A 115,343-nucleotide genomic window follows, 5' to 3' on the forward strand; every position below is an offset into this window, starting at 1 on the left:
GGTCAGTTGGTCCAGGCTGACGGTCTCGACCGGATGTTCCGCGACCAACTGCACCACGTCGCCGAGTTGAAAAAAAGCGTCCAGCAACGGTTTGTTCGGCTTGTACAACGAGCCGGTCATGAACCAGTTAGTTTCGTAGTAGGTCGCCGGACCGCCCTTGCCGACGAAATAGGGCAGGTAGCGGTAGGCGTCGTTGCCGGCGTAGATCTCGCATAACTTGGCGTGGGCCTCCGGGTCCGGTTCGAATCCGACCACGGTCGCTAAATCGGCCTGCATCAACGGCGCGTAGGGTTCGGTCAACTGGCCGTGGGAACTGGCGCCGATATCGACGATGTTGACCCGTATCGGCTTGTCGTCTGTTTTTAACAAGGCGTCGAGCAGATTGAAAGCTTGCGGCAGGTTTAACAGCTCGCGCCAAATCGTGGCATTGTTGCGATTGTGTTGGACGATTAATTGCTTGATGTGCTCGGGAACCGGTTTTTGCCGGCGCAAACTGGCCAAGGCGTAGCGGCGGGCCATGCCGACCGATAAATTCGGGCTGTTTTGAATCAGATCCAGGACGCTAAGCGGGTCGGCCAGAAAATACGATGAAAAGCTGCGTTTGGCTTCGTAGAACTCGATCAACACGCATTTCAACCATTCGCCAAGCGAACCGACGACCGGGCGATTTAAGTCCCGGCTCAGCGGCGGCAGAAACGGGTGGCGGAAGTCGGTCAACACGTTGATATTCAGCAACAATGTCGCTGCGGTGGACAATGCTGCCGCACGCATGCCCAGTTTGTAGTAAACATAGACCAGCATGACCAGCCAGGGCGTTTTTTCGGCCTCTGTGGCGATGTTCAGTGTGTTGTACGGTTCGGCTAAAACTCTGGCCTGTTGCAGCAATTTCAACTTCTCGTGCGCAGCGAGCTTGCCCGATTCGTAGGCTGCACAAAGCGATATTAGTTGGCGAAATTCCGGCGCCAATTCGCTGCTATCGAGCGGCAAACAATAGTGCGAGTACTCGTAACCGGCAAAAAATGCACTGGGGTCGAAGCTATCTGGGGTTACTGCCGGTTGCGGATCCCGGTCCAGTAACAAGCCGCGCTGGCGTAATAATGCCGCCCGGTCCGGTTTGCAGGCGAACAGGTTTAAGGTCTCGCTGTGTTGATCGGCATCGAATTCGACCAAAACGTTGGGTTCGGCGATCAAACGGTAAATCCCGAATCCGAATTGACGGACGGCGTCGATCAAGCCGTGATTGATTTGGCTGCCGTGCATTAACTCGAACATCAACAGCGGCGACTGTTCGCTGAAAAAGCGTTGGCCGCCTTTCAGGACGTTGATTTCTTCGCCTTCGGCGTCCATTTTGACGAAATCGATCATTACCCCCGGCGCATATTCGGCCAAGCTGTCGTCCAGGGTACGTAATTGGATGGTTTCCTTATTTTGGCCGCTACCGTTCAACGAGTTGAGTTCGCTGTTGGCCGATACGCTGATCTCCGCGGCGCGAGTCGTGTCGGATAAGCCGAAACGCAGCAGGTTGACCTTGCCGCTAAAGCCATTCAATTCGATGCTGCGCTGCAGCATCGTCCCCGGTGCCGAAGTCGGTTCAAATGCCCAGACTCTACCGCCCTCGAGCCGTTTGGCGATGCTGAGGGCGTACACGCCGTGATTGGCGCCGATATCAAGGCTGTGCATGCCCGGCTCGATGTAGCTCCGGATAAAATCCATTTCGTCTTCGAACCAATCCTCCTGTTCCAGCAAAACATAAGGGGTCATCAAATTGATGTCGCTGGCCGCACACACGGTGACGTCGTTCTCGATTTTGATCGGCCAAAAAAGGGGGTTCTCCATTTATCTACCTTGTTTTGCGTTGCGATTGCAGGTTTAGGGAAATCGACCGGGCTAAGAAGTCGGTTCCGGTTGTGGGTACGGCGGCGGTGTCTATTGCGAAACATGGCATTTCGACAGCGGCCGGATTGCAGAAATTATAGACGGCTATTGCCAAGCAAGAAGATTCCCGGATTTTAGGCAATAAAAAAGCCGTCCCCGCTCACGCAGAGGACGGCTTCCGAGCTTTAGTGGTTAAGGCTTATCCGATCAGGATGTCGTTAGCGCCGGTGCCGGAGGTTGCCAATGCGTCGGCCGCGGCGATACCGGTCAATTTGATCAACAAATCGCCACCGGTGTTCTCCTGGAACACATAAGTATCGCCGCCGAAAGCGAAGGCACTGGTGGCGCCGTCTGCCGTGGTCATCAACTTGGCTACTTCAACCCATTCCGCCAGCGTATCGATGTCGGCAGCGTCGGCACCTCCCAATGTGATGACACCGTCGGTACTGTCAGCCGTCAGCACTTTCGCCGGGGTAACACCGCTGATTGCCAGTTTCACGTCGACAGCCGTTACGTTGGCAATAATCGTCGGCGTACCTTCAAGGTTTAATGTATCCGGGCCTGTGCCGTCAGCCAGGGTGAAACCGTTTACCGTATCGAAGCTGCCGCTTTGGATATTGCCACTGTCACCTGCCGCGAACACGAAGGTATCAGCACCTGTGCCGCCCGTCATGGTGTCGGCACCGGCACCGCCGGTAATGTTATCGGCCAAACTGGTACCGGTGATCGTGTTCGCATCGGAATCGCCGGTGATATTGACAATGTCGGTACCGGTATCGAAGGCGTTGCCGGAACCGAATGCGGTAAAGGTTAGGCCCGCCAAACTCACCGCGGTACCGCCGACGACATTGACTTGCAAGGTAGCCGCTCCGGCCGCCGTAGCGTTAACCAGCAAGGTTGAGCCGGTCAATTGTGCACCGGTAAACGTTGCGGTTTGGCCGGAGGTGATTATCAATTGCTCGACGTTGGTGATACCGCTGTTGCCCGCACCGGCGAAATCGGTGCTGGTCACGACTTTCAACGCGTCGAAATCAGCCCCGCCGTTAATGGTTTCGCCGAAGCTGACGTCGCCAGTGTTGAACAGGAAGGTATCGTTACCTGCGCCACCGGTTAGGTCATCTGCACCGGCGTCGCCATCGATGGTTTGAGCGCCGTCGCCGCCAACGATCACGTCAGCTACTGTGGTACCCGTTACTGTCGAGGTGGTTTCGATTCCGACCGTGTCGATCGTGCTGTAACCCAGCGTTGCCAACCTAGTCACTTGAGCCCCGGTCAGGAAATCCAGTTGGTTGGCGGTAATCGCGCCGATTTGGGTCGAGGTCAAGGCATCGAGCTGGCTGGTGGTCAGTACCGCAAACTGCGCTGAGGTCAAAGCCTGAATATCGAAAGTCGTCAATGCGTTCAACTGGGTTGCCGTCAGTTTGGGCAATTGGGCAGTAGTCAGCGCTTCCACTTGAGTCGTCGTCAATGCGTCGATTTGCGCGGTTGTCAACTTATCGATCACGCTGGTCGAAATCGCTCTGATCTGATCGGTCGTCATTTTTTGCAAATCGGCGACTTCGATTGAGGCGATTTGATCCGAGGTCAAAGCGCCGACTTGGGTTGTGCTCAACTGGCTGATTTGCGACGTGGTCAGCGATGCAATTTGCCCGCCGGCCCCGGCAGACAAGGCCGCGATTTGAGTAGTGGACAGAGCAGCCAGCTGAGTTGTATTCAGAGCCTGAATTTGCGATGAAGTCAGCGCGGTGAGGCCGCCGGTAGCCAACAGGCCTGCCACGTTGACGAAAGCCATGTCGCCGACTTCAACTTTAGCCACTTGCGCATTCGACAGTGCCGATACCTGGGTCGAGGTCAGCGCCGAAACTTGCAAGGTATCCAGGGCCACGACTTGGTCTGTGGTTAGTGCCCCCATCTGGTCGGTCGTCAATGCATTGATTTGGGTTAGCGACAGCTTTTGCAGATCGGCGGTTTGAATCGCTTCGATTTGCCGCGTAGTCAGTTGCGCTATTTGCGTTGCCGACAGTGCCGCGAACTGGGCAGAAGACAAGGTCGCGATTTGGCCGTCGGTTCCCAGCGTCAATGCCTGCAATTGGTTGGAGGTCAAGGCTCGCAACTGGTCTGTGGTCAGCGCTGCTATCTGGCCGTTGGTTGCCGTGGTCAAGGCTTGCAATGCCGAAATCGACAAGCCCTTGATCGCGTCGGTGGTGACTGCTCGTAAATCGGTCGTCTCCATTTTCGCGATTTGGTCGGCGCTCAGCGCACCTATTTGGGTTGAACTTAGAGCTTGTACTTGACTGCTGGTCAGTTTCTCTACTTGCGAAGTCGTTAACGCCGCCACTTGTGTTGACGTGAACGCCTCTATTTGTGCAGTCTTCAACGCGGCCAGATCTGTCGTTTCCAGAGCTTGGATCTGGTTAGTCGTCAGTTTTTGCAATTGGGTCGCTGTCAATGCCGCGGCTTGCTCGGTAGTCAGCGCAGCGACCTGACCGCCAGCACCCAGGGTCAAAGCCTGAATCTGCGTCGTTGTCAGCGCTGCAACTTGGGCAGTGGTCAGCGCGGCGATCTGGCCGTTCGTCGCTGTGGTTAGCGCTTGCAGACTATCGGTTGTCAGACTTTGCAGAGCCGTGGCCGAGATTGCGCGCAGATCGGTCGTTTCCAGTCCGGCGATTTGGCCTGGCGTCAGTGCTGCAACCTGAGTACCGCTCAAGTTGGCCGCCTGATCGGAGGTTAACGCGGTAACCTGTGCCGAAGTCAATGCGGCGACTTGAGCCGTCGTCAAAGCCTGAATTTGCGGAGTTTTCAACGCCGCGATGTCTGCGGTTTCCAAGGCCTGGATTTGCTTGGTGGTTAACTTGCTGACTTGTGTGGTCGTTAAATTGGCAATCTGATCGGTCGTCAACGAGGCAATTTGGCCATTGGCTTCCACAGTCAGGGCGGTCAGTTGCGTCGTGGTTAACGCAGCCACTTGGTTTGTGGTCAGCGAGGCGATTTGGCCGTTGGTGCCGGTGCTCAGAGCCTGCAGTGCGTCGGTCGTCAAACTTTGAATCGCAGTGTTGGTAACCGCGCTCAAATCTTCGGTTTCGAAGCCGGCCACTTGGCCCGGCGTCAACGAAGCCACTTGAGCGCCGCTCAATTTTGCCGCTTGGTCCGAAGTCAATGCGGCGATTTGAGTAGAGCTCAAGGCTGCCACTTGGCCGGTTGCTCCGGTAGTCAAGGCCTGGATTTGAGCCGCTTTCAACGCCGCGATATCCGCCGTTTCCAGCGCCTGGATTTGGTCCGTCGTCAGCGATGCGATTTGGCTAGCTTGCAAATTCAACACTTGGGTTGAGGTCAGTGCGGCAATTTGGCCACCGGCGCCGGCAGTCAGCGAAGTCAGCTGGCTACTGGTCAGTTCGGTCAGTTGTCTGGTTGTCAGTGCAGCGATTTGGCCGTTGGTTGCCGTTGTCAAGGCTTGAATCGCCGAGCTCGACAAGCCTTTGATCGCGTCGATCGTTACTTGCGCCAAGTCTTCGGTTTCCATTGCCGCGACTTGGTCGGCCCGCAACGACGCCATTTGCGCCGAGGTCAAAGCGCCGGCCTGGGTTGTGGTCAGTTTTTGCACTTGGGTGCTGGTTAGCGCTGCGATTTGACCGCCGGTGCCGGTTGTCAGGGCCTTGATTTGGTCCACCGTCAGCTTCTGCAGATCAGTGGTTTCAATCGCGGCGATCTGATCCGGCAACAGTTGCGAAATCTGCGTGGTTGTCAGTTTTTGAATCTGCTCGGTGGTCAGAGCGGCGATTTGGCCGGCGGTACCGACCGACAATGCCTGCAACTGGTCAGAGGTCAGTGCTTTGATTTGCGATGTGGTCAAACCGGCGATTTGGTTGCTGGTCAGCGCCGAGATTTGGTCGGTTGACAATCCGCTGATGGCTGTTGACGCGAGATAAGCCAAGTCGCCGGAATCCAACGCAGCAATTTGGGCGTCGGTCAACGAAGCAATTTGGCTGGAGGTCAGGGCTTCGACCTGGCTCGTCGTCAGGCTCTGCACTTGGGCTGTGGTCAATGCCGCGATTTGGCCCGTGGCACCTGTGGTCAGTGCCGCGATTTGAACCTTGCTCATCGCTACCAAGTCGTTGGTTTCCAGCGCCGTGATTTGAGCGATCCTCAATGCCGCGATCTGTGTGGTACTTAGTTGTTGAACCTGGTCTGCACTTAAGCTGGCGATTTGGCCGGCCGTGCCTTCGGTTAATGCCTGCACCTGGGTGGTGGTCAACGCGGCGATCTGGTCCGGCGTCAAGGCGGCGATTTGCACCGTCGACAACTCGGTGATTTTATCGGTCGATAGCGCCCGCAACGATGTGGTCGACATATTGGCGATGACGGTGGTCGTCAAGGCCGCAAAGTCTACCGCCTGCATGTTTTCGACTTGGCTGGAGGTAAATTTATTGAACTGGGTATAGGTCAACGATGCGGCTTGGCTGGTCGTCAAGGCCTGAATCTGGTTCGCGTTCAGGACTGCTACTGCATCGGTGGTCAGCTTGGCTAGAGCGCCGGTGGCCCCAGTGGTCAGTGCGGCGAACGATGGAGTCGGCAAGTTGGCGACTTGGGTCGCGGTTAATTTCGAAGCCTGGTCTGCAGTCAATGCTGCCGCTTGGCTAGTGGTCAATGCGGCAACTTGCTGTGTGGTCAGGCCTTGCAGTTGGGTGCTGGTCAGTGCGGCAATCGCTTCGGTTTTCAGCGCAGAAATATCGGTAGTTTCGATTTTCGCCAACTGAGTGACGCTGAATTTGGTGACTTGATCCGAGGTTAGAGAATTAACTTGGGCGGTCGTAAATTTCGCGATTTGCGAGGTTGTGAGCGCCGCAATTTGTGATGACGTCAAGGCGGCAACCTGGCCGGTTGCTCCGGTGGTCAGAATTGCGACTTGGTCTGTCGCCAACGCAGCGAGGACCGCGGTTGCCAAGCCTTTGATAGCCGTCGTGGAGATCGCAGTGAAGTCAGCGGTTTCCATGCTGGCAATTTGCACAGAACTCATTCTCGCCAGTTGAGTCGAGGTCAACGCGGCCGATTGCGCCGTAGTGAATTTCGGCAATTGATCCGTTGTTAGTGCAGCAATTTGAGTGGTGGTCAGGCCCGCAACTTGATCTGTGGTCAGGTTAGCGATCTGGGTCGTAGTCAAGGAGGCGATTACGTTAGAACTCAAGCCTTTAATTGCATCGCTGCTCAATTTTTGGAAATCGGCGGATTCCAGGTTGGCGACTTGAGTCGTAGTCAAGCCGGTCAGTTGGCTGGAACTGAACGACGCGGCCTGGTTGGTGGTCAGTGCGACAATTTGGTCGGTGGTCAGCGCGGCAACCTGCAAACTGGTCAAGCCGGCGACTTGGCCGGCGCTGCCGGTGGTCAGCAATTGGATTTGATCGGTGGTCAGATTGGAAATGACTCCGGTCGACAAGCCTCTGATACCGCTGGACGAGAAGTTGACGAAATCCGCGGAATCGGTGGTTTCGCTGATCAACACACTGAATTGGCTGGTGCTAAGTGCCGCTACCTGAGCCGACGTCAGCGAAGCTTCCTGGCCGGAGCTCAAAGCGTCCAATTGTGTCGAAGTCAAGGCCGCAATCTGAGCGGTCGACAAACCGGCCAACAAGCCGGTGGCGCCAGTCGACATGCTGGCGATTTGGGCGGTAGTCAAGCCGGCGATCGTCGCAGTGGATAAGCCTTTGACGCCGGCCGGAGACAGTTTTGCGAAATCCGCGGATTCCATCGACGCGAATTGGTCGGAGGTGAATTTCGCGACTTGAGTCGATGTCAGCGATGCGGCTTGGTCGGTGGTCAACGCTGCGATTTGGCCGTTGGTGCCGGTAGTTAAAACGGCGATTTGTGCGGTAGTCAGTGCAGCAATCTGGCCGTTGGTGCCGGTAGTCAAGCTGGCGAATTGAGTGGTGGTCAAATTCGACACAATGTCGGTCGAAAGGCCTCTAATCCCCTGCGATGTAATCGCGGCAAAATCGCTGGCTTCCATCGACGCGAATTGGGCGGTGCTCAAGATTGCGACTTGGCTGGACGTCAAAGAACCGGCTTGCGCGGTCGTCAAGGCTTCGATTTGCGTCGGGGTCAACGCCTGGATTTGAGCAGTGGTCAGCGCGGCGATTTGACCGGTTGCGCCGGTAGTTAAGGCCTGAATTTGCGACGTAGTCAACGCGGCCACGGCATCGGTCGTCATGCCTCTGATGCTGGCAACTTTGACTTTCGCCAAATCGGCCGTTTCGAAACTGGTGATTTGCGCAGCGCTGAATGCACCCATTGCGGCGGATGTCAGCGACGCGGCCTGTTCGGTGGTCAGAGCGGCAATCTGGCCGGTCGCGCCGGTCGTCAAGGCTGCGATTTGCGCTGTGGTAAAGCCGGCTACGGCGGCATTGGACAGCTCCGCAAAGTCTGCGGTTTCAATGGCTTGAACTTGGCCGGTGGATAGTCTGGCGATTTGGGTAGCAGTCAACGCCGGTGCTTGCGTGGTAGATAGAGCGGCGATTTGGCTGGTAGTCAAAGACGAGATATTGGTTGTGGAAATGCCGGCGATCGCGCTGGAGCTCAGAGCCGCGAAATCCGCCGTTTCCATGTCGCTCAATTGGTCGGAACTGAATCTGCCGACTTGGGCCGCCGTTAACGAGGCCGCTTGGCCTGTGGTCAGCGCCTTAATATGGCCACTGGCGCCAGTCGTCAATGCGGCGATGGCAGTGGTGGTTAACTTTGATAATGCGCCGGTGGAGCCGGTGGTCAATGCCGCGAAATCCGCGGTCTCCATGTTCGCAACTTGAGTGGATGTCAACGCGGCAGCCTGGGTACTGGTTAACGATCCGGCTTGCGACGAGCCGAATGCCACAATTTGGTCGCTGGTCAGGGCCGCAATTTGGGTAGTGGTTAAGCCGGCAACTTGTCCGGCGGTACCTGTGGTCAGTTTTTGGATTTGGGTGGTGCTCAACGAGGTCAGCGCTGAGGTGGTCATGCCTCTGATTGCACTGCTGGAGATCGCAACCAGGTCGGTCGATTCCATCGCCGCAAACTGGCCGGAAGACAATGCCGCAACTTGCGCCGAGGTGAATGCTGCCGCCTGTTGTGTCGACAAGGCCACGATCTGGCCGTCGCTTGCGGTGGATAGTGCGGCGACTGCAGCGGTGGACAAGCCTCTGATGGCATCGGAATCCAATGCGGCGAAGGCGGAGGTCGACAAGGTGCCGATTTGGGCCGATGTGATCGCAGCTGCTTGTGCAGAAGTCAGCGCGGCGGCTTGAGCCGAAGTCAAAGCGTCGAATTGGGTTGATTTCAGGGCGGCGATTTGCGCGGTTGTCAACGCGGCGATTTGTCCGGCGCTACCGGTTGTCAGCGCGGCCAGTTGGGCGTCGGTCAGGCTGGCAACTGCTGAAGCAGTCAGGCCTTTAATCGCGGTGGTTGTAATATTCGCCAGAGCGTCGGTCGAAATTTGTACCGCTTGAGCGGAACTCAATCTGCCGACTTGAGCAGCCGTCAAGCCGTCGGACTGACTCGAAGTCAGGTTTTGAATTTGGCTGGTGGTGATCGAAGAAATGGCCGTGGTCGTTATCTGGCTGAGTGCGGAATCGGTTAACGCGCCGAAATCGGCGTCGTCGAGCGCTGCGATTTGGGCGCCGCTGAGAACCTTGGCCTGGTTAGACGTCAGCGATGCCACTTGGCCGAAGGAGAGTGCTTTGACTTGGGCCGTGGTCAATGCAGCGATTTGTCCGGCGCTACCCACGCTCAAACCGGCGATTTGACCATTGGTGCCGGTGGTCAGCAATTGAATCTGTGTCGTCGTCAGTCCGCTCAGGACGGCGGTAGTCATGCCGGAGATCGCGGCTGATGAGATTGCGCTTAGATCGGCATTTTCCATCACGCTGATCTGTGCGGACGAGAATTTGCTGATCTGCGAAGCGGAAAGTTTGTTGATCGCCTCTGTCGTGAAAGAAGGTATCTGGTCGGTCGTCAATGCGGCTATTTGAGCCGCGCTTAAAGACGGAATCTGGGTCGTCAATAAAGCCGCGATCTGTCCGGTAGCGCCTGTGGTCAGAGCCGCAATTTCAGTGGTGGTCAGAGCCGCAATCTGGGCTGGCGTCAAAGTGGTAATGTCTGTATCGGTAGTGATAGCCATAGTTGCGGTCCTGTATGATGGATTCTGAAATTCGGCGGCGTCAATCAAGCGTCAAGGCAACGCCGGAATATGTGTTTAGCTTTTCGGTAGCAGGCAAAAAAACTTTAGCGGTTTTTTACTGGCGAAAAGTTATAGCAGCATCTAGGCTGTTTAATTATCAGCCCTCTTTGACCACTGTCACAGTTTGGCCAATTGTCACGAAGTGTAGACACAAAACTGAGTGGCGCATCTAAATTTGCCGGGCGGCAAATTGCGCCGGATTTGGTGCGGCGCTGACGAGTGTGTAAAAATCGAGCCGTTTTCGCGAACCTTAAACCGCTAACCAAGGTATGAATTCCCCCCAATCCGATTTGATCGAAGCGTTACGGCTGTGTAAGGGCGCGTTTATATCTGCTGCCGGTTTTAGTTTTGTGATCAACGTATTGCAACTGGTGCCGACCATTTACATGTTGCAGGTTTACGACCGGGTGGTGCCGACCGGCAATCTGACGACCCTGTCGCTGTTGACGCTGATTTTGATGGTGTTGTTCGTGACCATGGGGGTGTTGGAGTGGGTGCGGTCGCAAATTTTGGTTAGGGTCAGCACCCGCATCGAGGTTCTGCTCAGCGAACGGTTATTGAAAGTGGCCTACAAAATGGCCCTTTATTCCAACGGCCAGCGCGCCAGCATCCAACCGCTCGACGATTTGACCGCACTACGCCAATTCATGACCGGTAGCGGCTTGTTCGCCTTCTTTGATGCGCCCTGGCTACCGATCTACTTGGCGGTGATGTTCATGTTTCATCCCTGGTACGGTTGGGCCGGAGTGGCGACTGCGATCCTGTTGGTGATCGTCGCCTACGTCCAAGAAAAGACCACCAGCCGGATGCTGAGCGAAGCCAACAGCACCGCGCTGAACGCACGTAACCTGGTCAGTAAAAATTTGCGAAATGCGGAAGTGCTGGATGCGATGGGCATGCTGCCCAACATCCAGGGACGTTGGTTGAACAGCGTGCATAAAGTGCTGCGGCTGCAGGCTATCGCCAGTTCCCGCGCCGGTCTGGTCAACGCCGTTTCCAAGTTGGTACGCTTGTCGTCGCAATCTTTGATATTGGCGCTTGGCGCCTATCTGGTCATCGAAAACGAGATTTCCTCCGGCCTGATGATCGCCGGTTCCATCCTGCTGGGTCGAGCCCTGGCGCCGATCGATATCGTGATCGGCACCTGGAAAGGCTTTATCAACGCCCGCGGCCAATACAACCGGCTGAACGAGTTGCTGATACAGATGCCGGCCGAATCGAAAAAAATGACCTTGCCCGATCCGGTCGGCGCCTTTCAACTCGATATGGCGCAAGTCACGCCGCCGGGGGCGAAAACGCCGGTCATCAAAGGCATCAGTATGGCCATCGCCAAAGGCGACGTGGTCGGCGTGATCGGCCCCAGCGGCGCCGGCAAATCGACCTTTGCTCGCGCCTTGCTCGGTATCTGGCCGACTTCCAGCGGCACGATCCGCCTGGACGGTGCCGAAATCTTCAATTGGAACCGGGACGAACTGGGGCCGCACATCGGTTACTTGCCGCAGGACATCGAATTGTTCGAAGGTAGCATCAGCCAAAACATTGCCCGCTTCGGCGAAGTCGAGCCGGAGAAAGTGATTGCCGCGGCAAAGATGGCCGACGTCCACGAACTGGTGCTGCATTTGCCGGACGGCTACAACACCGTGATCGGTGCCAACGGCGGCAACTTGTCGGGCGGCCAGCGCCAGCGCATCGGTTTGGCGCGGGCTTTGTACGGCAATCCGGTCGTGGTGGTATTGGACGAACCTAACTCCAATCTGGACGAACAGGGCGAAATCGCCTTGGGCCGGACCATCCAGCGGCTGAAAGCCAATAAGGTCACGGTGATCGTAATCACCCACCGCAACAACGTCCTGAATAACGTCGACAAGTTGCTGTTGCTCAGCGACGGCCAATTGTCGGTTTACGGGCCGAAAGACCAGGTTGTAGCCCACTTGCAAAAGGTTGCATTGCAAACCGCGCAGCAAGCAAGGGCCGAACATGTCCAAGCCGGAGCCTAAACGATGAGTCAATCCCCGGAGCTGGAAACCATTTCTTTAGTCATCGACGACCGGCCGATCCGCAATATCGGTAACGCTGTGATATTTGCCACCCTCGGTATCTTCGGCGTCTGGAGTTATTTCGCGCCGTTGGACAGCTCGGCAATGGCGCCGGGTTATGTGGCGGTCAAATCCCATCGCAAAACCGTGCAACATCTGGACGGCGGCATGGTCAGCGAGTTGCTGGTCAAAGAGGGCGATTTCGTCAAGGCAGGCGATGTGATGATCCGGCTCGACGATACCTCGATCCGCGCGGAGCAGGATATTTTGCGCAGCCAGCAGATTACGTTGTCGGCCCAGGTCGCCAGGCTCAGCGCGGAGCGCGACCGCAAGCCGGCCGTCGAATTTCCGGATACCCTGCAGGACGACGCCGACGCCCGCACGCTGGAGGCCAAACAAGCCGAGAGCCGGATTTTTCTGGCGCGAAAACTTTCCCACGAAGGGGAAATCTCGGTGCTTAAGCAACGCAGTACCCAATTGGCCAGCCGGGTCGAGGGCTTGCGCGGGCAACGCGCGGCCAAACAAGCTTTGGCCGAGTCGTATAAAGACGAACTCAAGGACTTGCGCGAATTGCTGGCGGAAGGTTTCACCGGCAAACAACGGGTGCGCGATATCGAGCGTAATTTGACATTAGCGTCCGGCGAGATTGCGGCGCTGACCGCCGAAATCGCCGGCAACGAAATGCAGATCGGCGAAACCCAGTTGCAGATTTTGCAACTGGAGAAACAATTCCAGGAAGGAATCGCCGCCAAGCTCGGCGAGTCCCAAGCCCAACTTTTCGACGTGACGCAACGCTTGACCGCGGCCCGGGAAAGACTGGCCCGAACCGAAATCCGCGCGCCGGCCGCCGGCCGCGTGCTGGGTTTGACCTTACATAACGTCGGCACCGTGGTCGGTCCCGGTCGGCCGATTCTGGATTTGGTACCGCAGAACGAAGACCTGATCGTCAATGCCCAGGTGTCGACGATGGACATCGACCGGGTGCACGAAGGCCTCAAAGCCGAAGTCCGGTTCAGTTCTTTCAAACAATCGGTAGTGCCCAAACTCGACGGTATCGTCACCAATCTCTCCGCCGACCGGCTCAGCGACGAAAAATCGGGGATGGCTTATTACCAAGCCCAAATCGAATTGACTCCGGACAGCTACGCAAAACTGGGCGAAGTGGAATTGTTGCCGGGCATGCCGGCCGAGGTGCTGATCACGACCGGCGAGCGCACCGTGCTGGAATACCTGCTGCAACCGATTACCAACGCGGTGGCCCGCGCCTTCAACGAAGACTGATGAAACCGGCTTGGAGTTTTGCCTTAGCATTGGCGGTGTCGAGTGTCGGTCAGGCGCTTGCCGACGACCTAATCAGCGTTTACCAGCAGGCGCTAGCCGGCGATCCGAAATTGAAAGCCGCCGGTTTGAAACTGAATATCGGTACCGCGCAGAAAGAACAATCCTTCGGCGAGTTCTTGCCGCAAGTCACGGCGACCGGCAACTGGTCGCACAACGACCAGACCGTCAGCGGCAGTGGCCGCGAGGTCAACACGACTTATCCCGGCAAGCGCTACTACATCTCGGTCAACCAGTCGCTGGTCGACCTCGCCAAATTCTGGAACTGGCGCCGGGCCAAGGAAACCGAGAACGTCTTCATCGAAGAACAAGTCGAAGCCGAAAACACGCTGATCGACGATGTGGTCGAGCGTTACTTTGATCTGTTGCAAGCCGAGGACCAACTGAATTTGCTGCGCGGCGAAACCGAAGCCTTGGCCGTGCAGCACGAACAAATCAAACATCAATTTGCCAAGCAACTGGTCAAAATTACCGATCTCTATGAAGTCGAGGCCAGACTCGACCAATTGCAGGCCAGCCAGATCGAAGCGGAAACCGTACTGGTTAAGGCTCGGGAAAATTTGCGGGAGATGACCGGCAATCTGCCGCAAGACTTGGCGCGGTTACGCGAGGATATTGACTACCAGCCGCTGCAGGGTAATCTGGATGACTGGATCGCCGTCGCGAAAAGCGAGAATCCGCTGCTACGCGCCCAACTCAGTGCGATCGAAGCGGCCAGCGACGATGTGGCGATGCAACGCTCCCGGCATCTGCCGGTAGTCGATTTGCAATTTAATTACTTCAACAGCGATACCGGCTTTCAAAGTTCGCGCACGCCACAAACCGAGGTGCAGACCGCCGGCATCAACGTCAGCGTGCCGATTTTCAGCGGCGGGGTGATTGCGGAAAAAACCAACGAAGCCCAGCACCGGTTGGAGTTGGCAAAAAACGAAAACGAAAGCAAAATCCGGGCTCTGGTCAAGGAAATCAGCGATGCGTTTTTAACCTCCAACACCAGCGTGCGGCGGATTGCTGCGTCGGGCAAAGCTCTGGAGTCGGCCAAAAAATCGCGCGAAGCCAAGGAAAAAGGCTTTAAATTCGGCCTGGAAACCATCAGCGATGTGCTCGACGCGCAGCAAGCCGAATTCCGCGCCAGGCGCGATTTGGCTCAGGGCCGTTACAGTTACGTCAAAAATCGGATGCGTTTTTTACACGCGGTGGGTGTGATCTCGCCGCAGAACCTGGAAGAAGTCAACCAATGGCTGCATAAGCCGCAATCCACCAGCCCGAACTAAGCATTTTGAATACCTCAGCCAGCCAATATTTAATAGGTATCGATCTGGGTACCACCCATACCGTCGTGGCCTATGCCGCTGTCGGCGATCCGCACAAGACCATACGCCTGTTCGAAATACCGCAGATGACTGCGCCGGGCGAAGTCGGGTCCAAACCGCTGCTGCCGTCGGTGCGTTACCATCCGGCTGCGGGCGAACTGAGTGCGGAAGCCGGTTTCCTGTTGGCCGAGGACGGAGCCGTGCTGGGCGAAGCCGCGCGACTGCTGGGCGCCAAATCGCAAGGCCGCTTGGTCACCAGCGCCAAGAGCTGGCTGTCGCATACTGCGGTCGACCATATGGCGCCGATTTTGCCGTGGGGGAGTGACGAGTCGGTATTCAAGGTCTCGCCGCTGGCGGCCAGTGCGAGTTATTTGCAGCACGTGCGGACGGTTTGGGAGCAGCGCTTTCCCGACGCGCCGTTGGCGCGGCAAACCCTTGTCGTCACCGTGCCGGCCTCGTTCGACGAATCGGCCCGTTCTCTGACCTTGGAGGCGGCGAAATTGGCCGGTCTGGCTGACGTGCGTCTGCTGGAGGAACCGCAGGCCGTATGTTACGACTGGTTGCGCCGCCATGCCGGCAGTATCGAGCCCAGCCTGGCCGGCAGCCGCTTGATGCTGGTCTGCGACGTCGGCGGCGGTACTACCGACTTGACTCTGATCAAAATCGAATACGGCGCCGGCGAACCGAAATTGACCCGCATCGGCGTCGGCGACCACTTGATGCTGGGCGGCGACAATATCGATCTGGCCCTGGCGCACTTGGCCGAGAGTCGGCTGCGCGGCGCCGAACGCAAACTGTCCAGCGCCGATCTGGCGCAATTGTTGGAGCAATGCCGGATCGCCAAAGAGCGGCTGTTGGCCGACGATGCACCGGAACAGATGGCGGTGACCTTGCTCGGCGGTGGGTCCAAATTGATCGGCGGCAGCAAAACCGCGGCGTTGAGCCGGGAAGAGGTCAGGCAGATTGCGCTGGAGGGTTTCCTGCCTTTGTCGGGGTTGCAGGAACTGCCGGACAAGAAGCGCAGCGGCGTGGTCGAATTCGGCCTGCCCTACGCGGCCGAGCCGGCCATCAGCAAGCACATTGCCGGCTTTTTGCAGTCGCATTCCCATGCCGCGCAACAGGCCCTCGGCGAGACCGGCATTGTGCCTGATGCGGTGTTGTTGAACGGCGGTGTGTTCCGCAGCCGGGCGCTGGTGCAGCGGGTAACGGCGCTGCTGTCGGCTTGGCGCGGCGGCCGGGCGCCGACCGTGCTGGACAATCCGGACCCGGAATTGGCGGTTGCCTACGGTGCAGTCAGCTACGCCATCGCCCGCCGCGACAAAAAATTGCGGATCGGCGGCGGCGCGGCGCGCAGTTACTTCTTGTTGGTCGACAGTGCCGGGCAAAGCCGGCGCGGCGTCTGCATTTTGCCGAAAGGCAGCGAAGAAGGGCATGAAGTGTTGCTGGCCGGCCGCCAATTTGCGTTACGCGTCGGCCAGCCGGTGCGCTTCCATTTGCTGTCGGCCAGTGGCGACGGCGATTACCGCACCGGCGACCTGGTCGAACTCGACGACGACCGCTTCCACAGCCTGCCGCCATTGGCGGTGGCGTTCGAAGGCCAACAGCGGGCCGAAGTCGCCGTGCAGTTGTCGGCAACCTATACCGAAGTCGGCACCTTGCGTTTGCAATGCGTCTCACTGGATGGCGAGCAGCAGCGGTGGGATGTCGAATTTCAGATCCGCAAGGCCAAATCCGCGTTGGTAAATGCCGATTTGCCCGCGCAACTGCCGCAAGCCCTGGAAAAGATTCAGGCCGTATTCGGCGCCAAATCCAAACAAGTCGACCCGCAGGCGGTCAAAACCTTGCGCGCGGACTTGGAAAAAGTATTGGCGGCCCCGCGCGGCGATTGGCAAACCCCGCTGCTGCGCGAATTATTCAATGCCTTGTTGGATGGCAGCAAATACCGCCGGCGTAGCGAGCAGCACGAGCGATTGTGGTTCAGCCTGGCCGGGTTTTGCCTGCGGCCCGGTTTCGGTTACCCGTTGGACGACTGGCGGATCGAACAACTGTGGAAGCTGTATCCGGAAGGCCTGCAGTTCGTCAACGAAAAACAGAATTGGGCCGAATGGTGGACCTTGTGGCGGCGAGTCGCCGGCGGTTTGCCGGCCGAGGCCCAGCAACGCATTTTTAACGATATCGGCAAGTTCATCAATCCGGCCTCGGCCCGCCAGCCGGGGCTGGCGAAGCAACTCGCAACCCGCGGCTACGAGGACATACTGCGGTTGGCGGCATCGCTGGAGCGTTTGGCGGTGGCCGATAAATTGCAATTAGGCGAATGGCTGCTGAAACGTTTGGCCAAAGCCGGCGAACCCGAACAAAGCTGGTGGGCCTTGGGCCGGATCGGGGCGCGGATACTGTTTCACGGCAATAACCACGATGTGATACCGCAGGCTCAGGCGTCCGCTTGGTTAAACCAATTGCTGGCTGCCGATTGGAAAAAGCAGGTGCAGATCGGCTTCGCCGCGACCTTGCTGGCGCGGCGTTGCGACGACCGCGTCCGCGATATCGACGACGACTTGCGCCGGCAAGTGCTAGATAAATTGAAACAGGCCAAAGCCCCGGCGTCGTGGCAGGACATGGTGGCCGAATACACAGCGCTTGACGAAAGCCAGGAAAAACAAATCTTCGGCGAAGCCTTGCCGCCGGGTTTGAAACTGATTTAGCGCTGGGAGATAGGGCATGGCGCAAGCATTCGATTTACTGGTCGTGGTTCCGGCACGGAGCGGCTCCAAAGGTTTGCCGGACAAAAATGTCCGGCCGCTGGCCGGCAAGCCGCTGTTGGAATGGACCGCGCAAGCCATTAGTCGGGCCGGGTTGCCGCAGTCGTTGGCGCTGTTGTCGACCGATGCCGAAGCGTATGCCGAGATCGGCCGTAACGCCGGGCTGGCGGTGCCGTTTCTACGCCCGGCCTGTCATGCGACGGACGGTGCGTCGTCGCTGCAAGTGGTGGAACATGCCTTGGATTGGTTTCGCGGGAATCAGGGTTATTTGCCGGCTTGGGTCATGTTGTTGCAGCCAACCTCGCCGTTCCGCAGTCCGGCTATACTTCGCCAGGCGATGGCATTGGCCAATGGCGGTAACGTCGATGCGGTGATCGGTTGCAAGGAAATCCAGCGCAACCTGACCACGTTGTTCCAATTGCGCGACGGTTTCATGCAAGTGCTGGACAACCGGCAACCGACTCAAGCCAGCCGGCAACAAACCCAGCCGTTGTTGACTCCGAATGGGGCGATGTATCTGGTTCGGACCGACTACTTGCTGGAACATAAATCGTTCTATCCGCCGCAGACCGTGCCGTTGGTGATGAACGCCATTCAAAGCCTGGACATCGACACCGCAGAAGACTGGGCTATCGCCGAGGCCTTTGTTAAACAAGGATTGGTATGAAAAAAGTATTAGTGACCGGCGCCGACGGTTTCATCGGCTCGCATTTGACCGAAATGCTGGCGACGCGCGGCTGCGAGGTACGGGCTTTGGCGCAATACAATTCGTTTAATTCCTGGGGCTGGCTGGACGATGCCGCCTGCAAACACGACATCGAAGTAGTGTGTGGCGACGTGCGCGATCCGGCGTTCTGCCGCAGCATTTGCCAGGGCGTCGATACCGTATTTCATTTGGCGGCGTTGATTGCGATTCCGTATTCCTATGTCGCGCCGGACAGTTATGTCGATACCAATATCCGTGGCACCTTGAACATCTGCCAGGCGGCGCGTGATGTCGGCGTTAGCCGGGTGATCCATACCTCGACCAGCGAGGTTTACGGCACCGCGCAATACGTACCGATCGACGAAAAACATCCGCTGCAACCGCAATCGCCTTACAGTGCCTCGAAGATTGCCGCCGATGCGATGGCGATGAGTTTTTTCAATGCTTTCAATCTGCCGTTGACGATTGCCCGGCCGTTCAACACTTACGGACCGCGCCAGTCCGCCAGAGCGGTGATTCCGACCATCATCAGCCAGATCGCCGCCGGTAAAAAGCAAATCCAGCTCGGCGACGTCACGCCGACTCGCGATTTCAACTACGTCGAAGATACGTGCCGCGGCTTCATCGCGCTGGCCGAGTCGGACAAAACCGTCGGCGAGACAGTGAACATCGGTTCCAATTTCGAAATTTCGGTGGGCGACACCTTGAATCTGATCAAAGCCATCATGGCCAGTGACGTCGAATTTCTGGTCGACGAGCAACGTTTGCGGCCGGAAAAGTCCGAAGTCAACCGGTTGTGGTGCGATAACAGCAAGATCAGAGCATTAACCGGGTTTAACCCGGAAGTCAGCTTGGAAGAAGGCCTGCGCCGCACCGTGGATTGGTTTTGCCGGCCCGAGAATCTGAAAAAGTACAAAACGGATATTTACAATGTTTGAGCGTTTGGTCGGTTTCGTCAGGGAGATTTACCAAACCGACGCTTTCATTCCGTTGCACGAACCGCGTTTTGCCGGCAACGAAAAACGCTATTTGAACGACGTGATCGACAGCACCTTCGTCTCCAGCGTCGGGCCGTATGTCAGTGAATTCGAGCGCAAGATTGCCGAATATTGCGGCGCCAAGCATGCGGTGGCTACCGTCAACGGCACTGCCGCGCTGCATATCGCATTATTGCTGGCCGGCGTCGAACCCGGCGACGAGGTGGTCACCCAGGCGGTGACCTTTATTGCCACCTGCAATGCGATTCACTACTGCGGCGCCGAGCCGGTCTTCGTCGACGTCGATAGCGCGACTCTAGGCCTGTCGCCGGCGGCGTTGGCAGCGTTTCTGGAGCAACACGGCGAGCGCCGCGACGGCGGGGTTTATAACAAAACCAGCGGCAAGCGTATCGCCGCCTGCCTGCCGATGCATACCTTCGGCCATCCTTGCGATATGGCGGGCTTGCTTAAGGTCTGCGGCGACTATGGAATCGCCGTCGTCGAGGATGCGGCCGAAGCGTTGGGTAGCCGGCTCGGCGATCGGGATTGCGGTACGTTCGGCAAACTCGGCGTGCTCAGCTTCAACGGCAACAAGATCATCACCACCGGCGGCGGCGGCATGATTCTGACCGACGATGACGAACAGGCCCGGCAGGCCAAGCACCTGACGACCACAGCCAAACTGGCCCACGCCTGGAAATTCGAACACGACCAAATCGGCTACAACTACCGGATGCCGAATCTGAACGCTGCGTTGGGTTTGGCACAACTGGAGCAATTGCCGGAATTCGTCAAGGCCAAGCGCGAACTGGCGGCCCGTTATCTGGCTTGGGGCGAGGCGAACGGCGCCGAAATAATTCGGGAGCCTGCCGGAGCACACGCCAATTACTGGCTCAACGCAGTGCTGCTGGAGGATCTGGCCGCGCGCGATGCGTTTCTGGAATACGCCAATCACCATGGCGTGATGACCCGGCCCTTGTGGGAACTGATGCCGGATTTGCCGATGTATCGCCATTGCCAAACCGATGGTCTCACGCAATCGCGAAGTGTCGTCAGGAGGTTGGTGAATATTCCCAGCAGCGTGCTATTCTGAATTGAATTCGTTGCTTACAAACTTGGGAGAAGAGATGGCAACAAGAAAGCAGCGAGGATTTGGTCTTATCTAATTCGGGATAATTTCGTGCTTTACCAGAATGAACAAACAATCGGTTTTGATTCCAGGCTTTATGCAAGCGAACGGGATTGAATGATTAGATTGATGTTGTGCCTAAGCCCGAAAAATTCAAAATGCTTGGTTCGGGTTGCGGTATTGGTTGTTGGCTTGGGATTCTAGGGTGCCATAGATATCGAAACATGCCGGATTTAACTGAGAAAGTCGTAGTACCTGCTATGAGTACGAGTAGGGTCGGTCCAGTCTTAGTTTATCTCGCCAAAATTGAATGTTTGATTGACGGGCTGTTGGAGAATTATGGAGTTTAGAGGCCTTTACAAGGGATTAGATTTCGCGCAACCACTTTAATAGTGCTCAGGAGAGCTTGATGAAACCATTGATAGAAAAATATCCCGCACCCATCAACTCCAAACTGGATAATTTCGAAAAATATGTCAGGCGCCAAGCCCTTTCACGATTTCTGGTTAGGTACGAATTGTTCCAGATGCAGCTTCATATCAAGGGCAGCATTATTGAATGCGGTGTTCATCATGGTGGCGGATTGATGGCGTGGGCCAAGCTTTCGGCTGCACTCGAGCCGTTTGCCTTGGATAGGCGTATCTTCGGCTTCGATACATTCGAGGGGTTTCCGTCGGTAAACGACAAGGATATCGGCTTGGCCACCAATGAACAAACCAAAGTCGGCGGACTTTCTACTTCATATGACGTCTATGCTGAATTACAGGAGCTGATCGGCGAATTCGATGAAAATCGGGTGCTTAACCAATTCGAGAAGGTGTTCTTGGTCAAGGGGAATGCCATGCAGACCATTCCAACGTTTTTGGAGCAGAATCCCCACGTTCTGATTAGTTTGCTGTTTCTGGATTTCGATCTTTACGAGCCGACTAAAGTGGCTCTGCAGTACTTTCTACCGCGCATGCCAAAAGGTTCTATTCTGGCGTTCGACGAAATCAATAATCCTTGGTGGCCGGGTGAAACCATGGCCATGCTGGAGTTCCTGGATATCGGGCAAAAAGAGATAAGACGTTTCTCGTTCGATCCAAACATTGCCTATATCGTAATGTGATAAACATGATGCGCAAGAAGGTTTTGACTGAGGCGTCGGGTAGTTTGGTAAGCGGCTATTTGCTTAAAGCGATCAAAGACGCCGGTCATATCGCCGTGGCGTCCGATATCGATGAACAGTGCGTAGGGCGTTATCTGGCCGACGAATTCGTAAAAATGCCGTCGAAGCACGCTCCGGATTTATGGGTAATCGTTTCGGCTATTCTTGCTGAAAATCGCATCGATGTCGTCATACCTTCGCTGGATGAAACGCTGTTGGGTTGGGCAGAGAACAAACATCGGTTTGCCGCACAAGGTGTCGAAGTCATCATCTCTGATCCATCGGTGATCGAAACCTTTGTTGATAAATGGTTGGCGTACCGTTTTTTTGTTGAGAACGGCATACCAACGCCGGATTCCAGTTTGAACCAGGACTATCCGTTGGTCAAACCCCGTAACGGCAGAGGTGGACAAGGCGTTTGCGTCACCTCTGAGCCGGTCGATATGAACGGGATGTTGTCGCAGGAGTTACTGGAGGGAGAGGAATATACGGTCGATGTGCTGTGCGATAAGGCGTCGCGGCCGCTGTATATCGTGCCTCGCCGACGCATCGGAGTGAAAGACGGTAAATCGACACAGGGCATCGTCGTTAATCATGCGGAAATCGTAAAGGTAGTTAATGCATTGTGTCAGGCTACTCAATTTGTCGGTCCAATCAATGTCCAGTGTTTTTGCTGTAACGACGGTACGGTAAAAGTCGTTGAGGTCAATCCGCGCATTGCCGGTGGGATGGCGCTAGGATTTGCGGCGACGGAAAACTGGGTCGCGGTGTTGTGCAACAAACTGACTGGCGAAACGTTATATCGAGCCAAGCCGATTAACTACGGGCTCAGGATGCTGAGGTACTATGCTGAAGTCTTTGTATCCGAGCATTGACTGGCAGAATGTCAAGGCCGTCGGCTTTGATCTCGACGGTACACTTTACGACGAATTCGATTTCATATACCAGGTCTACCGGCCGATTGCGGAAAAGCTCTCCGCCGTGGTGGGAGCGGAGCCGGCAGACACTTATAGCGATTTGCTCAGATGTTGGCTTGACAAAGGCAGTTCGTATAACCGGATTTTTTCGGACGTGTTGGCGGCTGCCGGGATCGAACAGGGGAACGCAGAGCGGACTATTGGAGAGTGCCTTGAGCTGTTCAGAGCCTTCCGGCCGGTTTTGCAATTAAATCATCGCGTCGTGAGCCTGCTGGAGTTTATGGCCGAGTACTATCCGTTATTTTTGGTTAGCGACGGTTCTTGCGCACTTCAGCGCGCTAAATTTGACGCTCTGGGTTTGGGGTCTTGGTTTAGGCCGGAAAACATTGCTATTTCGGGGTGCCTGACTTGCCGATCCGAAAAACCGGCTGCCGTTGCCGTGGATCATATCGCGATTTTCAATGGGGCTTGTGATCCCTCCGAGGTTGTTTTTTTCGGCGATCGGACCGTCGATCGCTTGTTTGCCGAGGCGGCGGGGTTCAAATTCGTTGGTGTTAAATGTATGTGGCCTGTTTGAGGATGGATCGGCATGGGTAAGAGGATGGTGCTTGGCGTTACGGGTATTCGTTCCGAGTACGACATTCTGTCTTCGGTGTTTAGCGCAATTGATCGCCACCCGATGCTGGAATTGGAAGTCGCGGTGACCGGTGCGCATTTGGCTGATGCCTACGGTTATACGGTGGCTGAAATTCGCAAAGACGGGTTTAAGGTCGCCGATGAGATCGAGAGTCTGGTCAACGGCGATCGAGCGTCGTCGCGAGTCAAGGGGTTGGCTTTTCAGTTGCAAGGGTTGGTGCAAACGGTTAGCAGAGTAAAACCGGATTTTCTGTTGGTTTTAGGGGATCGGGAAGAGGCGATGTCGACAGCATTGGTAGGTGCCTACATGAATGTGCCGGTGGCGCATATAGCTGGCGGGGACAGAGTGGTAGGCAATGTCGACGATCAAGTGCGGCATGCGGTTACCAAGCTAGCACATCTTCACTTTGTCACCAATCAGGAAAGTTACCAGCGGATTATTCGTCTCGGCGAACAGCCGTTCAGGGTGTATGACACCGGCAATCCGGGGCTGGATCGATTGTTGCAAGTGCCGATTCTTACTGCGGAACAACTTTCGGCGCGTTTGGGGTTTGCCGTCGAGGACGGTGAACCGTTGATTTTGTTAATTCAACACGTTATTTCAACCGAAATCGAACAGGCTTATTGGCAAATGCGGCAAACCTTGGAAGCTGTTAAGGCTCTGGGTATCAAAACGGTTTTGATTTATCCCAACTCCGATGCCGGAGGTCAACAGATTATTAAGGCCATCCGAGAGTATGAAGACTTGCCGTTTCTGCATGCTGTTAAAAATATGCCTCGGTTGGAATTTGTTAACGTCATGCGCCGGGCCAGTTGTATGCTCGGCAATTCCAGCGCCGGTATTTTGGAATCACCCTTGTTGAAGCTGCCTGTGATTAACGTAGGCAATCGGCAAAAAGGCCGTTTGCATGCCGAAAATGTCGAGTTCGTGCCTCACGATGTCGACTCGATCATCGCCGCGGTGAAAAAGGCCGCGTTTGATGCGGATTACCGAAAACAGGTCGGCCGCTGCCGCAACCCTTACGGCGATGGCCGATCCTCACAGCGGATCGCCGATATTCTGGCGAGCATCGCAATCGACGAAAGCTTGTTGATCAAGGACATAACGTACTAATGACAAACGTAATAGCGGTGGCTCCGCATGCCGATGACGAAACCTTAGGTTGCGGTGGCACTTTGCTCAGGCACGCTCGGGCCGGCGATCGAATCCATTGGTTGTTGTTGACCAAAATGACGGCGGAGCAGGGTTTTAGCGAAGCGCGTATTTCAGCCAGAGATCGGGAAATTGCCGAAGTGTCGCGTCATTACGGGTTTGCTTCAGTCGATGTGCTTGATTTTCCGTGTACCCGTTTGGACTCGATTGCCAAGGGTGACTTGATTGCGAAGATCTCGAGCGTATTCCAAACGCTGCGGCCGGAAGTTGTTTATTTGCCGTTCCGCGGTGACGTGCATTCCGATCATGCGGTTGCCGCCGATGCGGTCATGTCGTGCTGCAAGTGGTTTCGTAACGGCACAATCAAACGCATTTTGGCTTACGAAACCTTATCGGAAACCGAGTTCGGTATCAGGCCCGACACTTTAGGTTTTCGACCGAATGTGTTTGTGAATATTGAAGATTATTTAGAGCAGAAGCTCGAAATATTGCAAATTTTTGCCGGCGAACTCGGCGAGTTTCCGTTTCCGAGAAGTATTGAAGCCTTGCGTGCGCTGGCGATGTTGCGTGGCGCGACAGCCGGTTGTCAGGCTGCGGAAGCGTTTGTGCTGTTGAGAGAAATCATCTGATCGGCATAAAAAACGATAAAGCCTCATGAAAATTTTAGCGTTCATACCGGCACGCAAAGGCAGCAAACGTATCACGGATAAAAATATCAGGCTGCTCAGCGGCAAACCGTTGATTGCCTGGACGATAGAAGCGACCTTGGCTGCCGGCTTGGATATGGATGTCGTGGTATCGACCGATTCTACGGAGATTGCTGCCATCGCCGAACAGTACGGTGCCCAAGTACCGTTTCTGAGACCTGAACAACTCGCCGGTGATACTACGCCGACCTTCGACGTACTCGAATACACGTTGAATGCCTTAAAAATGGTCGGCAAAAACTACGATGCAGTTGTGCTGCTGCAACCGACCTCACCATTGCGTAAGGCAATACATATTGCCGAGGCCTTGCAGTTGTTGGAACAGCCCGAGGTACGTTCGGTGGTGTCGGTATCGGAGTTGGACTACCCGGTAGAATGGAGCATGCCGTTACCTGAAGATCGGAGCATGGACAATTTTATTGTTCAAAACGAACAAGCGTTAAGGACGCGTAGTCAGGATTTTTCCAAGCGCTATCGGTTGAACGGTGCGGTTTACTGCGCCAGAACCGCTGATATTTTGCAGCACAAAAGCTTTTATATGCGGCAAGGAACTCGAGCCTACATTATGGATAAGGCGTTTGCGGTTGATATAGACGATTTGTTTGACTTTGAATATGCGGAGTTTTTGATCAAGAGGTAGAGAAGGGGGTATTTATCGACGCTTCAATTACAAATCAAAATGCCCCCAGTCAAACTCAGACTCTAGTGTTTGCCCATTCTTTGCAATCCTTGGAAGCGGCCATCCTCTGCCCGTAACGTCGTTGAATTTAGCAACAAGCTGGCTGGCTCAAATCCTGTAGAAGCAGGCGATGTCTGAGAGCGAAGGTGTTTGTTCGCGGGCATGACTTCCTCCTACCAACCTTAACTGAACGGACATTACCCACGCCACCGATCGATCATCCGCTGTAACGCTGGGCCATTGCGCTTAATGGCAACGGTTTGATCTTGCCGGCGTGGCCGGCCGAGCCGAAGGCTTGGTAGCGCTCTTGACAGAGCTTTTGCATCGCATCTCTGGCCGCCGCGAAGGTCTTACGCGCATCCAATTCGGCGACATTGTCAGGCTGGGCCAGAAAGCGGCGCATGGCGCCGGTCGAGGCCATGCGCAGGTCGGTGTCGATGTTGACCTTACGTACGCCGTACTTGATGCCTTCGACGATTTCGGCGACCGGCACGCCATAGGTTTGCCGAATCTCGCCGCCGTGGGCGTTGATGACTGCCAGCCATTCCTGCGGCACGGAACTGGAGCCGTGCATGACGAAATGCATGTTGGGCAGGCGTTGCTGCAATTCGCGCAATCGGCTGATGACTAACACCTCGCCGGTGGGCGGCTTGCTGAATTTGTAAGCGCCGTGGCTGGTGCCGATGGCAACGGCCAATGCATCGACTCGCGTCAGTTCGACGAACTGAGTGGCTTCGGCGGGGTCGGTCAACAGTCGGCTGTGGTCGGTATCAGCTTCCAGCGAACCCAGACAGCCGATTTCGCCTTCCACCGACACGCCGCAAGCATGGGCCATGTCGACCACTTTACGAGTGACTTCGACGTTGTATTCGAAAGACGCCGGGGTTTTCATGTCCTCCAGCAGCGAGCCGTCCATCATTACCGAGCTGAAGCCGTTTTGGATCGCTTGCGCGCAAAGTGCCGGACTCGGAGCGTGGTCGCGGTGCATCACCAGCGGAATATGCGGATATTGCTCAACGGCAGCCTGGATCAAGTGGCGCAGGAAAATTTCGCCGGCATAACGGTTGGCGCCGGCCGAACCCTGCATGATCACCGGGCTGTCGCAAGCGTCGGCGGCCTGCATGATGGCCTGCACTTGTTCCATGTTGCTGATATTGAAGGCGGGTACTGCGAAATTGTGCTCGGCTGCGTAGTCGAGCAGTTGTCTGAGTGAAACCAGGGCCATAATGGATTTTTAGTTCGATGGAGCGGAAAGATTGATCGTGTTGCTTCGGCGCGGTTTGGGCCGCCGCAGGTTGATAATACTTGGATTTTACACGTTTTGCCGGGCGGGCTTGGTAGCGAAGGGGGTGGTAGGCGGCTTCTACAATTAAGAATAGCCAGGGAAACCGCTGTCAACTTAGTGGTGATGTTTGAGCAGAGCCGGGGATATACTGTGGTCGCGATTCGGATGCAAGCGAGCGGACACCGATTTGCAGGTTATGCCTAAGCGTTCGAAATCCGGATTGCGCCTAAACTTAGGCTACTGGCATGGAACCATCAATTTAGGAGTGTGACTATGAAACAAGCTAAGCGCGGTATCTTTCCCTGTTTGCTGATAGGGTTGCTGGCAACGGTCGCGGCACCGGCGAGTGCGTCGTACCAAGTAGTGAATGTTGCAGCCACCGCAGGGCCGTGGATGTGGGAGGCGGGGGGCTTGAACGACAGCTACCGTTACGGTCTCGGCGCCGACGGCAGTCCGGCCGCGCCCGACTATACGGCACCGTCGCGGCTTAAATTGGCGGATATTGGCATCGGGGCGGGTGATGCCGTGTTCATCGGGTATAGAAGCGGTCTTACCAGCGCCATCGGCGGGGTACCGGCGGTGGATAACAGCGGCTATGTGGGCAGTTCGTATAAAGACGACCAGCCTGGATCGAGCGGGCAGGTGTTACCGAGTTTCTACCTGCCCGGCGAATGGGGCGTGGCGCAAAATCCAGCGAACCCCGCCTCTTACGGTGTGTTCTTGCAAGCCTTGCTCGGTGCGCTCACCGATGACGCCGGCAATATTGTTGAGCTGTTCAGTCTGGGGACGGTGGTTGACGACAACGGCAATCCCACGCCGGTAAGCGGCGTCGCGTTTACCGTCCCGGTCGGCGTTAGCTATATTCAATTCGGTTTTAACGACGATATCTTTCGTGACAACACCGGGTCGGTCAGTGTCTGTGTCAATGGCGACGACGCGCAATGTACCGCGCCGGTGCCATTGCCCGCTGCCGCTTGGTTGTTCGGCGTCGGCATAGCGGGTATGTTGGGGTATCGGCCGCGGCGGCGATTTCGGGGTTGATTCTCCCGATTTTTAGGCTGCCAACTTCGCTTTTAAGGCAGCGGGCCATTGCCGATTGGACTAACCTTAAGGTTTTAGTCAGTCGTGGCCGGAAACGGCCGGGGAGTCAAGCAAGGCATGAGCCGGGTTTTTATCATCGCCGAGGCGGGAGTTAATCATAACGGAGATCTGGAAACCGCGATGCGACTTGTCGATGTGGCGGCGGCGGCGGGAGCCGATGCGGTAAAATTCCAGACCTTCAAGGCCGAAAAATTGGTAACGCAAACTGCAGCCAAGGCCGATTACCAAAAACATACGACCGATGCTTCGGAAAGCCAACTCGATATGCTGCGCAAGTTGGAGTTGAAGTACGAGTTTCACCTCCTCTTGCGCGATTACTGCCGCAGTCGCGCTATCGAATTTCTGTCTACCGCCTTCGATATCGACAGTTTGCGGTTTTTGGTCGACGAAGTCGGTGTGGCCAGACTCAAAATTCCGTCCGGAGAAATTACCAACGGCCCGTTCTTGCTGGCCCATGCCGAAACCGGCAAGGACATTATTGTTTCCACTGGTATGGCGACGATGGGGGAAGTGGAGACTGCGTTGGGGGTTTTAGCCTTCGGCTATCTCGGGTGGAGCCAGCCCGGTCTGGCCCGGTTTCGCGAGGCTTACGCTTCGGCGCAAGGCCAAAGCGTGTTGCGGCAAAAAGTTACCTTGCTACATTGCACCAGCGAATATCCGACGCCGCCGGAGCACGCGCATTTGCGGGCCATGGATACGCTGGCCCAGGCTTTCGGCTTGCCGGCCGGGTACTCGGATCATACCGAGGGATTGGCGGTGCCGATCGCTGCCGCGGCCCGCGGTGCGGTGTTAATTGAGAAACATTTCACGTTGGACCGCAGCTTGAAAGGGCCGGATCATCAAGTCTCATTGGAGCCGGACGAGCTGAAACAAATGGTCGAAGCCGTCAGAGTAGTGGAGCATGCGCTTGGCTCGCCGCTGAAAGTACCGCAACCGGTTGAGTTGAAAACTCGCGATGTCGCTCGAAAAAGTCTGGTCGCGGCCGAGGTTATCGCCGCCGGCGATGCGTTTAGTGTCGAAAATTTGGCGTGCAAGCGTCCCGGTACCGGCTTAAGCCCGATGGAATATTGGCGGCTTTTGGGGGTTGTCAGCCCACAAAGCTACCAGGTCGACGATTTGATTGCCAGCGGGCGGGAGCCGCAATGAAAAAGCCGGTGATATTGCTGGGGAGCGGCGGCCATGCCAAGGTGTTGTTGGGCATGTTGCAACGCTGCGGTTTCGAAATCGTTGGCGTGACCGATCCGGCGCGGCTGCCCGGCAGCGAATGGCTGGGCTGCCGAGTTCTGGGCGGAGACGAGGCGGTACGCGGCTTCGAGCCGGATCAAGTGTTGCTGGTCAATGGCATCGGTTCCTTACCGCACGACAACCGCATGCGCAGCACCTTGTTCGACGACTTTAGCGCCGCCGGCTACCGCTTCCAAAGCGTGTTGGACCCGGCGGCGTTTGTGGCCGGGCAAGTGCGTCTGGCAGCCGGGGTGCAGGTCATGGCCGGTGCTGTGATACAAGTTGGCGCGTTAATTGCTGAGAACTGTATCGTCAACAGCGGAGCAATTGTTGACCACGAGTGCCGGATCGGCCGTCACGTCCACATTGCACCGGGGGCGGTGCTTAGCGGGGGCGTTGAAATCGGCGATGGTACGCATATTGGTACCGGGGCGGTGGTGATTCAGGGTATACGTATCGGCAGCGGCAGTATCGTCGGCGCCGGCAGCGTCGTCACCAAGGACATCGGCGCGCGCCAGATCGTGTATCCGGCTCGTTCTCAGATTCAGGATTTATAAACATGAAGCAGCATTGGCAACAGGTATTGATCAGGCCGGAAGCGAGCCTGCGGACGACGATAGAAGTGATCGACCGTGGCGCGTTGCAAATTGCGTTGGTGGTGGACGACCTGGAAAAATTGGTCGGGGTCGTCACCGACGGCGATATCCGCCGGGCGCTGATTCGCGGTTTGTCGTTGGAACACCCGGTGGTCGATGTGATGAACAAGCGGCCTAAGGTCGCGAGTTTACACGACAGTAAAACTCAGTTGATTGCGATGATGGAAGGGCATCATCTCTATCAATTGCCGGTGGTCGACGATCAGGGCAGGGTGATGCGGCTGGAGTCGCTTCAAGCGCTGTATAAACAACCGTCGTTTCCGAACCCGGTATTTCTGATGGCCGGCGGTTTTGGTAAGCGCTTGCGGCCTTACACCGACGATTGCCCGAAGCCGTTGTTGGAAATCGGCGGCAAGCCTATTTTGCAAACCATCATTGAGAATTTCGTGAAATCCGGTTTCCGCCAGTTTTTCATCGCGGTGCACTACAAGGCCGACCAAATCAAAAACTATTTCGGTGACGGCGGCCGCTGGGGGATTTCGATCAGTTATATCGACGAAGCCGAGCCGATGGGGACTGCCGGTGCGATCGGCTTATTGCCGGACGAGTTGCCGGATGTGCCGCTGATCGTGATGAACGGCGACATTCTGACTCAAATCGATTTTTCCCGTTTGCTGGCTTACCACAACGAACAGCAGGCGATCGCGACGATGTGCGTCCGGCATTACGAGTACCAAATACCGTACGGCGTGGTCTCGGCCGAACAGCAACGCATCGTCGGCATTGAGGAAAAGCCGCTGCAGAGCTGTTTGGCGAACGCGGGAATTTATGTGTTAGATCACAGTTTGGTAAAGAGCATTGCCGAGCAGAAAAAGCTGGATATGCCGACCCTTTTTAATCAGCAAATCGCTCTAGGCGAGGCGGTGTCTATGTTTGCGGTCAATGACTACTGGTTGGACATCGGCCGCGAAGCCGACTTTTTACGCGCCCAAGGCGAATTTGCCCAGTATTTTTGAAAGTGCGAGGTTAAAGGAATTCAAAACGACGCCGATACATCCTTCGAGTTCGAAATGAATCATTTTTCTTCAGTCACTTAACCAACATCAGTCGTTTCCGCTCACGTAGCCGGACGTACTAGGAGGATAACATCATGTCAATGGTCATCAACACCAACGTAGCTTCATTAACCAGCCAACGGTTATTGAGCAATACCACTAGCTCGCTGAAAACCTCCATGGAGAGATTGTCCTCCGGTTTGCGGGTTAACTCTGCCAAAGACGACGCTGCGGGCTTGGCGATCAGCGACGGTATGACCTCGCAAATCAGAGGTATGACCGTGGCGATCCGTAATGCCAACGACGGTATTTCGATGGCGCAAACGGCAGAGAGCGCAATGGGTTCTATCACCGAGACCATGCAACGGATGCGGGACTTGGCGGTACAGGCTTCCAACTTCGGTGCGGTAAGCTCTAGCGATCGGGAAAAATTGCAGACCGAATTCAAACAGTTGGGCGATGAGATTGGCCGTATCATCAAGAATACCGAGTTCAACGGTAAAAAAGTGTTGAACGGTTCATTGGCTAACGTCAATTTCCAAGTGGGGGCCGGAACCTCGGCCAACAACCAGATTTCGATCAACGTCAGTGATTTGGCTACCGCTTCAGGTATACAATCGTTGTTCAGTACCGGTGCGGTTTCTATCGGTTCCGGCGCCGCTTCCGGCGATACCAGGGATGCGATCGACGCCATTGATAACGCGATCAAAAAGATCGATACTTTCCGCTCGACTTTGGGTGCTATCCAAAACCGCTTTACCACGACTATCGGCAATTTGCAGTCTTCGATCGAAAACCAAAGCGCCGCACGGTCTAGAATTATGGATGCCGATTTCGCAACCGAAACTTCTAACCTGAGCCGGACCCAAATTCTGCAACAAGCCGGTACGGCGATGCTGGCGCAAGCCAATCAGTCATCGCAAACGGTGCTCAGCTTGCTTAGATAAGGTTAGTAGGAAGGCTGCTTAACCGCGGCCTTCCATCATGTTTACTTAACAAGGGTTAATGTCATGAACAGTGAAATTACAAATGTGTTGAAACTGGTTCCTGTGACTACCGTAAAAACCGATAAGCAAGAGACGGGTAAAGTACTACCGCAAAACGCGAAGGCGACAAACGATCAGGGCGGCAGCAATGTCGCCGCTTTATCTCAAGACAAACAAGGCGCGGTAACCGCTTTGGCTGGAAACGAGAAAAAAGACAAAGCCGATCAAAAGCCGCCGCTGGAGGTAGTCCGGCAAGCCGCAAAAGAGGGAAATTCCATACTGCAAGCGACTCAACGCAATTTGCAGTTCAAAATCGACTCCGATACCAAAGAAGTTGTGGTCAAGATCGTCGATAGCGAAAGTGGAGAATTGGTGCGGCAAATTCCATCCGAAGAAATGTTGGCTTTTATCAAGCGGATGCAGGAACTGGAAGGCGATCAGGGTTCGGTGATTCAGGACCGAGCTTAGTCGGTTTGGGAGGGTGTCATGGGCATAGTGTCTTCTACGGGTCTCGGCAGCGGTATCGATATTCAAGGGCTGGTCTCGCAACTGGCTAGGGCGGAGACTCAACCGCAGTTGAATGCGATTCAACGGCAACGAGATACCGCCAGCGCCAGGCTGAGCGGCTTGGGGACATTAAAAAGCGCACTATCCGACTTTCAAACGGCAATCAATGCCTTGAAAGACGGTAGTGCCTTTCGTGCGCATACCAGCTCGTCTTCGGACGAGTCCAAACTCAAAATTACGGCGGACGCGTTTGCCGCTAGCGGAACTTATGCGCTGGAAATCACGCAGCTGGCCAAGGCGCAGAAAGCCGTTGCCAACGTCGAGTTTGCCGGAGTGACGAGTGCATTGAACTCGGGCACGCTATCGTTCTCGGCGACCTCGGGCGACAGCTTCAATATTACGGTCGACAGCAGTAACAATACCTTGGAAAAACTGCGCGATGCGATCAACAAAGCCGACGGCAATACTTTTGTTTCGGCCAGTATCGTCAATGTCGACAACGCGACCCATACTGGTACCGTGTCCAAATTGGTATTAACAGCAAAAAACACGGGTACCGCCAGCGGCTTCACCGTGAGTGGCACCGATGACGGCAATATCGGCGGTAACGTCAGTCTGGCGCAACTATCTTCCGCCAACCTGGATATCAAAACTGTCGCGCAGGACGCCGTGATTTCAATCGATGGTCAAACCGCGACCAGAAGCAGTAATAGTATTACCGATGTATTGCCCGGTGTGACGTTGAATCTGGCCGCGCAAACCGAGGCGAACAAGCCGGTGACTATCAACGTCGGCGTCGATAACGATGCGATAGCGAATAGCATCAATGCTTTCGTCACCGCCTACAACAAATTGAATAGCACGGTAAAAAATCTCGGCAAATACGGCGGTAGTACCGACGGTAGCGGCAACGGCGCATTGATCGGCGATTCGACCTTGCGTTATGTTGCGACCCAGATTCGGCAGAACACGTCCGGAACCGTATCCTCCGCCAGTGGGGACTACAATTCCTTGGCGATGATCGGGGTTTCCGTCAACAAGGACGGCGTGATGTCCTTGGACAGTTCCAAATTAAAAACCGCATTGGCCGCCAATTTTCAGTCTGTTAGCGATGTGTTTTCGTCTACCGACGGCGTCGCGACTCGATTGGCTTCCAAACTGTCCGGGTTGTTGCAATCCGGCGGCTCGATAGACAGCCAGCAAACGTCGTTGAACAAAACCATTTCCAAGCTGGACGACCGGAAAGACGACGTCAATGTCAGGTTCGAGCGGGTGCAGGCGGCTTTACAGAAACAATTTATCGCAATGGATAGTGCGGTCGGACAATTTAAGAATACGGGTAGTTTTCTGACGAATTGGATTAACTCGTTGTAATAGGGGATTAATATGTACGCAATGGCGAAAACTCGAAACGGTGCAAGGCAGTACGCAGATGTACATACCTCTAGCGGCTTAGGCGAAGAGTCACCGCATCGGCTGATACAAATGTTGATGGAAGGCTTTCTAGCCAGAATCAACTCCGCAAAAGGTGCGATCGCTCACGGCGATTTGGAAGCCAAGAGCGTTTATATCTCCAAAGCCATGGGTATCATCGGCGGCTTGAATGAAGCCGTCGATATCGAACAAGGCGGAGACATCGCCGCCAATCTGAACCAGCTGTATAACTACATTAACCTGCGTTTGTTGCAAGCCAGCGGCGAGAACAGCGAACAGATTCTGGATGAAGTGGCGTCGTTGATGAAAGACATCAAAGAGGCGTGGGATGCCATCGGTTGAGTCGGTAAACCCCGAGCTTGGGCTCGAGCTCGATAACTATGAGGCAGTACTGCTGGGTTTCAAACGTCGGATCGAACAATGCCTGGCCGCCGCCGAATGGGACGAGCTTCCCGCCATTTTGGCGTCCAGGCAGTCTTATCTGGAACGCATCGCCGGCCAGCAAATACCCGCTGAGCGTCGGGAATGGGTTAAGCAAGTTGCCCTGTCGACATTAGCCGACGATGCCGGATTTTTGAGTAAGGTCGAAGCCGACAAATCGGCGATGGCAAAACAACAGCAATCGCTGGAGCGCGGGATCCGCGCCACCCAGGCTTACAAAAACACTTGATATCCGCCATTTTCCGCCGGCTACTGCGCGTAACGCTGTTTAAGCACTGAGCGTCAGAACCAACTTTCCGGCGTAGCCGGAGCAACACCGGCACTCCCTTCCTCTCATCTGCCGGCCTCCGGCGAAGCCGCCGAAATTGCCGCCTCCGCCAATCCGCTATAATGCGGAACCGCTTTCTCGAACCGATTTTCTTCATGCCCAATTCCACCAGAGATCAGGATATCCGCCGCGCAGCGGAGGCACCGCCATTGCCTTGCCGGCCGTGGCGATTCGTATTGTTTTGCTTGCGGCCTTTCGGCTGGCTGTTGCTGTTGATGCTGGTATTGGAAACCGGCCAGGCCGCCGGCAGTATTCTGGTGCCGTACGCGATCAAGGCCTTGATGGATGCGGTCGCAGCGCAGACGCTGCCGGTCGGCGATTGGCTGGAAACCTTCAAACAACCTCTGCTGATCCTGGTAGGCTTGAATGTCGCGGAGATCGTCTCCAGTCGGGCCAGCGGCGCGGTGCTGATCATGATGGGGCCGCGCTTGCGCCAGAGAACTACCCGCCTGCTGTTTGCTTATCTGCAATACCACGCGCCGCGTTATTTCGGTAACCACTTCGCCGGTGCGCTGGCGCATCGTATCAGCGAAACGGCGATGAGCGTCAACCATACCACCTGGGCCGTGATCTGCGATTTCTGGCCGATTGCCGTGACCTTTTCGGTTTCCGTAGCGCTATTGCTGCAAGAGCATCAAGGTCTGGGCCTGTTCGTTGCAGGCTGGGTCGCCGGCTATGTTCTGGTTTCTTACTGGCTGGCGACGCGCTGTCAGCCCTACGCCCAGGAATTCGCCGCCACCCGCAGCATGGTCAACGGCAAAATCGTCGATGCGGTAACCAATATTCTGAACGCCAAATTGTTCGCCCGCTTGCACCACGAGCGCGAATACCTGGACGAATTCCTGGCGACCGAACTGAAAAGTGCCCGCCGCACCTTCTGGTACATGGAGCGGGTGCGCTGGTTTCAATTCAGCGCCGCGGCCGTGCTGAAAATCGGCACGATCGGCTATGCCTTGCAATTATGGCAAGCCGGCGAAATCAGCGTCGGCGCATTTGCGATGAGTACCGGGCTGGCGCTGTTGGTCATCGGCGATGCTCGTAACCTGAGCCGGCGTTTTCTCGAGTTCTTCGAGTACGTCGGCAACGTCGCCAATGGGGTTGAGACCATCGTCAAGCGCCACGAGATCGTCGACAGTGCCGACGCCAAACCGTTAAAGATCGGTCGCGGCCGGATCGAATTCAGGAACGTCGATTTTTGCTACGAACCCGGCCGGCCGGTGTTTCAAGGTTTGAGTCTGACCATAGAACCGGGCCAGCGGGTCGGCTTGGTCGGCTTTTCCGGCTCCGGCAAATCCACCTTCGTCAACCTGATCCTGCGCCATTTCGAGCCGCAAAGCGGGCAAATATTGATCGACGGCCAGGATATTCTGCAAGCCACGCAAGATTCGTTGCACGAACAGGTCAGCTTGATACCGCAAGACCCCAGCCTGTTCCACCGCAGCTTGCGCGAGAACATCGGCTACGGTCGCCTGGACGCGGAGATGGCCGAGATCGCCGAAGCCGCGCGCCTGGCCCATGCCGACGCTTTCATCGACGCCATGCCGGAAGGTTACGAGTCCCTGGTCGGCGAGCGCGGCGTCAAATTGTCCGGCGGCCAGCGCCAGCGCATCGCCATCGCCCGGGTCATGTTGAAAGACGCGCCGATTCTAATTCTGGACGAAGCCACTTCCAGTCTGGACTCGGTCACTGAAAAAACCATCCAGGAAAATCTGGACCGGGTCATGGGCCGCAAAACCGTCATCGCCATTGCTCATCGCTTGTCCACCATCGCCCATCTGGACCGGATTCTGGTATTCGACCAGGGCCGCATCGTCGAAGACGGCAGCCACCAGGAGTTGCTCGACAAGCGAGGCTGTTATTACCGGCTGTGGACCATGCAGGCCGGCGGCTTCTTGCCGGAGGAAGTGTATTAGCCGATTTTGCTTCGTCCGGCCGAGGCCCTGGCTCGCTTATGCCGGGTAATACGGCGAATTCATGCCGATGTTGGCTTCACGGGTGATTTCGCCGTCGAACGATTTGACCAAGAGATTGCCGTCGACGGTCCGGTTGTTGATCCCGCTAAGCCAGGTTTTCGACTTCAGGCCGGGCAATGTCCGCGAATTGGAAAACACCCTGGAACGTAGCGTGTTGTTCTGCAAGAGCAGCGAACTGACGCGTCTCGAGTTGGATCAGCCTGCCCCGGCCGCAGTCGGCAGCGACTGGAACGATCGCAAGCACAATTTATTGAAAGACGCCGAACAGGCCTTTCTGCAACAAGCCCTGCAAAGCCATCACGGCAACGTCAAGCAAGTTGCGGAAGCGATGGGTATTACGCCTAGAGAGGTTTACGCCAAATTAAAAAAACTGGACATCAAGCCCGGGCAATTTCGCTAGGCGGTTGCAGCCGGGTAACGGGGCGGCCAGCTTATTCCCAGCTAAAGGCCGGCACAAAGGCGCTGGGAATTGGGTTGGTTGCCAGCAACTGGACAATCCGCGCCTTTGCCAATAAGCTGGGCTTTTTGCAATCATCCGGAGTTCGGTATGGACATTTCCTGCTACCGCAGTACGCCGAAAATCGTCGGCGCATTCATCGAGGTACTTTATCAAAACCCGACCCTGGTGTTCGCCGTGGTGGTTGGGCTGAGCGGGTTGGTCGGAATTTGGCGCTATAAAGCCAATAACAAACCGGAATAGTCGCTGACGGTCCGGATGCAGGTAGTCGGGTTGGATTAATGCGCAAGCTCGACTGTGTCCAGAAAGCCGGGTGATGTTGCCGCTACCGGTACATTGCCAGATCTTTTTTGCACCAATTTGAAAGAGTCGTGCTGCTGCTGTTGCACTACGGTTGTGCAGGATTTGTCTGCAGACTGCTTGAGTTCCGTGTTAAGTGACTGATTTATAACGGTACGGATAATTGGCACTCTTTCTGCTGTAGATCATAACGAAACACGTGAGGTGCGATCAGAAAAGCACCTTGTCAAAATGGCGACTAGGGTTCCGGCTCGTTTTCGAGTGTCAGCGACCGAGAGTTGCCGGCTTCTTTCGGGGAGCTACACGGCGGGATAAAAGCCCGGGAGGTCAGACGGTTTAATCAACCGGTCCGCCTCTACGTGTGGCTTTTTCAACCCGACCGGAGCTGCTCATGACCTCAAATTCCCACCGCAATTTCTCTCGATTCCCGGCATTGGTGCTTGCCGCGGCGTTGTTTTGTCTGTCGATCCCGGCGCGCGCCGAAATCAAGGTCGGCGTCAGCGATTGGCCCGGCTGGGTGGCATGGTACGTCGCCGAGAAAAACGGCTATTTCAAAAAATACGGGGCCAAGGTCAAATTGGTGTGGTTTGCCAATTACACCGACTCGATCTCGGCCTTGTCGGCCGGCCAGTTGGACGCCAATTGCCAAACCTGGTCCGACACCATGGCGCCGCTCAGTAAGAACGTGCCGGTCAAAGCGATTCTGGTCAATGACAATTCCGACGGCAACGACGCCTTGATGGTCAATCCCACTATCAAAAGCTTTGCCGACCTGAAAGGCAAAACCATCGCCCTCGAGCAGTATTCGATTTCCCATTTCGTGCTCGCCACCGCGCTGAGCAAAAACGGCTTGAGTTTCGACGACATCAAAACCGTGAATCTGTCGGCCGGCGATGCCGCGGCGGCATTTCTGAGCGGCCGGGTCGATGCGACGGTGGTATGGAATCCCTGGGTCAATAATATCCAGGCCAGCGGCAAGGGCGCGGCGTTGTTCACATCCAAAGACATGCCCGGCCTGATCCCCGATTTGCTGGTCGCTCGAGTCAAAGCCATCGAAACTCACCGCGCCGAATTGGTCGGCATGATTAAAGCCTGGCAAGACACACAGCGCTTTATCCGCGAACAACCCGACCAAGCCGTTGCGATCATGGCCAAGGTGGTCGGCATGAAACCGGAGGCCTACAAAGTGTTTCTGCCGGGCACCCGTTTCTTTACCCTCGAAGACAATCTCAAAGCCATGGCCGCGGCCAGCGAACCAGCCTCGCTGGCCGCGGTCGGCCCGACCATCGCCAGCTTTCTGAAAGACAATCGCCTGATCGAATCCGTGCCCGATTTAGCCGCCGGCTTTGACGCCTCGTTGGTGACCGAAGCGCTCGCTGCTCATTAGCTCAAGGTGGCGACTATGACTGACAATTTGAATCCGCGCCGACCGCTGTGGGCGATACGCGGCAGCTTGGATCGGCGTATCCATTGGCTGATCGCCTGCAGCGGCTTGCTGCTGGCGCTGCTGGCTTGGTGGCTGGCTTCGACCGGCGGCGCGATAGACCCGGTGTTTTTGCCGACCCCGCCACTGGTGCTGAACAGCGCCTGGGAATGGCTGCATGACGGCGATCTGTTCGGTGACGTGGCGATCAGCGTTTACCGGGTGATGGCCGGATTTTTATTGTCGGCGGTACTGGCCTTGCCCTTGGGCGTCCTGGTCGGCACTTATGCGCCGGTCAAGGCCTTGTTCGAACCCCTGACCGATTTCATCCGCTACATGCCGGCGGCGGCCTTCATTCCGCTGGTGATGCTGTGGGTGGGCATCGACGAAGGCGCTAAGATCGCGATTATTTTCATCGGTACTTTTTTCCAGATGCTGCTGATGATCGCCGAGGACGTGCGCAGGGTGCCGATGGAGCAAATCGAAGCGGCGCAAACCATGGGCGCCGACCGCGACGAAATCGTGATGCGGGTGATCATGCCGTCGGCCAAACCGGCGATTCTGGATACCTTACGGGTAACGATTGGCTGGGCCTGGACTTACCTGGTGGTGGCCGAGTTGGTTGCGGCCAATTCCGGGCTGGGTTTTGCGGTCTTGAAGGCGCAACGCTTTTTGCAAACCGACAAAATCTTCGCCGGCATCATCTTGATCGGCCTGTTCGGACTGGCCACCGACCAATGCTTCCGCTGGGCGCATCGCCGCAGCTTCCCTTGGTTGTACCGGAGATAGCCGCGATGACGCCTCCCATTATCCAAATCCGCCAATTGCAAAAACGCTTTGCCGCTAACGGCGCGGACATCGTCGCGCTGCAAAATGCCGATCTCGACATCGCGCCCGGCGAGTTCGTCACCCTGGTCGGCGCCTCCGGCTGCGGCAAGTCGACCTTGCTACGCATCGTCGGCGGCCTGGAACCGGCCAGCGGCGGCAGCGTCAGCGTCGACGGCGCGGCAATTGCCGGCCCCGGTATCGACCGGGCCATGGTGTTCCAACATTACAGCCTGTATCCGTGGCTGACCGTCACCGAGAACATCACGTTTTGCAGGCAACTGAAGGTACACCGCGACGTGTCGACGCTGAGCGATGTCGAATCCGCCGAAGGCCGGGCCGACGCCTTGATCCGCTTGATGGGCCTGAGCCACGTGGCCGGCGCCTATCCCAACCAACTATCCGGCGGCATGCAGCAGCGGGTGGCCATCGCCAGGGCCTTGATGGCACGGCCGCGCATCCTGTTGATGGACGAGCCGTTCGGCGCGCTGGACGCCCAGACCCGCGAGGTGATGCACGATCTGATCCTACACGTTTCCATCCTGGAAAAAACCACGGTGCTGTTCGTCACCCACGACGTCGAAGAAGCGATTTATCTGGCGCACCGGGTGGTGTTGATGGCGCCCCGGCCGGGACGCATCGCCGCGGTGCATACGGTACCGTTGCCGGATCACCGCGACCAGGACATGAAGCAGAATCCAGACTTCATTGCCTTAAAAAAACAAATTCTGGCCGGCATCCGCGAGACTTCCGGCATGCACACCGATTACGAACTACTCGAGCGTCTGGGCCAAAGCCCGACGCTATAACCGATTCAGGAGACTACGATGAGCTTAGCCTCGATCAATACCACCGACCTGCTATGGAGCGAAACCCTGCCGGCCGGCGCCCATACCTCGTTCCGGATGCGGCGCGGCAATCGGCTGCGGCTGACCGACAGCGAAGGCGGCGCCAATCTGGCGGCCTTGTTTATCAACTACGACGAACGCAGCGAACGCTACAACATGGCCGACACCCTAAAGGCCCAGCATACCTTTCATCTGACTGAAGGCTTTGTCTGTTATTCGGACATGGGCCGGGTGTTGTGCTCGATTACCGGGGACACGCTGGGCTGGCACGATACCGTATGCGGGGTGTCCGATGCCGCGCACGTGCTGGCCAAATACGGTACCGCCAGCTATCAAAGCCATCGCAACGCGATGTACCGCAACGGTCGCGACAGCCTGCTGATCGAATTGGAAAAATGGGGCTTGGGCAAACGCGATCTGGTCGCCAACCTCAACTTCTTCAGCAAGGTCGCGGTCGGCGCGGACGGCAATCTGCAGTTTCAGGTGGGTCATTCCGCCCCAGGCAGCCAAGTGGAGCTGCGTTTTGAAATGGACACGCTGGTGCTGCTCAGCACCTGTCCGCACCCGTTGGACCCCAATCCGCACTACCAGCCCAAACCGGTGTTGCTGGAGGCCTATCGCGGCGCTTTGCCGGATCTAGACGACAAGTGCCGCAATTTCCGCCCGGAAAACGGTCGCGGTTTTACCAATACCGAACGTTATTACCTGTAACACCGATTTTACGAGGAATACCCTATGCCCATCGTCGAAAGCACCCTCGATCCGAGCCGCGCCATATACGATTACACCCTGCCGGCAGGCGAACCGTGGCTGCATACCATCAAACAAGGCCAGACCTTTCGCATCCTGGATCTGGAAGGCAACCAAGCCGTCGACACCTTGTTTTACAGCGCGGCCGACCATGAAGAACGCTACAGCGCCAGCGACTCTATCCGCCGGCAAGGCAATCTGTACCTGAGCGCCGGCACCCGGCTGATTTCCGGCGAGGGCAACGTTTTATTGACCATCGTCGCCGACACCTGCGGCCGTCACGATACCTTGGGCGGCGCCTGTGCCGCCGAGAGCAACACGGTGCGCTATGCCCTGGATAAGAAGCACATGCATAGCTGCCGCGACAGCTTTCTATTGGCCATCGGCCATGCCGACTGTGGCCTGGCCAAGCGTGACATCGCCAGCAATATCAATTTTTTCATGAACGTGCCGGTCACGCCCGACGGCCAATTGACCTTTGCCGACGGCATTTCCGCGCCGGGCAAGTATGTCGAAATGCGGGCGGAGATGGACGTGATCGCGCTGATTTCCAATTGTCCGCAGTTGAACAACCCGTGTAACGCCTACAACCCGACGCCGGTGCGGCTGCTGATCTGGGATTGATTTTTCATCCGCCGCCGGGACGACCCGGCGCCGGTATGTCAAGGCGGGACGGCCCGCCAAACGAGGATTCATGTTTAACAAGGTTTTGATCGCCAATCGCGGCGAAATCGCCTGCCGCATCATGCGGACCTTAAAAGAATTGGGCGTCGCCAGCGTTGCGGTGTATTCCGAAGCCGATGCCCACGCCCGCCACGTTCGGGAAGCCGACGAATCGATGTGCGTCGGCGGCGCAGCGGCGGCCGACAGCTATTTGCGCGGCGAGCGGATTTTGGCAGCGGCATTGGCTACCGGCGCCGAGGCCATTCATCCCGGCTACGGCTTCCTGAGCGAAAACGCCGAGTTCGCCGAGCAATGCGCGGCCGCCGGCATCGTGTTCATCGGCCCGACGCCGGAACAATTGCGGCGCTTTGGTTTGAAGCACACCGCCCGCGAGATCGCCAAAACCTGCGGCGTGCCCTTACTGCCGGGCACCGGCTTACTGGCGGACATCGATCAGGCCGTGGCGGCGGCGAGTGCGATCGGCTACCCGGTGATGCTGAAAAGCACCGCCGGCGGCGGCGGTATCGGCATGCGCTTGTGCCGCACCGAGGCCGAGCTATGCGAGGCATTTGCGGTGGTGCAGCGCTTGAGCGCGGCCAATTTCAAGGACAGCGGCTTGTATCTGGAAAAATTCATCGAGCGCGCCCGTCACATCGAGGTACAGATTTTCGGCGACGGCGCCGGGCGGGTGATCCATTTGGGCGAGCGCGATTGTTCGGTACAGCGTCGTAACCAGAAAGTGATCGAGGAAACCCCGGCACCGGGACTAACCGAAACCACTCGCGCGGCACTTTACCGCCATGCTCTGGCGCTGGCCGAGGCGGTTGATTACCGCTCCGCCGGCACGGTCGAATTCGTTTACGACCAAGACAGCGGCGAATTTTATTTCCTGGAAGTCAACACCCGCTTGCAAGTCGAACACGGCGTCACCGAGCAAGTCACCGGCACCGATCTGGTAGCCTGGATGCTGCGGTTGGCGGCCGGCGATAGCGCATTTCTGGATCAATACCGGCATGCGCCACAAGGCTGGGCTATGCAAGTCAGGGTGTACGCCGAAGACCCGAACAAAAATTTCCAGCCTTCATCCGGCCTGCTGACCGATTGCCGGTTTCCCGAGGCGGTCAGGGTCGACCATTGGCTGGAGAACGGTCTGGAAGTCACGCCGCATTACGATCCCTTGCTGGCTAAAGTCATCGTCCACGCCGCCGACCGCGAACAGGCCCTGGCGCAAATGGATAGCGCTTTGGCCGACACCCGCCTGTACGGCATCGAAACCAATCTGGCCTATTTGCGGCAGATCGTCGCCGACGACGTGTTTCGTAGCGGCCGGCAGATCACCGCTTACCTGGCCGGCTTGAGCTACCAGCCTCGCACCCTGGACGTACTGGAAGCCGGCACCCAAAGCATGATCCAGGATTATCCGGGTCGCTTGGGTTATTGGGACGTCGGCGTGCCGCCGTCCGGGCCGATGGATATGCTGGCCTTTCGCATGGCGAACCGGATTTTGGGTAACCCGGAGGATGCGCCCGGACTGGAAATGGCCATCAACGGCCCCAGCCTGCGCTTCAATTTTGTCACCCGCATCGTGTTAACCGGCGCGGCGATGCAAGCCGAGTTGAACGGTCAAGCCTTACCGTTCTGGCAGGCGATTGCGGTGGCGGCCGGCGACGTGTTGAAACTGGGCGCTATCGCCGGCCAGGGCTGCCGCAGTTATCTGGCGATACAAGGCGGCTTCGACGTGCCGGAATACCTGGGCAGCCGAGCCACCTTCACGCTGGGCCAGTTCGGCGGCCACGGCGGTCGGGTGCTGCGAGTCGGCGACGTGTTGCCGGTTGCGGCGGAAACCGCTATGGCAGAGGAAATTGTGCTTAATCCAGACGCGCTGCCCCGTTACGCCGAACACTGGCAAATCGGCGTGCTGTACGGGCCGCACGGCGCGCCGGACTTTTTTACCGACGAGGACATCGCCGAATTTTTCGCGACCGATTGGGAGGTGCATTACAACTCCAACCGCACCGGCATCCGCTTGATCGGCCCGAAACCACGCTGGGCCCGTAGCGACGGCGGCGAAGCTGGTTTGCATCCGTCCAACATCCACGACAATGCCTACGCCATCGGCGCGGTGGATTTCACCGGCGACATGCCGGTCATCCTCGGTCCGGACGGCCCGAGTTTGGGCGGTTTTGTCTGCCCGGCTACCGTGGTCGCGGCAGAATTGTGGAAACTGGGCCAATTGAAGCCCGGCAATACCGTGCGTTTTATCCGCTTGAACCGCGCACAAGCGGCGAAACTGGATGCCCAGGTCGAGCAGGCCTTGGCCGATCCAGCTCATGTAGCGTTACCGGAACTGCCGGCACCACCCGATTTCGCGGAAAGCTGCATCCTGGCCCAGCGTCCAGCCGGCCAAGACCGGGTGGCGGTAACCTATCGCCAGGCCGGCGACCGCAATCTGCTGATCGAGTACGGTCCCTTGGTATTGGACCTGAATCTGCGGTTTCGGGTGCATGCCTTGATGACCTGGTTACAACAGCGCGCCATAGCCGGCATCGCCGATCTGACGCCGGGCATCCGCTCCTTGCAAGTGCATTACGACCGCCGCCTGGCGCTGGACGAACTGCTGCGGATTCTGGCGCAAGCCGAAGCCGAACTGCCGGCCATCGAAGACATGGAAGTGCCGACCCGCATCGTCCACCTGCCGCTGTCCTGGGACGACCCATCCACGCAACTGGCGATCGAAAAATACATGCAGTCGGTGCGCAAGGACGCGCCGTGGTGCCCGAACAATATCGAGTTCATCCGCCGCATCAACGGTCTGGACAGTATCGATCAGGTCAAGGACATCCTGTTCAACGCCAGTTATCTGGTGATGGGCTTGGGTGACGTCTATCTGGGCGCGCCGGTGGCGACGCCGATCGATCCACGCCACCGGCTGGTGACGACCAAATACAACCCGGCCCGGACCTGGACCCCGGAGAACGCGGTCGGCATCGGCGGTGCTTATCTGTGCGTCTACGGCATGGAAGGCCCCGGCGGCTACCAGTTCGTCGGCCGCACCGTGCCGATGTGGAACCGCTACCGGCAAACCGCCGATTTTCGCGACGGCAAGCCGTGGCTGCTGCGCTTTTTCGACCAAATTCGGTTTTATCCGGTATCCGCCGAGGAATTGCTACGTTACCGGCAGGATGTGATCAGCGGCAAGCTTAAGCTGGACATCCGCGAGGAAACCTTCAGTTTGCGCCAGTACAACGACTTTCTGCGCACACACGCCGGCGAGATCGCCGCATGTAAAAGCCGGCAACAGGCGGCCTTCGACGCCGAACGCGAACGCTGGGCGCAAGCCGGCCAAGTTTACGCCGACGATCAGGCCGTCGCGGCGGCGGCCATCGATACCGAGCTGGACTTGCCGGCCGGCGCTCGTGCCGTTGCCAGCCATATTGCCGGCAACGTCTGGCAAGTACTGGTCAAGCCCGGCGATAGCGTCAAGCAAGGCGACGCCTTGGTGGTGGTCGAATCGATGAAAATGGAATTTCCGGTCACGGCGCCGGAAGACGGCACGGTCTGGCAAGTGTTTTGCGCCGAAGGCGGACAAATCAGCGCCGGCCAGGATTTGCTGGTGTTGCAGGCAGAGGAGGAGGTATGACAATCTGGCGCGAATTACCGGAAGTCCTGAGCATCGTCAGCCTTAGCCAGGCTTACCGGGACGGCGCGTTGACGCCGGCGGCGCTGGTGAACATGCTCTGGCAGCGCCTGGAATCGGCTCCAGAGCGCGGAGTCTGGATCAGCCGCGTGCCGCTCGAAAGGCTGCAGGCTTATACCGCGGCATTGGCGGACCAATCGCCGGACGAGTTGCCCTTGTACGGAATTCCGTTTGCGATCAAGGACAATATCGATCTGGTGGATTTACCGACCACAGCAGCTTGCCCGGCCTATGCCTACCAGCCCGAGCAATCGGCGTTCGTGGTACGGCGATTGATCGCCGCCGGCGCGATTCCGCTGGGCAAAACCAATCTGGACCAATTCGCGACCGGCTTGGTCGGCACCCGCTCTTCCTTCGGCGTGTGCTGTAACAGTTTTGATCCAGAATACATCGCCGGTGGTTCCAGTTCCGGTTCGGCGGTCGCGGTGGCAACGGGGCTGGCCAGTTTTGCCTTGGGTACCGACACAGCCGGGTCCGGTCGGGTGCCAGCGGCCTTCAATAACTTGGTCGGCGTCAAACCAACGCGGGGCTTGTTAAGTACGTCGGGCGTGGTGCCGGCTTGTCGTAGTTTGGATTGCGTCTCGGTGTTTGCGTTGACGGCCGCCGACGCCGAGCGGGTGCTACAGGTCGCCAATGTGTACGACTCTGCGGACGCTTACAACCGCCCAGACCAGCCCTTGCCGGTGCCGCCCGGCTTTGCCGGCGGCTTTCGCTGCGGTTTGCCGAAGCCGGAGCAATTGCAATTTTTCGGCGACGATGCGGCGGAAGCCTTGTTTGCCGAGGCTGTCGCGCAATTGCAGGCCCAAGGCGGCAGCATGGTCGAAGTGGACATTCAGCCCTTACTGGATACCGCCGGCTTGCTCTATGTCGGGCCGTGGCTGGCCGAGCGTTATCTGGTGGCCGGCGAACTATTGCAATCCAACCCTGATGCTTTATTTCCGGTTACCAGGGACATTCTGGCCAAAGCGTCGGACTTGTCGGCCGCCGACGCCTGGCGCGCGTTTTACCGCTTACAGGACTTGAAGCGGCAAAGCGATGCAATCTGGCGACAGGTCGATGTGCTGGTCACGCCGACCACCGGCACGATTTACCCGATTGCCGCTGTCGAAGCCAATCCGGTCGAATTGAACAGTCGGCTGGGCTATTACACCAATTTCATGAATCTGCTCGACCTCAGCGCCATCGCGTTGCCAGGCGGTTTTCGTACCAACGGTTTGCCGTTTGGAATTACGGTATGCGCGCCGGCCTTTGCCGACCGGGCTTTGTTGGCGTTGGCAAAACGCCGAGAACAGTTGGCGCCGCATAAATTGGGTGTCTCCGAAACCTTAAGTTCAGAATTTGCCGTAGTGGACGGCGACGACTTGGCCGGCTTTGTCCCGGTCGCGGTGTGCGGCGCGCATCTGTCCGGCCTGCCGCTGAATCATCTGTTGACCGGCCGCGGAGGCATCTTGCTGCAACGCACGCACACCGCGCCGACTTACCGGCTTTACGCATTGCCAGACGGCAAGCGGCCCGGCATGGTGCGCGACGACACCGGCGCGGCCATCGCTGTCGAGGTGTGGGCTTTGCCAATTCACCGATACGGCGAATTCGTCGCCGAAATCCCGGCGCCGCTGGGCATAGGCCGCGTGCAATTGCAGGACGGTTCCAGCGTGCAAGGCTTTGTCTGCGAAGCGGCCGCGGTGCGCGAGGCACTGGACATCACCGGCTTCGGCGGCTGGCGCGCTTATCTCACCCGGCCCGACTAAACTGCCGGCTATAACCCTTGCTATTTCCGAAACCCAAGCATTCAAGTCCGATTTGCCGGCTTGCGGGAGCGTTTGCGCCCGAAAAAGTGTTACTCACTCATTACCTGATAGGAGAACTCCGATGCCAACCCCTATTTACCGAACTCGCGGCTGGCTGTACGCCGCACCTTTATTATTGGCGATGTCGCCCCTGCCGGCAGAGGAACGCGCCGGCTTGTTGAACGGCTTGTCGCTGATTAATGACCTGCCCTGGATGAAAGCCGCTGGCTTGCGCGTCCACAGTTGGGCCGACGCCGGTATCGTTTACAACGCCAACGATCCGGGCGATGGTTATAACGGTACCGTGGTGTTTGCCGACCGGGCCAACGAATTCAATTTGCACCAGCTCGGTGGCGAGTTGATTCGTGATGTTGATACCGCTGGTGACCATTGGGACATCGGCGGCAAACTGACGCTGATGTACGGCAGCGATGCCCGCTTTAACACCATCAATCCTTACGGCGGCGGGCATTGGGACAGTCGCCTGATCGGTTCCGACGAGCGCTTCTATAAACTGGCGATCCCGAACGCTTATCTGGACATCTTCACGCCGATCGGCAAGGGTTTGACCACGCGCATCGGCCGGTTTTACACGATCATGGGTTACGAGACCGGATTGTCGCCGGACAATTTCTTCTACACCCATCCTTACACCTTCCAATACGGCGAACCGTTTACCCATTTCGGTATGACCACCACCTATCCGGTCCACCAAAATCTAAGCGTGACCTTGGGCGCGGTGACCGGCGGCCACACCAAACTCAACGGCGTGCTGGACGGCAACGGCGCCTGGGACGGCTTTGACAAAAATATGGAAAACTGGAATTTCCTGGGCGGCGCCACCTGGACCAGCGACGATGCGGCGACCTCGTTCACCGCCACGGTGATCACCGGCGACGTCAACAGCGACAACAATCTGCGCGAATTCCAGCGCCAGACCGGCATCAACAAGCGCGACAATCGCACCTTTTACAGCTTGGTATTCCAGCACAACTTCGCCGAACGCTGGCATTACGTGCTGCAGCATGACCACGGTATCGAGCAGCAGCATCCGTTGAACAATTTCGCCGACGCCGAATGGTACGGTATTCATTCGCAGCTGAAATACGATGTGTCCGATACGGTGGGTGTGGGCCTGCGGGGCGAATGGTTTCGCGACGACGACGGCGTTCGGGTTGGTCAAATGTGTCCCAGTTGCGCGGTGTTGGCCACCGGGCCGGCTAACTATTATGCGGCAACGCTTGGTGTGAACTGGAAGCCCGTCAAATGGCTGATGTTACGGCCGGAAGCGCGCTATGACTGGTCTCAAGGCGTCGATGCTTACGACGAGCGTAACAAGGACAGCCAGTTTATTTTCGGTGCCGACGTGGTGGTGACCTTCTAGAGCGGCCTTACCAAACTTTAAGCCGGTAACCCAGCCCGGATTCGGTCAGCAGCAGTTTGGGCTGGGCGGGGTCGGCTTCCAGTTTTTGCCGGAGCTGGCTCATGTAAATCCGCGGGTAGTGGGCGTGCTCCTGGTAATTGGGGCCCCAGACTTCTCGGAGAATTTGCTGGTGGGTTAGTACCTTGCCGGCATTTTTTACCAGTACCGACAGCAGCCGGTATTGGATCGGCGTCAGGTGGATTTCGCGGTCGTCGACTTTAACCACCCGGTTGCTCAGGTCGACCTGCAAATTGCCGGTGGTAAACACGGACTCCGGCGCCGAGTCCGGCGGACGTAAGGCGTGGCGCAGAGCTACCCGAATCCGCGCCTGCAATTCGCCGAAACCGAAGGGTTTGGTCAGGTAGTCGTCCGCTCCGGCGTCGAGTGCGTCGATTTTCTGTTGTTCGCCGCTGCGGGCCGAGAGGATGATGATCGGTAGCGCCGACCAGGCCCGCACCGCCTTGATCACGTCGACGCCGTCCATATCCGGCAGCCCCAGGTCCAGGATCAGCAAGTCCGGCTTGCGCACGCCCAATTCGACCAAGCCTTGTTTGCCGGTCTCGGCATCGAACACCTTATAGCCGTTGCTGTGCAGACTGGTGCGCAGAAAGCGGCGGATGGCCGGGTCGTCTTCGATGACGATGATAACGGGGTCGGTTTTGGACATGGCGCGGTTTTCCGTTGTGCTTTATTCCTCGGGTTCGACTTCGGGTGGGGCTTGATCCAGCGGCAGCTTGAACGCGAATACCGCACCGCCTTCCGGCCGGTTGTGCGCGCGGATGGTGCCGCCGTGGATTTCGACGATCGCGCGGCAGATCGCCAAGCCCAGGCCGACGCCGCTTTGCGCCGTCTCCTGACGGCCTTGGTAGAACTTTTCGAACAGGCGTTCTTCCAGGCCGCGCGGAATGCCGGGGCCGCGGTCGGCGACGGCGATTTCCACCGAACTGTCGCCGAAGTCGGCCGAAATTTCCAGCGCGCTGCCCGCCGGGGTATAGCGTACGGCGTTTTCCAGCAGATTGATCAAGACCTGTTCGATCATCACTGAATCGACCAGCACCAACGGTATGCCGGGCGGCAGCTTGACCGTGACCGGCCGGCCGGCCAGTTGAGCTTGTAACTGGTTCAATGCGGTACCGACGATTTCCTCCAGCGGGTACCATTGCTTGTTCAACTCCAGCACGCCGGCTTCGAGCTTGGCCATGTCCAGGATGTTGTTGACCAGATTCGCCATCCGTTCGGCTTCGTCGACAATGCCCTGGCCGAGTTCGACGATGTCATGCGGCGCCAGTTTCTGCTGGCTGTGAGCGATGGTGCTGGCCGAACCGATGATGGTCGCCAGCGGCGTGCGCAAATCGTGGGAAATCGCGCTGAGCAGGGAGTTGCGCAGGCGCTCCGCTTCCATTTGCATCTGGGTGGAGCGGGCCCTTTCCGAGAAGCGGATGCGGCTGATGGCCTGGCCGATCTGGCGCAGAAAAGTTTCCAGCAGTTTTTGCTGTTCCGGCAAAAACACCCGGCGCAGATTGACCGGCAACAAGGCCAGCACGCCCAATACCTGGTCGTCGCCGTGTATCGGGAAGTAGACGGCAGAGGCGCCGGGCAGGGTGTCGGTGCCTTGTCCGGCGATTTCGTTGTGGTCGAATACCCATTGGGCCACGCTCAAATCGGCGCCCAGCAGCGATTCGGCGATGGCTTTTCCAGCCGGGAATACCATGCGGCCGTTGGCGTTCGGAAACAGAATCACGTTGCGGCTGCTGAATTCGGCATACAAATGTTTTACCGCGACCCGCACTACGTCGGTTTCGTTCTGGCTGCTAGCCAACTCCCGGCTCATCGAATACAAAGCCGCGGCCCGGCGTTCGCGGTGCGCGGCCACCTTGGCTTGCGAACGCACGTTCGCGGTCAGGTTGCTGACCACGATGCCGACCGCCAGCATCGCCGACAGCGTAATCAGGTACTGGCTGTCGGCCACCGAAAAACTGTAGTACGGCTGTACGAAGAGTAAGTCGAAGCAGCCGACGCCGAGCACCGAGGCCAGCACCGACGGACCGCGGCCGAAGCGGCTGGCGACGAAAATCACGCCCAACAAATACACCATCACCAGATTGGCCGGTTCCAGGCGGCCCAGCAGCAGATAGCCGGCCGCGGTGACCAGTCCGGTGACGGCAAAGGCCGACAGGTAGCCCAAGTAACGGCGCTTGGTTTTGGCCGGGATGCGTTGGCGCAGGCCGGGCAGGGGGCTTTTGCCGAACAGCGACAGTTCCGGCGCGGCTTGGCCGCGTTCTCGCGTTTGCGGGCTGCCGAGCAGATACAGGTTGATATTGTGAGCCCGGCTGACCAGGGTATCGACCACCGACCCGAACAGCCAGCGCCGCCAGCCGCGCCGGCTGGGTTTGCCGATCACGATCTTGCCGATATTGCGTTGCCGGGAAAAGCGGATCAAGGCTTCGCTCATATCCGGCGAACTCAGGGTCACGGTTTCCGCGCCGAGTTGTTCCGCCAGACGCAGAATGCGCAGCACGCCGTCGCGCTTTTCGGCCGGCAAGCGCTGCAACTGCGGGGTTTCGACGTAGGCCACGATCCATTCCGCGCGCAGGCTGGTCGCCAGACGTTTGCCGGCGCGGACCAGGCGCTCGGCCAATGGGTTCGGGCCGATGCAGACCAGAATCCGTTCGCTGACCTGCCAGACCTCGCGGATGGCGTGGTCTTCCCGATAATCCAGCATTTCGGCGTCGACCCGGCTGGCCGTCTGGCGCAAGGCCAATTCCCGCAGCGCGATCAGATTGCCTTTGCGAAAGAAATGGTTGATCGCTTCCTGGGCCTGTTGTGGCAGGTAAACCTTGCCTTCCTTGAGCCGGTTCAGTAGTTCGTCCGGCGGCAGATCGACCAACTCGACTTCGTCGGCGTCCTCGAACACGGTATCCGGTACCGTTTCCCAGACCCGGATGCCGGAGATCTGGCCGATGTCGTCGTTCAAACTCTCCAGGTGTTGCACGTTCAGCGCGGTGTAGACGTCGATGCCGGCTTCGAGCAGTTCGTGGATGTCCTGCCAGCGCTTGGGATGGCGGGAGCCGGGCGCGTTGGAATGGGCCAATTCGTCGACCAGGATGATGGCCGGCCGCCGCTTCAACGCGGCATCCAAATCGAATTCGTGCAGCACGGTGCCTTTGTAGTCGATCCGGCGCAGCGGCAACGTTTCCAATCCGGCCAGCAGCGCCTGGGTTTCTTTACGGCCATGGGTTTCGACGATGCCAACCACGACGTCAAGATTGTCGGCACGGCGTTCCCGGGCCGCCAGCAACATCGCAAAGGTCTTGCCGACGCCGGCCGCGGCGCCGAAGAAAATCTTCAGCCGGCCGCGTTTGGCCTTGGCCTGGTCGCGTGCAAACCGGGCTAGCAGGACATCTGGGTCGGGGCGGGGTTGTTCCATAGCGGTTCCGAAAAGCGGTGCGGATGGTTCGGGCAGGCTCAGTTTACGGACGGATCGATAAAAATGCCGTAAAGATTTGGTGAGTGGCTAGGGGGGGCGGGCCCAGCGGCCAGTAAGATTTGCGCCTGTCATTTTTGTCATGGTCCCTAAGTACCATGTTAAGGACCTGCTACAAAATTTAAGATTTGAGCACCTCTTCAATAATTTATAGGAAATAAACCATGACGAAAGTTAAAAAAGTTCTGAAAGCGGGTTTAGCGGTCGGTTTGTTGGTCGCGTCCAGTGCAAGCTCGGCCAGCGTATGGGCGCCGACGGATAACGATGCGCAGTTCGCCAATCCCTTTGCCCTGCTATTCAACATCCCAAGCGGAGAAAAGTTCGGTATTTTCGAAGATACCGCGTCGTTGAGCAGCACATTAGGGAATGCGGCGATTACCCCGGTATTGAGTTTCACCGACGCCGCGACAGTGCTGTTTACTCAAAACGGCAGTAATGTCGACATCAAGACCGATAGCTCGAACGGCACCTTGCTCGGTTCCAGCAATTTTCAATTAGGCTGGTGGTCGCCGGCTGGTTGGGTCACCGAGCATTCCAGCAGCATGCTGAATTTGCTAGGTAAAACCTCTTGGAGTCTGGCTTTCGTCGATCCGACTCACCAAGGTGCCGGTAACGAACACCGCTTGTTTGCGTTCGACATTCAAGCTTCCCAAGCCACCTCAGACGGCGGCGCTCCGGTGCCGCTACCCGCATCGGTTTGGTTCATGACCAGTGCGCTACTCGGCTTTTTGGCTAAAGGCCGTCGCAAATCCAGCGTTTTTGCCTAATGTCGTTAGGCCTTTGCACCCCGCCGTCGGGTGCAAAGGCCGTTTCCTGCCAAATCATTGTCGGCAGGGCGATCGTCACCTGCTACAGTCCGGTAAACCCTCGCCACAATCCAGCGTGTCAGTAAGGCCCGGGCAACTCTATAGCGAGTAACTGATACTAAATCCCACCCTGACGTCCTGATCCAGAATCGGCAACGCACTCCGTTTATTCGCAAAGGTAGCAATCACCGTCCCCATTACCGACCAGTGGTCGTCGATAGCATAGCTCAGCATTGCGCTGCTCAGCGCTTGACCGGCATTCAGCGTGCCTTGGTTGAAGGAAGTGAAGGTCAGGGTATCGTTCAAAAAACGGCAGTTGTAGCGTATCAGCCAGGTGCCGAAGATATCGCCGTTGGCGGTGCGTTCGCCGGGAGCCAAGCCGCTGTCGTGGGCCAGAAACGAGCGCGCCAGCACCGAAGCGTTGATGCTTTGGTCGTTGGTCAGTGCGTAATCGAAGCCCAAGGATGCGCCGATTTGGTCTTTTCGCACCGTCGAGGTATGCGGAATCGGCCAGTAGACTGTCGTATCTTCCAGCAAGCCGACGCTGTAGGCCAGATCCAACTTCAACAATAATTTGCCGATGGCCCGGTTGACGCTGGCGCCGAGTAGCCAGTAACCGTTGTCCTTGGCCTGAATATGGCCGGAAAGTCTGACTGGCGTCAGGTAATGCAGTTGGTTTTCATACAGATACGCCGCCATCAGCGAAACATCGCTATGTTCGACCGACCACTGCATCCGCGCCCCGGCCTCGACCCGGTGGCGGTCCGAGTCGGGGGCGTCGATCGGAAACAAGGGGGCCACGTAGGCCGGACTGCCTTTGCGCGGCAGCGGGTTGAATTGCGGATTCAGATTGACGAACATCGCCCAACGCCTGGCGTCGGCGAAATGCTCCCACACCGCAAACCATTGGTTGATACGGGCGTCTTCGACCTCTATCGTGCTGAGGTCGCGGTATTCCAGCACGTTCAAGGTGTCCAGCACCGAATTGCCTTCGGCCTCGCCCCAGACCAAGGTCTGCCGGCCCAGCTTGAAGGTGTGGCTGCCGAAGGTCTTGCTCAGGTATAGCTCGTTCAGCCGCATTTCGAGGTTGTCCAGGCGTTGCTCCATTTCGATCGACTGGCTGCTCAAGCCTTCGAAGTCGTAATCCGACGGCCAATACAATTTGGCTTGGCCGCTGCCTTGCAGATTCCAACCTGGCGCGAACGGATTCTGGTATTTGATTAACAGGCCGAGCCGGTTGTCTTCCACAGTCGCTTGTTTCAACGCGCCGGAATCGGTTTTGTGCGTGTGGACCTGCGCGTAAACCAGTTGGGTGAATTTGAAGGTGAATTTGTCCCAAAATTCGGAACCGGCATCTGCTGCCGCTAAGACCGCGTTATCGTCGAACGCCAGCGAGCCGGTGCCCGGCAAGTCAAGCGTCGGCTCGGCCCGAGCGGCGGTCGTCAACGCCAGGGCGAGGGCCAGCCAGCGTAATGGCCGGTTCCGGCCTATCGTCTTGGCGGACGGCAACGGATCACCGTTAATTCACTTGAGCCCGTAGTTGTGCCAACGTGGTTTCCCGGAAGGCCACATCGGTCAAGGTTCGCTGGGTCAGAAAGTCTTCCGGAATGTTGACGCCGTTGTTGATTTCGCTACGGGCCATATTCGATAAGCGATTGGTGACCAGATTCATCATGGTTTGCGAACGCGCGGTCCAGACCCCTTTGATTTCCTCGACCTTGGACGTCAGCAAGCGCTTGATTTCCTTGTTTTGCTTGTCGTACAGCTCGACCCGCAACGATACGTAGCGCTCCTTGTCGACGTACATCACCCGGCGGCCGTAGCGGGTCTTGCGGGCGCGCTCGGCGTTCGGGATGGTTTCGATTTTCCAGACCGGCCGGCCGGCTTCCGCGGCTTCGCCCAGCACGTTGATCGTGTAATCGTCCAGTTTGCCGGTTTCGGTGTCTTCGGTGGTGAACTCCGAGCCGAACAGCGAGGCCGGCTCGGAATCCTCGTCGGAATTGCCGCTGGCGATGCGTTTGACCTTCCCCAGCGCCGACAAATACAGCCAGGTTTCGTTATCCTTGCCGGTTTCGTCGTAGCTGTAATTCAACATGCCCACGCCTTTTTCGGCGGCCGGTTCCAGCACGATGGTTACCGCCTTGGTGTCTTTTTTATTCTTGCCGTCGTTGATGCCGACCGCTTCCAGCAGTTTTTCTCGCGGCGTCTCGGCGCAGGTGATTTTGTTGTCCTTGATGCCGTATTGGCAACTGGACAAGCGCGATTTGACGAAGGCCGAGTTGGTGATGCTGCGCTGATAGTCGGACAGCTTTTCCAATATGGCCCGCCCGTCCGGCGCGCCGCCTTCCTCGGCCGCCGCCGGCTGAGCCATGACAGCGCAGATCGTCGCCAGAATCAGCCGATTTGCAAGGGTATTACGCATGCTTGAACCTCATAAATTGACGGTCGTATCGACCTGTTTGAGACCGAATTTCGGTTTGAAGGCTACCAGCAGGGCCGGCAGCAAAAACAGTTCGCACAAGATCCCGACGAAAATCGCCAAGCCGCCGAAGATGCCCATCTTCGCGGTGCCGAGGTAGTCGGAAAAACCTTGAATCGAAAAACCCAGGCCCAATACCATGCCGGTAAACAGTATCGACGGGCCGACTTCCTCTATCGTTTCCCGCAAGGCTTCGGCCATCTGCCGGGTCTTGATCAGCGCCTGTCGGTAATGGGTCATGAAATGGATGGTGTCGTCCACCGCCAAGCCGATGATGACCGGCGCCAACAGCAAGGTATCGGTGTCGAGCGGAATGTCCAGCAAGCCCATCAGGCCGTAGGTGAACAAGGCCGGAATCACGTTGGGAATCAAGGACAGCAAACCGGCCTGCACCGAACCCAGCGTCAGGAAGATAATCACGCTGATGACGCCCAGCGCCAACAAAAAGCCGTCGTATTGAGAATGGGCGATGATGGCCTGGGTGCGCATCGCCAGCGGTACCGTGCCGGTCAAAGTCACTTCCAGATTGGGAAACTCGCTCTTCACGTCCCCGAACACCAGTTCGATTTCGCGGTTCACTTCGTCGAAGAAGGCCTGGTACTGCGAAGAGCCGGCGCTGTAGACATTGACGCTGATATGCGATTGGCTGTAGTCGTCCGAGACGATGCCGCGCCGGTCGGCCGGATTGACGCTGTTAAACAGGTACAACAATTGCGCCACCATCGTCTGTGAGTCCGGGATACGGTAAAACTCCGGCCGGTCTTCGTTCAGCACCCGGTAACTGTCCTTGACCAGATTCGCCAGCGAGTAGGTGCGGCTCACCTGGTCCGGATATTTTTCGGCGATTTTTTGTTGCAGCCTATCGATCCGCGTCAGAATTTTCGGATCGAGAATGCCGTCCGCGGTTTTGGTGTCCAGCATGATTTCCATGTTTTGGGTACCGGCCATTTTGCTGTCGGCGGTCTGGTAGGCTACGCGGATGCTGCTGCCTTCCCGGGTCAGTTCGGTGACGTTGGAGTCGATGCGCAATTGGCTTTCGCCGTACCAGCAGGCCGCCACCAATACGCCGAACAACAGCAAGGACAGCCGAAATTGCCGCGAGGCCAAGCGCGGCGCGGCTGTCAACAAGCGTTTCTGGCCGCGTACCACGCCGTAGGTCAACACCGAAATCAGCGCGATGTAGCCGCCCACGCTCAAGCCCAAAGCCAACATGGCCAAGCCGACGTAGCCGATGCCGCAAGCCGTGCGAACCGGCGCGGATAGCGCCAGCCAACGATTTGCGATACGCCGCGTCCAGCCCGGTTTGGCCGAGGCATCGGCCACGCCGGGATGCCAGAAGTCCAGCAGGATAGGCAACAGCACCACCGAAAATAAGTAGGCCAGCCCGACGCCCAAGGTGGACATCGCCGCGAACACCCGGATCGGATAAAGCTCGGACGAAATCAGCGAAAAAGTACCGGTCATATTGGTGATGCTGGTAATCAACATCGGCAAGCCGGCGGTGGCGTACGCATCCGAGAGCGCCTGCCGGTGATGGTCGCCTTGCTGGCGGCGCGCTTGGTAAATGCTGATGACGTGGATGCAGTCGGCCATGCAGCAAACGAACACCAACATCACGGTCAGACTGATCATCGTCGATAGACTCTTGCCGGCCCAGGCCACCGCGCCGGTGACCCAGACGATGCTGAACAGCACGATCAACACCGGCCACAGCACCGCGCTGAACGAGCGGAACAACACCCACAGCAGTACCACGTTGATCAGAATCATGCCCAGGTTTAAGCCGGCCGATTGCTGCAGCACTTGCTGCACGAATTCCATCAGCGGCGGATAACCGACCGAATAAAATTCGAAGTCGTTGTCATAACGTTGGTAGACGGCTTTCAAGGCCTTGACGAAGCGGGCGTAAACAAAGTTATCGACCTTCTCGTACTGGATGGTTTGCACCTCGGCGCTATCGTCGAACTTCAGCGTGTCGGCACCGCCCGCCACATCGCCGAAGCTGTCGTCCAGCGCCACGCCGTCGCCATTGACCTTGGGCACGTAGTCCTTGACCGGGATCGCGCCGAAATCGGTTTGGATCAACACCGCCGCGTATTGGCCGTCCGGCGAGTAAAACGCCAGCCGATAGTCTTTTTGCGCCAGCGCCTTGGCTTTGATTGCGGCGAATTCGGCCGGACTGTCGGGCAATTGCCGCGGCACCAAGCGGTTGGAATGCAGGGTGTCGCCGTCGGCGCTTTGCACCCGGATGTTGCTTAAGGATTGCACCCGGCGAATATGGCGCAAATCGTCCAAGTTTGCGGTCTGGCCGCCGGCATCCTTGACCTGGTCGCCAAGCTCGCGCCAGTTTTCCAAGTCGTCGGTCAAGGCTTGCAGGGTTTCCAACGAACGCCGCGAGAACACGTCGCCGTCCTTGGACCGGTAAACCAAAAACACCGAGTCGTCGCTACCGAACTGGCGGCGAAACTTATCCAACGCGACGATGGCTGGGTCACTCCGGTCCAGAAAGCTGTTGGCGGCGGTGTTGATGCTGGTGCGAGTCAGCGCGCCGAATAGCAAAAACAGGGTTAGCGCGAGAGTGGTCAGTAAAATCGCCCACTTAAACCGGATTGCCCTTAGCGGGACACCGGCAAAATATTCGTTCAGGCTGTCGAACCATTTCTCCATCATGACTCCATCGCGGCGGCGTTTCGACCGCGCAGCCGGTTCTTTGAATTAGCAGTTAGCGAGGCGCCGGATAAGGCGCGTTGGCCGCCGGCAATAGCGCGTTAGACCGGCAAGGCTGGAAGCCGCACACGAAACGACTCCGCAGCGCACACCAGAAAAGCAAATACCGAGCCAAAGGGCCGGCGGCAAGGATATTGGCGGTCGCGGGTTCAGTACCCAGCCCGTGAGTTACTAAACTAGGTTATTTAACAGTGGCGTTGTGTGTAATGGCCTATCTGCGGGACTGAGGCGGCCGGACGGCGGAGCGATATGCTCCGCCGAATTGAATGCAGCCGATCCTAACGATTGCCAACTTGGTAGCGACGCAGTGCCGGATCGGCCTCGATCTCGGCATTGCGGAACAAACAGGGGCGCCAGCCTTTGCTGGAAAACAAGGTCGTCTGATCGGCGTAATGCGGCGACTCCGGGTCCGCAGACTGGGAAAACGCCATCACGGCTTGGGCGGACGGACCTTGCGCCGTCAATTCCACCGCCAGCAAAAACGAGGTGCCGTAATTGACCACGTAGCCTTGATCGGTCAAACCGGTGGCCGGATTCAGCACTTTTCCTCTGGGTGTGGCCGGCAGCAAGCTGTCGTTCGAGCCGCTGTAGGCCGCCATATTTAAAATGCCTTCCTGGCCTTGGCCGCCGTGGATCGGTATTTTGACGGCGTTTTTCGGGCTGAATTGCACATCGCCCAATCTGGCATCCAACTCGATGCCGGCTTGTTTTAACCTTTGCGCGGCCCTGGCCAGGGCCAGCAAAGCGGGGTCCGGAGCGCTTTTCGGCGCTGGGGCCAATCCGCTGGGCGTGGCGAGCGGTTCGGCCGGGTCGAAGGCCTGGGCAAAGATTTGGCGGTTCGCCGTCATCAGCGTATCTTCGTGGCCGCCGGCTTCGGGACGGAAGCCGCTCAAAAACTCGCGAAACAGCACCGCGCCGCGGCTATCCGGATCGAAGCGTTCGTCCCAGTTAGCCAGTACCCGACAAGCCTCGGCCAAATCGATGGTTTTGCCGTCCACTTTAACGGCTTTGGTTTTCCGGCAGCGTTCGACCAAGGCCGATCGGAACAATTGGCCGGCCAAGGCCTGATTGGACAAAGCCGCATCCTTGACCGCTTGCAACGTAAATTTGCCGGTTTGGCCGGTGAGCGTGCGTGCGTTCATCCGGGTGCGCAACGAAGGCGGTTGGTGCTCGTCGCCGTACAGTGGGTAAAAGCCTTCCAGCGGCTGCTTGGGGTTGGTCAGCCAATGGCTGTCATTGGCGTTGAACACGAAGTCGCGCCGGGCCAGTTGCGGGGCGCGCTCGAACGGCACCAACCCCGGTTTGCGGGCGGCAGGATCGTTGACCCATTCATCGCGCGACGTGCTGCCGTCCAACAGATAGATGCCGTGAAACGCGAAGAGCGCGGCAACGCCCGGATCGCTTAGCCTGGCTTGCCGCCAGGCCTGTAAAGTTGCCGGCGACAAATGCGGTACCGGCGAGCTGTCGGCGTACCAAGCCTTACCTTCGACCGACGCGGCGACGGTGTTGGAGAAGGGCACGCTGCCGGCCCAGCGCCGGTGGGCGTCGATCAGGCCGTCCATGTTCGCCGCCTTGGTCATGTCGAAAAATTGGGCGAGCATCGAGTCGTTGTCGATATTGGCGTCGCGGTAGGTCAATACATGTTGGGCGTTCCAGGCGTAATCGGCCATGCCGCCGGTCAGGGCCGCCGGAATCGACAGGATGGGTCCGTAATGGCTGCGCCATAACTTGCGGGTTTTTGGTTCCAACGTCCCCGCTTTACTCAATAGCTCAATCGTATACTCGGCCGGCTCCAATGCCCGCACCTGACCGTCGTAGTAATAACGGGTGGCATCGCCCGGCAGCAGATTCAATTGATATAGCGTGGCCTTGGGCGAGGTGGTTACGGTCAAGGTCCAGGCCACCGCGGCATTGAAGCCCACCAGCGTGTTCGGTACGCCGGGGACGGTGATGCCGTACACATCAAGTTGACCCGGCACCGTGACATGCGACTCCCAAGCCTGCAAGGCACCTTCCCAGGGAAAATGTGGCTGAGCCAGCAACATGCCGTGGCCCGATTCGGTCATGTCGGCGCCGATCGCCCAACCGTTGCTACCCGGTCTTTCCGCGTTGGCGGCTGGTGCGGCCGGTGCCGTTACCGGCGTGCCGGCGGCTTGCGGCGGTTGGGCGTTACTGATAAAGGGCGTCAGAAACCGGCTGCTCAGAAAGATGCTGAAGTCGGTGGCGATCGCCAATAGGTCGGCCGCACTGACTGTCACGTGCTGGCGCGGATCGCGGCAGGCTGCGGGTAATTTGGCGGTATCGGTAACGGCCAGATACCGATTGATGCCGGCAGCGTGCGCGGTCAACATGCTTTGAATTTCGTTGGGCAGGCCGGGCAAGCGTTTTTCCGCGTCCGCCAGCAGCCGCAAATGCCGGTAGGCAAAGTCGCTTTCGACGTTGGCTTCGTACTCGCCGGGGCCGAAGTAGCGTGCGCGTTCGCCGCGCACCTTGATCACCTGATCCAGCAACACGCAAAGCCGGTCTTCCGCCATCGCGTAGCCTTGGCCGAACCAGGCTCCAGCTAAATCTTGAGCCGTAATGTGCGGAACTCCGTAGCGGGTGCGCCGAATAGTCGCCGAATAGCTGATCTCGTCGGCAGCAGCAGAGAGTTTCTCCCGGGTATCCATAGTCGTTAAAACCTCCGATTGACACGGTCCGCTGATGAATATTGCGGAAAAAAAACAAGTGAACAAGCAATGATGTATTAAGGGCTTTTTAGTATCCATAAAACTATAATAAAAATTCGGTTTTAATGACAGATATCGGTTTTATCGATGGAGTTTTTTTAGAAATATTCGATTATTTCGCCTGGTTAATTTTGAAACAAAGTTTATGAGTTTATGGCAAAACCTATACTATTAATTTCAATGTATCGGCATGCTGTTTTTTTCGGATGTAAAGCGATTTATATTTCGTAATTATTAAAAAATAAAATAGAGCGTAAGATTAGCCGCCGATAGGGCGGGCAGCACTGAAACTTGGTGTTTCCTGAAGCCGAGATGGTCGGCTTTCACTGGTAAATGTAGCATTTTCAAGGCCAATTATGCTTGGTTTTGCCAAAAATAGGCTGGACGAGGCGAGCCTGTCGCCGCACGAGGCGGCTGGTTCTGGAGCTTTGCAGACGAGCTTGGCGGCTTAATTTGACGGCTAGTATCAAATCGATTTTTTCTTGGCATGCTGTCCGGTTTTAGGGCATATGACTCAAGTTTTAATAGATTGCGGCATATGCCCTAAAAAATATGCTTTTTTGAGTGATATGAAATAGTTATTTGCCGCGATTTTTTGAGTTTTTCGGCGAGAATTTTGGTGCGACAATTTGCCTCATTGAAACTCTGTAAATCTCGGTGGAAACTTCGCGCCGACTCCGATGGAGTCAGTGGGAGTGTTAGAGTTCTTTAATCGCTTGGCGGCCAAATTAATAATCGCCAATTTATGTTTGATTTGGAAATTAAAGTTTTCAGTCAAAACAAAGGAGAAAAAATGAATATCCGCAACAAAAAGCATTTAAGCCTGTTTGCGCTGAGCGCGATTTCCGTCACGTTAATTTCAGTGGGTGCCAATGTGACCGACGAGCAGGCATCGCCCCCTGAAAACTCAAAGTATCCATCAGAATTATGAACAAAATTACGCAAAAGATTTGCATTTGCTAAAACAGGATCAGCGGTTCAGGGATAGAAAATGCAGGTATAAAACTAATCTGGAGCTTGATACTGATCAAGAGTTTTGTACCCAAAGTAGGCGCAGTAAGGGTATGCGCGATATTAACCGCCAATCCTGCAATGGGTTTGTCGTCCTCGGTAGTTTATGAGCAAACCTAAATAGTTAATCAATTTATCAGGAAAAATTAATGAAAAACGTCAATCTAAAAATGATCAAAGCCGGACTTTTTACCTTAACCGGATTGTCTAGCGCTCTGTTGGCTTTCGATGCAAGTGCGGTTTGCGGTGGGTCGGCATCCGTTACCTTGAACAAGGGTGTTTTAGCTTCAATGCAAGGGGATTCTACTAAACGCATACCTGCTGGTTCAGTCTTTTCTCCAGTCCCTTCAAACAGCGATACCGGCACCGGCGCATGGTCAACTTATGGCAACCGCTACATCTATCTGAATGCCTTTATCGAAGAAAGAACCGGTGCAACACCTTCACCAACCACATGGAGTTATTCAGGCACGGTCCCGGATAATACTACTCCGACCACTAATGCGCCTGGTGTAAACGGCGATGCGGCAGGAACCGACTATTACGGCCCTTATAGCCTGCCAGTGGTATGCGCAACCTCGGCGACGCCTAACTACACTTCGACATTTAAAGTTGGTAATACCGTTTCAAACTACAGCGGCGTTACGGGAACAGGTAATATTGGATTGGCTGGGGTGTTCAAATTTCGCAGCTCATTTCAAAATCCAACCCTATCTTTAAGAATGGGTAAACTCAGGCTTACCAAAGTAGGTACAGACTGGGAGCTATGGGATGATCATAATGGGCTGAGTTTCCTCAAGCTTACTGAAGTTAACTATGTTCATACCGCGGCAACTAAAACCGTCACCCTGAAAGCCAACCTTCGTTTTGCCGATGCCGTTGATACTTGGCTCACTCCTTCGTCTGCCAATACCACCGATTGGGGACGATGCTACCGGGGGACGCCAAACAGTGCTCCATGCGCTGCACCCGATGGCGGCACAGGCACTTGGTGGATCACTTCCGGCCTAAATTCAACGGATAATGCGCTAATGATGGGTCCCGGCACCGGCCTTACCACGCCAACAGGTACAGGCGTATTAACTGGACTTGTTCCCAATGCTTATAAAACTTCGGCAGGCGCAACCCCTACTGGTTCAGAGGCTCTTGCTTTAGTCGGTAGAATTTCTGTGACATATACCTACAACTAAAAGTCTATTGATTCAGTTTTACTAGACTGCGGTTGATCGATAAATTGAAACCATTTGAGTGAATTAGCAAAACACCTCGGGTGGTTTCAGTTTTAAAGCGCGGTAGTTTGAGGTTACCGCGAGTGAAGCCCAATAATTCGAAGCGGCAAATGTTGGGGTTCGAAAAATTACCCACCACCTGCAAAAATCCACCATACCTGCAGCTAGCCAAGCCTGATTTATTTTCAATAAGTTTTAATTAGCTTTAAATTCATTGCACCCTTTTTGTCCATCTTAGTTTAAAAGGAAAATTGACTATGCCATCAACAAAACCCGTTAAAAAACACGCATTATTAGTTTTGATAAATTCGCTGCTACTATCCACGCAAGTTTTCGCCTCAACAGTATTCGAACCCACTTATTTCCCTCCAGGGTTTATAGGCGGGGAAGCGCATTTGACCTATGACCGTCAAGCCTGGGCCACCTTGCTGCCGACGCGGGCTCGAACCGATATCCATGGAATCCCCATAGAGGGGTCTGAAGGACCGACGTCGGATACCAAGGGCAATCGTTTTTTATATCCGCAGCTATTTTTGGATCATAACTCGCCTACCGCCATTAAGCGTTCGGAGCTTGCCTCGGAGGCGCGTATAGCCAATGGCACAGCCGATCCGGAAGCCGTGGCGCAATGGCGTATCTACAATCAAGATGAGTGGGTGCCCCTTGATCAACCGCCAGGCGGCTTTACCATGCAAGTCGATGATTTGCGAGCAGGGGTCTGGTGGCCTGAAAAATCCGGTTGGGTACCCAGCAGTTATAATCCCTATCCCGGCGAGGAAACGCCTTTAACAATCGGCCTGGGCGGCTCACTGCGCCTGCACAGCGATTTTATCGCACCGGGCGCCTCGCTGTGGTTTGCCAGCCTGGATATCCGCCTGCAACAAGATCGGATGACTCAGGAATACAAATGGTACATCGGTAGCAGTGGCGGCGTGGCGCCTGGAAGCATATTTGAACTAATCAACCCGGTGTTCGGCGTCGATCCGACAACGGGCTATACGACCTTAAGCGCGGATTACAAATGGGGCGCGTCTCAATGGAGTAACTTTTTTCATTTCAATGCCTATCCTGGTGATATCACCGAGAAAGTGATGGGGCATATTACGATGAATCTCGGCGCGGAAACGGCACCGGTGCCGGTGCCCGCAGCCGTGTGGTTATTCGGAAGTGCCTTGGCGGGCTGGCTGGGTTTTAAACGCCGTACCGCACTACCTGCTTGATAGACGTTTTTAGTGGCTTGGAGCAGGCGGCAATGGACGCAGCACGCCTGCTTCAGCGGGATACCTTTCGTTTGCGAAGCTTCGCGGGAGTCTTTGAAAATTATGCCTAATTCCAAAATTTTATCGCTGTCTCTCCTTATGGCGGCATTCGGTGCCGGGTATTGCGTTCGCGGAATTGATTTCTCAGGCGCAGCGAGTCTCGCCAATCAAAGCGCCTCTGAGCCCACGACACCACGCCCGCTTGCCGCCAACCGCAAAAGCGAGCAATCGGGCAAAATTTCACGACTGGCAGCATCGGCATCCGGCATTCGCCTTTCAGAACAGGCTGTAAACCGTGGCACTGCTGTTTCTCGGACTCAGGCTTTACCCATGGCTGAGACTGAAGCAGCCCCTCGGGACACGCATGAATTATTGGGGGCTTTGGACGCCAAACTGGCGCAAAATCCGGATATGGACGCTTTGCGCAATAGCCCGGAATTCCAGCAACTCATCGCGCATTTACAAAGCGATCCGGCTGCGCGCAACCAAGTCATCTCCCAATTCCTGCATGCCAGCGGCACAGATTTAGGCAACACCTTGAGCGAAATATTGGCCATGTCCGGCGGCGTAGAAGTGATGCCGGAGCTAAAAGACGCCGCTTCGCAACTCCTGCGCGACGGCAACGACGAGCAACGCTTGAATGCCTTGCAGTTGATCGGCGGCGCGGCCGGCAACGATCCTAAACTTCGTTCGCAAGTCATAGACATGCTGCACAAGGTTGCCGATAGCGATCCCCGGCTGGCCAGCGCGGCGATTTCCAGTTTAAATCGGCAAGGCGTCTCCACCCGCACCGAGCATCAGGACGTGATTCGAGCGGTTTCGCCGCTGGCCGCCAGTGCCGATCCCGAAGTGCGCCGCAATAGCTTACAAGTGCTGACACAATGGACCGGCAAAGACCAGTCCACGTTGGAAATTTTTACCAAAGCCGCGCGGGATTCCGATACTGGCGTGCGCAGCTTGGCGGTATCGGCGCTGGGTAACGGCAGCTTTAGTTACGAAAATGTCCGCGATTCCTTGTTAGCCGTACTCCAAAACCCGAGCGAAGACCTAAAAGTCCAAGCCGCTGCTCAACAGGCCCTTTCGAGTTTTCCATTGGACGAACGAGCGCTCAAAATTTATCAGGAGTACATGGCAAGCGTTAAAACGGAAGGAGGCAGCGCAAGCGGCGCTTTTAATTGAAGTCACGGCTGACTGGGCAGTTACCCTGCTTGAAGTAGTGGCGGGTTGGAATCACGGGAGCAAGGGCAGACCGATGCCGACGATCCAAATTATTAAGGGTATCTGGCTGCCGGCGCTCCGGCTCAAGCCAATTTGGGTTTCAACTAAACCATATTCCGAACCAATTCCGCTTCCTGATCGTGGCTGATTCAAGCCGCTCCCGCGCGGCGGGCACCTATCTTCATTTCATCCGCCTGATCCTCCTCCCGATCGTCAAGCTGCAGTATTGGCCATAGATGCCGGTCAGCCGGTTTGGCGAAAAATTCCCTGAGATCGGATTCCGATATTTCGGCAGCAGCCAGGAAAGGTCTTATCGTCCGCTTCGATGCTCGGGCTGGCTGAAAACGAGCGCGGTTTTTGAGCTATGTGATTTGACTCAAAAAAATTACGCCAAAACACCCATTTTTCTTGCTAGATATGTTGGCGGCCGGTTACGCCGCTGAGCGGGGCCGATTTGCCGGTTCAAGCCCGGTGAGCTTAGTCAGTTTTTAATTAAATAAATTTAATTAAATCAATATATTGAGTTTTATGTGCCGATTTATGCTGCCACGGAAATTCCGGGTGGCATTCTAGTTGCTTTATGTAAAAGCATCATACTTATCTCTAGCAAGCACAATGACGTTATCAGCCCCGGAAACTCTGGCCGGAATCTCGGCTTGGCAAGCGCAACAGCGTGGCGATGCGACCGCTTTCGTGTTCGAAGACTGTCGTTCGACGTTTGGTCAGTTCGACCGGCATGCCAATCAAGTTGCTGCCGGATTAGTCGCCGAGGGGATTATGCCGCAAGCTCGGGTTGCGGTTTTAGCCAAGGACAGTATCGACAGCTATCAAATTTTATTTGGCTGCGCCAAGGCGCGGGCCGTGCTGATCGGGATTAACTGGCGCCTGTCCGCGGCGGAAAGCGTTTATATCCTGCAAAACGGCGAAGTCGAAATCGTGTTTGTGGCTAAAGATTTTCTCGAACGTGTTGCCGCGGCAAAACACGCACTGCCGCGGCTGCGCACAATTGTCGTGTTAGACGCGGAACTGGGCGAATACCCAAGTTTTCAGGGTTGGCGGGACCGGTTTCCGCCAACGCCGCCGGCTTTGCAGCCTCGTCCGGAAGATGTGGTGGTGCAAATGTATACCAGCGGTACCACCGGCCATCCGAAAGGGGTGCAGTTGCAAAATGATGCGTTCTTCAGGCTGATGCGGGGCATGCGCGAACGAGGCGACCTTTGGATGGATCTGAATCCGGAAGACCGGCTGTTGATATCGTTGCCGCAATTCCATATGGGCGGGATCTGGTGGGCGATACAGGGATTCATTGCCGGCGCGCAAGGCATTGTCATCGACACCTTTGTGGCCTGGAAAGTGTTGGAATTGATCGAGCGCCACCGGATCAGCAAAGTGCCGATGGTGCCGGCCATGATTCAGACCACGCTGGCGGAACCGACCTGCGATAGCACGGATTTGTCGTCGGTAAAGGGCTTTCTCTACGGCGGCTCGCCGATCGCGCCGGCCTTGCTGAAGAAGGCGATGGCGCGGTTCGGTTGCGGCTTTTTCCAAATCTACGGCATGACCGAAACCGGCAATATGGCGGTCTGCTTACGCCCCGAGGACCATGAGCCGGCAAACCCCAAGCGTTTGGAATCTGCCGGCCGGGCTTTGCCGGGGGTGGAGCTGCGGGTGATCGACGCCGAAGGCCGTTGCCTGCCGCCGCTTGGGATAGGCGAGATCTGCATCAAGTCGCCGGCCAATATGGTCGGATATTGGAACAATCCGGCGGCAACGCGGGAATGTCTGTCCGCCGACGGTTGGGTTCGCACCGGCGATGCCGGTTATCTCGACGACCAGGGCTATTTGTTTATCTGCGACCGGCTCAAGGACATGATCATTTACGGCGGCGAGAACATCTATCCGGCCGAAATCGAAGCTGCGCTATGCGAGCACGACGGCGTCGCCGAGGCGGCGGTTATCGGCGTCCCGGACGAACGTTGGGGCGAAGTCGTTAAGGCGTTTGTGGTGTTGCGACCGGGTTGGACGATCAAGCCGCGAGAATTGATCAATTTTACCCGCCAGCGCATTGCCGACTTCAAAGCGCCGAAATCGATCGACTTTCTGGAAAAGCTGCCTCGGAATCCAAGCGGAAAAATATTGAAGCGGGAATTGAGGACGCCTTACTGGACCGCACAATCCCGGCAAGTCAATTAGGCCACGCCCGCTATTGGCGGCCGACTTGGATTGCAGGGCCAAATCGGTAGCGTCGTGCGCCAGTCGACACCTGCCGGGAGTACCAACCCACCACCATCACTGGAGCTTATAGGAGTGCCTGAATGAGCGTTGAAACCATCGAAATCGAAGTGATCGAGTCTAAACCCGGCAAAATCGGTGCCGAAATCCGTGGCCTGGACATAAACGCCTTGTCCGCCGAAGCGCCTGAATTCGGGATGATTCGGAGTCTGATCTACCGCAATAAACTGGTCGTGTTGCGTAACCAGGAACTGGACGAAGCCAAGTATGTGGCATTCGCCCGTAAACTGGGCCGGCCGCAGGTTTATTTCCAACCGCAGTACCACCATCCGAATTACCCCGAAATTTTTGTTTCGTCCAACGTGCCGGATCAAAACGGCAACAAAATCGGCGTGTCCGGTACTGGAAAATATTGGCATACCGATTGTGCTTTCGAAAAACATCCTTTGTCGTTTACCTCGGTTTATCCCTTGGTATTTCCGAAAATGTCGCGGGAAACTTCGTACATCGATATGGTGCAGGTGTTGAAAAATCTTCCGGCGGAATTAAAACAATATGTCGAAGATAAAACCTATATTCACGCCGGCCAACTCAGATATAAGGTTCAGGCCAGCGATATCGATAAATCGCTGGCGGAGTTACTGGAGCGCATCAATACCGAAGTGCCTCCGGTCGAACATCCGGCCGTCATTCAACATCCGGTAACCGGAGAATTCTCGTTGTATATCAGTAGCGGTTTTACGATAAAAATCGCCGGACTGGACCATGAAGAAAATCAAATGGCGCTGAAGGCATTGTTCGAGTTTATCGAGCGGCCCGAGCACGTGCATACCCATTATTGGGAAGAGGGCGATTTAATCATTTGGGATAACCGTTCGGTGATTCATAAGGCCTCGGGGGTTAAACCGGGCGAGACCAGCAAAATGTATCGGGTTGGTATTTACGACGATTTGCCTTTTTACGTTGGTATCGGCAATTGACGTTCGAGAATATATTGCCGGTAATACTGTTTACTTTTGGCGAAATTATTGAAATTGGAATAAGCGAATGACTACTGAAACTTCAGGCCTGGAAATTAAAGAAGCAAGGCCCGGTAATATCGGCGCCGAAATTATTGGATTGGATGTTAACGAATTGTCTGACCATGCGCCGGAGTTAGCGCTGATAAGGCAGTTGATTTATAAAAACAAACTGGTGGTGTTGCGCGGTCAAGAATTGACGGCGGAACGTTATGTGACGTTCACCCGCAAACTGGGTCGGCCGCAAGTGTATTTTCAGCCGCAGTACCATCATCCCGACCATGCCGAGATCTTCGTCTCGTCCAACGTGATAGAGGCGGACGGCAAAAAGCTTGGCGTGGCGGGCACCGGGCGCTACTGGCACACCGATTGCGCGTTCGAACCCCACCCGCTGTCTTTCACGTCGGTCTATCCCTTGGTGTTCCCGAAATCCGCCCGGGAAACGTCCTATATCGACATGGCCGCGGTATACGCAAAATTGCCGGCCGAATTAAAAGCCTATGTCGAAACGGCAAGCGCCGTTCACGAAGGCAAACTGCGTTACAAAGTTCAAGCGTCGGATATCGACAAGTCGTTGGCCGAGTTACTCGACCGGATCCATAACGAAGTACCGCCGGTTATTCATCCGGCGGTGATACAGCATCCGGTCACAGGCGAAAAGATTCTCTATATCAGTAGCGGTTTTACCACCAAATTGGCCGGTTTAACTTACGAAGAAAATCAAAAGGTAATGCAGGCCTTATTCGACTTCGCCGAGCAGCCGGAACATATTCATACGCATTATTGGGAGGAAGGCGATTTGATTATCTGGGATAACCGGCCGCTGGTGCATAAAGCATCTTCGGTAAAACCGGGCGAGAAAAGCAAGAGCTATCGCATCGGTATTTACGACGACTTACCTTTTTACGTAGGAATAAACTCATGAGTGCAATTACTGAATTAGCGGAATGCGATGCGCTGACGTTAACCGATATCGAAGGTTCCTTCGTCAATCAGGTATTGTCGCCATATCGGCAGCACTGCCAATATCTGAAAAAGGCTTATTTTCAGCAGCAAGAAGGGCTGGGATTACAAGGTATGTTGATGAATGGCGAGTTTTCGATTCCGGAATCCTGCTATATCGACGATACCGGGCATTTTAACGCCGTCGAATACAATATTTGTTACAACCAAATCGCTTATGTTCATTTGGGATATTGCATCAAGCACGGTTTAATTCCGGAGTTAAACGAATACGAGCCGGATTCTTTTTTCGAGAAGCAGTTGTCCAACTTTCTAATTGCGAATTTAAACTCCAGCTATCAAAGCTTTATTAATGCCAAACGGTTTTACGGAACCTTCGGCATTAGTTTGGTGAAGAAAACCTCTCGCTGCACGTTTTTGAAGACGTTCTGCCATTTTCACGACGACAAGCTTGGCAAATCCAAAGGCGAGGTAACGTTGGCGGTGTTACGCCCGGATGCTTAACGGAACGCCGATTCCGCACATCGATTTTGCGCCAACTATCCATAGTTTTTGACTCTATTCAGACCACGATGGGGACGGATATACAGTTTGCGGACGCCTACTGCGAAGCGCATGAAGCATTCAGCGTGTTAGACCGGCTTGCCCAAGCGCAGCCGGATTTGCGCCGACGCATCTTGATCGATTTTATCCGCGGTTTGCTGGTCGAGTTTTTGGAATTGGACGATCCCGACGATGTCGCCGACGACCGGAACTTCGGCGAACTCGGCGCAGACTCCATGCAGGCGGTCGACTTTAAAGTGGAACTGGAACAGCGCTTGCACTGCGCGTTGCGGTCGACCGTGCTATTCGATTATCCGCGTTTGGACTTGCTTGCGGATTATTTGCTTGCGGAGGTGTTGGACTTGGCGGCGGTGGCGACGGACTGCCGGCCTGTGACTGTGCCGGCGGCATTGGTGGTGCGACCGCAGCCGGCGCAAGCCGCCATGGCGATTGCCGTGGTCGGCATGGCCGGGATTTTCCCGGAAGCCGAAAATGCCGTTGCGTTATGGCAAAAGGTGTTGACCGGGGTGCCGTTGCAGGTCTCGGGCCGCTCGGAAGCGCCGGAACTTGCCTATGGCCGAATCGACCTTGGCAGGCGGCACGCGCCGGAGGCATTGCCGATCTCGGAAGCCGAGTATGCAGCCTTGCCGCGGCAGGAGCAATTGCTGTATCGGTGTATCGCGGACGCTTTGCTGGAGTATCGGCTCGACCTTGCGGGATTGGCGAACACTCCGACCGCGGTTTTCATCGGCTGTCGGGAAACGGCGCCGACGGCAGACGTGGCGTATCGGATTCCGCTTGCCAACAAAATTTCGTTTCGGCTGAACCTGAAAGGGCCGAGCGAGACGGTCAATTCCTTTTGCATCAGCGTCTACCTGGCCTTGCACCGGGCGGTGCAAAGTTTGCGGGCCGGGGAATGCCGGCAGGCGATTGTCGGCGGCGTCAACCTGATTGCTGCGGACGAATTCGCTCAGGCGGCGCGACAGGGACTTTACCGCGATATTCTCAGCCGCGACAACCAGACCAAAAGTTTCGGCGCTACCGCCAACGGTTATCTGCGTAGCGAAGGCGGCGGCGTGTTGATCCTGAAACCCTTGGCCGATGCCGAGCAGGATGGCAACCGCATTTTGGGCGTAGTCAAAGGGTCGGCGGTTTACCACGGCGGCCGCGGCTATTCGTTCGAGGCGCCGAATCCGCAAGGGCTTAAGGAAGCGATTCGATTGAGCCTAGCCAATGCCGGCTGCAGCGCCGACTCGATCGATTACGTCGAGGCGCACGGTATCGGCAATCCGATGGCCGATGCGTTGGAATTGGGCGCTGTCGACCAAAGCTACCGGCAAGCCAGCGCCGATTCCGACAAACGCTGGCACGTCAGCAGCGTAAAACCCAGCATCGGCCACCCGGAAGCCGCTTCCGGGATGGCGTCGATTATCAAAGTGTTAAAAGCTTTTGAGCACAGCCTGTTGCCCGGTATCGCCGGTCTCGATGCGGTCAATAGCGATTTGGCCGCCGGGCATGCGTTGATTCTGCAACGCCAGGGTCGGCCTTGGCCGAGTTCCGATCAGCCGAAACGCGCGGCCCTGAACAGCTATGCCATCGGCGGGGTAAACGCCCATGTCGTTCTGGAGGAATACCGGGCCGACGCCGCGGTTGCCGCCAGCGGCATCACCCAGCGCGCAGCGCGGGCCTCCGATCGGCCCTTGGCGGAGTTGGGGCTCGATCCATCCAGCGCCGCGGTGCTAGCCGAGTTGGTTCAAGACATTTTTAAGCTGGAGCTGGGCTCGCTCGACTTGTCGCTTTCCCTGATCGATTACGGTTTCGATTCCATCGACGTGGTGCAGTTCGTCGGCCGTTTGAACGAGTCGCTGGGGTTGGACATCAAATTCAGCCAGGTGCTGGGTGTCGACGACTTTGCCGGGTTTTTTGCGCTGTTGGCGCTGAAACTGCAGCAAAAAACGCCGGCCGGCAGCACCGGCTCAAGCGGGGAGACGCCGGGTTTGGCCGATGCGGCTATCTGCGGTCCGTTGTCGGAGGTGCAAAAGGGTCTGTGGTACGTCAATCAACTGGCGCCGGAGTCGATCGCGTTTAACGTGCCGTTGACGTTCAAAGTCTCAGGCAACGTCGATGCCGTCTTATTGCAGCAAGCGCTTGCGGCGATGCTGGCCGAGTACCCCATGCTTACCGTGGCGCTCGAGGTCGACGCCGAGACCGGCGCTTGCGTGCAGCGGATTCGGCCGGTCGCAGCATGTATCAACTGTCACGAAATGCGACTGGAATCGGCGGCGGTGCTGGACGCCTGCTTGTGGGAATTGTTGCGGCAGCCTTTCGATTTGTCCAAGGACGCGCCGGTCAGGCTGTATGCGATCGATGCGGCCGAGTCCGGGACTTACGTCTATTTCGTCATTCACCACATTGTGTTCGACGGCACCTCCGGGGCCTTGTTTATCGCCGCGTTCTGGCAGAAATATCACGCCTTACGGGCCGGTGCGACCTTGGTTTGCCGCGCTCCCGATCTGGCGTTTCTGGATTTTGTCGATTGGGAACGGCGCTATCTGGCCGGCGCTGACGGGGCGGCAGACGCACGCTGGTGGCGTGAATTATTGGCCGATCGAGCGGCGACCTTGAATCTGCCTTACGATTATTTGCCGCAAGCCAGTTTGTCGGCCGCCGGTATCGGTTGTCAAAAGTTCAGGCTGGACGGTGCCGAGCTGGCAGCCCTGAAGCGCTTGGCGACGCGTGGTAAAACCAGCTTGGCGGTGTTGTTCCTGGCGTTGTTTCAAGTCTTTTTATACAAGCTGACCCGGCACGCGGCGCCGGCGGTGACGACGCCGGTACGCGGGCGGCCCAAATCGGCCTACGAACACAGTATCGGTTGTTACATCAACGTCATGGTCGTACCGTGCCAAGTGCAGCCGGCAGCTTCCTTCAATCAGTTAATGCAGCAAGCCCGGCGCCGGTTTTTCGAGTGCCTGGACCATGCGCACTATCCGTTTCCCAGGCTGTTGTCGGACTTGGGCTTGCATTTGGCCAATCCCCAGGAAAACCCGTTTCCGGTGTCCTACACCTACCAGAATTTTTTCGACGAGCTGTTACATAACGCCGACGCGCTGCAGGGCGTCGAGACTTTTTACGAGGTGTTTCAGCAAACCGAGGACAATTACACGCTCGAAATTTACGATTTCAGGCACAGCCTGCAAATCAACATCAAGTACAAGCGCAGCTTGTTCGACGATGCCAGCGTTGTCCGGCACTTGGCCTGTTTCAAACAGTTAATGGCCGGTGTGGTTGCCAATCCGGATCAAGCCGTCAGCGCCATCGAAATCCTGCCGGCGGCCGAAAAGCAACGTCTGTTGACCGGGTTCAATGCGACGCAGACGGTCGCGGTTCCCGCCGCCTGCCTGCACCAGCTATTCGTCCGCCAGGCGTTGAAAACCCCGGAACAGGTGGCGGTGATCGGCGAGGAGAGTTCGCTCAGCTACCGGGAACTGCACCAGCAAAGCGACCGGCTGGCCGTTTATCTGCAACAGCTTGGCGTCCAGGCCGATACCCTGGTGGCGGTGTGTCTGCGCCGTTCGCCGCTGATGCTGGTCGGCCTGCTGGGCGTCCTCAAGGCCGGCGGCGCCTATCTGCCGCTGGACGCCAACACCCCAACCGAACGCGGCAAACTGCTGCTGGCGGACAGCGGCGCCAAACTGATATTGACCGAAGCGGCGCTGGAGTCGGCTGCCGGCGAGATGACCCAGGGCCTGGACCTGCCGCGGGTTGCCGTGGACCGGGACTGGCCGCGGATCGCCCAAATCGACGAGCCGCCGCGGCAATTGGCGCGTCCCGAGCATCTGGCCTATGTCATCTACACTTCCGGTTCCAGCGGCCGGCCCAAAGGCGTCATGGTCGAGCACCGCAACGTCGTCAATCACAACCTGGCCGTCATCGCCGCCTACCAACTCAGCGGCAGCGACCGGGTGCTGCAATTTTCGACCATAGGCTTCGATATTTTCGTGGAAGAAGTGTTTCCGACCCTGCTCAGCGGCGGTGCGGTGGTGATGATGGACGGCGAACGCTTTACCGACGCCGGCTACCTGAAAAGCCTGGTACAGCGGCAGCGGGTCAGCCTGATCAACCTGCCCACCGCCTACTGGCATACGCTGGTGGAGCAAGACTTCAGCGACACCGCGCTAAGCCGGGTCGTGATCGGCGGCGAAAAAGCCGAAGCCGAAAAGTATCGGGTCTGGCGGCAACGCAACCCGAATATCCGGGTCATCAACAGCTACGGCCCGACCGAAACCACCGTCATCGCCACGCTGTACCCCATCGAAGCGGCCGCCGCCGACCAGCCGATCCCGCTGGGCCGGCCGCTGGCGAACACCCAAGTCTACGTCCTGGACAGCGACCTGCAACCGGTCCCGATCGGCGTACCCGGCGAATTGCACATTGCCGGCGCCGGTGTTACCCGCGGCTATCTCAATCAGCCCGAATTGACCGCCGAAAAATTCATCGCCAACCCCTTCGGTCCGGGCCGGCTGTACAAGACCGGCGACTTGGTACGCTGGCGCGACGACGGCCAGTTGCTGTTCATCGGCCGGCAAGACCAGCAGGTGAAAATTCGCGGCTTTCGAGTCGAACTCGGCGAAATCGAACAGGCCTTGCTATTGCATCCGAACATTCGCCACGCCGTCGTCGTTGCCCGGGAATTTGCCGGTGGCAAACAGTTGGTGGCCTATTTCCAGGCCGGGATAGCGCTCGAGACGGCGGAATTGATCGCTTATTTGCGCCAGCGCTTGCCCGATTACATGGTGCCCGCCGCCTGGGTGGCGTTGGCGCAAATGCCGTTGACCGATAACGGCAAGGTCGATCGCAAAGCGTTGCTGGCGCTGCCGGTCGAGCGCTCGGCAGAGGCGGGTTACGTCGCGCCGAGCAACGCCATCGAGGCCACTTTGGCCGACATTTGGCAGGACGTATTGGGTATCGGCCGGATCGGGATTCAGGACAATTTTTTCGCGTTGGGCGGCCATTCCTTGTTGGCGATCCAAATCGTGTTGCGGGCCAAGGCGGCGTTGGGTGTCGAACTGGCGCTAAGTACTTTGTTCGAGGCGGCGGACATTCAACAACTGGCCGTGGCGATTGCGAACAGCGGCCGCGCCCCGGCCGAAGATTCGTTGGCTAACTATCTGAAACATCTGGAGGCATTCGTTGTTTAACGGCATACGGCATCGGTGGTGCGATTCGGTTTCTGATCGCAGCCTGGGATTCATCCAATTCGCGGCAGCAAGTCCATGTTGAGCGAGTTGATCGCTAACGGCGCGCGCTTGACCGGGTCGCCGGCCGGAGATTTGTGCGTCGAAGCCGGCGCCGGCCTGCTGACCGACGCGGTGAAGTCCGCGCTAAAGGCGGAGAAGGCCGGGGTTCTGAGCTATCTGGCCGGCGACAAGATCGCCTGTCAGTCGTTTTCGCAGGAGCGCTTGTGGTTTCTGGACCGGCTGGGTTTCGGCGGCCAATACCATGTGCCGGGTTTGGGCAAGATCGAAGGGCCGTTGGATATCGGCGCGCTGGCCAAGGCTCTGGATTTTATTTACGCCCGGCACGAAGCCTTGCGCACCAATTTTTCGGTGCTGGACAACACGCCGTTGCAACGAATCCGGCCGGCGGCGGCGGTCGCCATCGAACAACACGATCTCAGCCGGTTTAGCGGCGAACTGCAACGCCGCGAACAAAAACAACGGCTGCAAAGCTTTATCGAGCAGCCATTCAATCTGGAGACTTCCGCATTATTCAGGGCGATGCTGCTGCGCCTGGCGGCGGAAACCCACATCCTGGCCTTGTGCTTGCACCACATCGTGACCGACGGCTGGTCGATGCGGGTGTTATTGAACGATCTGGCGGCAGCCTACGCCGCGTTTGTCGAAGGTAAACCGCCCGCGTTGCCGGCCTTGCCGGTCGATTACGCCCAGTATGCCGGTTGGGAGCGGGAAACCCACACGGATGCCAAACTGACGCGCGAACTGGCTTACTGGCAACGCCAGTTATCCGGTTACCAGAATCTTGAGATGCCGTTGGATTTTGCGCGTCCGGCTAGCGCCAGCGGGCGCGGCGCTTACTTCCAGTTCGAGTTGAGTTCGGACCAGGGCAAATTGGTTAAACAAGCGGCCAGGACGCGCAAAACCACTCCGTTCACCTTGTTTATGGCCGCGGTCTATCTGCTGTTAAAAAAATACAGCGGCCAGGACGACATTTGCTTGGGCATGCCGGTGGCCAACCGCAATCAGCGCGAAATCGAAGCTGTCGTCGGTTTTTTCGTCAATACCGTGGTGATGCGGATTAACCCGCTGGAACAAACCGGTTTGACGGTGAACGCCTTGCTCGAGCAGGTTCACACCGTGATTGTCGAAGGCCAGGAAAACCAGCAGGTGCCGATCGAGAAGATTTTCGATTTGCTGCAACCGGAGCGCGATTTAAGCCGCAGCCCCTTGTTTCAAGTCCTGATCAACTACACCCCGCTTCGGCTCAGCGGCTTACCGTTCGGCAATTGCCGCCTGGAGCCCTTGTTCGATTTCGAGATCAATGAAGCGAAGTTCGAGTTGACCTTCACCTATAACGAATTCGAAGACGAGCATGCGCTGATCGGGATCGAATACGCCGCCGATCTGTATCGGCCGCAGACGGTGCAGCGGATGGCGGAGCATCTGACCAGCATCATGCGCTACCTGGTCGAGTCGCCGCACGGCATGCTCGAGGAACTGGAGCTGCTGGATGCCGACGAACGGCGCAAGATCCTGGACGACTGGAGCCGCTCGACCGCCAATCAGGTTCCCGACGCCTGCCTCCACGAGCTGTTCGTCCGCCAAGCCTTGAAAACCCCGGAACAGGTGGCGGTGATCGGCGAGGAGAGTTCGCTCAGTTATCGGGAATTGCACGAGCAAAGCGACCGGCTGGCCGTTTATCTGCAACAGCTAGGCGTCCAGGCCGATACCCTGGTGGCGGTGTGTCTGCGCCGTTCGCCGTTGATGCTGGTCGGCTTGCTCGGCATTCTAAAGGCCGGCGGCGCCTATCTGCCGCTGGACGCCAATACCCCCGTCGAACGTAGCAAAGTCTTGCTGTTGGACAGCGGCGCTCGATTGTTGTTGACTGAAGCCGGCCTGGTCGAAGGCTTGCGTGAGATCCGCACCGGTCCGGCGATTCAGACCGTGGCGCTGGATAGCGACTGGCCGTTGATCGCCCAAAGTATCGGGCAACCGCGTCCCAGCGCGGCTCCCGAGCATCTGGCGTATGTGATTTATACCTCCGGTTCCACCGGCCAACCCAAAGGGGTGATGGTCGAACACCGCAACGTGGTCAATCACAATCTGGCCGTCATCGCCGCCTACCGTCTCAACGAGCGCGACCGGGTGTTGCAGTTTTCGACGATCAGCTTCGATATCTTCGTCGAGGAAGTGTTTCCGACCCTGCTCAGCGGCGGGGCGGTGGTGATGATGGACGGCGAGCGATTCACCGATGTGGCTTACTTAAAAAGCCTGCTGCAACGCCACCGAGTCAGTCTGATCAACCTGCCCACCGCCTACTGGCATACCCTGGTGGAGCAAGACTTCAGCGACACCGCGCTGAGCCGGGTGGTGATCGGCGGCGAAAAAGCCGAAGCGCAAAACTATCGGGCCTGGCGGCAACGCAACCCCAACATCGCGGTGATCAACACCTACGGCCCGACCGAAACCACAGTGATCTCGTTGCTGCATCCGATAGATCCGGCCCACGAGCCCGACCAAGCGATACCGCTCGGCAAGCCGCTGGCCAACACCCAAGTCTACGTGCTGGACAGCGCACTCAAACCGGTGCCGATCGGCGTGCCGGGCGAACTGCACATCGCCGGTGCCGGCGTCGCTCGCGGCTATCTGAATCAGCCCGAATTGACCGCGGAGAAATTCATCGCCAACCCGTTTGGGGCCGGCAAACTGTATAAAACCGGCGATCTGGTGCGCTGGCTGGACGACGGCAACCTGGCCTTTATCGGCCGCCGCGACCATCAGGTCAAGATTCGCGGGTTTCGGGTGGAATTGGGCGAGGTCGAAAGCGCGTTGGCCGAGCATCCGGCGGTTCGCTTGGCCGTCGTCATCGTCAGCGAACGCCAAGGCAACAAACAATTGTTGGGGTTTTATACCCACGCCGGCCAACCGCCCGAGCCAGAAGTCATGAAGGCTTTTCTGCGCCAAACCTTGCCCGATTACATGGTGCCGCTGGCGGTGCTGGCACTCGATACCCTGCCGATGACGCCGGGCGGCAAAATTGACCGTAAGGCACTGGCACAGCAAGCCGAGAGTTGGCTGGCCGGGCGCGGGGATTTCAGCCCGCCGCGCGGCCAACTCGAACAACAACTGGCCGAGATTTGGCGGCAGCTGTTGAACGTCGAGCGGGTCGGCGTGAACGACAATTTTTTTGAGTTGGGCGGCCACTCCTTGCTGACCGTGCAACTGATCAGCCGGATTAACGCCATTCTCCCCGACAGCTCACTGAATCTTGCCGATATTTTCAAATATCCGACGATAAAAGCCTTGACCGATTATCTAGAGCGCCCGCTGGAAAAACTGACCAATTCAGCGTATTTGCTTAATCTGCGCTCGGGGATTCCGACGTTTATCGTGCCGGGCATGCCCGGCTTGAGCGACGGCTATTTCGAACTGGCGGAGTGCCTGAAGCGGGAAGGGCCGGTTTACGGCTTGCAAATGAAAGGCTATAGCGACGAGCCGCCGGCGACGACGGTCGAGGACATGGCCGCGCACAATATCGCCCAGATCGAACGCGTCTGGCCGCAAGGGCGGATCAATTTGTACGCGCACAGTTACGGCGGCACCGTGGTCTACGAAATGCTGCGCCAGTTGCAAGATTCGGCCTACGAAATCGGCGAAGTGGTGTTGATCGATAGCGGTTTGTTGCTGCGGCAAAGCAGCGTGGACAAGGCCTCGGTCAAGGCATTCTGTAACTTCATGCTGACGAACGCCGGTATTTCGCCCGAGCCCTATCGCGGCGCGATCGCCGAAATTTTAAAAACCAAGCCCTACGCGGAGTGGAAAGACTGCTTTGCGTCATTATTGGCGGACATCATTCCGAATCTGGACGCCGGGCATTTTCGGAAAATCTGGCAAGTGACCGAGGCTTCGATTACCGCCCGTTACCGTTACACCGCCAAGTTGCCGTATCGGGTGACGCTGGTGATCGCGGAAGGCAGTAAAGGTTGGTTGGCGGCCAACGAGTGGAACGATTATTTTCAAGCCGTCAATGTGATCAAGGCCAAGGGCGAACACTTCTCGGTGGTCAAGCAGCCGTATTGCGCGGCGTGGTTGCGAGAGCTGAATCCCGAAGCGGCGGCTCAGTCGTCAATGCTCGCCGCGCCGCCGCTGGTCGAGCCGGACCAGACTAGCAGTCTGCTGAGCGTCAGAGGCTTGGAGAAACACTATGGCGAAGTGGCGGCGGTTGCCGGCGTCAGTTTCGAGCTGCAAGCTGGGACCTGCTTTGGCTTGCTGGGGCCGAACGGCGCCGGCAAAACCTCCACGCTGGAAATGCTGGAGGGCATACTCAAACCGAGCAAAGGCGACATCCTGTTTCGCGGCAAACCGATCGATAGACGCTACAGCCAGCACATCGGGATTCAGTTTCAACATACCGCCTTGCCGGAAACCTTGACGGTGAAGGAATGCTTGCAACTGTTTCAGAAACTGTACCCGCGTAGTCTGCCGCTCGACGACATTATCGAGGCCTGCGCGCTAGGGGACTACATCAACCGCGATTCCCGCAAGCTGTCCGGCGGCCAGCGGCAACGCTTGTTGCTGGGCATCGCCTTGATCAACGATCCGGACATTTTGTTTCTGGACGAACCGACTACCGGTCTGGACCCGCAATCGCGCCACAACTTCTGGAGCTTGATTCGGGACATCAAACAGCGCGGCAAGACCATCGTCCTGACCACGCATTACATGGAGGAAGCCGAGCAGCTTTGCGACGAAATCGCCATCATGGATCAAGGCCGAATTATCGTGCAGGACACGCCGGAGAACTTATTGCAGGAATATTTCGACGGCGTGCTGATCCGTCTGCCGCGGGCCAGCGGGCTGGCGGAGCTTCCAGGCTTGCCGTTCGCGGTGAGTGCCGGCGCCGAAACGGTGGAGTTCGTCACCGCCAATGTGGAAGCGGCGATCTCCCAACTGACTCGACTGAATATCTCGTTGGAAGGTTTGACGGTCGCCACGCCGAATCTGGAAAACCTGTTTCTTAAATTAACCGGCCACTCATTGAGAAGTTGAGATGAAGCATTTTTTGGCACTGCTAACAGCCCGCAATATCGAATTGATCCGCGACAAAGCCACCTGGGTCTGGAATTTCGTGTTTCCGGTGGTGTTGATCGTCGGCATCGCGGCGATATTCGACGACAAGGATACCGCGCTGTTCAAAGTGGGCGTGGTCGGCGAGGCCAGCGCGCAGATCAGCGCGTTCAAGGCCACCCAATATTTGCAGTTCATCGACTACCCCGAGCTGGATAAGGCGCTAGCCAAACTGCAGCACCATCAGTTGGACATGGTGATCCGGGGCGGTTCGGAAAGCGGTTACTGGATCAACGACAGTGCCGCGCAAGGCTACTTGTTGGAAAAAATCCTACTGGCCGGCGATCAAGCCATTACCTGGAAAAAGCAAGTGGTTTCCGGGCGGCAGGTGCGCTACCTAGACTGGGTTTTGCCCGGCATTCTAGCGATCAATATCATGCACAGCAGTCTGTTCGGCGTCGGTTTCACCATCGTCAGATACCGTAAAAACGGCGTGCTTAAACGCTTGAAAGCCTCACCGGTCAACGCCTTCGAATTCCTGTCGGCGCAAGTCGTCAGCCGGTTGGCGATGTTGATGCTGGCGATCGTGCTGCAATTTGTGGCGATGCACGCCTTGTTCGACTTTTTAGTCCAGGGTGCTTTTGCGCTGTTGGCGCTGATTGCGGTACTCGGTTCGGTAACCCTGATCAGCCTCGGCCTGTTGATGGCGAGTAGAACGAGTAGCGAAGAATTGGCCTTGGGCATCCTCAACCTGCTGACCTTGCCGATGATTTTGCTTTCCGGGGTCTGGTTTTCGCTGGAAGGCGCGCCGGCGCTGTTGCAGAACCTGACGCTGATTTTCCCGCTGACCCACATGCTGCAAGCCGCGCGCGCCGTGATGATAGACGGTGCCGGATTAAGCGATATTGCGCCGGCGTTGTTGACGCTCTCGGCAATGACGCTGCTGTTTCTGACCAGCGCTGCGCTGCGCTTCAGATGGGTGGAAGAGTAGCACCCGGAATCGCGTCAGTTCCGGCGGCGGCGCGGGATTTCACGCGGCGATTGCGTGAGATAACTTAGTTTTCGAGGACCGGCGCCGGATTCGCCGTGCCAAGCCTTGTTATTCCAGGCGAATCAGATTTGGCCTAGTGTTTGCTCGTCGCTAATTGATTCGAAAACCCGACTTTAATCTGCCTTCGCGGCCTTTCCGTTGCAGCGTCGCTACGCCGCAACTCCGCCTGCGTTTTGTGAGGAGATCGTCGGGAGCTCGAGTTATTGGAAGGAATTGCTGGAAGCTCAGGAAGTAATCGTTCGCGGAAGCAGCGATGCCGCAAGGATTGCGGCGCAACGCCACACCCGCCGCGAGGCGGAGCCGGAAAGCCACGGGTCTTGGAACAAGACGGCCGGGTTACCGGCGGGCAAGGTTTGCCGATAGACACGGCGTCGGCCGCGTCGATTTACAAACTTGGAACCCGCCGCATAACTTAACCATCGATAAATCTACAAGGAAAAACCATGTATCTATTTAAAAAACATAGCCACAAATTGGCCTCGGCCGGCGTTCTGGCAATCGGTCTATTCGGCGGACTGTTGACAACAACCGATGCCAACGCGGCTCTTGTTAGCGGCGTGGCGAATTTAACAATCGACAATTCCGCCTTTACTTCGGCTGTACCGGGTAGCGAAGGTTGGTATATCGCTAATTTCTGGGATAAAAACCATAACGCCACGCCGATCACTCTGGATACAACCGGAGGTGTCGCGCTGAGCCAGACCGGAACCTTTAGCGTGTCGTTGGCGGTCAATACCAATACCTCGACCATCAACTACGGGGCCGCTCGCAAGCAACAAGCCACGACGATGGACGCCGGCAACACCGCGGCCGGTCAAATCGGCTTGAGCGGTGCTTTCCGGATGGAGCCGGCGGCTGGCGGCACCTATCTCAATCCCGCCGATTTCTTTTTGAAAAAAACCGCCGGTCAATGGGACATCTATACCTACAGCAGCGGCTTTGGCCAACCGGCACTGTTCCGTTTGGTCAATGCCTCGGAATCGGTTAACGCCAACGGCGAGTTATCGCTGAGCGGCGACGTGTATTTCACGGCTCAATCCTTTTCCTGGAACTTGCTGTTGAATGGTAGCCAGTCGGTCAAGCTGGGTACTTTCAGTCTGGCGCCATCGGCAGTGCCGGTACCGGCGGCCGTTTGGCTATTCGGCAGCGGATTGTTGGGGCTATTGGGTTCAGCGCGCGGAAAAATCAGATTGTCCGCCTAAGCCGCCAGCCGGCACCGTCGTCGATCTGCCCGGCAATATCGGCGGTGCCGATCCAATTTATCCCAGCCGCCAGTTACACCGGTTCAATCCCGGCGTCGGATGTAGCGCCGAGCGTTGAACGCTTTCGCCAGCAATGGCGCGGGCGCCTGGGATTTTCAGTTAGGGCCGGTATTGAAATCACCTCTAAATCAAGGAAACAAAATGAAATCTTTAAACGTTGTCGTGATCGCCGCATCGCTGCTCGCGACATCCGCGCACGCCGCCACCGTGGCCGGCGGTTCGTTGATCCTCAACCTGGACCGGAACGCGTTCGCAGCCGGAATCGACTTGGATAACACGCCGGCGCCGTCGATTTATGTAGAAGAGTATTTCGACGCTTCGGCGGCTTCGAAAACATTTGCGCAGTTGCGCGACTCCAACACGCCGGTCGATCTCACGAACTATACGGCGAACGAAATCTCCGCAATCGGCCTTGAGTTCACCGTGAACGGCGCAAGCGTCGCACCCAATCCGACCAATCGGCACAACAGCCCGACGACTTTTAGCTTCGATCCCAATAACATCGCCGCCACCGCGACCGGAAACATCGGCTTGGCCGGCGGGATGCGTTATCGAGTCGATGTCGATCCACCGACCAACAGAGTCTTAATGGCCGATATGATCCTGGCATATAACCCGGCGGAGCAGCAAAAAACGCCGGAAAGTTCGGCGTGGGTAATCTATAACCAAGTCGGTTTTTCGGCCGTCGCTTTCGAATTGTTCGACGTGACAACGCAGTTAAACGGCAATGTTCTGACCTTGAACGGCAGTTTGGGGTATGGCTGGGGCTTCGATCATCTGGGCGCCGAAGTCGCTAGAGCCGCCAACGCCCGCATCGGCACCTTCAGTTTTCAAACCACGGTAGTCCCGCTGCCTGCCGCCGTCTGGATGTTCCTGAGCGGCGCACTCGGATTGGGCGCGGCCGGCTATCGGAAAAAAGCCGCTTGATGCGGATGTCGATAAACGAACGGCTGGGTTATTCCGAGTCGTTCATCGGCGTTGTTACGGCCTGAGCGACACTGTCAGCCGATGTTGAGAATTTTCCGCGAATGGTTGTCGAAAAGTTCCCAATTAGAACCTAGGTTTGTGGGGATGCTGAGGCCTTTTTCCGTTGCTTGAACCGGTAGGAGTCGTTGCCAGTTTCAAGGATGCCGCCGTGATGAGTAATACGGTCTGGCAAGCATAAAAAACCCGCGAAGCCAGACCCTTTCGCAGGGTTTGATACGTCTTCGGTATTTCCGGGGCCTATTGGCCCGCGCTCCAAGCCTCGCTGAGCACCTCGGCTTGTTTTAAACACAATTCAACCGCTTCATCGGCTTTATCCGGCGGATACTTCCAGCGCCGCAAAGCCCTTCTGACCAGATTCCGCAATCGGGCCCGCACACTGTCACGCTTGGCCCAATCGACGGTGGTGCTGTTGCGCAATTGCTCGGTAATGTATTTGGCCAGTTCGCGCAGGTTGTTATCGCCCAGCTCACGTACCGCCGATTCATTTTGAATCAAAGCCCGGTAAAAGGCGATTTCGTCCGGATTTAACCCCAGTTTTTCGGCTTGCGCCCAATCCGCCTGCATGTCCTTGGCGATGGCTATCAGCTCTTCGATGACCTGCGCGGTTTCGATGGCGCGGTTATGGTATTTGCGCAACGATTCCAGAATGCGCTCGGAATATTTTTTCTCGGAGACCACATCGGTTTTCATGCGGGCTTTCACTTCATCGCGCAGCAAGCGCTCCAACAAATCCACCGCCAGATTTTTTTCCTTCAGCTTTGCGACATCATCCATAAACTCTGGCGACAGCAAGCCAATATTCGGCTTGTCCAAACCCACCAAACTGAAAATATCGTCCACACCCTCAGCGACTATCGCGTTATCGATGATCTGCTTCAGCGCCGAATTTTTCTCTTCATCGCTGCGGCGTTTATCCACCGTGGTAAATTTGCTAATCGCCGCTTTGACCGCACTGAAAAACGCGATTTCCTTTTTCAGCGGCTCGACTTCGTCCAGCGTCGAGCACAAGGTATAGGCACTGCTCAACGCGGTCATCACATCCAAAAAGCGCTTTTTACCGTCCAGTTCGCCACTCGCGCCTTGCAAACTTAAAATATGATTCATCGCGCCGGGCAACAGCTGCAAAGCCTGGGTTTCAAACGCGCTGTAATCAAAGCCCTGCATCATGCCCTGCACAATATCCAGTTTTTCCAGTAGCAGCGCATAGGCCTCGTGCGTATCGAACGTGGGAGCGCCTTTGCCTTTGGAATCGGTATAGGTTTTCAGCGCCTGCTTCAGCTCGCTGGCGATGCCGATATAGTCCACCACCAAACCGCCGGGCTTGTCTTTAAATACCCGATTCACCCGTGCAATCGCCTGCATCAGGTTATGGCCTTTCATCGGCTTGTCGATATACATGGTATGGCAACACGGCGCATCAAAACCCGTCAGCCACATATCGCGGACAATCACCAATTGCAGCGGGTCGCCCGCGTCTTTAAAGCGTTTTTCAAACAGCTTTTTGGTGGTTTTGCTATAGATATGCGGCTGCAACTTGGCATGGTCAGAGGCCGAACCGGTCATGACAATTTTGATCGCCCCCTTGTTGGGGTCGGCATCGTGCCATTCGGGCTTAAGCGCCACGATGGCGTTATACAGCTCCACACAAATATCCCGGCTCATGCACACCATCATGGCTTTGCCCGGCATACTGGCAATGCGAGTTTCAAAATGACTCACCAAATCCTTAGCCACCTGTTCCACTCGCGGCGCACTGCCGACCAGCTTTTCCAAGGCCGCCCATTTGGATTTGGTATTTTCGCGGCTGGCGATGTCTTCTTCGTCTTCGATAACCTCGTCCACTTCCGCATTCAAAGCTTCGATGTCTGCCGTGTTGATGTCCAGCTTGGCCAGCCGCGATTCATAATAAATCGGCACCGTCGCGCCATCATCCACCGCGTCTTGAATATCGTAAATCGACACATAATCGCCAAACACCGCCCGCGTGTCTTTATCTTGCGCGGCAATCGGCGTGCCGGTAAAACCAATAAAACTGGCGCTGGGCAAGGCATCGCGCAAATGTTTGGAATAACCAAAGGTGTACTGACCCTTGGCATTTAATTTGGCCTTATCGCCATACTGACTGCGGTGTGCCTCATCACTAATCACCACGATGTTGTGGCGATTACTCAATACCGGATGGCTGGTTTCATCGACCAGCAAGGCAAATTTTTGGATGGTAGTGAAAATAATCCCGCCCGCTTGCCGCGCCGCCAGCATCTCGCGCAAATCGTCACGATCACCCGCCTGCACCGGGGTTTGCTTCAGGGTTTCGACTGCCATACTGAAGGTATTAAACAACTGACCGTCCAGATCGTTTCGATCCGTCACCACTACGATGGTGGGATTATTCATCTCCGGTTGCGCCAATAGCTTGCTGGCATAACACACCATCGAAATCGACTTGCCCGAACCCTGGGTATGCCACACCACCCCCGCTTTCCCGGAACCCGGCACCACCCGCTGTGCATAATCGGCGCGGGGCTCGGCGGAACGGTTTCCTGTCTGTTGCGCCGCAATAACGGTGGCTTTCACCGCCTCGCGCACCGCATGAAACTGATGATACCCGGCGATCTTTTTAATCAGCTGGCCGTCGTCCTGCTCAAACAAAATAAAGTAATGCAGATAATCTAAAAACAACTCCGGCTGAAAAAAGCCCTTCACCAAGGTTTCCAGGCGGTATTCAAACAGCGGCTTGTCGTCTTCATTCGCCAGTGTGCGCCACGGCAAAAACCGCTCTTTGTTAGCGGTCAGCGAACCCACCCGCGCATGTAAACCGTCACTCACCACCAGCGCCGCGTTAAAAATGAACAAATCGCTGATCTCATCCTTATAGGTTTGCAACTGCTGATAAGCCGCCCAAATATCGGCGTTTAGGTCTGCCGGATTCTTCAGCTCCAGCACCGCCAACGGCAAGCCATTGACAAACACCAGCACATCCGGGCGGCGGTGGCCTTTGCTGCCGGCCAGCGTGTATTGATTCACCACCAAAAACTGGTTATTGCTGAGCGTGGCAAAATCCAGCAACGCCACGTAATCGGTTTTTTCCTCGCCGTCGATTTTAAAATCAACCTTCACACCCTCTAATAACAGGCGATGAAACACATGGTTGCTTTTGATTAATACAGGGGATTCCGGCTTGGCGATTTGCTGGGATACGCGCTCCAGTACATCGAGCGGAATATGTGGGTTGATTTTTTGCAGCTGGTTGAGCAAGCGCTCAAACAACACCACTTGCCGGTAATCGACCCGCTCCGGGCGGTCGCCATCGGGGGCAAGGTCATAACCGTTCACATAGCTATAGCCTATGGCTTGAAACCAGGTTAGGCAGAGTTGTTCCAGTTGGTCTTCCGAGATCATGTACTGTCCTTGCAGCGCATCCGTTTCAAGAGGCCAGCAAAGCCTTATTGGCTTGCCAAACCGCGTTTAATTGCCGGGTAATCAGCGTTATCGTTTGCCTGTCAACCTCCAGCGCCCTGGCAGCCTCAGCAAAACCGGCTACCGCATCGACGACTTCCGCAATCGCTTGCTGCGCCCGTTTCCAGTTGGCAAACCCGGCATGGCGGGCCAGCGCCTGCACGGCGCTCAGCGGAGGATTTTTTCCGTAGCCCGCAAATGCCGTGGCATGTTCGCCATACGGATGCGGACTAAAGGTCACATCATAAAACGGTGCCAAGCGCCAAGCGCCGCTGTCATCCTGCAAAAAGGCCCAGTTTTTACTGTGATCGTCCTGATTACAGGCAAACAAATTAAACAACGCCCGCCGAAATTGCCGTTGCCCCAGCACAGGCGATTTGCACAACTGGCGGCTGGCCTTAATCAAATCGGCATAATCCAGGCTGGGGCTGCGAAAATCGGCATCCAACAAACCGCAAGCACTGTGTAAATGATAACGCCCGGCCTGATGCCCTGCGCGCTCCAGCCAATCAAAGCGTTTTAACGCCAACCAGGAACGCGACCCACGATGGGTAGGCATGTGTAACAACTGCCATTCCGGCGGCTCAAGCTGTGCCCGCTGCGCCAACTGCAAATACGCAGCTTCGCATAAACCCTCCGCATGCCCCAACGGCAGACTTTGTGACGTGAACTTTACCAGCCACGCCTCATCGCCCGGCTGAGGCCGCGTCCGCCACTGTTGCGGCTGATCCGCTGATCGAAACAGTTGCGCCTTGGGTCTGGCACCACCCGAACTGCCTACCGCCACCAACTCGGCCAGCACCTGCTCGGTTTCCCCCTCAAACAGCGTCTGCGCCTCAACACCCAAGCTCGCCAAATCAATCGCCTCGTCGGTGTCAGGCAGCCAATCCGCTACCGGCTCAAAACTCAGCGCCCCCATGCCGTGTTGCCCGACAAACGCCAGCCGGTCCATCGCGGTCACTTGCGCAGCCAAAATACCGTGCTGCCTAAATACCCGATCTTGTAACAGCAATCCCCAACCATCCGGCAGGCAATCGGCAAACACCCCGTGCAGGCCTTGATGCGGCTCAGCCGGTGCCCGCTGTAATTGCGTATCCGGCGTTAAAGTAAACGGCGACAGGTTGCCGTAGCGTTCAAGGTACTTGGCATCGTATTGAAAAAACACCCCCTGGCGATTTTGCGCCAGTACCCCCACCGCCACCGAATCGCCAGTAGACAAGGTGCGGCGAATATCCAGCTTTTGGATGGGCTTAAAACGCATCGTTCAGCACCTCAGCAATCGAACTGGGCATTGCCCGGCCCTTGCTTGCGGGCTGAGTCAAGGCATACAAACGCTGCAAATCATCCAGGCATTGCCAAAGCAGCAGCAATTGCCGAAAAGCAATCTGCCCGGTGCGTTCGAACTTCTTGATGGTCGCCGCAGGCACACCGCTACGCTCGGCCAGCGCCTCTCTCGACCATTTCGCCTGTTCACGCAGGCCGCGCAAATGCGCAGCAAACGCCTGCTGTACCTCCGCCTCATCCAACAATAACAATCGACGCATGACTTTTGAACGTTATGGATATAATGGTATCCATTATAGGCGATATGGGTATGAATTGGACATGATTGTGTCCATTTATACAGTTCCCTCACCCTCACCCTAGCCCTCTCCCAGAGGGAGAGGGAATAAACCGATTCCTTGTTCCAGGGTGTGTCGTAAAAGTCTCTTCTCGCAGCGGAAACTGTTGTAAAAACGCCCTCTCCCTTTGGGAGAGGGTTGGGTGAGGGGAAATAAAAACGACCAAATTTGAATAATTACAAATTGCTCAGATTAATTTCGCCGGAGAGGAGTTTGGGTAAAAGCGAATCTCGCACTTTAGACAAAAAATTTTGTTGGTAACAGTTTGCCAAAATTTCTGAAATCATAGGTTCAACCACCAGGGCAAAATGTTGTAACACCTTAACATCAGGCTTAATTATTTCAATTTTAGAAAAGTTTCCAGTATTTAAATTTAACGTTGCACTTCCACCGCTAGCCAAGTCATGAAGTTGAGCTTTAAGGTCTGACATTGAGAAATACAAATAAGCCATAAAATTTTTATCAGAGGGAACAATGCTATTAATTTGTTGATTTGTGTAGCTGTCTTCGCACGTTATAAGAACTTGTCCGACTGTTGCAATACAGCTAACGCAAATGCTTCCTTTAGGAAGACGTTTTTTAATTTGCGATTTAGCTCCAGAAAATGTAAGGGTATCTGTTGTTTCGACAGCAAACATTGTCCCGTGCATATCTGGTATTTTGATAAATGGAATATCCCCTCCGTAATATTCATTTTTTATTGTTGGCGGTGTTTTGCCACATATAATTTCGCCCCAAGATGATAATGGAGCAATATCCCACCCCTCCGGTATTTTTCCCAACTCAGAATCCACCAAGGCATCGGGGAATAAGGCGGCGGTGGTTTTGAGTTGTTGCAGGGTTTGCGGGTCGAGTTGGGCGAGTTGTTCCGGGGTTTTGCCGCTGATGGCGCAGATGGCGGCTTGTTCGGCGAGTTCTTGGCCCCTCGCCCCAGCCCTCTCCCGGAGGGAGAGGGAGCTTAAAGCGGCGACTTTGGCTTTCACCGGTTCAAAATCGACAAACCAGCTTTTAAAAATGGCTTGGGCAATTTGTTCCAGGGTGTGGTTGGTTTGGCGGTTGAGTTCGATTTTGTTATCAATCGCAAGTAAGTGTTTTATGACTTCCTTTTGCTCTGTAATAGATGGAATATCAACTTCCATTTTTCCAACTCTGGATATATAAATGTGTTTTATTACTGTTCCATCAGCGTCACCTATTAACTCTTGTTGATATTTTGGGGTGGACAACAAGTAATAAAGATATTCAGATAAAATCTTTTCATTTGGCCTTAATACCGCAACAGACTGATTTATACATATATTATTTTCTTTAACAATTGCCAAACGCCCCAATGTTCCATCTTTAGTTAGCAAAACATCTCCAACTTTAGGCCTGCTTTTATTTGTTAATTCGTTATCAAAAGCATATTGCGTAGTTTTTCTTGCAGTATTGAAATTAATTTTGCCGTCAACAACATCCTTAGCTGTAATTTTCCAGGGGCCATCTTTGGCATCAGGCATTGGATTTGTGAATCCATAGGTAACAAGCTCTAAATAATCATCAAGGGTAGTGCCGTAGGTTGGGGTGAGCGTGCGAGCCCCAACACTGGCTTGCTCATTCATTGGGGTTCGTTCCTCACCCCAACCTACGATGTGTGACGTTTGGTTGATGGTAGACGCTTTAGGTGGACGATCATCTGTTTTTGATGTGTTGTTTTTTAACTTATCGGTAGACCGATCAGAATTTATTACCAAACCCTTTTCAAGATAATGGCCCTCCACCAAAACCACATACCCCTCCTGAATATTCCGCTGAATATTTTCCGGCAGCTTATCCCACACCAATAAATCCACCCGAAACGGCAAGTTGCTTTCTTCAAAGGCTTCTTTCAGGGCGGAAACCTGCGGGGCTTGCTGTGGGGTGGCGAAGGCGACTAGGTCCAGGTCGGAGTTGGATCGGGTGGTCCATTTAACGCGCGAGCCAAACGCCCAAATCGGGGTATTGGGGAGGTGTTGCTGGATTAAATCGAGAACAAGCCGGCGTTGTTCAGCGCTTATATCGATGCTGGCAGTTATTCCCATGTGTTACCTGTCATGGTTTGATAAAGGCCAATGGCATCGTCGATAAAGTCGTTCAGCAGCGCCAGGCATTGTGCGGCTTTTTTTTCGTCGTAATCATGGGCGGTATTGACTCGGGTGTCGGCATAGTTAAGCCATTGCTCAATCGGCGAGGCAAAAAGCTGATTCTCGAACGCCAATCTCAGGATGGGCTTGGGGCTATTCGGTACTTCAGGGATACCCAATTCTTCCACTAAATAACGCTTTAACGTTTTCCACAAGGTGTCATAACAGGTTTCAAAACGCTGAATGGTAGATTCGGCGATGCCCTCTTTATCCAATTCGCTGAGTTCGTCTCGATATTGGGCATTGCAATAATTTTCATACTGCAATTCCAGATGTTTCAGGGATTTTTGTAGTTTGCTGTAATCGATCATCACCGTCTCCCAATCAAAGCGTTATCACAGCTCATACCCCAACCCCGCCAAGTTCTTTTTAATCTCAGCCTCCAGCTTATCGCTCTGTTCAAACTGGCTTTTCAGCTGTGCCGTCAAGCGTGCCATTTTATCGGCAAAAGCTTCATCATCTTCTTCCACGTCCGCCGCACCAACATAGCGACCTGGGGTCAACACGTAATCGTGTTTTTGTACTTCCCCCAAATCAACCGACTTACAAAAACCAGCAACATCCAAATAAGCCCCAATCGCTGAAGCCTCCGCAGAATAAGCCCTCTCCCCCCGGGAGAGGGTTTGGGTGAGGGCTTGATAAATCACCTCCAACACGCTTTCCGTTTCCTGTAACACCTGCCGATTATCAAACCGCAACACACGAATACCCTGCTGCTCAAGATACTGGGTGCGCTGAGCATCATTTTCTAAGCCTTGCTCAGTAAAATGCTGACCACCATCCAGTTCAATGACCAATTTCTGTTCATGACAATAAAAATCAGCAATGTAGTTGCCAATCGGGTGTTGGCGCCTGAATTTGGCATCGGCGATTTGGCGATTGCGCAGTAATTGCCAGATGAGTTGCTCGGCATCGGTTTGGTTTTTTCTGAGTTCTCTGGCGAATTCCAGGAGTTTGGGCGGTGTGGGTGGTTTTTTATGTTCGCCCTCACCCCGGCCCTCTCCCGGGGGGAGAGGGGGATTCATTTGCCAGTTGTGGTAGGTTTGGGTGATTTTGTTTAAATCGTCCTGGCTAAAGTCGCGCAATACGCGGTCTTTCATGTAGCCCAGATTGCGGGCATCGATGAACAGGATTTCGCCTTTGCGGTCGCGCAAGGTTCTGCCGCTGGCGGAGGTGCGCGGGCCTTTGTTTTTGGTTAAAAACCAGATGCAGGCGGGGATTTGGGTGTTGGTGAACAATTGGCCGGGCAAGGCGACCATACATTCCACCAAGTCGTTTTCGATCAGCGCTTTGCGGATTTCGCCTTCGTTGTTGGTGTTGGAACTCATGGAGCCGTTGGCCAGCAACAAGCCCATGCTGCCGTTGGGCGCGAGGTGATAGAGCATGTGTTGCAGCCAGGCAAAGTTGGCGTTGCCGCTGGGCGGTTTGCCGTATACCCAGCGCGGGTCGTCGTCACTGACGCCGGTATCCCACTCGCGCATGTTGAACGGCGGGTTGGCCATCACAAAATCGGCGCGTAAATCGGGGTGTTGGTCGTTGGTGTAGGTGTTGGCGGGTTCTTTGCCAAAGTTAAAGTCGATGCCACGGATCACCATATTCATGGCGGCCAGTTGCCAAGTGGTGTGGTTGTATTCTTGGCCGTAAATGGACACGTCGCCAATGCGGCCTTGATGCTCGCGGATAAAGCTTTCCGATTGCACAAAAAAGCCGCCGCTGCCCATCGCCGGGTCGTAGACGCGGCCTTTAAACGGTTCCAGCATTTGCACGATCAGGCTGACGATGGATTTGGGCGTGTAAAACTGCCCGCCTTTTTTGCCTTCGGCCAAAGCAAATTGGCCGAGAAAATATTCGTAAACATGACCGAGAATGTCTTTGCTGCTGAGGCTGGCGTGTTTAAACGGTATGGTGGCGATCAGGTCAATCAGTTCACCCAGTTTGGCAGGGTCGATTTGCAGGCCGGTATAGCGTTTGTTGAGGATGCCTTTGAGTTTGGCGTTGTCCTGTTCGATGGCTTCCAGCGCGTGGTCGATTAGCTGCCCGACCGAGCTAATGCGGGTGCACAGACGTTTTTCGGTTTCGTCTTCCGGCGCTTGGATCAGTACCTCACCGGCTTTGCTTAGCCAAATGACGCTGTTAATGACGACTTTGTTCTGGTTTTGCAAGAACTCCCAGCGTGCCACTTTCGGCACCCAAAATACGTTGGTTTCAGCGTAGTAGTCGCGTTGTTCCAGTTCGGCGTTGATTTCGGCTTGGTAATCGGCGCTGTCCTCGCCGCCAAAGTCGGCGGGGTCCAGGTAGTATTCGTGGTCCGGGTTTTTAAATTGCTCGGTAAGCTCAGCGCGGCGAATATCAAACGAGTCGCTGACGTATTTTAAAAAGATCAAACCCAGTACCGTGTGTTTGTATTGCGCGGCATCCAGCGTGGAGCGCAGCTTGTCGGCGCTGGTCCAGAGTTTTTTATCGAGGTTGTTTAAAAACTGTTGTTCGTCGGTGTTGACCATGGGTATTCGATATTTTTTAAAGTGGCCGCGAAGTCTAGTGGGATTAATCGGTGTTTACGAAAAACTACAAATAAGGTTGGACGAAACGTTTCACTGAATCCAGCACATCGAGAAGGGAGGCTGTTAGATCAAGCGCCTTGTTGATGATTTCCGCTTTGAGTTCAGGATCATCAGGGTAATCATGTGCAAAGGCGTTTTTGACTTCACGCAGCAGCAACCAATCATCCGTCGATGGAATCGCGCCAATTTTTTCAAGGCGATGCAATTTGTCTATAAATGCTTTTAACTCGCCGGGTTCTTTGGCCAGTTCTAACACCGCCGGAAACAGCTTGGCGCTCATTGCATCCCGCAATTTCCCAAATCGGACAGAAAATTGATCCAGGACGGCAATCTCAGTATCGGTCAAACGACTTAAGCCATGTTCGTCAAATGGGGCACGACATTGCAGTTGACTGACAGCCCAGCGCAACCTGTCGGCAGGACGGTCACAGATTTTTAATATCTCTTGTATGGCTGTAATCACTGCAATTGAATCCCGGTTTGCTTGGCAATTTGATAGGTCGGTAACTCAATCGAGCCATTGGCCTTACGCAACACCGCGTCGATTTTTTGATCACCGAGTCGTTTGTGTAAATAACGCAGAAACTTCAATTTGCTGGTGATTAAGTCCGCCGCCGATTGCGCCTGGACCTCAATATAGAGGTCGATATCGCCACCTTTCTCGTCATCCCGGACTCTTGAGCCAAACAACCAGGCATGGGCGTCTTCACCGAAGTTGCATAGGACGCTTTCACGTATTGCTTGGACTTGAGATTGTGATAACCGCATGGTGTATCGCTCCTTTAACCGCATCCGTAAGCCTTTCGGGCATGCAATAAAGAATAAAGGCTGTTGCCATGATTTTAATAGACCACACCGGGCATAAAAAACCCCGCGAAGCTAGATACTTCGCAGGGTTCGGTACGTCTTGGGTATTTCTGGTACTAATAATTGGTGGAGGTGGGGGGAATTGAACCCCCGTCCGCAAGCACTCCGCCACAAGCTCTACATGCTTATCCCGCGCTTTTAATTTAACTGTTGACTACCCGTCGGGCCAAGAGGATCAACAGCGATTTCGATTGGATTTAGCGCTTCAGGCTCCGAACTAAGCCCTGGCGCGATCTTATGTAATATGATCCCTGAGCGTTCCCCGAGAGGAACTCCAGACGCATAAGTACATCTGGTCAGAGAAGTGGTGCAGGTTTTAAGCTGCTAAGGCCACTGAGTAGTTTTCGTCGTTTGCGAATACTTGTTTTCAGTAGGTTTTACGAGCTGTACTGTGCTCGGCATGCACCTGAGGTTTTGCTACCCACGTCGAAGCCATGTCACCCCCGGAACCTTCATTCTATCAAATCGATAAAAGAATTGCTGCGTAAGATGGGTGCTGATCCGATTGGTTCAAGCCGTTTGCGCTTCAAGCCAGGTTCTTGATTTTTATTCGAATGGCCGACATTTCATTTCTCGATGATCGGGCCGGGAGGAGGGTGGTCCGCATTTGCCGATTGTCCATCCGATCGCTATCGGTTATAAGAACCCGGCTCAGCTGAGTTTGGCGGCTTCAGTCACTGGAGGCGTGGCGTGCAATACAAAGATTATTACCAGATTTTGGGCGTCGGCCGCGATGCGGCTTTGGCCGATATCAAAAAGGCCTATCGTAAATTAGCCCGTAAATACCATCCGGACATTTCCAAAGAGCCGGATGCCGAAGCGCGGATGAAGGAAGTCAACGAGGCATATGCCGTCTTGTCCGACACCGAGAAACGCGCGGCCTACGATCAACTCGGCCGTGGTTACCGGTCCGGCCAGGAGTTTCATCCGCCGCCGAACTGGGACGCCGGCTTCGAGTTTTCCAGCGGCGATACGGCCGATTTCGGCGATTTTTTCAGTCAGTTGTTCGGCCGCATGGGCGCGGGCGGCCGCGGCGGTCCGTTCGAAGCTCACGCCGGTAGTTTTCAGGCCCAGGGCGAGGATCATCACGCCAAAGTATTGCTCGATATCGAAGACGCTTTTCATGGCGCCAGTCGTCAGATCAGTTTGCGGGTGCCGGCGATGGATGCCGGCGGCCACGTTACACTGAACACCCGCACCTTGAACGTCAAAATCCCCAGGGGCGTCTACGAAGGCCAGATCATTCGCCTGGCCGGTCAGGGCTCGCCGGGCGTCGGCAACGGCAAGTCCGGCGACCTGTTGCTGGAAGTCCATTTCAATCCGCATCCGCAACTGCGCGTCGATGGTAACAATCTGCATATGACTTTGGCGGTGACGCCATGGGAAGCGGCACTCGGCGCGGTGTTGCCGGTCAATTTGTTCGAGACCGGGTTGAAAGTGCGGATTCCGGAGGGTACTCAGAGCGGCCAGCAATTGAGGGTGCGCGGCAAGGGTATCCCCAGCGCGACGCCCGGCGATTTGCTGTTGGATATACACGTGGTTCTGCCGCCGGCCAACACCGCCAAAGCCAGAGAACTTTACCAAACCATGGCGCGCGAATTGGCTTTCGATCCGCGCGCCGCACACGGGAGCTGAGTCATGTCTGGATCGTTGACCGCCATCGCCATAGACGCCATTCTTGAAGAGCACGGCCTGACGTTACGGCAACTTGCCGCGTTGGCCGCGGTGGATCACGAATGGATCAGCCACCACGTTGCGGAGGGCTTGCTGACGCCAAGCCGACACGGCGAAGAGTGGCGTTTCTCCAGTGCCACGCTGCTGCGGGTAAAGCGTATCGCTAACATCGAGCGCCAGTTCGAGGCGATACCGGAACTGGCCGCGCTGGTCGCCGACATGCAGGAAGAAATCGACGACCTGCGGCGCCGTCTCCGCCGCGCCGGCTTGGAGTAGTCATGAATCGCGCTATTCGCCGCAGCCATCGCTGGCTGAATCGGCTGCAAACCGTTTTATTGGTTGCCGCGTTGTTGGGTATTTGCGCGCTGGCCGGCAGTCTGTTATTCGGCGACGACGGTATCTGGATGGCCCTGGCGGCGGCCGGCTTCGGTTTGTTGATTACACCCAGCACCGCTTGGCGTCTGACCTTGAGTTTTTATCGGGCCCGGCCGATTTATCCGCAAGAAGCCCCGGTACTTTGGCAAATGCTGGAAACGCTGGCCGAACGTGCCGAACTGCCCAGCGCACCGACGCCTTACTTCTTCCCCAGTCCGGTCATCAACGCCTTTGCCGTGGGCAGCCGTAAGCAATCGGCGATCGCGCTGAGCGACAGCCTGTTGCAGCGCCTATCGACCCGAGAACTGGCGGGTGTGTTGGCCCACGAAATCTCGCATATTGCCAACAATGATTTGCGGGTGATGAGTCTGGCTGATGCGGTTAGCCGTATCACTGCGGTGTTTGCGAGTTTAGGGCAATTGTTTCTACTGCTAAGTATTCCGGCCATGCTGTTTGCCGATGTCGTATTCGAGTTTAACTGGCCGGCGATACTGCTATTGTTGTTTTCGCCGCACTTGGCTCTGCTGGCGCAACTGGGCTTGTCCCGTACTCGCGAATACGACGCCGATTTGAATGCGGCCATGCTGACCGGCGACCCGCTGGGTTTGGCGCAAGCGCTGGCCCATATCGAACAAGCCAGCAAGGGCTGGCTGGCCGTGTTGTTTCCCGGTTGGGGCAACCCGGAACCTTCCTGGCTGCGCACCCATCCGCCGACCGAAGAACGGATTCGTCGGCTACAGGCCTTGGTGCCGGCGGCGCCGAGTCACTGGCTGGACTATGCACCGTTACTGGGTTACCGCGTAATTCCGGCACGGCGGGCGCCGCGCTGGCGAATCGGCGGTTTGTGGCGATAATTTCGATCGGCCTCTTGTTTTTAGCAGCACCGCCCTAAGTTTAAGCGGCAATCCCTTCGCCGCCGCGAAGGCTACCCGTCCCTATTCCGAGGCCAATATGAGCGAATCGATTCACCTAGCCTGCCCGCATTGCGCGGCCATCAACCGCCTGCCTGCCGCACGGCTGGCTCAGCACCCAAAATGCGGCCAATGCCATCAAGCGCTGTTTACCGGCCATCCGCTGGAATTGACCGCCGCCAATTTCGACAAACATCTGCGTTCGAGCGAGATACCGCTGCTGGTGGATTTTTGGGCGGCTTGGTGCGGGCCTTGCCGGATGATGGCGCCGGCCTTTGCCCAGGCGGCCGGCTTATTGGAACCGACGATGCGCCTGGGAAAAATCGACACCGAAGCCCAGGCCGAGTTGAGCGCGCATTACCAGATCCGCAGCATCCCGACGCTGATGTTGTTCAAGGGCGGCCGCGAAATTGCCCGCCAGGCCGGGGCGATGTCAGCCCAAGACATCGTGCGCTGGGCAAAAAGTCACGCTTGAACTGATTTGTTACGGCAATTGTTTCAGCGGAATTTGAAAACGTTGCCGGGCAATGTCGCCAATCCGGCCGCTGTAACGGCTCAAATACAAATCCCGGCCGCAGACGTGCGGTAAAGCCGAACAGCGGCCTGTCACCGCAAATCGCTCGCCGGCCAAACGAAAGGTCAGCGGTACGCAATCGTCGCGCAAAATCGGCCCGGCCATCTGCAAGTCGAGGCGTTGTTCGAAGTGTTCGTAAAGCAGCGTATCGGCTTCCAAGCTCAGCTCGGCCAGCACGATGCGGTCGTCGTCACCAATGCTGCCGAATATCGTGCAACGGCATTCGCGCAGGTCATCCAGTAAGCATTCCGCCAACTTTGCCAGTGTCGGCCGGCCGGCGATTGCTGCCCGTAGAGTTTCCAAGCCGTGGTACTGTCTCATAAGCTTTGCCGATGGCGTCGATAGGGGTTTGCCATTAAAATAGCGCACTAACCTTTGCATGCAAACAGGCCGCGCGCCCCGGATAATTGATGACCGATTATAAACTGACCCACCTGAAACAGCTCGAAGCCGAAAGTATCCACATCATCCGCGAAGTGGCGGCGGAATTCGAAAAGCCCGTCATGCTGTATTCCATCGGCAAGGACTCGGCGGTCATGCTGCATCTGACCCGCAAAGCCTTCTTTCCCGGCAAGCCGCCGTTCCCGTTGTTGCACGTCGATACCACCTGGAAATTCCGGGAAATGATCCAATTCCGTGATCAACTGGCGAAAGACCTGGGCTGGGATTTGATCGTCCACATCAACCAGGAAGGCGTCGCGCAGGGTATCGGCCCGTTCACCCACGGCAGTAAGAAGCATACCGACGTGATGAAAACCGACTCGCTGAAACAGGCCTTGAACAAATACCAGTTCGACGCCGCTTTCGGCGGTGCCCGCCGCGACGAGGAAAAATCCCGCGCCAAGGAGCGGGTTTACTCGTTTCGCGACAAGAACCACCGCTGGGACCCAAAAAACCAGCGCCCGGAGCTTTGGAACATCTACAACGGCAAGATCGACAAGGGCGAATCGATTCGGGTATTCCCGCTGTCCAACTGGACTGAATTGGATATCTGGCAATACATCCATCTGGAAAACATCCCCATCGTCCCGCTGTACTTCGCCAAGGAGCGCCCGGTGGTCAATAAGGATGGCATGCTGATCATGGTCGACGACGACCGCATGCCGATCGGCCCCGAAGACAAAGTTGAAATGAAAATGGTGCGCTTCCGCACCCTGGGCTGTTACCCACTGACCGGCGCCGTCGAATCGACCGCAACGACGTTGCCGGAGATCATTCAAGAAATGTTGCTGACCACCACGTCCGAGCGTCAAGGTCGCTTGATCGACCACGATCAGGCCGGATCGATGGAACAGAAGAAGCGGGAAGGGTATTTTTAACAGGAACCTTGCCAACCAGCAAAACTCGGTGGAAGCTTTCATGCAACTGCACGAAGAAATCCAACAGCACCTCGTGAATCTCGAACCCGGCCTGCAAGCCGAGGTACTGGATTTCGTGCTGTTTCTGGAACAAAAACAAAAGAAACAACAGTCTGACCAGCGCGTGACTGAAGCACAAGCCCTGCAAATTCATCAGCAGTTAATGAGCCAGTACGCCGATGCGTTTGCCAAGCTGGCCCAATAGATGGCCGAGTTGTTTTTCATCTCGAAAGCATTGGCGTTACAGATACATCGTCAACAGATAGAACGCTTTGGCGGTGCTTTGGGTATTCGAGACGAAGCGCTGTTGGCATCGGCGCTTGGTGCGGCACGGCAGACTTGGCATTACTGCGGCGATATCTTCCAGATCGCGGCCCAGTATTGTTATTCGCTGGCCAACCAAAAACGACCGACCATGGATAATGACCAGCTTTACGACTGGGGCATTAATACGGCAACCCAACAAGTCAGTCGCGAAGAACTGGCTGACTTTTTAAAACAGCATTGCGCGTAATACAACTTTCGAACAAATTTAGGCATTCAGGAAACCCATGTCCCATCAATCCGACCTCATCGCCACCGACATCAACGCCTACTTGGCGCAACACGAACGCAAGGAGTTGCTGCGATTTTTGACCTGCGGCAACGTCGACGACGGCAAGAGTACCTTGATCGGCCGCTTGTTGCACGACTCGAAGATGATCTACGAAGACCAGTTGGCCGCCGTACAGGCCGACAGCGTCAAGTCCGGTACCACCGGCGCCGGCAAGATCGACCTGGCCTTGTTGGTCGACGGTCTGCAGGCCGAGCGCGAGCAGGGCATCACCATCGACGTCGCTTACCGTTATTTCTCGACCTCGACCCGCAAATTCATCATCGCCGACACCCCCGGCCACGAGCAATACACGCGCAACATGGCCACCGGCGCCTCGACCTGCGATTTGGCGGTGATCCTGATCGACGCCCGTTACGGCGTGCAAACCCAAACCAAACGCCACAGTTTCATCGCCTCGCTGCTGGGCATCAAGCATATCATCGTCGCGGTCAACAAGATGGACTTGGTCGGCTACAGCCAGGAAACCTTTGAAAAGATTCGCGACGATTACATGGCTTTCGTCAAACATCTGGATTTGCATGATATCCATTTCATTCCGATGTCGGCTTTGGACGGCGACAACGTCGTCAACCCCAGCGCCAATATGCCTTGGTTCAGCGGCCTGCCGATGATGGAATTGCTGAATAGCATCGAAATCGCCAGCGACCATAATTTCGACGACGCCCGCTTTCCGGTGCAGTACGTCAACCGGCCGAATCTGGATTTCCGCGGCTTCTGCGGTACGGTCGCGTCGGGTATTTTCCATCAAGGCGATACGATTACCGCGCTACCGTCCGGCAAAACCAGCACGATTAAATCGATCGTGACTTTCGACGGCGATCTGCAACAAGCTTTCGCCGGCATGGCCGTGACCTTGACGCTGAACGACGAGATCGACATCAGCCGCGGCGACGTCATCCTGGGCCAGCAACAAACCACACCCAGCGTCGCCGATAAATTCAAGGCCAACATCGTCTGGATGACCGAACAAGCCATGTTGCCCGGCCGCCAGTACGTGATCAAGCTGGCCACCCGCAGCGTGTCCGGTTCGGTGGCGACGATTCACCATCGCATCGACGTCAACACCTTAGAACACCACGACACCGACGAATTGAAACTGAACGAAATCGGCCTGTGCACCGTGGCGGTCAACGCGCCGGTGGTGTTCGAACCCTATAAGCGCAATAAAGCCACCGGCTCATTCATCGTCATCGACCGTTTGACCAACGTCACTGTTGGCGCCGGCATGATCGTCGGCGATGCCAGCAAGGACGAATGGGCGCCGGTGACCGCAGAAGAACGCGCCAGCCGCTTCGGTCAAACCGCCACCATCGTCGCCCTCGCTGGCGCTGATGCCAAAACTATGGCTTATCATCTGGAGCGCCGCCTGTTCGACACCGGCCACGCCGCAACGGTATTGGAGCAAGCCGATTCGGCACTGGCCGCGGCGATTAAAAACGCTGGTTTGATCTGCTTGGCGGTAGGTTTCGCAGCCGATGCCGCCGATTTGGTCTTCGACGCTGACCAAATGAGCGTCGACGACATTTACGGCGCATTGAAACAGCGCGAAGTGGTGCGTTAAATCCGTTTGCCGCCAGGTCTTGCGGCCTGGCGGTTGCCGGCGGCGAGTTTGCCGCTCAACCACCTGTAACCAGCACACGGGTATCGACTGACGATGAAAGCCCAGCCCAAACAACCGCAACCGGCGGAATTACAGGCCATCCATCAACTGTACCAGGCCGGCCAAATCCCGTTGGCGGAAACCAAGGCGCAAGGCTTGCTGAGCGCATTCCCCAAATCCTTGCCTTTACTGAATCTGTTGGGCATGTGCCAACAGGTGCAAGGCAAGTTGCGCGAGGCGGCGGCTAGCTTCCGCAAGATGATCGCCATCGATCCCAATATCGCCGAAATCCATTTCAACCTCGGCGCGATTTATACCCAACTCAACGACGCCAAAGGCGCCATCGCCGCTTACCACAAGGCGCTACAAACCAAGCCGGATCTGACCGTTGCTCATTTCAATTTGGGCGCGCTGTTGCAGCAGCAAAACCAATGGCAGGATGCAGCCAAGCATTATCGAACGGCCGTCGAGCAACAACCCGGTTATTACCAGGCTTGGGCCAATTGGGGCGCGGTGCTGCAAACGCTTGGCGACCTGAAAGCGGCCGAGCAATGTTACCGCAAAGCCCTGGAGATCAATGCCGATGCGCTGGGCTATTTCAATCTCGGCACCAATCTTTACGACCAGGGCGCGCACGGCCAAGCCATCGAAGCTTTCAAAGCAGCGTTGCGGCTGGATCCGCAATTCGCCGATGCCTGGAACGACCTGGGTGAAATTTACCGCGACCAAGGCAACATGGAGGAAGCGGTGCGTTGTTACCGCGCCGCGCTGCAAGCCAATCCCGAGCACGGCCGTGCCAATTACAATCTGGGCGAGAGTTATTGTTTGGGAGGCCAGTTCGAGCAGGCGATCCCTTGCTTCTCGGCGTCGGATTTCGCCGACGCTCAAGAGCGGGTGTTGTTGTGTTTGTATAAAACGCGTCAATTCGACGCGTTCAAACAGCGCCTGGATGAATTGATCGGCCAAGACCGCCACAACTCGGTATTGCTGGGCAGTTTGGCGACCCACTACGCCACCAATTTCCGGCAATCCGACGTGTACGGCTACTGTCGCGATCCGATGGCGTTTGTTCAGCACACCCGGATAGCCGAACTGACGGAACCCGGCAGCGCCTTGCTGAACCAATTGCTGGATGACGTCAAACACCTGGCCATCGCCGAACGCAAGCAGGGGCGTTTGTATTACGGCATGCAGTCGGCAGGAAATTTGTTACAGCGGCCGGAAGCCTCGTTTCAGCAGTTGGCGACACTGATCCGCGCCAAGGTCAAAGCCTACCAACAACACTTTGCCGGGAGTAATGACGCGTTGATTCGTTTGTTTCCCAAATCGCTGGAATTCGCCAGCTCCTGGTATTTGCGCATGGACCAGGGCGGCTATCTGACCTCACACATCCACGAAGAAGGCTGGATTAGCGGTTGCGTTTATTTGCAACTACCGGACAAATGCAACAACCATGAAGGCAGTTTCGAATACGGTACCGACGGCGATGACTACCCGCGGCTGCACGACGACTTTCCGACCCAAATCGTCGATCAACAAGTCGGCGATCTGGTGTTATTTCCATCTTCGTTGTTTCATCGCACAATTCCATTCAATTCCGACCAGGAACGAATTTGTATTGCATTTGACATTAAGCCGGATAGATAGGATTTAGAGTCTTGAAGCTACTGCAGGCGAAAACAAATCGTTTGCGGATACGGCTTGTTTTAGGTGGGGCAGGTGGGGGGCTTGTCTTTTTGAGCAGTTAAGTCAGGGCGCGGGCAAAATATTGGCCGGTGACTTGATTGGAACAAAGGCTTGACTTTCAAGAGTATGGTGGGGTGAACGATGGGGCTCGAACCCACGACAACCGGAATCACAATCCGGGGCTCTACCAACTGAGCTACGCTCACCATTATGATGATTTTTGCGATGGCACGCTTGGCAGGACTCGAACCTGCGACCCTCGGCTTAGAAGGCCGATGCTCTATCCGGCTGAGCTACAAGCGCAAATCTTGGTCGGGGTAGAGAGATTCGAACTCCCGACATTCTGCTCCCAAAGCAGACGCGCTACCAGACTGCGCTATACCCCGAATTGACCTTCTTTTTATCCCCGAAGAGCCTTGGCGCTTCAGAAAGATCGCCATCATAGGCTGTTATTCGAAGCGCGTCAACCACTTTTTAAATTAAGCCGGCTTTGCCTGTTTCCGATTCTCGGCGATATTGCAAAAAACTCATGTCGAAAAAAGTAGTAACTTTTTGAAAGAAATGGTTTTATCGGCTATTCGGCTACAAATTCCAGAGCATCGACTTTTTGGAATCCTCTCGGCAGAGATGCGCCGCGATTTGCGCGATTGCCGGCATACTGTTCGATATCGATTTTCTTCAATGTAACAAAACGTTTGCCGGAGACCACCTTAAGCTCGCCGTCCGCCGAAATCGCCGTGACAGCGACTACGGCATCTTTGCCGCTCGCCAAATCGGCGGTTGGGATTTGAATCAGCTTATTGCCTTTGCCTTTGGCCAGTTCCGGTAAATCCTGGACCGGGAAGATCAGCAGCCGGCCCTGTAACGTCGCTACTGCCAGCAAATCTCGTTCGGCCGGAATCGGAGTCGGGGTCAACACTTTGGATTTGTCCGGAACCGACAGTACCGCCTTGCCGGCCTTGTTTTTACTGTACAGCTCTTTCAATTGCACCCGAAAGCCGTAACCGGCGCTGCTGCCCATCAAGACCCAGTCGTCCGCTTGCCCGGTGAATACAGCGGTAAACAGGCTGCCCGGCGGCGGATTCAGGCGGCCGGTCAAAGGTTCGCCCTGGCTGCGTGCCGACGGCAAATCGTGCGTCGTGACGGTATAGACCCGGCCGGTCGAATCTAGTACGTAGGCCGGTTGCGTGGTGCGGCCCTTGGCCGACGACAGGTAGCCGTCGCCGGCGCGGTAACTCAAACCTTCGGCTTCGATATCGTAGCCCTTGGCTGCTCTGATCCAGCCCTTTTGCGAAAGGATCACGGTGACCGGTTCGTTGGCGATCAGTTCGGTGGTGTCCAGCGCTTGTGCCGCTTCGCGCTCGATGATCGGCGAGCGGCGGGCATCGCCGTATTTTTCGGCATCGCGTTCGATTTCCTTTCTAATCAACCGATTCAACAAATGCGCGGAGCCCAGGGTTTTCTCCAACGCCTGGCGTTCCTGTTCCAGTTCATCCTGCTCGCCGCGAATCTTCATTTCCTCCAGTTTGGCCAGATGGCGTAGCTTCAACTCCAAAATGGCTTCGGCTTGGACATCGGTCAACCCGAACCGCGCCATCAACACCGGTTTGGGATGGTCTTCGTGGCGGATGATGGCGATGACTTCGTCGATGTTCAGGTAGGCAATCAACAAGCCTTCCAGAATATGCAAGCGCGCCAACACCTTGTCCAAACGGTATTGCAAACGTCGACGCACGGTTTCGGTCCGGAATGTAATCCACTCGGTCAGGATTTGCCGCAGATTTTTCACTTGCGGCTTACCGTTCAGGCCGATCATGTTCAGGTTGACCCGGTAGTTTTTCTCCAGATCGGTGGTGGCGAATAGATGCGACATCACCGCGTCGACGTCGGTACGCTTGGTTTTGGGAATGATCAGCAGCCGGGTCGGATTCTCGTGGTCGGACTCGTCGCGCAGGTCCTCGATCATCGGCAGTTTTTTTGCCAGCATCTGCGCGGCAATCTGCTCCAGCAACTTGGCGCCGGAGACTTGGTGCGGCAGCGCGGTGATGACGATGTTGCCGTCTTCGACTTCGTATTTGGCCCGCATCTTCACCGAGCCGTTGCCGGTGGTGTAAAGCCGTTGAATGTCGGCGGCCGGGGTGACGATTTCGGCGTCGGTCGGAAAATCCGGGCCTTTGATGTGTGCCAACAAACCTTCCAGCGGCGTTTCCGGTTCGTCCAGCAGTTGCAGCACGGCGGCAGCGACTTCGCGCAAATTATGCGGCGGAATGTCGGTGGCCATGCCGACGGCGATGCCGGTGGTGCCGTTCAGCAGCACGTTGGGCAGGCGCGCCGGCAGCAAGGCCGGTTCCTGCAAGGTTCCGTCGAAATTGTCGACCCACTCCACCGTGCCCTGGCCCAACTCGCTGAGCAAGGTTTGGGCGTACGCGGTCAGCCTCGATTCGGTGTAACGCATTGCCGCGAACGATTTCGGATCGTCCGGCGAACCCCAGTTGCCCTGGCCGTCGATCAGCGGGTAGCGATAGGAAAAATCCTGCGCCATCAACACCATCGCTTCGTAACAGGCCGAATCGCCGTGCGGGTGGTATTTACCCAGCACGTCACCGACGGTACGGGCCGACTTTTTGTATTTGGCCAGTGCGGTCAGGCCCAGCTCGGACATTGCGTAGACGATGCGGCGTTGCACCGGTTTCAGACCGTCGCCGATATGCGGCAGGGCCCGGTCCAAAATCACATACATCGAGTAGTCGAGGTAGGCTTTTTCGGTGAAATCTTTTAAAGGGAGTTGTTCGAAGTTTTCTTGTGCACCCATGAATTGCTGACTTTCCTTGGAATGAGGCTCGGGACGGCGGATTTGCGGGCGCTACGATACCACACCGGCGCTAATTTAAACCGGCAATCGAATCCCACAGCATGATGCGCAGGATGGGATTAACCGTCAAGTTCGACGATCCTGCGCTGCAGAAAACGCTGTTCCGGCTCTTGTTTTGCCAATGCCAGCGCTTTTTGGTATGCGCCGAGTGCCGAGTCGGCTTGACCCAGCCGACGCAATAAATCGGCGCGAGCGGCATGGGCCAGATGGTAGTCGACCAAATCGCCAGCGGCGAGGATGGCGTCGATCAAAGCCAGGCCGGCAGCTGGGCCGTCGCGCATTGCAACGGCAACCGCGCGGTTCAATGCGACGACAGGCGACGGCGCCAGCTTCAGCAACACCTCGTATAAGCCGGCGATTTGCCGCCAGTCGGTAGCGGCTGCTTCGCTTGCGCCCGCATGCACCGCCGCGATAGCGGCTTGTAGGCTGTAGACGCCGAAACCCGGCTGGCGCAAGGCCTGTTCCACAAGTCGCAGGCCCTCGGCGATCAATTCGCGATTCCATAACCGCCGGTCCTGGTCTTCCAGCAAAACCAATTCGCCATCGGCGCCGCTGCGAGCCGCCCGGCGGGACTCGTGCAACAGCATCAATGCCAACAAGCCTTGTACTTCGGCTTCCGGTAATAATTCGAGCAATAGCCGGCCCAGCCGAATTGCTTCCGCCGACAAGTCGGGACGGTTAAGTTCCGGGCCGGACGACGCCGAATAGCCTTCGTTGAATACCAGATAAACCACCTGCAGCACCGGTGGCAAGCGCTCGGCCAGCTCGTCGGGTTCCGGCGTCCGGTAAGGAATTTTGGCATCGCGGATTTTGGCCTTGGCGCGGACGATGCGTTGCGCCAAGGTCGGCGTCGGCAACAAAAAAGCGCGGGCGATTTCCTCGGTGGCCAAGCCGCAGACTTCGCGCAGCGTCAGCGCGACTTGGGCTTCGGCCGCCAGCGCCGGGTGACAGCAGGTAAAAATCAGCCGCAGCCGGTCGTCCTCCGGGCCGTCGCCATCCGGATCGGGCGGCGCCGATTCGGTTTCGGCAATATCGGCCATGTCTGCGTGTAAGTCGTAGCGGCTTTGCCGGCGCAGTTTGTCGATGCCTTTGAAGCGGCCGGCGGAAACCAGCCAGGCGCGCGGATTGTGGGGAATGCCGGCATCCGGCCATTGCTCCAATGCGCTACGAAACGCATCGTGCAGCGCTTCCTCGGCGACGTCGAAATCGCCGAGCAGCCGAATCAACGTGGCAAATACCCGTCGCGATTCGGAGCGGTAAAGCCCATCGATATGGGCGCGGACGGCTGCGGCGGTTTCGGCGGTCGGATTCATGGCTGTTGACGATTCGGATTTCGCATATCGGCTGTAAAGGGCGTAGGCAGTATGGCGATTGGTGCTACATGCTACCAAACCAAGTCAGTGGATTTGGCAAAATCTGGCCGCGGCCGGTTTTGTCCGGACCGGGTCAGGTTGGCGCGGTGGAATTGGGAGTGGCGGAAAAATCGCGCCTCCGGCCATCGCAGCCGGAGGCGCTTACGATATCAACGGTGTTGGCGATTGTGCCGGCCACGGTGGCCGCAAGATTCGATATTGCTGCCGGTATTGGTCGACGCATCCCGCGCGGCGACGCCGGTGTCCGGAAAGTCGGTAAACAAGCCGTCCACGCCCAAATCGTAGTAATAGGTCATTTCCGCTTGTGGATCGGCAAAGCCGTAACCGCTGGCGTCGTTGCGGAAAGTCCAGGTATGGACTTTCAAGCCTTTGTCGTGGGCCATTTCCAATACGCCGGTGCTGCCGTCGACCCGGCGGTCGTTGAGGTTGACCACGCCGTCGTTGTTGCGGTCGACGTTATCCGCCACGGTTTTCACCAGATAGGGTTTCCACGGGCCGATTGCGTCGGCGTAGGATTTAACAAAATCCAGTCCGTCCTCGCTCAACAGGTCGGCAAAGGTGCGCGAGTCGCCGGCTTTGACAAAGTCGTAGGGTTGTTTGTAGGGCGGTACCAACGAGATCGAGCCGTCGGCATTGACGTCGTCGGCATCGATCAATTGCACCAGATTGATTTCGGTTTTCTTGCTCAGGTATTGCAGATTGCCGACTTCGAACGACTGGATGAAGACCGGTGCGCATTCGCTGTTGCCGTATTCGGCGTGCAATTTGGCAAGCAGCCGATTTTCGAAATAATGGCGGCCGAATTGGCGACGGCCGCTGGCGTTGCGCAAATCGGCGTGGTAGGTGGAATGTTTGATTTCCGGATAAATGCCTATTGTGCGGCCGCTCAGGCGCGATTGGCGTTTGGCCAGGGTGATGACTTCGTCCAGGGTCGGGATTTGATACAGGCCGTTGAATTCCTGCGGGCGGCTGGCGCGGGGCTGCACGGCGCGCAGGGTTTTGATCTCGGCCAGGGTAAAGTCGCTGGCGAACCAGTCTTCCACTTCGACGCCGTCCAACATGCGTTTGGTTTTGCGGTCGGCGAATTCGGGGTGGCTGGCGACATCGGTGGTGGCGCCTATCATCGGTTCGTGGCGGGCGATCATTTTGCCGTCCTTGGTCAAGACCAAGTCCGGTTCGATGAAGTCGGCGCCCAACTCGATGGCTTTGGCGTAGCTTTCCAGGGTGTGTTCCGGCAAATAGCCGGACGCGCCGCGATGACCGATCACCAGTGGCGCCTGCTTGTGCGGCTGGTGGTGGGGATGTTTGAAATCGGCATCGGCAATTGCTGGCATGGCAAAACTGGAGGCTAAGGCTAAAGGTAATAGACGGAATGCGTAAGATTTTGGCATGGTTGGTTCCTTAAAGTAATTCGGTAACAGAGTTAAAACTGGAGCGGCCGGACGACGCAGCGTCCGGCCTCAGTGTTAGTCGCGGTCCCACGCGTATTTGCGGTCGCGGCCGGTTTGCGCCGGCAAGGTTTTGCTGAACACGACGGCGCCGTTCAGGTCTTTGAGTTGTACGGTCATGGCGCGGCTGCGTTGATCGATATCGACTTGGCCGAAGAATTGCAACCCGGCATACGGCGACAGGTTGGCTTGGCCGGCCGGCGGTGCCTTGCTGAATACCACTTGCGGGCCGAAAGTGCCGTCGGTACTGTTGGGGCCGAACGAGCCGGCATTTAAAGGGCCGGAGACGAATTCCCAAAACGGCAGGAAGTCCTTGCTGGCGGCTTTGGCGGGGTCGTAGAAATGGGCGGCGGCGTAATGCACGTCGGCGGTCAGCCAGACGATGTTTTTGATCCGCGCGTCCTTGATGAATTTCAACAAACGGGCGATTTCCAGTTCGCGGCCGGCGGCCGGGCCGTGGTTGCCGTTGGCGATCGCTTCCCAGCGCGGCGTGCCGTCCGGTAACTGGCCGTCGCCGATGTTCAAGCCAATCGGCATGTCGGCGGAAATGACTTTCCAGGTCGCATCCGAGTTTGCCAGTTCCTCTTGCAGCCAGGCCAATTGCTCTTCGCCCAGAAATGCGGTGTCCAGGCTTTCGCTGGTTTGCAGATTGGCGGTGTTGGGGCCGCGGTAGCTGCGCATATCGATCACAAATACATCCAGCAATTTGCCGTAGGACAGTTTGCGGTAGACGCGTTCGGACTCTTCGGCGCCGTGCGGACGCAGTGGAGCGTACTCGTGGAAAGCCTGGGTGGCTCTGGCGATCAAGGTTGGGATGTTTTTCTCGGTGTAACGGGCGTCATTGCTCAAGTCTTTGGCGTCGGACCAGTTGTTGACCACCTCGTGGTCGTCCCATTGCCAGATTTGCGGCACTTCGGCATTAAAGCGGCGCACATTCGCGTCCAGCAGGTTGTACTTGTAACGGCCGCGGAATTCGTTCAAGGTTTCGGCCACTTTGCTGACTTCCGGCGTGACCAAGTTGGTCCAAACCTGGCCGTTCTCTGCTACCCGGCTTTCCGGGATTGGCCCGTCCGAATAGACGCTGTCGCCGCTTTCGATGAAGAATTGCGGCCGCACCTGGCGCATCGCTTCGTAAATTTTCATGCCGCCGAAGCTTTCGTTGATGCCCCAGCCTTGGCCGGCGATATCACCGCCCCAGACGAAACGGATGTTGTCGCGTTTACCCAGGGTATGGAATTTGCCGTTCACCGCTTCGCTTTTATTGCGGGCATTGGACAGGTCTTGGAACCAGACCTTGACGTAAACGTCCTTACCGGGCTCCAGTCCGGTCAAATCCTGGCGGGCGGTGAAATCGGACTCGGCCGTCGCATGCGGGCCGCGGATCAGCACCGAGTCGATAAATTGCGGATTGTAGGCGTACTCGACGAACATTCGCGCAGGGCGGTCGGCACGGCTCCAAATGATGGCGCGGCCCGGCGCCAAATCGCCGATCTGTATGCCTTGCTCGAGCTGCGGCGCGGCGGCGGTTTCGGCGTGGGCCGGTAGTAATCCGGCAAGACTCAAGGCCAAAGCCAGCGGGGTAAAGCGGAATTTACGGAAATGTCGCATTCGAAAGGCTCCCAAGCGGTTTGATAAGCCGCGGATTATAGGAAGCTCGGGATGACAGGACGGTTAAGGTCCGGTTACAGAAAGATTGCAATGTGGTTAACGTGGAGCAAGCGTCTGCGCGTTAGGCCTGCGCTTGCTGGAAGGCGGCGGTTTTTGTGAACTAGATCTCCTTACGGCATGGTTGTTGCTTATGGTAATTTTTCACTTTCACTTTTTATTTCAATTAGTTACGATTAATCTATCATATTTCGGTCTTAAATCGGCGGGCGATGGTTGGCGGCGGTGACGCCGCCGAAGCGGCCATTGTCGGCAGTGGCGGAGATATGCTGCCAAGCAGGGAATGCACACAATAACTATAAACAACGAGGTAGGAAGCATGATCAGACCCGGAAACACGCGGCGCGGAGCCCGTTCCAAAAAATTGAATCGCCTGCTGACGATTCCGACATCCCATATTTGCGAGTTGGTACGCTGGGTCTTGGAATCCGGCGGCGTACCTTACCGCGAACAAGGCAGCGCGCCGGTATTGCATTTGCTGCCGTTTCGACTGGCCGGTGGCGGCGGTCAGGCCATGCCGGTGTTCGTCAGCAGCGAGGCGACGCTGGATAACTGGCGCGACATCGTCGGATACGTCGACGCCCGCTTGCCGGCCGATCAGCGTCTGTTCCCGGCCGGTAACGCGGAGCGGCAAGCCACCGCTGAATTACTGAGCAAACTGGATGCCCTGGGTCTGGCGACTCGCGATTACGCCTATTCGATGTTGCTGCCGCACCCGCAGATTTTACTGCCGGCCTGGCGGCGGGGCATTGCGGGCTGGCAGCAAGCCATTCTGGAAAAAGCCTATCCGTATATCCGCGCGGCGATGCAGAAAAATCTGCCGGTCGGCGCCGAACACATTCAACCCAACCGGACCAAAATCGAAACGCTATTCGGCGAATTCGATGCCTTGTTGAACGACGGCCGGGCTTATCTTGCCGGCGCAAAACCGGGAATTGCCGATTACGCCTTGGCGGCGCTGTCGGCGCCGGTGATTTTTCCGGACCAATACGGCGGCGAGTTTCCGGCCTTCGCCAGTTTGCCTGAAGAATATCAGGCGTTTTGCCGACAGTTGCGCGCTACCCGCAGCGGCGAACTGGCGTTGAAGATGTACCGCGAATACCGGCCGCCACGCCAGGCCGAGTTGGATCACCACCCGACCTCGACCACGCCGCAGAATCTGTTTTCGTACTATTTGGCGCGCGGCATCGCCCAATTGACCGGGGCCAAGGTACAGCGGCCATTGTTCGCCTGGTTGCGCGAGCACAAGCCGGTATTGGTGCTCGGCAAATACGGCATCGTCACCCGCGACGCCGACGTGCGCGAGACACTGGCGCGCGATACCGAATTCACCATCGCCGAAATCAACGCACCGAACATGCAGCGCCTGAACGGGCCGTTTTTCCTGGGCATGGACCGGTCCGAACAATACAGCCGCGAGCAGGGCGCATTGCGGCGGGTGATCCAGCCCAACGAAGCCGAGTTGATCCGCCGTATCGTCCGTAAACACTGCGACGAGCTGGTGCAAGCCGCACTGCCGGTGGGCCGGATCGATATGGTGTCGCAACTGGCGCGGCCGGCGGCACGGCGCTTCATCAGCGATTACCTGGGCGTGCCGGGGCCGGACGAAGTGACGATGATGCGCTGGATGCGCTCGCTGTTTCACGATCTGTTCCTGAACTTGAGCAACAACCGCGCGATTCAGCAAACCGCCGAACAATCCTTCCGGGAGATGGGGCCGTATCTGCTGAATCTGATTGTCGAGCGCCGGCAGCGTTTGCAAAACGGCGAGGTCTGCGAAGACTTTTTGTCCCGCCTGATCAAAATGGGCCTGGACGGCCAGCACGATCTGGACGACGACGGTATCCGCCGCAATATTTCCGGCCTGATCGTCGGCGCTTTGGACACCACGTCGATGGCCAGTAGCTTGATCGTCGAACAATTGCTGGCCCAGCCGGAGGTCTTGGCCCGGGCCAAGCAAGCGGTCGATGACGAGGACAAATTGTTGCATCTGTGCTTCGACGTGTTCCGCTTCAATACCATGGCTGCGGCGATGCGCCGCCACTGTAAATACGGTGCGGAAATCGGCGGCGTCAAGATTCCGCAAGGAACCGAAGTGTTTGCCTTCACCGCCTCGGCGATGTTCGACGAAAGCGCCTGGCCGGAACCGTTCAGCGTCCGCGACGACCGCGCGCTGGATCGCTATATGCACTTTGGCGACGGCATGCACCGCTGTTTCGGCGAGTACGTCAACCGCATCCAGATTCCGTTGATAGTGGGCAGTTTGCTGAGACTGAACAATCTCAGGAAATGCGGGTGCCTGTTGTACGACGGTCCGTTCCCCGATCAGTTCGTGCTGGCGTTCGATCGGTAATTTCGACCAGACCATAATAATTTCAAGAGGACTTTGCTATGCAACAGAATCCGATGACCGTTATCACGGAAATTTTGCCGGACAAGCTGGAGGAGCTGAAAAGCTATCTGGAGCCGATCGGGCTGGATATCAAAAACAAGAAAGGCCAGGAGATATCCTTCGCCGCCTACGAGCATCTGCATTACTGCACTTTTTTCGTCATACCCGGCGACCATCCGTCGCCGGGCAGTTCGCCGGCACCGGCCTTGCTGGCGTTCGAGGCCAATATCGACGGCGAGGTCAAGGCTTTCGTCAACGAACTGATCGCGAAGAATCCGCAGTTCGTCAACAAGGTGTATAGCTGTTGCGCCGGTTATCCCGGCAGCGATGCCGGCCAGTTGGCGGCTTACTTGCTGGCCAACGATCAGGGCGCCAATGCGTTTTACGTTGCCCATCCCGGCCAGAACCGCAATACGATTTACCGGCAGCGCGAAATCCGCGGCCATATCCAAAAATTCATCGACGAAAACCGCAGCCAGTTGGTCGGCCAAAGCGAAACGCAAATCCACGCCGCGGTGGTGCAGCACTTGAATACGGTGTATCCGGGCGGCATTCCCAAGATCGAGGCTCAGCCGTTCTTTACGCTCTATGGCGATAAAGTCTTCAATGCGCTGTTGGCGGTGGTCGGCATCGTCCTGGTCGGCGGCTTTTTCGGCTGGTTCGGGCCGTTTACCGAATTTTTGACGACCACGGCCGTGTTGGGCGCAATCGCGTTCGGCGTCGTGCTGCGCTGGCATGAAATGCGCGACAAACAGGACGACAAACCTTGGGTGGTGTCCGAGCAAATGCAGGCGATTCAGCGGGTCGAAGACCGCCAGTTGCAAAACCATCTGACCAGCGTGATCGAAATCAAGCCCGGCAACTTCCGGTTCTACACGTTGAAAGTGGTGTTGGCCGGCATCAATCTGGTCGCCAAATTGGTGGCGACCAAAGGCAATTTGAGCGGCATCGTTACGATCCATTTTGCGCGTTGGGTGATTCTGCCCGGTAATGCCGGCGGCCGCCGACGCCTGCTGTTCATGAGTAATTACGACGGCAGTTGGGAAAACTACCTGGGCGAATTCATCGACCACGCCAGCGTCGGTTTGACCGCGGTCTGGAGCAACACCCAGCAAGCCAAGGATAGAGGTTTTCCGGATACGCAATGGTTGGCGTTGCGCGGCGGTTCCCGCGACGAACAGCGTTTCAAAAACTTCGCCCGTAACAGCCAGTTGCCGGAATTGGTCTGGTACAGCGCCTATACCGATTTGTCGGTGAAAAACATCGATAACAACCGCCGCATCCATGGCGGTTTGTTCTCCACCGCCGATCTGGCCGCCTGGCTGAAATGCTTATAAGGAACTGAACCATGACAACGATAAAACTAGACGAAGTACAAGGCATCGTATTCAGCGGCTACAACAAATACATGGCCAATGCCAGCTATTATCTGCTCCGGATCGAGGATGCCGCCAAAACCAAAGCCTGGTTGAAAAATCTGGTCGCTAGCGGCCAGATCAGTCACGGCGCCGAAAAACCGGACGACACCACCGAAAACCGTCTGAACTTGGCCATCAGCTATCCCGGCTACTGCAAACTGGAGGCGGACGAGGCCAAACGCTACAGTTTCGAACTGTCGTTCCGCGAAGGAATGAATTCCGAACACCGTTCGGCCTTGCTCGGCGACCGCGGCCCCAACGACCCGGCGCAATGGAGTTGGGGCAACGGCAATAAGGAAGTCGATATTCTGCTGATTCTGTTTTCCAAGGATGATGCGATTCACGCCGCCAGTTGCAGCAGTTTCGAAAAAGGCTTAAAAGCGGCCGGCTTGAGTAAAATCGACCGTCTGGATGCCGGCGCCAAGGTGCAAAACCAGCACGGTTTCGTGCGGGAGCATTTCGGTTTTGCCGACGGTATTTCCGATCCGCTGGTCGACGGCTTTCCAACCGTGCCCGGCGCCGGCGAAATCGCGACCGGGGAGTTTCTATTGGGCTACCCGAACCAGTACGACGGCAAGAAGACCCAGATGCCGGTCAGCGAACAATTCGGCGCCAATGGTACCTACCTGGTGTTCCGCCAATTGAAACAGAACGTCGGCGAATTCTGGCAGTTCATTAACGACGAGGCGGCACGGCAGGGCATCGATCCGGAATATCTGGCCGCCAAGTTCGTCG

Annotated in this window: 81 protein-coding genes, 3 tRNA genes, 1 other RNA gene and 2 riboswitches (2 of these 87 running past the window's edge); of the genes, 59 read left to right on the top strand and 26 right to left on the bottom strand. The window is 56.4% G+C overall.

Annotation, left to right across the window (positions count from 1 at the left end; translation table 11 throughout):
* Both ACH518_RS08520 and ACH518_RS08525 read right to left on the bottom strand, forming a co-directional pair.
* Positions 1-1,836 carry the 5' portion of an FkbM family methyltransferase gene (locus ACH518_RS08520; protein WP_445372560.1) on the bottom strand. 2,370 nt of this gene lie to the left of the window's left edge, so 1,836 of the gene's 4,206 nt are visible here — the first part of the coding sequence; its start codon is at positions 1,834-1,836; the stop codon falls past the left edge of the window.
* Between the two features lie 238 nt (positions 1,837-2,074).
* Entirely contained in the window at positions 2,075-10,015 is a 7,941-nt protein-coding gene (locus ACH518_RS08525) for a beta strand repeat-containing protein (RefSeq protein WP_445372561.1), read from the bottom strand.
* A gap of 329 nt (positions 10,016-10,344) precedes the next feature.
* Between ACH518_RS08525 and ACH518_RS08530 the strand changes: the two genes are divergently transcribed.
* From ACH518_RS08530 to ACH518_RS08590, 13 genes are all read left to right on the top strand, one after another.
* Entirely contained in the window at positions 10,345-12,072 is a 1,728-nt protein-coding gene (locus ACH518_RS08530) for a type I secretion system permease/ATPase (RefSeq protein WP_445372562.1), read from the top strand.
* A gap of 3 nt (positions 12,073-12,075) precedes the next feature.
* Positions 12,076-13,392 carry an HlyD family type I secretion periplasmic adaptor subunit gene (locus tag ACH518_RS08535; RefSeq protein ID WP_445372563.1) on the top strand — a complete coding sequence of 439 codons (1,317 nt, stop codon included), beginning with the start codon at positions 12,076-12,078 and terminating at the stop codon, positions 13,390-13,392.
* Positions 13,392-14,723 carry a TolC family outer membrane protein gene (locus ACH518_RS08540; protein WP_445372564.1) on the top strand — a complete coding sequence of 444 codons (1,332 nt, stop codon included), beginning with the start codon at positions 13,392-13,394 and terminating at the stop codon, positions 14,721-14,723. The genes ACH518_RS08535 and ACH518_RS08540 overlap by 1 nt, the downstream gene beginning before the upstream one ends.
* Before the next feature lie 5 nt (positions 14,724-14,728).
* Entirely contained in the window at positions 14,729-17,464 is a 2,736-nt protein-coding gene (locus ACH518_RS08545) for an Hsp70 family protein (RefSeq protein WP_445372565.1), read from the top strand.
* Between the two features lie 16 nt (positions 17,465-17,480).
* Positions 17,481-18,188 (top strand): acylneuraminate cytidylyltransferase family protein, encoded by a 708-nt coding sequence (locus ACH518_RS08550; protein WP_445372566.1) that lies wholly within the window; start codon positions 17,481-17,483, stop codon positions 18,186-18,188.
* Positions 18,185-19,165 carry an NAD-dependent 4,6-dehydratase LegB gene (locus tag ACH518_RS08555; protein WP_445372567.1) on the top strand — a complete coding sequence of 327 codons (981 nt, stop codon included), beginning with the start codon at positions 18,185-18,187 and terminating at the stop codon, positions 19,163-19,165. Before ACH518_RS08550 ends, ACH518_RS08555 begins: the two co-directional genes overlap by 4 nt.
* The gene (locus tag ACH518_RS08560; RefSeq protein WP_445372568.1) at positions 19,158-20,297 is read left to right on the top strand and encodes a LegC family aminotransferase; all 1,140 of its coding nucleotides are present in this window, start codon (positions 19,158-19,160) and stop codon (positions 20,295-20,297) included. Before ACH518_RS08555 ends, ACH518_RS08560 begins: the two co-directional genes overlap by 8 nt.
* A gap of 445 nt (positions 20,298-20,742) precedes the next feature.
* Positions 20,743-21,441 (top strand): TylF/MycF/NovP-related O-methyltransferase, encoded by a 699-nt coding sequence (locus ACH518_RS08565; protein WP_445372569.1) that lies wholly within the window; start codon positions 20,743-20,745, stop codon positions 21,439-21,441.
* Between the two features lie 5 nt (positions 21,442-21,446).
* Positions 21,447-22,355, top strand: coding sequence for an ATP-grasp domain-containing protein (locus tag ACH518_RS08570; RefSeq protein ID WP_222101923.1), 909 nt, complete (start codon positions 21,447-21,449; stop codon positions 22,353-22,355).
* Positions 22,327-22,974, top strand: a complete 648-nt coding sequence (locus ACH518_RS08575; protein ID WP_445372570.1) for an HAD family hydrolase — start codon at positions 22,327-22,329, stop codon at positions 22,972-22,974. Before ACH518_RS08570 ends, ACH518_RS08575 begins: the two co-directional genes overlap by 29 nt.
* 12 nt (positions 22,975-22,986) lie before the next feature.
* Entirely contained in the window at positions 22,987-24,147 is a 1,161-nt protein-coding gene (gene neuC / locus ACH518_RS08580; RefSeq protein WP_140913543.1) for a UDP-N-acetylglucosamine 2-epimerase, read from the top strand.
* Positions 24,147-24,815 (top strand): PIG-L deacetylase family protein, encoded by a 669-nt coding sequence (locus tag ACH518_RS08585; RefSeq protein WP_140913544.1) that lies wholly within the window; start codon positions 24,147-24,149, stop codon positions 24,813-24,815. Before neuC ends, ACH518_RS08585 begins: the two co-directional genes overlap by 1 nt.
* A 25-nt stretch (positions 24,816-24,840) precedes the next feature.
* Entirely contained in the window at positions 24,841-25,533 is a 693-nt protein-coding gene (locus ACH518_RS08590; protein WP_140913545.1) for an acylneuraminate cytidylyltransferase family protein, read from the top strand.
* Positions 25,534-25,789: 256 nt separating this feature from the next.
* Here ACH518_RS08590 and fba read toward each other — a convergent pair whose 3' ends face one another.
* A complete protein-coding gene (fba, locus tag ACH518_RS08595) occupies positions 25,790-26,797 on the bottom strand; it encodes a class II fructose-bisphosphate aldolase (RefSeq protein ID WP_445372571.1) in 1,008 nt (335 codons plus the stop codon).
* Positions 26,798-27,130: 333 nt separating this feature from the next.
* On the opposite strand from fba, the gene ACH518_RS08600 reads away from it, so the two are divergent.
* The 20 genes from ACH518_RS08600 (at position 27,131) to ACH518_RS08695 (ending at position 48,636) form a co-directional block, all read left to right on the top strand.
* A complete protein-coding gene (locus ACH518_RS08600) occupies positions 27,131-27,898 on the top strand; it encodes a VPLPA-CTERM sorting domain-containing protein (RefSeq protein WP_445372572.1) in 768 nt (255 codons plus the stop codon).
* A 117-nt stretch (positions 27,899-28,015) separates the two neighbouring features.
* Positions 28,016-29,104 carry an N-acetylneuraminate synthase gene (gene neuB / locus ACH518_RS08605; protein WP_445372573.1) on the top strand — a complete coding sequence of 363 codons (1,089 nt, stop codon included), beginning with the start codon at positions 28,016-28,018 and terminating at the stop codon, positions 29,102-29,104.
* On the top strand, positions 29,101-29,739 hold the full coding sequence (locus ACH518_RS08610; RefSeq protein ID WP_278209431.1) for an acetyltransferase: 639 nt from the start codon (positions 29,101-29,103) through the stop codon (positions 29,737-29,739). The genes neuB and ACH518_RS08610 overlap by 4 nt, the downstream gene beginning before the upstream one ends.
* Before the next feature lie 2 nt (positions 29,740-29,741).
* On the top strand, positions 29,742-30,794 hold the full coding sequence (locus tag ACH518_RS08615; RefSeq protein ID WP_445372574.1) for a nucleotidyltransferase family protein: 1,053 nt from the start codon (positions 29,742-29,744) through the stop codon (positions 30,792-30,794).
* Positions 30,795-30,928: 134 nt separating this feature from the next.
* A complete protein-coding gene (locus ACH518_RS08620) occupies positions 30,929-31,780 on the top strand; it encodes a flagellin N-terminal helical domain-containing protein (RefSeq protein WP_140914043.1) in 852 nt (283 codons plus the stop codon).
* 63 nt (positions 31,781-31,843) lie between these two features.
* Positions 31,844-32,287, top strand: a complete 444-nt coding sequence (locus tag ACH518_RS08625) for a flagellar protein FlaG (protein WP_140914042.1) — start codon at positions 31,844-31,846, stop codon at positions 32,285-32,287.
* An 18-nt stretch (positions 32,288-32,305) separates the two neighbouring features.
* Positions 32,306-33,700 carry a flagellar filament capping protein FliD gene (gene fliD / locus ACH518_RS08630; RefSeq protein WP_445372575.1) on the top strand — a complete coding sequence of 465 codons (1,395 nt, stop codon included), beginning with the start codon at positions 32,306-32,308 and terminating at the stop codon, positions 33,698-33,700.
* 21 nt (positions 33,701-33,721) lie between these two features.
* Positions 33,722-34,102, top strand: a complete 381-nt coding sequence (gene fliS, locus ACH518_RS08635; RefSeq protein WP_231879421.1) for a flagellar export chaperone FliS — start codon at positions 33,722-33,724, stop codon at positions 34,100-34,102.
* Positions 34,089-34,430: a flagellar protein FliT gene (gene fliT, locus ACH518_RS08640; protein WP_445372576.1), complete on the top strand. Its 342-nt coding sequence runs from the start codon at positions 34,089-34,091 to the stop codon at positions 34,428-34,430. The genes fliS and fliT overlap by 14 nt, the downstream gene beginning before the upstream one ends.
* A gap of 194 nt (positions 34,431-34,624) precedes the next feature.
* Positions 34,625-36,442, top strand: coding sequence for an ABC transporter ATP-binding protein (locus tag ACH518_RS08645; protein ID WP_445372577.1), 1,818 nt, complete (start codon positions 34,625-34,627; stop codon positions 36,440-36,442).
* Positions 36,443-36,503: 61 nt separating this feature from the next.
* A complete protein-coding gene (locus ACH518_RS08650; protein ID WP_445372578.1) occupies positions 36,504-36,902 on the top strand; it encodes a helix-turn-helix domain-containing protein in 399 nt (132 codons plus the stop codon).
* Between the two features lie 147 nt (positions 36,903-37,049).
* Positions 37,050-37,202 carry a hypothetical protein gene (locus ACH518_RS08655; protein WP_445372579.1) on the top strand — a complete coding sequence of 51 codons (153 nt, stop codon included), beginning with the start codon at positions 37,050-37,052 and terminating at the stop codon, positions 37,200-37,202.
* A gap of 284 nt (positions 37,203-37,486) precedes the next feature.
* Positions 37,487-37,587: riboswitch (guanidine-I (ykkC/yxkD leader) on the top strand.
* A gap of 63 nt (positions 37,588-37,650) precedes the next feature.
* Positions 37,651-38,646 (top strand): ABC transporter substrate-binding protein, encoded by a 996-nt coding sequence (locus tag ACH518_RS08660; RefSeq protein ID WP_445372580.1) that lies wholly within the window; start codon positions 37,651-37,653, stop codon positions 38,644-38,646.
* A gap of 15 nt (positions 38,647-38,661) precedes the next feature.
* A complete protein-coding gene (locus tag ACH518_RS08665) occupies positions 38,662-39,471 on the top strand; it encodes an ABC transporter permease (RefSeq protein WP_445372581.1) in 810 nt (269 codons plus the stop codon).
* 5 nt (positions 39,472-39,476) lie between these two features.
* Positions 39,477-40,316, top strand: coding sequence for an ABC transporter ATP-binding protein (locus tag ACH518_RS08670; protein ID WP_445372582.1), 840 nt, complete (start codon positions 39,477-39,479; stop codon positions 40,314-40,316).
* Positions 40,317-40,334: 18 nt separating this feature from the next.
* Positions 40,335-41,066, top strand: a complete 732-nt coding sequence (locus ACH518_RS08675) for an urea amidolyase associated protein UAAP1 (protein ID WP_445372583.1) — start codon at positions 40,335-40,337, stop codon at positions 41,064-41,066.
* 24 nt (positions 41,067-41,090) lie between these two features.
* Positions 41,091-41,729 (top strand): urea amidolyase associated protein UAAP2, encoded by a 639-nt coding sequence (locus ACH518_RS08680; protein WP_445372584.1) that lies wholly within the window; start codon positions 41,091-41,093, stop codon positions 41,727-41,729.
* Between the two features lie 70 nt (positions 41,730-41,799).
* Positions 41,800-45,408, top strand: a complete 3,609-nt coding sequence (gene uca, locus ACH518_RS08685; RefSeq protein WP_445372585.1) for an urea carboxylase — start codon at positions 41,800-41,802, stop codon at positions 45,406-45,408.
* The gene (gene atzF / locus ACH518_RS08690) at positions 45,405-47,213 is read left to right on the top strand and encodes an allophanate hydrolase (protein WP_445372586.1); all 1,809 of its coding nucleotides are present in this window, start codon (positions 45,405-45,407) and stop codon (positions 47,211-47,213) included. The genes uca and atzF overlap by 4 nt, the downstream gene beginning before the upstream one ends.
* 121 nt (positions 47,214-47,334) lie before the next feature.
* Positions 47,335-48,636: a porin gene (locus tag ACH518_RS08695; protein WP_445372587.1), complete on the top strand. Its 1,302-nt coding sequence runs from the start codon at positions 47,335-47,337 to the stop codon at positions 48,634-48,636.
* A gap of 7 nt (positions 48,637-48,643) precedes the next feature.
* On the opposite strand, the gene ACH518_RS08700 is transcribed toward ACH518_RS08695, so the two are convergent.
* Together ACH518_RS08700 and ACH518_RS08705 are read right to left on the bottom strand one after the other, a co-directional pair.
* Positions 48,644-49,342, bottom strand: coding sequence for a response regulator (locus tag ACH518_RS08700; RefSeq protein ID WP_445372588.1), 699 nt, complete (start codon positions 49,340-49,342; stop codon positions 48,644-48,646).
* A 21-nt stretch (positions 49,343-49,363) separates the two neighbouring features.
* On the bottom strand, positions 49,364-52,102 hold the full coding sequence (locus ACH518_RS08705) for a DUF4118 domain-containing protein (protein WP_445372589.1): 2,739 nt from the start codon (positions 52,100-52,102) through the stop codon (positions 49,364-49,366).
* Positions 52,103-52,323: 221 nt separating this feature from the next.
* Here ACH518_RS08705 and ACH518_RS08710 point away from each other — a divergent pair, with 221 nt between their 5' ends.
* Positions 52,324-52,926 (top strand): hypothetical protein, encoded by a 603-nt coding sequence (locus ACH518_RS08710; RefSeq protein WP_445372590.1) that lies wholly within the window; start codon positions 52,324-52,326, stop codon positions 52,924-52,926.
* A 138-nt stretch (positions 52,927-53,064) separates the two neighbouring features.
* Here the strand turns inward: ACH518_RS08710 and ACH518_RS08715 are convergent, their stop codons facing one another.
* The 4 genes from ACH518_RS08715 to ACH518_RS08730 form a co-directional block, all read right to left on the bottom strand.
* On the bottom strand, positions 53,065-54,474 hold the full coding sequence (locus ACH518_RS08715; RefSeq protein ID WP_445372591.1) for a DUF1302 family protein: 1,410 nt from the start codon (positions 54,472-54,474) through the stop codon (positions 53,065-53,067).
* Positions 54,475-54,484: 10 nt separating this feature from the next.
* Positions 54,485-55,387 carry an outer membrane lipoprotein-sorting protein gene (locus ACH518_RS08720; protein WP_445372592.1) on the bottom strand — a complete coding sequence of 301 codons (903 nt, stop codon included), beginning with the start codon at positions 55,385-55,387 and terminating at the stop codon, positions 54,485-54,487.
* 9 nt (positions 55,388-55,396) lie between these two features.
* A complete protein-coding gene (locus ACH518_RS08725) occupies positions 55,397-58,114 on the bottom strand; it encodes an efflux RND transporter permease subunit (RefSeq protein WP_445372593.1) in 2,718 nt (905 codons plus the stop codon).
* A gap of 335 nt (positions 58,115-58,449) precedes the next feature.
* Positions 58,450-60,840 carry a penicillin acylase family protein gene (locus ACH518_RS08730; protein ID WP_445372594.1) on the bottom strand — a complete coding sequence of 797 codons (2,391 nt, stop codon included), beginning with the start codon at positions 60,838-60,840 and terminating at the stop codon, positions 58,450-58,452.
* Between the two features lie 853 nt (positions 60,841-61,693).
* On the opposite strand from ACH518_RS08730, the gene ACH518_RS08735 reads away from it, so the two are divergent.
* From ACH518_RS08735 to ACH518_RS08795, 13 genes are all read left to right on the top strand, one after another.
* On the top strand, positions 61,694-61,831 hold the full coding sequence (locus ACH518_RS08735; RefSeq protein WP_445372595.1) for a hypothetical protein: 138 nt from the start codon (positions 61,694-61,696) through the stop codon (positions 61,829-61,831).
* Between the two features lie 229 nt (positions 61,832-62,060).
* The gene (locus tag ACH518_RS08740) at positions 62,061-63,101 is read left to right on the top strand and encodes a hypothetical protein (RefSeq protein ID WP_445372596.1); all 1,041 of its coding nucleotides are present in this window, start codon (positions 62,061-62,063) and stop codon (positions 63,099-63,101) included.
* Positions 63,102-63,397: 296 nt separating this feature from the next.
* Positions 63,398-64,360 (top strand): hypothetical protein, encoded by a 963-nt coding sequence (locus ACH518_RS08745; RefSeq protein ID WP_445372597.1) that lies wholly within the window; start codon positions 63,398-63,400, stop codon positions 64,358-64,360.
* 369 nt (positions 64,361-64,729) lie between these two features.
* A complete protein-coding gene (locus ACH518_RS08750) occupies positions 64,730-65,578 on the top strand; it encodes a HEAT repeat domain-containing protein (RefSeq protein ID WP_445372598.1) in 849 nt (282 codons plus the stop codon).
* A gap of 654 nt (positions 65,579-66,232) precedes the next feature.
* The gene (locus ACH518_RS08755; protein ID WP_445372599.1) at positions 66,233-67,810 is read left to right on the top strand and encodes a fatty acid--CoA ligase; all 1,578 of its coding nucleotides are present in this window, start codon (positions 66,233-66,235) and stop codon (positions 67,808-67,810) included.
* 122 nt (positions 67,811-67,932) lie between these two features.
* Positions 67,933-68,829: a TauD/TfdA dioxygenase family protein gene (locus ACH518_RS08760; protein ID WP_445372600.1), complete on the top strand. Its 897-nt coding sequence runs from the start codon at positions 67,933-67,935 to the stop codon at positions 68,827-68,829.
* Between the two features lie 67 nt (positions 68,830-68,896).
* Entirely contained in the window at positions 68,897-69,793 is an 897-nt protein-coding gene (locus tag ACH518_RS08765) for a TauD/TfdA dioxygenase family protein (RefSeq protein ID WP_445372601.1), read from the top strand.
* Positions 69,790-70,335: an FcoT family thioesterase gene (locus ACH518_RS08770; protein ID WP_140913760.1), complete on the top strand. Its 546-nt coding sequence runs from the start codon at positions 69,790-69,792 to the stop codon at positions 70,333-70,335. The genes ACH518_RS08765 and ACH518_RS08770 overlap by 4 nt, the downstream gene beginning before the upstream one ends.
* Positions 70,336-70,403: 68 nt before the next feature.
* The gene (locus ACH518_RS08775; protein ID WP_445372602.1) at positions 70,404-75,572 is read left to right on the top strand and encodes an amino acid adenylation domain-containing protein; all 5,169 of its coding nucleotides are present in this window, start codon (positions 70,404-70,406) and stop codon (positions 75,570-75,572) included.
* Positions 75,573-75,647: 75 nt separating this feature from the next.
* Positions 75,648-80,660: an amino acid adenylation domain-containing protein gene (locus ACH518_RS08780; RefSeq protein ID WP_445372603.1), complete on the top strand. Its 5,013-nt coding sequence runs from the start codon at positions 75,648-75,650 to the stop codon at positions 80,658-80,660.
* A 1-nt stretch (position 80,661) separates the two neighbouring features.
* The gene (locus tag ACH518_RS08785) at positions 80,662-81,669 is read left to right on the top strand and encodes an ABC transporter permease (RefSeq protein WP_445372604.1); all 1,008 of its coding nucleotides are present in this window, start codon (positions 80,662-80,664) and stop codon (positions 81,667-81,669) included.
* A gap of 327 nt (positions 81,670-81,996) precedes the next feature.
* A riboswitch (cyclic di-GMP riboswitch) is annotated at positions 81,997-82,073 on the top strand.
* Positions 82,074-82,172: 99 nt separating this feature from the next.
* Entirely contained in the window at positions 82,173-82,931 is a 759-nt protein-coding gene (locus tag ACH518_RS08790) for a hypothetical protein (RefSeq protein WP_445372605.1), read from the top strand.
* Between the two features lie 201 nt (positions 82,932-83,132).
* Complete coding sequence (locus ACH518_RS08795) at positions 83,133-83,918, top strand: VPLPA-CTERM sorting domain-containing protein (protein ID WP_445372606.1); 786 nt, start codon at positions 83,133-83,135, stop codon at positions 83,916-83,918.
* A gap of 297 nt (positions 83,919-84,215) precedes the next feature.
* Here ACH518_RS08795 and ACH518_RS08800 read toward each other — a convergent pair whose 3' ends face one another.
* From ACH518_RS08800 to ssrA, 9 genes are all read right to left on the bottom strand, one after another.
* Complete coding sequence (locus ACH518_RS08800; protein WP_445372607.1) at positions 84,216-87,377, bottom strand: type I restriction endonuclease subunit R; 3,162 nt, start codon at positions 87,375-87,377, stop codon at positions 84,216-84,218.
* A 25-nt stretch (positions 87,378-87,402) separates the two neighbouring features.
* Positions 87,403-88,695 carry a type II toxin-antitoxin system HipA family toxin gene (locus ACH518_RS08805; protein ID WP_445372608.1) on the bottom strand — a complete coding sequence of 431 codons (1,293 nt, stop codon included), beginning with the start codon at positions 88,693-88,695 and terminating at the stop codon, positions 87,403-87,405.
* Entirely contained in the window at positions 88,685-88,978 is a 294-nt protein-coding gene (locus ACH518_RS08810) for a helix-turn-helix domain-containing protein (protein WP_445372609.1), read from the bottom strand. Before ACH518_RS08810 ends, ACH518_RS08805 begins: the two co-directional genes overlap by 11 nt.
* 254 nt (positions 88,979-89,232) lie before the next feature.
* Positions 89,233-91,116 (bottom strand): restriction endonuclease subunit S, encoded by a 1,884-nt coding sequence (locus ACH518_RS08815; RefSeq protein WP_445372610.1) that lies wholly within the window; start codon positions 91,114-91,116, stop codon positions 89,233-89,235.
* Complete coding sequence (locus ACH518_RS08820) at positions 91,107-91,529, bottom strand: HI0074 family nucleotidyltransferase substrate-binding subunit (RefSeq protein WP_445372611.1); 423 nt, start codon at positions 91,527-91,529, stop codon at positions 91,107-91,109. Before ACH518_RS08820 ends, ACH518_RS08815 begins: the two co-directional genes overlap by 10 nt.
* 24 nt (positions 91,530-91,553) lie before the next feature.
* Positions 91,554-93,719 (bottom strand): N-6 DNA methylase, encoded by a 2,166-nt coding sequence (locus ACH518_RS08825; protein ID WP_445372612.1) that lies wholly within the window; start codon positions 93,717-93,719, stop codon positions 91,554-91,556.
* Between the two features lie 64 nt (positions 93,720-93,783).
* Positions 93,784-94,242 (bottom strand): hypothetical protein, encoded by a 459-nt coding sequence (locus ACH518_RS08830; protein ID WP_445372613.1) that lies wholly within the window; start codon positions 94,240-94,242, stop codon positions 93,784-93,786.
* Positions 94,239-94,547 (bottom strand): nucleotidyltransferase domain-containing protein, encoded by a 309-nt coding sequence (locus ACH518_RS08835; RefSeq protein WP_445372614.1) that lies wholly within the window; start codon positions 94,545-94,547, stop codon positions 94,239-94,241. The genes ACH518_RS08830 and ACH518_RS08835 overlap by 4 nt, the downstream gene beginning before the upstream one ends.
* A gap of 163 nt (positions 94,548-94,710) precedes the next feature.
* Positions 94,711-95,091, bottom strand: a transfer-messenger RNA (tmRNA) gene (ssrA, locus tag ACH518_RS08840).
* Positions 95,092-95,336: 245 nt separating this feature from the next.
* On the opposite strand from ssrA, the gene ACH518_RS08845 reads away from it, so the two are divergent.
* From ACH518_RS08845 to trxC, 4 genes are all read left to right on the top strand, one after another.
* Positions 95,337-96,281, top strand: a complete 945-nt coding sequence (locus ACH518_RS08845) for a DnaJ C-terminal domain-containing protein (RefSeq protein WP_445372615.1) — start codon at positions 95,337-95,339, stop codon at positions 96,279-96,281.
* 3 nt (positions 96,282-96,284) lie between these two features.
* Positions 96,285-96,596: a chaperone modulator CbpM gene (locus ACH518_RS08850; protein WP_445372616.1), complete on the top strand. Its 312-nt coding sequence runs from the start codon at positions 96,285-96,287 to the stop codon at positions 96,594-96,596.
* Between the two features lie 2 nt (positions 96,597-96,598).
* Entirely contained in the window at positions 96,599-97,549 is a 951-nt protein-coding gene (locus tag ACH518_RS08855; RefSeq protein ID WP_445372617.1) for a zinc metalloprotease HtpX, read from the top strand.
* Positions 97,550-97,646: 97 nt separating this feature from the next.
* Entirely contained in the window at positions 97,647-98,081 is a 435-nt protein-coding gene (trxC, locus tag ACH518_RS08860; RefSeq protein WP_445372618.1) for a thioredoxin TrxC, read from the top strand.
* Between the two features lie 9 nt (positions 98,082-98,090).
* Here trxC and ACH518_RS08865 read toward each other — a convergent pair whose 3' ends face one another.
* The gene (locus tag ACH518_RS08865; protein ID WP_445372619.1) at positions 98,091-98,501 is read right to left on the bottom strand and encodes a hypothetical protein; all 411 of its coding nucleotides are present in this window, start codon (positions 98,499-98,501) and stop codon (positions 98,091-98,093) included.
* A gap of 89 nt (positions 98,502-98,590) precedes the next feature.
* Here ACH518_RS08865 and cysD point away from each other — a divergent pair, with 89 nt between their 5' ends.
* The 5 genes from cysD (at position 98,591) to ACH518_RS08890 (ending at position 103,401) form a co-directional block, all read left to right on the top strand.
* Positions 98,591-99,499: a sulfate adenylyltransferase subunit CysD gene (gene cysD, locus ACH518_RS08870; protein ID WP_445372620.1), complete on the top strand. Its 909-nt coding sequence runs from the start codon at positions 98,591-98,593 to the stop codon at positions 99,497-99,499.
* Positions 99,500-99,539: 40 nt separating this feature from the next.
* Positions 99,540-99,743 carry a hypothetical protein gene (locus ACH518_RS08875; protein ID WP_445372621.1) on the top strand — a complete coding sequence of 68 codons (204 nt, stop codon included), beginning with the start codon at positions 99,540-99,542 and terminating at the stop codon, positions 99,741-99,743.
* Positions 99,744-100,052, top strand: coding sequence for a hypothetical protein (locus ACH518_RS08880; protein ID WP_445372622.1), 309 nt, complete (start codon positions 99,744-99,746; stop codon positions 100,050-100,052). It abuts the gene before it with no gap.
* A 37-nt stretch (positions 100,053-100,089) separates the two neighbouring features.
* Positions 100,090-101,715, top strand: coding sequence for a sulfate adenylyltransferase subunit CysN (gene cysN / locus ACH518_RS08885; protein WP_445372623.1), 1,626 nt, complete (start codon positions 100,090-100,092; stop codon positions 101,713-101,715).
* A gap of 93 nt (positions 101,716-101,808) precedes the next feature.
* Positions 101,809-103,401: a tetratricopeptide repeat protein gene (locus ACH518_RS08890; RefSeq protein ID WP_445372624.1), complete on the top strand. Its 1,593-nt coding sequence runs from the start codon at positions 101,809-101,811 to the stop codon at positions 103,399-103,401.
* Between the two features lie 169 nt (positions 103,402-103,570).
* Here the strand turns inward: ACH518_RS08890 and ACH518_RS08895 are convergent.
* The 7 genes from ACH518_RS08895 to ACH518_RS08925 form a co-directional block, all read right to left on the bottom strand.
* Positions 103,571-103,646 (bottom strand) — tRNA-His (locus tag ACH518_RS08895).
* A gap of 20 nt (positions 103,647-103,666) precedes the next feature.
* Positions 103,667-103,743 (bottom strand) — tRNA-Arg (locus ACH518_RS08900).
* Positions 103,744-103,749: 6 nt separating this feature from the next.
* A tRNA-Pro gene (locus tag ACH518_RS08905) sits at positions 103,750-103,826 on the bottom strand.
* Between the two features lie 188 nt (positions 103,827-104,014).
* Complete coding sequence (gene parC, locus ACH518_RS08910) at positions 104,015-106,252, bottom strand: DNA topoisomerase IV subunit A (RefSeq protein ID WP_445372625.1); 2,238 nt, start codon at positions 106,250-106,252, stop codon at positions 104,015-104,017.
* Between the two features lie 119 nt (positions 106,253-106,371).
* Complete coding sequence (locus ACH518_RS08915) at positions 106,372-107,625, bottom strand: RNA polymerase sigma factor (protein WP_445372626.1); 1,254 nt, start codon at positions 107,623-107,625, stop codon at positions 106,372-106,374.
* Between the two features lie 209 nt (positions 107,626-107,834).
* The gene (locus tag ACH518_RS08920) at positions 107,835-109,076 is read right to left on the bottom strand and encodes a glycerophosphodiester phosphodiesterase (RefSeq protein ID WP_445372627.1); all 1,242 of its coding nucleotides are present in this window, start codon (positions 109,074-109,076) and stop codon (positions 107,835-107,837) included.
* Positions 109,077-109,151: 75 nt separating this feature from the next.
* Positions 109,152-110,741 carry an alkaline phosphatase D family protein gene (locus ACH518_RS08925; protein WP_445372628.1) on the bottom strand — a complete coding sequence of 530 codons (1,590 nt, stop codon included), beginning with the start codon at positions 110,739-110,741 and terminating at the stop codon, positions 109,152-109,154.
* A gap of 376 nt (positions 110,742-111,117) precedes the next feature.
* On the opposite strand from ACH518_RS08925, the gene ACH518_RS08930 reads away from it, so the two are divergent.
* The 3 genes in view from ACH518_RS08930 to ACH518_RS08940 are tightly spaced (at most 38 nt apart) and all read left to right on the top strand, a layout consistent with a single transcriptional unit that may run on beyond the window.
* Positions 111,118-113,151 carry a cytochrome P450 gene (locus ACH518_RS08930; RefSeq protein ID WP_445372629.1) on the top strand — a complete coding sequence of 678 codons (2,034 nt, stop codon included), beginning with the start codon at positions 111,118-111,120 and terminating at the stop codon, positions 113,149-113,151.
* A gap of 38 nt (positions 113,152-113,189) precedes the next feature.
* Positions 113,190-114,527 carry a hypothetical protein gene (locus ACH518_RS08935; protein WP_445372630.1) on the top strand — a complete coding sequence of 446 codons (1,338 nt, stop codon included), beginning with the start codon at positions 113,190-113,192 and terminating at the stop codon, positions 114,525-114,527.
* Positions 114,528-114,538: 11 nt separating this feature from the next.
* On the top strand, positions 114,539-115,343 hold the 5' portion of the coding sequence (locus tag ACH518_RS08940; RefSeq protein WP_445372631.1) for a Dyp-type peroxidase. The gene runs 539 nt beyond the window's last position; the window shows 805 of its 1,344 coding nt (coding positions 1-805); the start codon lies at positions 114,539-114,541; its stop codon lies beyond the right edge, outside the window.

It is taken from the genome of Methylomonas sp. HW2-6, assembly GCF_052474525.1.

Excerpts from the sequence above, each read along its gene's own strand:
- ACH518_RS08525 (WP_445372561.1), bottom strand. The coding sequence starts at position 10,015 with ATGGCTATCACTACCGATACAGACATTACCACTTTGACGCCAGCCCAG.
- ACH518_RS08530 (WP_445372562.1), top strand. The coding sequence starts at position 10,345 with ATGAATTCCCCCCAATCCGATTTGATCGAAGCGTTACGGCTGTGTAAG.
- ACH518_RS08535 (WP_445372563.1), top strand. The coding sequence starts at position 12,076 with ATGAGTCAATCCCCGGAGCTGGAAACCATTTCTTTAGTCATCGACGAC.
- ACH518_RS08540 (WP_445372564.1), top strand. The coding sequence starts at position 13,392 with ATGAAACCGGCTTGGAGTTTTGCCTTAGCATTGGCGGTGTCGAGTGTC.
- ACH518_RS08550 (WP_445372566.1), top strand. The coding sequence starts at position 17,481 with ATGGCGCAAGCATTCGATTTACTGGTCGTGGTTCCGGCACGGAGCGGC.
- ACH518_RS08555 (WP_445372567.1), top strand. The coding sequence starts at position 18,185 with ATGAAAAAAGTATTAGTGACCGGCGCCGACGGTTTCATCGGCTCGCAT.
- ACH518_RS08560 (WP_445372568.1), top strand. The coding sequence starts at position 19,158 with ATGTTTGAGCGTTTGGTCGGTTTCGTCAGGGAGATTTACCAAACCGAC.
- ACH518_RS08565 (WP_445372569.1), top strand. The coding sequence starts at position 20,743 with ATGAAACCATTGATAGAAAAATATCCCGCACCCATCAACTCCAAACTG.
- ACH518_RS08570 (WP_222101923.1), top strand. The coding sequence starts at position 21,447 with ATGATGCGCAAGAAGGTTTTGACTGAGGCGTCGGGTAGTTTGGTAAGC.
- ACH518_RS08575 (WP_445372570.1), top strand. The coding sequence starts at position 22,327 with ATGCTGAAGTCTTTGTATCCGAGCATTGACTGGCAGAATGTCAAGGCC.
- neuC (WP_140913543.1), top strand. The coding sequence starts at position 22,987 with ATGGGTAAGAGGATGGTGCTTGGCGTTACGGGTATTCGTTCCGAGTAC.
- ACH518_RS08585 (WP_140913544.1), top strand. The coding sequence starts at position 24,147 with ATGACAAACGTAATAGCGGTGGCTCCGCATGCCGATGACGAAACCTTA.
- ACH518_RS08590 (WP_140913545.1), top strand. The coding sequence starts at position 24,841 with ATGAAAATTTTAGCGTTCATACCGGCACGCAAAGGCAGCAAACGTATC.
- fba (WP_445372571.1), bottom strand. The coding sequence starts at position 26,797 with ATGGCCCTGGTTTCACTCAGACAACTGCTCGACTACGCAGCCGAGCAC.
- ACH518_RS08600 (WP_445372572.1), top strand. The coding sequence starts at position 27,131 with ATGAAACAAGCTAAGCGCGGTATCTTTCCCTGTTTGCTGATAGGGTTG.
- neuB (WP_445372573.1), top strand. The coding sequence starts at position 28,016 with ATGAGCCGGGTTTTTATCATCGCCGAGGCGGGAGTTAATCATAACGGA.
- ACH518_RS08610 (WP_278209431.1), top strand. The coding sequence starts at position 29,101 with ATGAAAAAGCCGGTGATATTGCTGGGGAGCGGCGGCCATGCCAAGGTG.
- ACH518_RS08615 (WP_445372574.1), top strand. The coding sequence starts at position 29,742 with ATGAAGCAGCATTGGCAACAGGTATTGATCAGGCCGGAAGCGAGCCTG.
- ACH518_RS08620 (WP_140914043.1), top strand. The coding sequence starts at position 30,929 with ATGTCAATGGTCATCAACACCAACGTAGCTTCATTAACCAGCCAACGG.
- ACH518_RS08625 (WP_140914042.1), top strand. The coding sequence starts at position 31,844 with ATGAACAGTGAAATTACAAATGTGTTGAAACTGGTTCCTGTGACTACC.
- fliD (WP_445372575.1), top strand. The coding sequence starts at position 32,306 with ATGGGCATAGTGTCTTCTACGGGTCTCGGCAGCGGTATCGATATTCAA.
- fliS (WP_231879421.1), top strand. The coding sequence starts at position 33,722 with ATGGCGAAAACTCGAAACGGTGCAAGGCAGTACGCAGATGTACATACC.
- fliT (WP_445372576.1), top strand. The coding sequence starts at position 34,089 with ATGCCATCGGTTGAGTCGGTAAACCCCGAGCTTGGGCTCGAGCTCGAT.
- ACH518_RS08645 (WP_445372577.1), top strand. The coding sequence starts at position 34,625 with ATGCCCAATTCCACCAGAGATCAGGATATCCGCCGCGCAGCGGAGGCA.
- ACH518_RS08650 (WP_445372578.1), top strand. The coding sequence starts at position 36,504 with ATGCCGATGTTGGCTTCACGGGTGATTTCGCCGTCGAACGATTTGACC.
- ACH518_RS08655 (WP_445372579.1), top strand. The coding sequence starts at position 37,050 with ATGGACATTTCCTGCTACCGCAGTACGCCGAAAATCGTCGGCGCATTC.
- ACH518_RS08660 (WP_445372580.1), top strand. The coding sequence starts at position 37,651 with ATGACCTCAAATTCCCACCGCAATTTCTCTCGATTCCCGGCATTGGTG.
- ACH518_RS08665 (WP_445372581.1), top strand. The coding sequence starts at position 38,662 with ATGACTGACAATTTGAATCCGCGCCGACCGCTGTGGGCGATACGCGGC.
- ACH518_RS08670 (WP_445372582.1), top strand. The coding sequence starts at position 39,477 with ATGACGCCTCCCATTATCCAAATCCGCCAATTGCAAAAACGCTTTGCC.
- ACH518_RS08675 (WP_445372583.1), top strand. The coding sequence starts at position 40,335 with ATGAGCTTAGCCTCGATCAATACCACCGACCTGCTATGGAGCGAAACC.
- ACH518_RS08680 (WP_445372584.1), top strand. The coding sequence starts at position 41,091 with ATGCCCATCGTCGAAAGCACCCTCGATCCGAGCCGCGCCATATACGAT.
- uca (WP_445372585.1), top strand. The coding sequence starts at position 41,800 with ATGTTTAACAAGGTTTTGATCGCCAATCGCGGCGAAATCGCCTGCCGC.
- atzF (WP_445372586.1), top strand. The coding sequence starts at position 45,405 with ATGACAATCTGGCGCGAATTACCGGAAGTCCTGAGCATCGTCAGCCTT.
- ACH518_RS08695 (WP_445372587.1), top strand. The coding sequence starts at position 47,335 with ATGCCAACCCCTATTTACCGAACTCGCGGCTGGCTGTACGCCGCACCT.
- ACH518_RS08700 (WP_445372588.1), bottom strand. The coding sequence starts at position 49,342 with ATGTCCAAAACCGACCCCGTTATCATCGTCATCGAAGACGACCCGGCC.
- ACH518_RS08705 (WP_445372589.1), bottom strand. The coding sequence starts at position 52,102 with ATGGAACAACCCCGCCCCGACCCAGATGTCCTGCTAGCCCGGTTTGCA.
- ACH518_RS08710 (WP_445372590.1), top strand. The coding sequence starts at position 52,324 with ATGACGAAAGTTAAAAAAGTTCTGAAAGCGGGTTTAGCGGTCGGTTTG.
- ACH518_RS08720 (WP_445372592.1), bottom strand. The coding sequence starts at position 55,387 with ATGCGTAATACCCTTGCAAATCGGCTGATTCTGGCGACGATCTGCGCT.
- ACH518_RS08725 (WP_445372593.1), bottom strand. The coding sequence starts at position 58,114 with ATGATGGAGAAATGGTTCGACAGCCTGAACGAATATTTTGCCGGTGTC.
- ACH518_RS08730 (WP_445372594.1), bottom strand. The coding sequence starts at position 60,840 with ATGGATACCCGGGAGAAACTCTCTGCTGCTGCCGACGAGATCAGCTAT.
- ACH518_RS08735 (WP_445372595.1), top strand. The coding sequence starts at position 61,694 with ATGAATATCCGCAACAAAAAGCATTTAAGCCTGTTTGCGCTGAGCGCG.
- ACH518_RS08740 (WP_445372596.1), top strand. The coding sequence starts at position 62,061 with ATGAAAAACGTCAATCTAAAAATGATCAAAGCCGGACTTTTTACCTTA.
- ACH518_RS08745 (WP_445372597.1), top strand. The coding sequence starts at position 63,398 with ATGCCATCAACAAAACCCGTTAAAAAACACGCATTATTAGTTTTGATA.
- ACH518_RS08750 (WP_445372598.1), top strand. The coding sequence starts at position 64,730 with ATGGCTGAGACTGAAGCAGCCCCTCGGGACACGCATGAATTATTGGGG.
- ACH518_RS08755 (WP_445372599.1), top strand. The coding sequence starts at position 66,233 with ATGACGTTATCAGCCCCGGAAACTCTGGCCGGAATCTCGGCTTGGCAA.
- ACH518_RS08760 (WP_445372600.1), top strand. The coding sequence starts at position 67,933 with ATGAGCGTTGAAACCATCGAAATCGAAGTGATCGAGTCTAAACCCGGC.
- ACH518_RS08765 (WP_445372601.1), top strand. The coding sequence starts at position 68,897 with ATGACTACTGAAACTTCAGGCCTGGAAATTAAAGAAGCAAGGCCCGGT.
- ACH518_RS08770 (WP_140913760.1), top strand. The coding sequence starts at position 69,790 with ATGAGTGCAATTACTGAATTAGCGGAATGCGATGCGCTGACGTTAACC.
- ACH518_RS08775 (WP_445372602.1), top strand. The coding sequence starts at position 70,404 with ATGGGGACGGATATACAGTTTGCGGACGCCTACTGCGAAGCGCATGAA.
- ACH518_RS08780 (WP_445372603.1), top strand. The coding sequence starts at position 75,648 with ATGTTGAGCGAGTTGATCGCTAACGGCGCGCGCTTGACCGGGTCGCCG.
- ACH518_RS08785 (WP_445372604.1), top strand. The coding sequence starts at position 80,662 with ATGAAGCATTTTTTGGCACTGCTAACAGCCCGCAATATCGAATTGATC.
- ACH518_RS08790 (WP_445372605.1), top strand. The coding sequence starts at position 82,173 with ATGTATCTATTTAAAAAACATAGCCACAAATTGGCCTCGGCCGGCGTT.
- ACH518_RS08795 (WP_445372606.1), top strand. The coding sequence starts at position 83,133 with ATGAAATCTTTAAACGTTGTCGTGATCGCCGCATCGCTGCTCGCGACA.
- ACH518_RS08800 (WP_445372607.1), bottom strand. The coding sequence starts at position 87,377 with ATGATCTCGGAAGACCAACTGGAACAACTCTGCCTAACCTGGTTTCAA.
- ACH518_RS08805 (WP_445372608.1), bottom strand. The coding sequence starts at position 88,695 with ATGCGTTTTAAGCCCATCCAAAAGCTGGATATTCGCCGCACCTTGTCT.
- ACH518_RS08810 (WP_445372609.1), bottom strand. The coding sequence starts at position 88,978 with ATGCGTCGATTGTTATTGTTGGATGAGGCGGAGGTACAGCAGGCGTTT.
- ACH518_RS08815 (WP_445372610.1), bottom strand. The coding sequence starts at position 91,116 with ATGGGAATAACTGCCAGCATCGATATAAGCGCTGAACAACGCCGGCTT.
- ACH518_RS08820 (WP_445372611.1), bottom strand. The coding sequence starts at position 91,529 with ATGATCGATTACAGCAAACTACAAAAATCCCTGAAACATCTGGAATTG.
- ACH518_RS08825 (WP_445372612.1), bottom strand. The coding sequence starts at position 93,719 with ATGGTCAACACCGACGAACAACAGTTTTTAAACAACCTCGATAAAAAA.
- ACH518_RS08835 (WP_445372614.1), bottom strand. The coding sequence starts at position 94,547 with ATGCGGTTATCACAATCTCAAGTCCAAGCAATACGTGAAAGCGTCCTA.
- ACH518_RS08850 (WP_445372616.1), top strand. The coding sequence starts at position 96,285 with ATGTCTGGATCGTTGACCGCCATCGCCATAGACGCCATTCTTGAAGAG.
- ACH518_RS08855 (WP_445372617.1), top strand. The coding sequence starts at position 96,599 with ATGAATCGCGCTATTCGCCGCAGCCATCGCTGGCTGAATCGGCTGCAA.
- trxC (WP_445372618.1), top strand. The coding sequence starts at position 97,647 with ATGAGCGAATCGATTCACCTAGCCTGCCCGCATTGCGCGGCCATCAAC.
- ACH518_RS08865 (WP_445372619.1), bottom strand. The coding sequence starts at position 98,501 with ATGAGACAGTACCACGGCTTGGAAACTCTACGGGCAGCAATCGCCGGC.
- cysD (WP_445372620.1), top strand. The coding sequence starts at position 98,591 with ATGACCGATTATAAACTGACCCACCTGAAACAGCTCGAAGCCGAAAGT.
- ACH518_RS08875 (WP_445372621.1), top strand. The coding sequence starts at position 99,540 with ATGCAACTGCACGAAGAAATCCAACAGCACCTCGTGAATCTCGAACCC.
- ACH518_RS08880 (WP_445372622.1), top strand. The coding sequence starts at position 99,744 with ATGGCCGAGTTGTTTTTCATCTCGAAAGCATTGGCGTTACAGATACAT.
- cysN (WP_445372623.1), top strand. The coding sequence starts at position 100,090 with ATGTCCCATCAATCCGACCTCATCGCCACCGACATCAACGCCTACTTG.
- ACH518_RS08890 (WP_445372624.1), top strand. The coding sequence starts at position 101,809 with ATGAAAGCCCAGCCCAAACAACCGCAACCGGCGGAATTACAGGCCATC.
- parC (WP_445372625.1), bottom strand. The coding sequence starts at position 106,252 with ATGGGTGCACAAGAAAACTTCGAACAACTCCCTTTAAAAGATTTCACC.
- ACH518_RS08915 (WP_445372626.1), bottom strand. The coding sequence starts at position 107,625 with ATGAATCCGACCGCCGAAACCGCCGCAGCCGTCCGCGCCCATATCGAT.
- ACH518_RS08920 (WP_445372627.1), bottom strand. The coding sequence starts at position 109,076 with ATGCCAAAATCTTACGCATTCCGTCTATTACCTTTAGCCTTAGCCTCC.
- ACH518_RS08925 (WP_445372628.1), bottom strand. The coding sequence starts at position 110,741 with ATGCGACATTTCCGTAAATTCCGCTTTACCCCGCTGGCTTTGGCCTTG.
- ACH518_RS08930 (WP_445372629.1), top strand. The coding sequence starts at position 111,118 with ATGATCAGACCCGGAAACACGCGGCGCGGAGCCCGTTCCAAAAAATTG.
- ACH518_RS08935 (WP_445372630.1), top strand. The coding sequence starts at position 113,190 with ATGCAACAGAATCCGATGACCGTTATCACGGAAATTTTGCCGGACAAG.